Here is a 115343-nt window from a genome sequence, read left to right as displayed (position 1 = left end):
CCGCAGGTGCCACTCGGGGGTCCAGCGGGCTCGGCACGATCATCTCTGCGGACAGGTCATCGCCGAGGACCTCGACGATCGCGTCGGCGGCCGCCAACTTCATCTCCTCGGTGATGCGTCGTGCGCCCGCATCGAGCGCTCCACGGAACACTCCGGGGAAGGCCAGCACATTGTTGATCTGGTTCGGGAAGTCACTGCGACCCGTGGCGACCACTGCCGCGTACTTGCGTGCGACGTCGGGATGGACCTCGGGGTCAGGATTGGACAGAGCGAAGATGATCGCATCGGAGTTCATCGTCGCGAGGGCCTCCTCGGGCACCTTTCCGGCACTCACCCCCAGGAACACATCGGCGTCGACGAGGGCGTCCGACAACGATCCGGTCCTGCCGTCGGGGTTGGTGCGCCCGGCCATGTCGACCTTGACGTCGTGCAGGTTGTCGCGGCCACTGTGCACGATGCCCTTGCTGTCGATCACCGTGACGTCGGCGATGCCGTCGGCGAGCAGGATGTTGGCGCAGGCCACGCCGGCAGCGCCGCACCCCGAGATGACGATCTTGAGGGCACTGCGGTCCTTCTTCAGCAGCTTGGTGGCCGCCTTCAGCGCGGCGAGCACCACGATGGCGGTGCCGTGCTGATCGTCGTGCATGACCGGACAGTCAAGGGCTTCGATCACCCGCTTCTCGATCTCGAAACACCGCGGTGCCGAGATGTCCTCGAGGTTCACCGCACCGAAGGAGTGCCGCAGGCGGATCAGCGTCTCGACGATCTCGTCGGGGTCCTTGGTGCTGAGCACCAGGGGGATCGAGTCGAGCCCGGCGAAGTTCTTGAACAGCGCCGACTTGCCCTCCATGACGGGCAGTGAGGCGCTCGGACCGATGTCACCGAGCCCCAGCACCGCACTGCCGTCGCTGACCACCGCGACGAGACGATTGGTCCAGGTGTAGCGCCGGGCCAATTCGGGGTCGGCCGCGATGGCGCGGGACACCTCGGCGACGCCGGGTGTGTAGGCGATCGACAGAGCACGCTTGGTGTCGAGCGGCGAGGTGATACTCACGGACAATTTGCCACCCTCATGGCCGGCGAAGATCTCGTCGCGGGTGATTGTCGATGCGTCGGCGTCGGGGGCGGGCAGTTCACTGCCCATCAGGTCAGTCACGCCGATCACGCTACTTCAACCCAAAAGCTCTCACGGCCATACCTGGTAGTCGTGAGGTTGTCTTGGGTGGTCGTGACGTGTTCGCAGCCCGCACTCCACCGATTCGACATCAACCAGCACCGATGATCCAGACGCAATCCCGCTGGCGGGGCCCCGCGCAACCGCCGGAATCGGCGGGCGTCACGGTTCCGGGCGTAGCATCCCCCGTGGACTTTCGCCACGCACAGACAAGGGAGGTGCCATGCCGCCACGGCCGCATCTGCGTACCAGCACACCAGGCAAACCCTCCTCCAGGGTGCCCATCCCGCCGTCGCGTGCAGTCGTCGACTGTGCGGTGTACGTCGACGGCAAACGCCTGCCGGGGCTGCGCACGTTCAGTCACGCCCTCGACGAGGTGCGCTCCACCGGACGGGGCTACGTGTGGGTGGGTCTGCACTCCCCCGACAGCCGGCAGATGGAAGGGGTGGCCAACACGTTCGGCCTGCACGAACTGATGGTCGAAGACGCTGTGCAAGCCCATCAGCGGCCGAAACTGGAGCAATACGACAACACGTTGTTCCTGGTACTGAAGACCGTCAAATACGTTGCCCACGAATCTTTACAGGTGGCGAACGAGGTCGTCGAGACCGGCGAGATCATGGTGATGGCGGGCAACGAGTTCGTGATCACGGTGCGTCACGGTGACCACACGGGGCTTTCTGGGGTTCGCAAGCAACTCGAGGAACTTCCCGAGCGCCTGGCTCTGGGGCCCACCGCGGTGATGCATGCCGTGGCCGACCATGTGGTCGACACCTATGTCGACGTCACCACCGCCGTGGAGTTCGACGTCGATGCGCTCGAAGAGAACGTCTTCTCGCCCGGCCGCCGGATCGAGATCGAACCCGTTTACCTCCTCAAGCGTGAGGTCATGGAGCTGCGACGGGCCGTCGACCCACTCGACGCGGCGCTGCGCCGGCTCACCTCGTCCGAGGACAAGCTGATCCCGAAAGAGGTACGGCGCTATTTCCGCGACGTCCAGGACCATCACACCAGCGTGAACGAGCGGATCGCGAGTTATGACGAGGTCCTGACATCGCTGATCGACGCCGCATTGGCCAAGGTCGGTATCCAGCAGAACACCGACATGCGCAAGATCTCGGCATGGGTGGCGATCGCGTCGGTGCCCACGATGATCGCGGGTATCTACGGGATGAACTTCGACAACATCCCGGAACTGCACTGGAAGTACGGCTACTTCGTGGTGCTGACCTTGCTGGCCACGATCTGCGTGGGACTCTGGCGGACGTTCCGGCGAAATCACTGGCTGTGACCATGCGCCCGGGCCCGCGGCCGACGGTCAACCGATGGTGGCGCCTGCCCTGACGGGGTCGTTCACGTCGATCCCCGCTTCGGTCCACGCTGCGCGGAGTGCGTCCACACCTTTGAGCCGGACCCACGCCGCCTCGTTTGCCGTGACGGGGATCGCCCGGAAGAAATGCACGTCTTCGAGGTCACCGGGTATCTCGCACGGCGCGATCTTGTCGTCCTCGAGTACGACGGCTGTGAAGGTCGCCCCTTCCCAGAGGGGTTCGCCGAGATCGATCAGCGCATCGGCGGTCAAGACCAACCCTTCTACCGCCGGCGCCGCGGCCAGCATCGCGACCGTGCGGTGCAGCCCGCGCAGCTGTGTGGACCGCGCTGAGGCATCGGACAGACGCATCCGGACCAATACCTCCGCCCGGGGCCCCGCCGTCGGGTCGACGATCAGCTGGTCCGGTTCCCCCATCGGATGCCGGCTGCAGCCGAGCGACACGTACGCCACGCTGTCCGGCACGATCGAAAAACGAAGGACGTCAATCGATTCGAGCCCGAGGAAGGTGACCGACGCCCGCTGGGGTTCGACGTCGTCGAACATCTCACGCAGGTGCGCCGCCACCCGATCGATCACCGACGACTCCGACTCGCTCACACGCTCAGGGTAATCCCCCTCATCTGACCCGTAATCGCGGTCTTCGGCGCGTCATCACCCGGCCGCGTCTAGGGTCGAAGGCGTGGTGCGTGTGCTTTCGGTATCGGACGAGGTCGTCGACAGCCTCTACTACGGGGTTGCCGAGGAGTTGGCGCCCGACCTGATCGTCGCTGCCGGTGACCTGCCCTTCGATTATCTCGAGAAGCTCATGGCCCATTTCGGTGTTCCGTGCGTGTTTGTACCCGGCAACCACGACCGGGACCTGTCCGGCTTCAAGAAGACCAGGGCGGGCTGGACCGAGGCCGGGTTGCCGGTCCGCGATCCGGGGCCCGAGGGCGCGGTGAACGCCGACGGCCGCATCGTCACGGTGGCCGGTGTGCGCATTGCCGGACTGGGTGGCTGTATCCGCTACAACGACGGCCCCAATCAGTACCGGGAGGCGGCCCAGCGTCAACGGGCCAATCGACTGGCCTTGCGCCGCTTCGCGTATCGGATGATGCCCGGGAAGTCGGCTGTCGACATCCTGCTCACGCACAGTCCGGCGCGCGGCATCGGGGACGCCGAAGACGGCCCGCATCGCGGGTTCCGCTGTTTCCTCCCGCTGGTCTACCGGTTGCGTCCACAGCTCCTGCTCCATGGCCACATCCATCCCCACGGCCAGACCCCGATGGATCACACCATCCTGCTCAAGACGATCCCGGGCAAGACCCTGCGCCGCAGCACACTCTCGCTGAACACCGTCGGCTACTGCCTGTTCGACATCGAGCCCGGCGGAACCGGGATCCGGATACACCGGAGACGCCATGGCGCGTGACACCGGTTTTCCCAGCGCCGACGCCGAGAACGACTTCAGCAGGCAACGCAGACGAGCCGAGCTGGCGCGTCTGTCGGCCTGGCTCACCCGCCAACCCGCAGACGTCAACACGGTCTTGCCGTTCGACGAAGTCGTTGCGGCCCTGGGTAAGACGGGCGAGACGTTCCTCGGGCTCACCGTTGTCGAGGTCTCCACGATCGTCGGCAGCGTGGACCGCACCCGCGACTTCGACCGCTACTTCCGGCCCACGTCGGCCCGCGTACGCGAGCGTTGGCAGCGCCTTGCCACCGCCCAGCGGCGCGGTGAATCCGTACCGCCGGTGCAGCTCTACCGCATCGGCGACATGCACTTCGTCATCGACGGGCACCACCGCGTCTCGATCGCGATCTCCCGCCATTTCACGACCATCGACGCATACGTGACCGTGATCCACACCCGCATCTCCCCCGAGGGCATCACCGCTCGATCCGATCTTGTCCTCAAGGACCATCGGCGTCTGTTCTTGTCCCGGGTCCCGCTGGAAGGCAAGCAACGCGAGGCCATTTCGTTCGAGGACCCCTTCGACTACGCCGAGTGCGCCGAGAACGTGGAGGCCTGGGGGTTTCGGCTCAGCCAGGAGATCGGCACGTTCCTGAGCCGGGTGGAGGTCGCCCGTCGGTGGTTCGGCGAGGAGTTCCTGCCGGTGGTGCGGATGGCTCGGCGCGCCGAGATACTTCCCGAGGTGACGAGCGACGCCGAGCTCTATCTGTGGCTGGCCTCGGAACGATACCGCTTGGTACGCAAGCACATCTGGGACGAAGCGATCATCGACGAGCTGCGTGAACATTCCCGTCGCAGGCGTAAGTCGACCTGATCGCACGCGTTGCCCACGCGCCCTGTCCACAACGCATCTACACGCATCTACAACGCAGCGAGCCCGGCGGGATGACCCGCCGGGCTCGACTGTCGATCGGTACTACTACAGGCTGAGGTTGTGACCGCTCGCCTGATCGAACACCGACACCTTGGAGGTGTCGTAGAAGAGCTCTGCCTGCTGCCCCTTGCCGATGTTGGATTCCGGTGAGAGGCGGGCGATCAGTTGGCCACTACCCATCTGCGCACCGGCATCCGCCGCGATGTCCGCAAGCGCCTTGGCGGACGACTGCCCGCCCTCGACGGTGAAGTGCGCGTAGTTGTCCGAGCCCATCGACTCGAGCACGCTGATCTGCACGGTGAAGGTGGCTCCCTTGGACCGCGCCAGTGGGTCGACCAGACGAGCATCTTCGAAGTGCTCCGGCCGGATGCCGATGAGTACCTCGCCATTGCTGCGAGCATGTTTGGCGTTCTCCACCACTCGCCGCATATCGCTGACCGCCACCTCACCGATCGCGGTTTCGATGCCGTTCTGGGTGAGGCGTCCGGGCAGGAAGTTCATGGCCGGCGAGCCGATGAACCCGGCGACGAACAGGTTCGACGGCCGGTTGTAGAGCTCCTGCGGAGAACCGATCTGCTGCACCAGGCCGGCGCGCAGGACCACAACCCGGTCGCCGAGGGTCATGGCCTCGGTCTGGTCGTGGGTGACGTAGACCGTGGTGGTGCCGAGACGCTGCTGCAGCTGGGCGATCTCGGTACGGGTCTGCACACGCAGCTTCGCATCGAGGTTCGACAGCGGCTCGTCCATCAGGAACGCCTTGGGAGAGCGCACGATCGCGCGGCCCATGGCCACCCGCTGCCGTTGACCACCGGAGAGGTTGGCCGGCTTGCGGTCGAGGTACTGACCGAGGTCGAGGATGCGCGCTGCCTCGTCGACCTTCTGCGAGATCTCGGCCTTGGGCATCTTCGCCAGGGTCAGCGGGAACGCGATGTTGTCACGCACCGTCATGTGCGGGTACAGCGCGTAAGACTGGAACACCATCGCGATGTCGCGGTCCTTCGGTGCCTTCTCGTTGACCCGTTCTCCCGCGATGCGGAGTTCACCGGAGGAGATGTCCTCCAGACCGGCGATCATGTTGAGGGTGGTGGACTTTCCACAACCCGACGGGCCCACCAGGATGATGAACTCGCCGTCGGCGATGGTGATGTCGACGTCGTTGACGGCCACAGAACCGTCCGGGTACTTCTTGCTCACCTTGTCCAGCACGATTTCGGCCATTGGCTATCCCTTCACGGCGCCGGAGGTCAAACCGGCAACGATACGACGTTGGAACAAGAGGACAAAGATGATGATCGGGATCGTGATGACCACGGCCGCAGCCGCGATGGATCCCGTGGGTTCTTCGAACTGGCTGCTGCCGGTGAAGTTCGCAATCGCCACCGGGGCAGTGATCGAACGCTCCGTCGATGTCAGCGAGATCGCTAGCAACAGGTCGTTCCAGGCGAAGATGAACACGAGGATGGCAGCGGTCACGATGCCCGGTGCGGCCAGTGGCGCAATCACCTTGCGGAAGGCCTGAGCCGGGGTGGCGCCGTCCATCTTCGCGGCTTTCTCCAGCTCCCAAGGGATCTCACGGAAGAACGCGGACAACGTGTAGATCGCCAGCGGCAGCGCGAAGGTGATGTACGGGATGATCAGGCCGGCCCAGGTGTCGAAGAGCCCGAGACGCCGCTCGATGTTGAACAACGGTGTCACCAGCGAGATCTGCGGGAACATGGCGATCAGCAGGGCTGCGCCGATCAGCGCCTTCTTGCCCGGGAAGTCAAGCCGCGCAACAGCGTAGGCGGCCATCGTGCCCAGGGTCACCGCGATCACCGTGGTGATCAGCCCGATTCCGATCGAGTTGATCAGCGCCGAGGTGAACGCACTGGTGTCGAAGATGCTGGTGTAGTTCTCCCAGGTCCAGGAAGTCGGGATGAACTTGCCGTCCTTGACAGAGCCGGGTGGCTTGAACGACAAGCTGATGATCCACAGCACCGGGATCAGTGCGTAGAGGACAACCAGCAGGTTGATGACGGTCCAGCCGACACGTCGGCCCATCACAGTGTTCATGGCTCAGTCACCGTCCTTCTGCGTCGGAGCCGGGCGCCGAAGCACCGAACAGCTTGATGAAGACGAAGGCGATGATCGCCACGCACAGGAAGATGAGCACACTGATCGCTGATCCAACTCCTAGGTTGAATGCCTTGAAGAGGTTGTCGTAGCCCAACATCGACACCGAATAGGTGTTGTTGCTACCTCGGGTGAGGATGTAGATGTTGTCGAACACCCGGAACGCGTCCAGGGTGCGGAACAGGAGTGCGACGAGGATCGCCGGCTTCATCAGCGGCAGGATGATCTTCGTCAGGCGTGTCCACGCTCCGGCGCCGTCCATCTGTGCGGCCTTGAGCAGGTCGTCGGGCACCAGCGCCAGGCCGGCCAGGAGGAGTAGCGCCATGAACGGCGTGGTCTTCCAGACCTCGGCCAACACGATCACCGCCAACGAGGGCCACTGCTCCGTCAAAGGCGCTGTGCCGTCGGGCAGCAGATTGGCCAGGTAGCCGGTGTCCGGCGTCCACGCGTAGTACCACGAGAACGCGGCGACCACGGTGACGATGCCGTAAGGGATCAGCACCAAGGTGCGAATCGCGCCCTTGCCGAACAGGGTTCGGTGCATCACCAGCGCGATGGCCATGCCCAGCACCAGCTCGATCACCACCGAGACCACGGTGATGCCCATCGTGACGCTGAAGGCCGTCCACCAGTAACTGTCGCTCAGCACGGTCGCGTAGTTCGAGAACCCGACGAACTCGTCCTGCCCGGGTGCCGAGAGGCTTGCCTTCTGCAGACTCAGCCAGAACGCGTACACGATCGGGTATCCGGTCACCAGGATCATCAGGACCACGGCGGGTGCGATCAGCAGCAACCCCAGCCGGCGTTCGGCGCGCTTTCCCTCGCTGAGCGCCGGCTTCTTCTTACCGGTGCTCTGCGGCGCGTTCTGCGTGTCGATGGTCGCGGTCATGGGATCAGCCCCTCACCCTTGATGGCTTTGTCGACCTGATCGGCGAGCTGGTCGACCAGGGTCTCCGGATCCCAGGCGCCGACCGGGCTGAGCTTGGCCACCAGCAACGTCGAAATTGCTTGATAGACGGGCGATGCCGGCCGCAACGCGGCGTTCTCGCTCTCGAGCTGCGTCTTGATCTGTTGCCCCATCGGGTACGCGGCCTGGAAGTCCGGGTCGTCGTAGATCGCCGCCAACGTGGGCGGGGTACCACCACTGATGGAGTACAGCTTCTGCGACTCCTCGTTGGTCATGCACTCGGCAGCCTTGAACGCGAGATCCTTCTGCTCCGAGGTGTCGGCGACCGCGATGTTCACGCCGCCGAGGGTCACCTTGGAGGGAACCTCCGGAAGGACACCCGGGTACCTGGCGAAGTCGAACTTGGTGCGCACCACGTCGTTCACAGGTGCGAGTTCGTTGTCCGGCGGCGGGTTGTCCGGATCGGCGAACAAGGGGCCGAACTCCTGCTTCACCTCGGGCAGGAACGCCACATCACCGGCTCCGGCGTTGGACCGCATCGAGGGAAACACGAACGGCCAGTTGACCTCGAAGGTCGCCTTGCCCGATTCCATACCCAGGCGGGCCGAGGACTCATCGCTGTTGGTGATGGACGGGTCGGCGCCGGGCGCTGTCGCGACCGACTTGAGGGTCTGCAGTGCCTTCACCGTCGCCGCGCGATGTTCCGGGGTGTCGTTGAGCGTCTGCTTGTTCGGATCATTCGGGTCGACGACCTGGCCCCCGGCACTGGAGAGCACCGAGTTGAACCAGACCATCAAACCCTCGTATTGCTTGCCCTGGACCATGATGTAGCTCGGTCCACCGGCCTTGCGGATGATCTCGTTGTCCGCAAGCATCTCGTCCCACGTGACCGGCGGCGTGTCCTTGTTGAGGAACTGCTGCAGCACATCGGGTCGGTACCAGAGGAGCTGGGTGTTGGTCCACGTGGGAATGGCGTAGAGGCGTTTGGCCTCGTCGTCGTCGGTCTTCCAGACAGCGGTTTCGTATGGCCCACCGAGGGTGTCGGCCTTGATGCGTGCGGCCAACTCGTCAGGAACCGGCTCGATCCAGCCCGCGTCGGCGAACTCGGCGGTCCACACCACGTCCATACCCATCAGGTCGAGGCCGTGGTCGTTGCCCGCGAGCCGTCGTGCCAATTGCAGACGCTGATCGTCGGCTGCCTTGGGCAACGCGAACGTGTTGATCTTGTATTCGCCTTTGGAATTCGCTGCGCAGGTCTCGGCGGCCTGCTTGATGAACGATGCGCCGTCGGCGGGTGCGTACACGTTGAGCGTGCCCGGCGTGGAACCCGAACTGCACGCGCTGAGCACCGGCAGTGCCACAGCCACTGCAGCACAAGATATTCCGAGCTTCTTCCAGGCGGCGACCTTCTTGGGCCCACCGATTGTCTTGGCTCTTGCGGATTTGTCGTCCACCGCGGGTGGATCACCGTTGCACTGCACGCAGCCTCCTCGATGAGTCGCCGGTGCGCGCAGGGATCTCGGCGCACACCATTGATTGCCTGCGACGTACGTTATAGGCGTTAAATAGTGACACGCAACACAATCGGCATGATCGTGCCAACTCGAGACCAAATCGTTGACTGCAGAAAGGCCCTGACCTGCGCCGGGCGGGCAGCTACGGCTGCAGGCGACTCAACATGTCGCGGGCGCGTTCGGCACTGCGCGGATCACACAACACGTCGTACCGTCCGGCGACCAGCTGCATCGTCGAGGAGAAGTCACGCTGTCCGCGCGTGGCCGCATAGGGAATAGAGGTGGACACCACGCCGAAGACGATGCCGCCGACGAGCCCGAAGAGCAGCGGCACCAATGGATTGGTGTCCACCACGATGCCGACGAGCAGCCCGAAGAACAGTCCCAGCCAGGCGCCGGACACCACACCTCCGCCGATCACCTTCCCCCATGTCAATCGGCCGAGCACACGCTCGACCTGCATCAGGTCCACACCCACGATGGTGACGTCCTGCACGGCGAAGTTCTCGTCCGAGAGGTAGTCGACGGCACGCTGCGCCTCGGCATAGGTGGTGTACGACCCGATCGGCCAGCCCTTGGGCGGCGTGGGCAGGCCGGGCCCCGGCGCGGGTTTCATCGGATTGCTCATGTCTTCACTCCTTGTTCGAACGCTCGATTCGATTCGCGGCCGTCAGACGTCCACAGGCGACGGTGAACGGGACATGCCCGCCGCGCGGCCCTTGCCGGCAATCACCTCGGCCATCTTCCGGCTCGCCTCATCGATCATCTCACCGCGGAACCGGACGGCGCCGCGTTCGCCACCTTCGGCGGTCGCCGCGTGTGCATAGGCGTCGAGCAATTCCTCGGCGTCGTCGTAGTCGGCCTGCCGCGGCCGAAACACCTCGTTTGCGACATGGATCTGGCTCGGGTGCACCACCCACTTGCCGTCGTAGCCGAGCGCCGCCGAGGACTCGGCGACTGTCCTAAAACCCGCTGCGTCATCGATTTTCAGGTAGGGACCGTCGATCGCCTGCAGACCGTGAGTGCGAGCGGCGACGAGGATGGTCATCAACACGTGGTGATGCGCATCGCCTTTCAGATAGCCCTGGGGCTGTTCACCGACGGCCAGCGACCGCATACCGAGACTGGCCATCATGTCGGCGGGTCCCAGGACCAACGAGCGCAACCGCGGACTGGCCGAAGCGATCTCGTTGATGCATGTCAATCCGGCGGCGTTCTCGATCTGGGCCTGGATCCCGATCTTCCCCGCCGACAGACCACAACCCGACTCGAGTTGGCCCAGCATCAGGTCGAGTGCGGTGACCTGCGCAGCCGAGGTGACCTTCGGCAGCAGGATGGAGTCGAGGTGAGCGCCGGCGCCCTTGACCACGGTGACCACGTCGTCGACGGTCCACGGTGTGGTCCAGTCGTTGACCCGGACCACCCGCTGTTGCCCGGACCAGTCCGCCGCGCCCAGCGCCGCGATGACCGACGCGCGTGCGGCCTCTTTCACCGAGGGCGCCACCGCGTCCTCCAGATCGAGGAAGACCTCGTCTGCGGGCAGCCCCCGCGCCTTGGTCAGCATCTTCGGACTGCTGGCGGGTACGGCCAGCACCGACCGTCGGATCGCGGTGTCAGAGGCTGGCATGGGACTCCTTTGTCGTCGACCGGGGCTCGCGACCACTACCCTTACAGCCATGGCAGCGGTGAGCAAGGCGTTCGTGGCCAGGCTGGCCGGTCTGGCGGTACTCGGCCCCGATGGTGAATCCATCGGCCGTGTCCGAGATGTGGTGGTGTCGATCCGATTCGGAACCGGCCAACCCCGGGTTCTGGGCTTGGCGGTGGAACTGACCACCCGTCGGCGCATCTTCGTTCCGATGTTGCGCGTCACGGCAATCGAGCCGACATCTGTGACGCTCAACACCGGAACGGTCAGTCTGCGACGCCTCATCCTGCGTCCCGGCGAGGCGCTGGTTCTCGGTCAGATCGTGGAATCGCGTGTGCAAGTGGATGATCCGGATCTCGAGCACCTTCGTGGTCATGACCTCACGGTGGTCGACCTGGCGATCGAACGTCGCCGCACCCGCGACTGGGTGATCTCCCGGGTCGCCGTTCGCGGTGCACGGTCGCGGCTCGGTCGACGCGGGGAAACCCATGTCGTGGAATGGAATCACGTACTCGGACTCACCCAGAGCGCGCTGTCGCTGCCCGGTCAGGGCGTCACCCAGATCCTGTCTCAGTTCGACGGCATGCGGGCTGCGGACGTCGCCCACGCACTCCGGGAACTGCCGTCGAAACGCCGCCAGGAGATCGCGTCGGCCTTCGATGACGAACGGCTGGCCGACGTGGTGCAGGAGTTGCCCACCGACGACCAGACGGACCTGCTCGGGCACATGGAGGTCGAACGGGCCGCGGACGTACTCGAGGCGATGGACCCCGACGATGCCGCCGACCTGCTCGGTGAACTCCCGGATTCCGAGGCCGAGGCGCTGTTGCAGTTGATGGATCCCCAGGAATCCGAGCCGGTTCGTCGACTCATGTTGCATTCACCGGACACCGCAGGTGGTCTGATGACCACCGAGCCGTTGGTGGTCACCGCCTCCACCACCATCGCCGAAGCCCTGGCCCGGGCACGCAATCCAGATCTCACCCCGGCGTCGGCGTCGCTCACCTTCGTGGTGCGACCACCAACCGCCACCCCGACAGGAAAGTACCTCGGCTGCGTGCACATCCAGGCCCTGCTTCGCGAACCGCCGGCCAACCTCGTCGGCGGCATCATCGACGACAGATTGCCGCATCTGGGCTCCGAGGACTCTCTCGAGAAAGTGACCCGGTATTTCGCCACCTACAACCTCGTGTGCGGTCCGGTCATCGACGACGACGGTCATCTGCTTGGCGCGGTGACGGTCGACGACCTCCTCGACCACCTGCTGCCCGAGGACTGGCGAGAAACCGAGGGTGAGGACGAGCTGACCACGGAGGGGCCACGATGACGGGGCCCATGGACCGCGACCGCGCTGCGTCGGGCCGGGCCGAGCGCCAGTCGTCGCGGTCGGCCCGCCGTCTCGACACCCCCACCGAAACCCGCCGGTGGATGCCGAAACTGAACCTCGACAGCGACCTTGTCGGTGTCTACAGCGAACGCATCGCCCGCTTCCTCGGCACCGGCCGGTACCTCGCCATCCAGACCGCCCTGGTGATCGTGTGGATCTTCCTCAACCTCGCCGTGATCAGCCTGCAGTGGGATCCCTACCCGTTCATCCTGCTCAACCTGGCGTTCTCGACCCAGGCGGCCTACGCCGCGCCGCTGATCCTGCTGGCCCAGAATCGGCAGGAGAACCGGGACAAGGTCTCACTCGAAGAGGACCGGATGCGGGCCGAACAGACCAAGGCGGACACCGAGTTCCTGGCGCGGGAGCTGGCCGCGGTACGCCTGGCCGTCGGCGACACCGTCTCCCGCGACTACCTGCGCCGCGAGCTCGACGACCTGCTGACCGAACTCACCGAGCGGATCCTCGGCGACCAGCGCAAACGTGACGAGCCCAAGAAGGGCGACGACCGCAAACGCGGAGACAAGAAGCGCGACGACGGGAACTGACCCCGTTCCCCTGCCGGGTCCACTCGTCTGACGGTCGACCCTCCCCGACCCCTCCCGACCACGCCGAGCCCGCCGGCGAACGCACGCCGATCCGGTCAATAAGTATGGTTCGCCCGCGGGCATCGATAACGAATATGTATCGTGGGTCACAATCAGTTCGTGATGTTCGGGGTCGGGGAGTCAACAGGAGTGCCGAAAGTGCGCTGGGGTCGTTTGGGCAAGGGCGGGAGCCAGGAAACAGAGCCGTCGAAGCATGCTTTCGACCTCTCCTCCGTGCGGTGGGGACGCGTTCAGCTGCTCACCGGGTGTGCTGTCATCGGAGTGGGATTGATGGCCGCGGTCTCGTCGAGCGCGCACATCGGACCCGCGCCCACCCTCACCGTCGTGTCGGCGGATCAGACGGTCGCGGCGGCCGCCCCGGAGATCCTTCCCATCCCGGCCCGGCCCGAACTCGAGTTCCGTCCCCCGGCGGTCAGCCCGGCGCTTCCCGCGATGCCGGATCCGTTGGCAGTCCCCCGGATGAGGGCGGCAGCACTTCCCGACGGACCTCTGGGTATCCCCGGCATCGTGTTGCAGGCCTACAAGCTGGCCGAACAGCGGGTCGGCGCAGAGTCGCCCCAGTGCAAACTGCCTTGGTTCCTGCTCGCAGGCATCGGCCGTATCGAGTCGGGGCATGCCGGTAACGGCAATGTCGACAGCTCCGGAACCACGGTGACCCCCATCGCAGGTCCCATCCTGAACGGCACCCTCGCCGGTAACGAGGTGATCGTCGACTCCGACGGAGGACGTCTCGACGGCGACGCCGGCCACGACCGGGCCATGGGACCGATGCAGTTCATCCCTTCGACCTGGGCGTCGTGGGGCAGCGACGCGAACGGTGACGGCAAGTCCGACCCGAACAACATCTTCGACGCCACCTACTCCGCAGGCCGTTACCTCTGTGCCGGAGTCACCGACATCATGGCCGAGAAGACCAAGGTCAGCGCGGTCATGCGCTACAACCACTCCGCCGAGTACGCGGCCAACGTGCTGGCGTGGGCGGCCGGTTACGCAACGGGCGTCACCCCCACCGACACCGGTCCCCTGCCCGCGCCGACGTCGGGTTCGTCGACCCCACCGAGCACGTCGTCGTCCACCTCGCCGAGCAGCAGTGCTCCGCCGAGTGAGAGCCCGTCGTCGTCCAAACCCTCCACCACCACGCCCACACCGTGCCCGATCATCTGCCTGCCGACGATCGTGCTGCCCACGCTCCCGCCACCACCGCCGCCGGCGAGATAGCACGCCCGCGCTCGCAGTGGCAGCCCGTGGGGGCGGGAGGTTGATGCGCGCGTAAACTCGGGGCTGATGACACAAGCAACGTTGCCGACCGAATCATCGATTCGCGCCGCGCTGGCCAAGGTGAACGACCCCGAGATCGGTAAACCGATCACCGAACTCGGCATGGTCAAATCCATCACCGTCGCCGACGACTCCAGTGTGGGTATCGGTATCTACCTCACCACCTCGGGTTGCCCGCTGCGCACCGAGATCACCGAACGGGTCACCGCGGCGGCGGCCGACGTGCCGGGGGTCGGATCGGTGTCGGTGGAGCTCGATGTGATGAACGACGAGCAACGCACCGAACTCCGCAAGAGTTTGCGCGGTGATCGCGCCGAACCCGTCATCCCCTTCGCCCAGCCGAGCTCACTCACCCGGGTCTACGCGGTCGCCTCGGGCAAAGGTGGTGTCGGCAAGTCCAGCGTCACGGTGAATCTTGCTGCCGCACTTGCTGATCGGGGCCTCAAGGTGGGCGTGCTCGACGCAGACATCTACGGCCACTCGGTGCCACGGATGCTCGGCAACGACGCAAAACCCACCCAGGTCGAGAAGATGATCATGCCGCCGATGAGTCATGGCGTGAAGTTCATCTCGATCGCCCAGTTCACCAGTGGCAACACCCCCGTCGTCTGGCGCGGACCGATGCTGCACCGTGCTCTGCAACAGTTCCTCGCCGACGTCTTCTGGGGCGATCTGGACATCCTCCTCCTCGACCTGCCGCCCGGCACCGGCGATGTGGCAATCTCGGTGGCGCAGCTCATCCCCGGCGCCGAGATCCTGGTGGTCACCACGCCGCAGCAGGCCGCAGCCGAGGTGGCAGAACGCGCCGGCGCCATCGCATTGCAGACCCGCCAGAAGATCATGGGTGTCGTGGAGAACATGTCGTGGATGGAACTCCCCGACGGAAGCCGGATCGAGCCCTTCGGTTCCGGTGGTGGAGCCCGGGTGTCCGAGCGTCTGACCATCGCCGTCGGCGCGGAGGTACCCCTCCTCGGCCAGATCCCGCTCGACCCGGCTCTGCGCGAGGGCGGAGACGCGGGAGTTCCGTTGGTCCTCTCGTCACCTGATTCCGCCGCCGGCGCAGCACTGCGTCAAGTGGCCGATCGCCTGGCCATCCGCAAGCGGGGACTGGCCGGGATGAACCTCGGGATCGACACCACTCGGCGCAACTGACGCACTCAGCCCGGGGTTTCAGCGATCCAGCAACGCCTCGACGCCGTCGATGATCCGAGCGAGCCCGAACTCGAACGACCGCTCCGGACTACCGATGGACTGGTATTCCGCACCCACTGCCGTACCGACCCGGCCGGACACCGGATAGTCGTCTCCGTCCATCAATCGGGCGAGCACGGGCGCGTTGATCTCCCACCACTGTTCGTCTGACATCCCGGACTCGGTACGCGCCCGGGCAGCTTCGATCGACGAGCGGGCAGCGCTCTCGGTGAAGCCTGCGATGACCGCGAGCGTGGCATCCATCTCCAGATCGTCCAGACCGATCCCTTCGATGGCCGCGAGCTGCCATTCGTACCGCGCCGATGCGTGGGGTCCGATCCAGGGGCGGCTCTTCTGCACGTGCAGCAACCACGGGTGCCGGTGATACTCGTCCCATAGCTGCCGTGCGATGGCGGTCATCCGTTCGCGCAGGTCACCGCGGTGCGGCGGATAGTCGACCTCTCCGGCCACCTCGTCCACCATTAACCCGATGAGCTCGGACTTGCCCGGCACGTACGTGTACACCGACATCACGCCGAGGCCGACGCGTTCGGCCACCTTGCGCATGGAGAACGCGGCCAACCCTTCCTCGTCCGCAGTCGCGATCCCGGCGGCGACCACCTCGTCGACACTGACCCTTTGCCGAGGGCCGCGCGTCCCCTGCGGCTCCCCCACCTTCGACCGCCACAGCAGAGTCAGGGTCCGGTCGACGTTCGGTGGTTGTTCGGCTGCGTCTTCCATCCGCCCACACTATCCCCGTGTGGTGTACGGTGAACTTTCGCACTCAACCTCGTACACCATACGAAGTAAGGATCCGATGACGTCACCTCCTTCAATTTCAGCGATCGGCCTCCACAAGCGCTACGGCAACACCCGCGCCCTCGACGGCTTCGACCTCACCGTGGAAGCCGGCACCATCCACGGCCTGCTCGGTCCCAACGGGGCCGGCAAGAGCACGGCCGCGCGGGCCCTGGCCACCCTCATCGACCTGGACGCCGGAGTCGCCACGGTGGCCGGCCACGACGTCGGCGGCGGGGCCGGGTCGGTCAGACGCGCGATCGGCTTGGTCGGGCAGAACGCGGCCGTCGACGAACTGCTCACCGGACGCCAGAACCTGGTGATGTTCGGCCGCCTCTTCGGGCTCACCAAGAACAGGGCGAGCGCGCGGGCCGACGAGTTGCTCGAAAGCTTCGGCCTGACCGATGCCGCAGGACGGTCGGTGTCCAGCTACTCCGGCGGGATGCGGCGACGCCTCGACATCGCGGCAGGACTGGTCCTGACGCCTGCCGTCCTGTTCCTCGACGAACCGACCACCGGCCTGGACCCTCGCGGGCGAAATGACGTGTGGCGCACCGTCCGTGAGGTCGCCGCAGCAGGGACCACGGTGCTGCTCACCACTCAGTATCTCGACGAGGCCGACCAATTGGCCGCCCGTATCTCGGTGATGAATCACGGGCGTGTGATCGCCGAGGGCTCACCTGACGAACTCAAGCGCCGCATCGGCGGCGATCGGGTGACCGTGACCGTGACAGCCGACGATTCGCTCGACCGGCTCACCTCCAGCCTGGCCGACGCCGTCGGAAGCCCCGCGACCTCGGTTGACGCGTACACACACTCGGCGACGTTCGAAATCGACTCCGCGGTCATCGGTTTGGCCACGGTGGTGCATGCGCTCGAGGCCGCGAGCATCACACCCATCGACCTGACACTGCGCCGACCCACACTCGACGAGGTGTTCCTGCACCTCACCGGCAGCGGCAGCGGCAGCGGCAGCGGCACAGAAGAGGGAAACCACAGCGCTACGGAACCACCCCAAAGGCCCACGGAAGCAACGGATCTCACCGGAGGCGACAAATGACATCGACGCAGCCCATCGCCACCACGCCGGCACTGTTCACGCACGCCTGGGTCATCACCCGACGAAACCTCGCCCACTGGGTGAAAGATCCGTGGACCCCGATCTTCGGCCTGATGTTCTCGATCATGCTGTTGCTGATCTTCGGGTTCCTGTTCGGCGGCGCAATCGAGATCCCGGGGACCGGCGGGTCCGACCGCGGTGACTACATCGACTTCCTGCTGCCCGGCATGCTGACCATGACGATGATGTTCGGTGTCGAGTCCACCACCTCGGCCATGTCCGCGGATGCCCGGAAGGGGATCACGGACAGGTTCCGATCGATGCCGATCAGCAGATCCGCGGTCTCACTCGGGCGCGTCGGCGCCGACATGATCAACTCGGTCGTCGAGCTTGCTGTCCTGATCGTCGGAGGTCTGCTCATCGGGTGGACAATCGGTGCCGAAGTCGGTTCTGCCCTGGCCGCCGTCGCATTGCTGTTGCTCCTGCGTTTCGCGCTGCTGTGGGTGGGCATCTTCCTCGGCCTCACCTTTCACGGCAGCGCTGCGACGTCTGCCGTTCAGGTTCTGGTCTGGCCGGTGGGATTCTTGTCGACCGCGGTGGTGTCCGCGGAGACGATGCCGGGCTGGCTGGGAGCGATCGCGGCGTGGAACCCGATCTCCGCCACCGCCACCGCTGTTCGCGATCTGTGCGGGAATCCGACCGGACTCACCGAGGGGCCGTTGACCGAGTGGGCCATCCCCCTCGCTGTGGGTTGGCCACTGCTGATCAGTGCGGTGTTCATCGCTCTGTCGGCGCGGTCGTACCGGCGCCTGCGCACCTGACCTGGAATGAGCTGACTCAGGTGGCGTCCCAGCGCTCGACGCCTGAGGGCGCCGGCGCGACGTTGTCGGCATCGGCGGCCACGGGGGACGTCGTGGAGGTGCCTGCGCCCAGAGCCTCGGGCTTCGACGGCTCGATACCTGCCTTGTTCAGCGAGATCACCTGTGAGTTCTCGTCCGTGGTCGGCAGTGGCTGGGAGACCGGTTTGATCTTGGCGTCGCCGGAATCGAACTTTCCGGTGAAGAAGGAATCATCGCCATCGAGGAGGTGCTTGGTGATCACCGATCGAGGGGTCATACCGCGCAGCTCGTTCAGGTCGGACAGTGGTTTGCGCAGATCGTCGAACTCGGGGCCGAGGTCTTCCTTGAGCTGCGCGGTGGCCCCGGTGGCGTAGTCACGAACCTGGCGCACCGACTTCATCGCCCAGGTCACCGCACCCGGGAGACGCTCGGGCCCGAGGATCACCAAGCCGGCGATCATCAAGATCGCGATCTCACCCCAACCAACACTGCTGAACACCGTTCCAGGTTACTGGCCTCGGCGGCTCTGTCGAATCGAACGGGCTGCCAAGTCACTGTGGGCGGTCGGCAGCACAGCTGGGTCTAGTCCGCGGCGGGTGTGATGGTGCCGTCGAAGGTGCGTCCGTCGCGCCAGTACTGGAACGGCACCGGCGTGCCGATCTTCGACGTACGGACGGCCACGGTCAGCTCATCGGCATCCTCGATGACACGATCGCCGAACTTGGTGATGACGTCGCCCTCGCGGATACCGGCCGCCGCGGCAGGTGATGCCTCCACGACGTTGCGCACCTGCGCTCCGAGCACCCTGTCATTACGAACCGAACTGGCGTTGACACCGATCTGCGCGTGCACCACTCGGCCGTCCTTGATCAGGGACTGCGCGACGGGGAGGAACTCGTTGACCGGAATGGCGAAGCCCAGACCGATGGATCCGCCGCCCGGAGCCAGGCCGGCCGTGTTGATGCCGATCACCCGGCCCTGGTCGTCGACCAAGGGCCCGCCCGAGTTACCCGGGTTGATCGCGGCATCGGTCTGGATGGCATCGATGACCGCGTCGGTGTCGGACGTCTCGTCGGGCCGCAGCGGTACAGCCCGGTTGGTGGCACTGATGATCCCGCTGGTGACCGTGCGATCGAGTCCCAGCGGCGCGCCGAACGCCACCACCTCTTCGCCGATCTGGAGTTTGTCCGAGTCGCCCAATTTGGCAACCGTCAAGTTGTCGACCCCGTCGACCTTGAGCACGGCGAGGTCGGTGCGGATGTCGCGGCCCACGATGCGGGCGGGAACGCGGGTGCGGTCGGAGAACACCACCTCTAGCTTCGCGCTGCGGTCATTCGCCGCCATGGAGATCACGTGGTTGTTCGTGACGATGTAGCCGGCCTTGTCGATCACCACACCGGATCCGGTTCCCCCGCCGTTCGGCAACCGGACATCGACCATCACCACCGCTTTTTCCACTGCTTCGGCGACGCGGGCGACCTGACTACGTGGTTCGTCTTCGTTGTCGTCATCGCTGCCCGAGAGGCTGACGGTATTCGAATGAAGGGGTTCGGTGACCTCCGCGGTGACCCGGCCGACCACACCACCGATCACCCCGACCACCAGCGCGATCACGGCCAGCACGGTCAGGGCCCGCCAGCTGACCTTGCGGTCGAAGAGTACTTCGCGGACACCGAGTTTGCGTCCGGGCACCGTGGGTTCGGCAGGCGGCGGGGTGTCCACAGCAGGCGAACTCAGTTGCGCCGGAGCGTCCGGGTCCCGCCAGGGGTCACGTGTGGACTCGGGTTCCTCTGATTCCCCGAAGCGGGAATCAGGGTCGCGTTGCAGGGTGCCGGCACCCTCAGGTCGAGAAAAGGCCTCGCGCAACACCGGGTCCGGGTTGGCGACCACGGGCTGCTGGGGACGACTCCGGGCATACTCCGGGGCAGCGAAGGCCCCTGTGACCCCCTCGGGCCTACCGAAGACGGCGGCCGTTCGCTCGGGAACAGGAGGATGATCGTTGGGCCGGGGCGCGAGTCGAGGTGCCTGACCGCCTGTGCCGGCGGCAGGCGGAGCCGTGTAGGGATTCGATGATGGCGTGGAGCCGTGCTTGTCGGTCTCGGTCATCGGCCCGCCCGTGTCACCGGTGTCATGAAAAACTCGAACCCCTCGCTTGCGGCTGATCGCTGGAGGATCACTCCGGCGGCGCCGGTGAGATCCTCACCGAGGCTACCTGGCACAGTCGCTAACGATCGCGTCGCCGCTGACCGCGATGAACGGGGAATCCGGGTGCGTCGAGGTGGGAATCGGCCTTGGCCTGCGTACCGGCATCACCTGCCGCGCGGAGGTCGATCTCCCGCGTCGGGATCTGATTGAGTTCGCCGAGTAGTCGCGCAGGCATTGGGATCTCGCCGGAGCGCCGGAGCGCCGACCGTGCCGCACTCTGCGCCTCGACCTCTGCACGGCACTGGGCACACATCTCGAGATGCTGAGACGCTCGCATGTAGGCGTTCATCCGCAATTCGCCGTCGACGTAAGCAGCGACAGCCTCGGTCGCGAGGTGTTCGGTCGACAGGAACTTGCGACCACCCTGCGTGCCGGGGGCCCGATAGTTCTTGTTGGTGGTGACCATCGCCGAGGTCGGCAACCACCCCAGGACGCGGCGCCGATTGCGCATGCCCCTGGACTCGTCTCGCGCGTCGACCGTCTCGTCGGCGGAGTCGTCGGGTGTGTGGTCGCTCATCACGATCGCCCCTTCCGCTGCCGTCTACTCGATGCCCGGACTCGACTGTACGGACTGCGGCCATTCCACGCCGCACGAAACCCATCGAAACGGACGGATTTCCTGGAAGAAGAACGGTCAGCGCGGCGGCGGAGTTCCCATCAACGCGCCCGATGTCCGGCGACCGCGCTCAGAAATCGTGAGCGAGAACCGATCGACCGGAGTGGTGGCCGCTGGCCGCGAGGTTGTCTCGGATGGCTTGGCGACCTCGGTGGATCCGGCTACGGACTGTTCCGAGTTTGACTCCGAGCGTCGCGGCGATCTCCTCGTACGACAATCCTTCGATGTCGCAGAGCACCACCGCTGCACGGAACTCCGGGGCCAACGAATCGAGGGCGGTCTGCAGGTCGGGGTCGAGGTTCGCGTCGTGGAAGATCTGCTCGGGATTGGGGTCGTTGCCCGGCACGCGCTCGTAGTCCTCGGGCAGTGCCTCCATGCGGATCTTGTTGCGGCGACGCACCATGTCCAGGAACAGGTTGGTGGTGATGCGGTGCAGCCAGCCCTCGAACGTTCCGGCCCGGTAACTCGACAGCGATCGGAACACCCGGATGAATGTCTCCTGGGTGAGGTCTTCGGCGTCGTGCTGATTACCGGAAAGCCGGTAGGCGAGGCGGTACACGCGGTCGGCATGTTCACGAACCAGGTCGTCCCACGCCGGCATCAGAGCCGTGTCACCGGTGGCATCGAACCGCGCCGTCCCGGACTCGGGCACCACCGCATCGACCGCGTCTTCCCGGGCGAGATCGAACTCGCCCACGACTGCGTCGGTCCCGGTGTTGTCGGCGTCTCGGTTGACATCAGCCACGGTCAGCTCCACTTTCTCCGCGGACCGTCGGTGGACGGTCATTGGTTCGCACCCTTTTAGCTGATTCGCTGAAGTATTCATACCCAGTTCGGTCAACATCAAAGCCTGCCTCGTTGTTCCCCTATGACCTTGTCCGACGGGGGTGTGCGGGCACTATGAGCGGGCTGAGTGTTACCTGAGAGTGTGGCGGCCCTCGCTGCGGCAGAATCGCTGCTCAGCGCGCCTGCGACCCTATCGGTGACCCCGGAGTTAACCTCGACCCTGTGTCCGACCACAGCTCCCCCGCCGATCCAGATGCGACTGCCCCGTCCGGAGCGTCCGGTCCCGCCATCGACCCGGCCGTGCTGAGCCGCTACGCCGAATCCGCGATCGTCGAAGACGAGGCACTGCGCCTCGCTCGTGAACGTTCCGACGAGTTGGGTGCGCCGGCGATCACCCCGGCAGTCGGTGCAACCCTGTCGCTGCTGGCGCGATTGGTCGATGCGAAAGCGGTTGTCGAGGTGGGTACCGGCGCAGGTATCAGCGGGCTGTGGTTGCTCAATGGCATGCGGACCGACGGCGTCCTGACCACCATCGACGCCGAGGCCGAGTACCACCGGGCAGCGAGACTTGCCTTCACCACCGCCGGGATCAGCGCGTCGCGGACCCGGTTGATCAACGGTCGGGCAGCCGAGGTGCTCCCCCGCCTCGCCGACGCGAGCTACGACCTGGTGTTCGTCGACGGCGCGGTGACCGATCAACCGCGCTACGTCGCCGAGGGCCTGCGTCTGCTGCGCGGCGGAGGAATCCTCATCGTGCACAACGCGTCGGCCGACGGCACGGTCGCAGATCCTGCCAGCACCGATCCCGCGGCCCAGGCCGCGCGTGAGGGCGCCTTGCTCATCGCCGATGACGACACACTGCTCCCGGTGGTGATCCCGCTCGGCCGGGGCCTGCTCGCAGCGGCCAAGGCACGCACGGACCTCGGCTGAGCGGTCTGCCCCACCTGCCGAGGGTTAGCGGGAGGTCGAGTCAGTCGGCGCTGGGCGCCATCGCGGTCAACTCGGGATACTTCGGTGCGATCGTGTCGCCGGTGGAGACCCCACGGAGTCGACGGCCGACCCACGGGATCGCGTACTCGACCGTCCACTGACGACCCTCGCGGCGCCGCTGGGTCGGCGAGACCAGTTGCGCCGGACCGAAATCCACCGGGACGAGATCGTGCTCGATGCCGAGCGCCCGCAGCACCTCGATCGCCATGTAGACGTGGCCGGCCGACGACATGTGCATCCGGTCGAACTCCCACATGCGACGCTCGCGGAAGATCCGCATCCGCCAGAAGTCGACGAGCACGAGGTTGCGCTCCTCCACGACCTCGCGCAGCAACTCGTTGAAGACAGCGAACCGGCCGCGCAGTGCGCCGAAGACGGATTTCCCTCCGGTGTCGTACGCGGTGAAAGCGATCACGGTCGCGCCTGCGTCCTGGAGCCGGCCGACCGCCGCGTCGTACGACTCGATCAACGCGTCGATGTCGACGCTGGGACGAAGCAGATCGTTGGCCCCTGCGCAGATGGTCGCCAGGTCCGGTTTCATCGCCAGGGCGGGCTCTAGTTGTTCGCCGAGTACCGCGGGCATCAGCCGTCCGCGGATAGCCAGATTCGCGTACCGGAACTCGGGGTCCTCCCTGGCCATCACCTCCGCGACCCGATCGGCCCAGCCGCGCACCCCGTTCGGGCAGCGGGGTTCGACGTCTCCCACGCCCTCGGCGAACGAATCTCCTATGGCGACAAAGCGTTTGAAGCTGGGAGACGTCTCAGACATCGGTCGAGAACCTCAGGCCACCGTCGGGGATGGTCACACCAGGCCACACACGCGCGCCACGGAGCAACTCACAGCGCGCCCCGATGTCGGCGCCGTCACCGATCACCCCGTCGCGGACGAGGGCGCGGGGTCCGATGCGCGCGCCGAAGCCGATGATGCTGCGTTCGATCACCGCGCCGGCCTCCACCACGGCTCCGTCGAAGATCACGGCGCCGTCGAGGCGTGCGCCCGCACCGATCTCCGCACCGCGTCCGACCACTGTGCCGCCGATCAGAAGTGCACCCGGCCCCACGCCGGCGCCTTCGTGCACCAACGATTCGCCGCGCGGACCGGTGAGTGCCGGCGAAGGCGCGATCCCGCGGACCAGGTCGGCCGAGCCACGCACGAAGTCCTCGGGAGTTCCCATGTCGCGCCAGTAACCGGAGTCGACGTGGCCCTGGACATGGTGGTCGTCGGCGAGGAGTTGCGGGAACACCTCACGCTCCACCGACACCGGCCGATCGTCCGGGATGGACTCGATGACCGACCGCTTGAAGACGTAGCAGCCCGCGTTGATCTGGTCCGTCGGGGGATCCTGGGTCTTCTCGAGGAATGCGGTCACCCTGCCGGTGTCGTCGGTCGGCACACACCCGAAGGCACGTGGGTCGCCCACCCGGACCAGATGCAGGGTCACCTCCGCCCCGGAGGTCTGGTGGGTGTCGAGAACCGCCCGGACGTCGGTGCCGCACAACACATCTCCGTTGAACACGAGAATGTTTTCCGCGGTCAGCTCGGAGAGCACGTTACGGATGCCGCCGCCGGTACCGAGTGGCTCGGACTCGTGGACGTACGTGATGGACAACCCCATCTTCGATCCGTCACCGAAATACTGTTCGAACACTTGGGATTTGAACGAGGTGCCGAGCACGATCCTGGTGATCCCCGCCGCGCTGATCCGCGCGAGGAGGTGGGTGAGGAACGGAAGTCCCGCGGTCGGGAGCATCGGCTTGGGGGCAGACAGGGTGAGTGGCCGCAGGCGGGTTCCCTTGCCGCCCACCAAGATCACCGCCTGGACGTCGCTGTGCCGCGCCGGGTCGTCGTTGGTCGTCTGGGCGGTGTCGATGGTGGTCACGGAGTACCTTTCGCCGATCCGGTTGGGGACTTCTCACGTCGTTGAGCTCGTTTTGCCGCAGCCACGACAACCGCCGAGCGCGCACCGAGACCGGCACGGAGTGCGAGCCGCAGGGGCGCTTGCCACCAATGCGGGTGACGGTCGGCCTGGAATCGGTAGGCACTGCGGTGGTGCGCGGGGAGCATCAGCTCGGGATTGCGGCCGGCGGCGTGCCCCTTGGCATGCAGGACCTCCGCGTCTGGCACGTAGACATTGAGCCAGCCGGCGCGGCCGAGCCGGTCGCCGAGGTCCACGTCCTCCATGTACATGAAGTAGCGCGAGTCGAATCCGTCGATGGCATCGAACGCGCGACGACGGAGCAGCAGACATGACCCGGACAGCCACCCGACCGGCCGCTCGGAGATGTCCTCGTCCGCCTGCCGGTAGGCGGCAGTCCACGGGTTGGACTTCCAGACCGTTCCGAGGACCGCGTGCCCTGTCCCCGACACGATGTCGGGCACCCGGCGGGCCGACGGATAGATGCTGCCGTCGGGCTCGTGGATCAGCGGTCCCAGTGCCCCGGCCTGCGGCCATCGCTCTGCTGCCTCGAGGAGTTGATCGATGGAACCGGGCCCCCACTCGACATCGGGATTGGCCACCACCACGAACTCGATGGAGGGATCGATCTCGGCGACCGCGCGGTTGACCGCGCCTCCGTAGCCGATGTTTCCGCCCGTGTACAGCAGCGACACGTGGTCGTACTTCTCTGCGGCCGCCTCAGGGGCGCCGTCATCGGAACCGTTGTCGGCGAGGATCACCGTCGGGAGGGTGGTCGATGCGTGTTCGAGCGTCTGGATGAAACGGGACAGATACTCGCCTGACGAGTACGTCACCGTCACCACTGCGAATCGCTCGGGAACCGGCTCAGTCGTCACCGGCTCAGCGTAACCGGAGACCACTGGGTCGCCGGGCACCCCGTGGGACAGTCCGTCGTCCGAGCTCACCGAACGTGCAGCGCCGCAGACAACGCCGACCGCCACTCTCGCAGCGGGGTGAGACCGGCCTCCTGCCACGCCCGTCCCGACAACACCGAATACGCGGGGCGGGGCGCGGGCCGAGGAAAATCGGCGGAGGTGGTGGGCAGGACCCGGGCCGGATCGGCCCCGATCTCGGCGAAGACTGCCTGGGCCAGATCGAACCAGCTGCAGCTGCCGGCGTTCGAAGCGTGCAGCGTCGCTCTCCGGGCCCCCGAGTCGCCGTGGACGACCTGTTCGGCGAGTTCGAGCAGCCCGTCGGCCAGATCGGCGGAGTACGTCGGGGAACCGACCTGATCGGTGACCACCGAGACGGTGTCGCGCTGCGATTCCAGTCGGCGCATCGTGCTGACGAAGTCCGACGAGTCGGGCATGCCGGTGTACACCCATGCGGTGCGAACAATCGTGGCGTCGGCGTCCGCCGACCGCACCGCCTCCTCCCCCGCGAGTTTGCTGATGCCGTAGACCGAGGCCGGGCCGGTGGGGTCGTCCGGTTCGAGCGGGCCCGACGCAACCCCCGTGAAGACATAGTCGGTCGAGATGTGGACGAGGTGCGCACCCGTACGGGCGGTGAGCCGGGCGATGTGGCCGGGCCCCTTGCCGTTGACCGCCATCGCGGTCTCCCGGTCGTCTTCGGCGGCATCGACAGCGGTGTAGGCCGCACAGTTGATCACCACGTCCCCCGGGCCGATGTCACCGAGTACCGACTGCACCGACTCCTCGTCGGTGATGTCCAGATCGGCCGACGTCAAAGCACGTACCGCGCCCTCGGCGCGCGTACTCAACTGTTTGCCCAATTGCCCCCCGGCGCCGGTCACGATGACAGAGCGCACACCTGTACCCATGGGTCCATCATGTCCGGTTGCGTAGGTGCTCTGCCATTCGCACGGCGAGATTCACACTCCTGCGCGTCGCGGCGGTCCGGTACACGCCGCTTCCGGCATCCCAGAGCGGAGACAGGTTCGCACGTAACATTGCCACTACTTCAACAGGTGCACTCTCCCGGTGATGCGGCGTGCTCCATCCGATGCCATCCGTCCACTACCCGTTAGGAGCGCTCACCGCCGTGGACCGTCCATCTTCGGATCGACCGTCAGGCGGGCGACGCCTCAACTCCACCGGCGGCCGTCATCAGCGGCCCCTTCCAGGTGAGGGTCCCACCGGCGGACGGCGACGTCCCCGCGGCACCGAATCGGACGTTCCCCGTAGGCCCCGAGCCGATGAGACCTCACGCCGACGGGTGCCGCGCGACCCCCTGCCCCCCGACGCGCCCCGACCCAGGCGCGGAGACGGCGCCTCCCCACCGAGTGCACGGGTCGCACGGTCACAGCGCCGTGATCAACCGGGTCGGGCACCGAGGTCCCGCGCCGACGCGGGCGGGCGACCGCCGCGTGAACCGGCGCCGGCCTCCCCTACTCCGGCACACTCTGGGCGACCGCTGACGCGCATCATCGCGGCGGGCGTGTCGGTGCTGGTGCTGATCGCCACCGGATATGCGTGGAACCAGATGACCGACCTGGAGAACAGCATCACCAAACTGGGTGGTCTGAGCCTGGGCAGCGGTAAGGACGGAGCCGTCGACATCCTCATGGTCGGCACCGACTCGCGAACCGATGCCCAGGGCAACCCGCTGTCGGAAAAAGAACTGGCGCAACTGCACTCCGCTGACGAGGTGGCGACCAACACCGACACCATCTTGTTGATCCGCATCCCGAACGACGGGTCCTCCGCGACGGCCATGTCGATCCCCCGCGACTCATACGTCGAGGTGCCCGGCATCGGGAAGACCAAGATCAACTCGGCGTACGGCTCATCCAAAGAAGCCCGGCGCGAGGCCCTGGTCAACGACGGGATGGATCTCGAGCAGGCCGACAAGAAGTCCGTCCAGGCGGGACGCGACGCACTCATCACCACGGTCGCCGACCTGACGGGTGTCGAGGTCGACCACTATGCCGAGGTGGGGCTACTCGGCTTCGTCCTGCTCACCGACGCGGTGGGCGGTGTGGACGTGTGCCTCAAGGCGCCGGTCTCCGAACCGTTTTCCGGTGCGGACTTCCCCGCCGGCCGCCAGACACTCGACGGACCAGAGGCGCTGAGTTTCGTCCGGCAACGCCACGATCTGCCCCGCGGCGACCTCGACCGCATCGTGCGGCAGCAGGTCTTCATGGCATCGCTGGCCCAGAAGGTGCTGTCGGCAGGCACTTTGTCCAACCCCGGAAAACTCGGCGATCTCGAGAACGCGGTGTCACGTTCGGTGGTGATCGACCAGGACTGGGACATCATCAAGTTCGTGGAGCAGCTCAAGGATCTGTCCGGCGGACGCGTGCAGTTCGCGACCATCCCGGTGGTCACCGAGCAAGGCTGGAGCGACGACGGCACCCAGAGCGTGGTCGAGGTGGACCCGGCGGCCGTCAAGGCATTCACCGATGGGTTGCTCGGAGAGAAGAACGGTACGGGCGAAAAGAAGTTCGTGCCGAGCCAATACACGGTGGACGTGATCAACTCGGGCACCGTCGACGGTCTTGCCACCAACGTGTCGAAGATCGTCGCATCCAAGGGGTTCCGGACCGGCGAGACCGGCAATGCCACCAACCCGTCCACCGACAGCACCGTACTTGCGGCTGCGGCCGACAATGCCGGAGCGAAAGCCGTTGCGGGCCAACTCGGCGGACTACCCGTGAAAGAGGACAAGACATTGGCACCGAACACGGTTCGGGTGATTCTCACCGACACCTACAGCGGTCCGGGCTCGATCGTCGACGACGGTCAGCAGGACAGCCAGAGCACCGAGGCGACAACGCCCCCACCGGCTCCGGCGATCACCGCCGGCGGCACCGGACCGGAGTGCGTGAATTGACCACTCTCACCGATGCCGCGCTGAACCCGGCGTTGTCCAGCGACGGCTCGCAGCCTCTGATCACCTACTACGACGACGCGACCGGCGAGCGCACCGAACTCTCCGCCATCACCGCGGCGAACTGGGCAGCCAAGACGGCCAACCTCGTGCGCGACGAGTTCGGGCTGATGCCGGGTGATGTGGTGGCGGTCGACCTGCCCGCGCACTGGCAGAGTGCCGCGGTTCTACTCGGCGCCTGGTGGGCCGGTCTGCACGTACGGGTGGGCTACTCCGACGATGCAGCACTTGCGTTCTGCTCGATGGCGTCGCTCGAGCGGGTGGAAGGTGCGCCGGAGATCGCCGTCGTCTCACTCGATCCGTTCGGGATGCCGTTGCGTGACCTGCCGATCGGGCTCACCGACTACTCGGCCTCGGTGCGCGTGCACGGGGACCAGTTCCGGCCCGGTGGACCCGGTGATCTCGCTCTCGACGACCGCACGGTCGACGACGTGATCACCGAAGCCACCACCTTTGCCGCCGAGGCCGGCATCGTCGCCGGATCGCGCATCATGTCGAGCCGGCACTGGGACAGCGCCGACAACCTCGTGGTCAACCTGCTCGCCACCCTGGTGGCCGGCGGTTCCCTTGTGCAGGTTGCCAATCCGGACCTGGAGAAGATGGCCGCCCGGGCGAGCAGCGAGAAGGTCGCCGCGACGTTGTCGTGAGCGGAGTCAGACTCCGACGTCGGCTCCGACGCCGCGGGATCGTCCGGACCGAACCCGTTCAGAAGAGCGTCGGCTGCGGGGTCTCGACCGCCGCTGCCTCGCGTACCGCTTCACGCAGGCCGGACTGCCGGTCGCCGCTGAGACCGTGGTGCTCGAGCATCGGATCAACCCTGTCGCGCAACCACGTTCGGTATTCCGGGGCCACGTAGGCGCCGTGACCGTAGAGCCGGCGGTACTTGCCGACCAGGGCAGGATGGTGCTCGGCGAGCCACGACATGTACCAGCCCCGAGTAGATCCGCGTAGGTGCAGTGGAAACGCGGTGACCGACGTTGCACCCACCTGTGCCAGGTGTGCGAACAGGTTGTCGAGGTCTGCGCGCGAATCGCTGAGCATGGGCAGGATGGGTGAGGCCATCACGTGGCAGTCCAGGCCGGACTCACGGACAGCCTCGATCAGATCGAGGCGCGCACGGGCCGAGGGCGTGCCGGGTTCGACCTGTTTGCACAGGGTCTCGTCGAGCAGCGCCAGCGAGACGCCCACCGACACCGGCACCGATTTGGCTGCTGCCGCAAGGAGTTTGAGATCGCGACGCAGCAGCGTGCCCTTGGTGAGGATCGACATGGGCGTACCCGAATCGGCGAGCGCGCGAATGATGCCGGGCATCAGCCGGTACCTGCCCTCAGCCCGGTGGTAGGGGTCGGTGTTGGTTCCCAGAGCCACGGGCTCACGCTTCCAACTCTTGCGCATCAACTCTTTTCGCAGCACCGCCGCGACATTCACCTTGACCACTATCTGGGTGTCGAAGTCACGGCCGGCATCGAGATCGAGGTATTCGTGGGTGGTACGCGCGAAACAGTAGACACATTGATGGAGACAGCCCCTGGTCGGGTTGATGGTCCAGCGAAACGGCACCTGCGAACTCTCCGGAACCTTGTTCAGCGCGCTCTTGCACAGCACCTCATGGAACGTGACCCCGTCGAAGTCGGGGGTGCGCACCGACCGGACCAGCCCTGCGCGACTCAGGCCGGGCAGCGCCGGAGACGGATCGCTCGCCTCTTTCTCGTCTCCGGCGTCCAGCAACTGCCCTTCCCACCGCATGCCCAGATTCGAACACGCGTTCTATTTCTTGTCAAGCCGACCCGGCCCGCCCGGGCCGTGTACTACAGCGCGGCTGCGGGATCGGCGCGCAACGCGCGCCTGGCGGGCAGAGCTGCACTGAGCAGCCCAGCCAGTCCACCGACCACCACGATCACCACCATCTCGACCCACGGAAGATCGGGTATGGACACGCGGTCAGCGCCTACGATCGCGGCCGCGCCGGCCACCCCGTAGGTGGTACCGAGAGCCACTCCCGCGACCGACGCCACCGCAGCGATGATCGTGGCTTCGCCCAGGAGCATCGCACGCACCCCCCGGCTGCTCAGGCCGATCACCCGCAACAGCGCATTCTCACGTCGGCGGTCGATCACCGACAGCGCCATGGTGTTTCCCACACCGATGAGAGCAACCACCACGGCGACACCGAGCAGCGCCAATACGATCCGCAACAGCAGGGTGAGGATGTCGTCGAGCTGCTGCTGGGTTTCCACACCGCCGGAGAAGGTCGCGTCGGGCGACGAGGCGGCGACAAGATCACGCAGGGTGGTGACCGTGTCCGCGCTGCCCGTCCCGAAGGAGGACAGACGCACGGCCATCCCGGTCGGAACCGGCGCCCCGCCCACCGATGCGCGATCCGCGAAGGAACCGGCTTCGCCTTCGACCACCGTCATCGTCTTCGTGATCCCTCCGGCCAGAACGGTCACCCGCTCACCGCCCTGCACGCCCGCGAGCGCTTGATCTTCTGATGCCAGCGCGATCTCATCCGCGGTGGGGGCGCTGCCCGACCTCATCACCGCAGACAAGGACGAGCTGTCCACGGCGGCGATGTTCAGCGCGACCCCGTTCACATCGATCTTCGTACGGGTCAACGGAACTGCCGCAGCCACGCCTTCAGTGGTCCGGATCGACTCGACCAGTGGAGCCGACAGCGGCGTACCGGACGACACGATCAGATCGACCGGGTGCATGTCGGAGATCAACGTGCTCACGCTCGACCGCACCACCTGCGCGCCCACCACCATCATCGTCGTCAGGGTGATGCCGATGATGAGGGCCGACGCCGTTGCGGCCGTGCGCCGTGGAGCCCGCCCGGCGTTTGCGCCCGTCAGTTCGGCGACCGGTCCCGCGGCCGTGCGCCGAAGCAACAGTGCGGCAGCCGATCCCGCTGCCCGGACGATCGGCGGCACGAGAACCACACCGGACAGCATGATTGCGAGGAACGTCGCACCGCCGCCCAATGCTGCTGCGGGAACCGATTTCTGTCCGATCCCCCAGATCAACACAGTGGTGCCGAAGAGAACCAGAACCGTGGCGGCAGTGATCCGGAAGATGTTACGGCCGCGCGGCTCCGACGAGGCGACAGTGGTGAAGGCCGCCAGCGGGGAGACCCTTGTCGCCAGTCGCGCCGGGACGGTGGCCGCGAGCAGCGTCATCACCACGCCGAGTACGACGGGCACGAGCACGGCTGTGAACGGGATCGCCAAGTGGGTCAACGGCAACTCGGCACCGGTCATCCGGGTCACCCAGGTGGCCAGCGCGACACCTCCGATCCCGAGGACCACACCTGCCACCGAGGCCACGACACCGAGGAGCAGTGCCTCCATCCGAACGCCGGACCGCACCTGGGATGCGTCTGCCCCGATGCAACGCAGCAGCGCGAGTTCCCGGGTTCGTGAGGTGATCAGTACGGCAAAGGTGTTGGCGATCACCAGACACGACACCATGGCGGTGATCGCGGCGAACACGAGCAGCACGGAGGCCAGGATCACCGACCCTCCGGTGAACTGTTGGACCACCCGGTCGGCGGCAGCCTCACCCGACATGGCCTCGGCCCCTGGGACGGTCGAGGCCACGTCGTCCACCGCAGTCATGACCGACGCCGGGTCGGTGTCCCCCGCGAACGCGAGTCTGATCACCACATCATCTCGATCATCGCTCCGCCCGGAGTCCACCGCGGACACGGCGGCGCCGGGCGCGAACAACTGCGGCACGCCTGACGTGGCGTCACCACGCTCGACCAGACCCACCACGGTGATCTCCACAGCGGTCCGGTCGGTGGCGGTGTCGACGTCCGGTCGCACGAAAAGCCGTTGTCCAACAGCGAAGTTCGAGCCCGCGTATGCCAACGCCTGACGGTCGCCCTGTGGGAACACGCCGACCGTCAGTTTTTGCCATCGCAACTGCTCGTCGTCTGCCAGTGCGGTCAGCTCCACCTGCGAGTACGTCTTCGTGCCACTGGTCACGCTGACCAAGCGGTTACGGTCGACGGCAACCGCTTGTACGCCGGACACATTCGCCAGTTGCTCTCCCGTCTGATCTGCGAACTCGGACGGTACCGATACCGCCGCGTCGGTTGTCGAGAACTGTGCTGCCACCGACGCGCGCACCGATTCGGTGGACGTCGCGGTCAGTGTGAGTGTCGCGGCGACAAATGCCACACCGATGGCCACCGCCAAGACCGACGCCACATAGCGTCCCTTGTGTGCCCGCAATTGGGCCAGTGCTACTCCCCTCATCGTGGGTCACCCACAGAGACCTGATCGGTGCCATGACCACGCATCGCTGCCAACACGGAATCTGCTGTGGGTGCGAGGATTCGGTCCACCATCCGTCCGTCGGCCATCACCAACACCTGATCGCAATAGCTCGCGGCCACAGGGTCGTGGGTCACCATCACGATGGTCTGGCCGATGCGGCGGCTGCTGCTCTGCAGCAGCGACAGCACCTGCGCGCCCGACCTGCTGTCGAGGTTGCCGGTCGGCTCGTCGGCGAGGATGAGTCGCGGCCTGCCGAGCAACGCCCTGGCGATCGCGACGCGTTGCTGCTGCCCGCCGGACAATTCGCCCGGCTTGTGGTCCAGCCGATCCCCGATTCCCAGCACCGCCACCAGTTCGTCGAACCACAGCTCGTCGGGAGATCGCCGATCCAGGGTGAGCGGGAGCAGGATGTTGGCCCGCGCGGTCAGCACCGGCAACAGGTTGAACGATTGGAAGACAAAGCCCAGCTCTCGGCGCCGCAACCGGGTCCGCTGAGAATCGTTGCATCGCGACAGATCGGTGTCCCCGATCAACACCGTTCCCGCCGTTGCGGTATCCAGTCCCGCGAGACAGTGCATCAGCGTCGACTTGCCGGACCCCGACGGCCCCATGATGGCCGTGAACTTGCCGACGGGGATGTCCACGCTCACATCTCGCAGCGCATGAACCGCCGCGTCCCCGTGCCCGTATGTCTTCTGTAATGCAATGGTCCTTGCCGCGTATGGATCTGACATTGGCCCCACCTCTCGTGTCACACGCCGACTTGCGTTGTGGCACAAACCTATTTCGGAGCAGGAGGTCCACACATCGACGTGCGGGCGGACATCTGCAGATCGTCCGGTCAGCCCCCGGGATGACCCTCCGTACCCGGCGTGGTCCTCCAGGACGAGAAGAGGAACCTACCGGTGGAGGGTGAGGATGTCGTCGATCCCGATCATCCCGGTACGGAAGGCGAACAACACCACCTGCACACGGTCGCGTGACCCTGTCTTGGTGAGCACCCGGCCGACATGCGTCTTGACCGTGGCGAGGGACAGATGAAAGTCCGCGGCGATCTCGCCGTTGGTCATCCCGACAGCGATGGCCCGCAACACCTCTGTCTCCCGGGGGGTCAGCGGATCGACGAGGTCGGGCACCACGGTGGCGTGGCCGGCAGGTGCGGGCGGCGTCGGCATCGCGGCGGTTCCCGCCACGTGGGTCAGCAGGCGTCGGGTGGACCGCGGCGCGATCACGGCGTCACCGGCATGAACCGTTCGGATCGCGGCCAAGAGCTCTTCCGGTTGCGCGTCCTTGAGCAGGAACCCGCTGGCACCAGCGGAGATTGCGGCCAGCAGGTACTCGTCGGTGTCGAACGTCGTCAGTACCAGGACTTTCGGTACATGGTGCTGCCCCAACCCACCCGTTTCCTGCTCGGCGAGCAGTTGCCTGGTGGCCGCGATGCCGTCGACGCCTGGCATCTGGACATCCATGAGCACCACGTCGGCGGGGGTTCGGCGCAGAGTCTCCACGGCTGCGGCACCGTCGGATGCCTCGAGCACCACCGTCATGTCGGCCTGCGAATCGATGACCATTCCGAAACCCGCACGTACCAGCGCCTGGTCATCGACAAGCGCTACCCGGATCACCTCGGTCATCGAACCTCCCCGGTGGGCAGCGACGCGCGAATACGGTATCCGGGTCCGTCGTCACGGGGGCCGGCCTGCAGCGTCCCACCATGTAGTTCGGCGCGTTCGCGCATGCCCAGCAACCCCTTTCCGCCGGCCGGACGCAGCTCGCCATCACCGATGGTAGGGGCGACGCCTCGACCGTCATCGGTGACGATGATCGTCAATTCATCGCTCTGCCAATGTAACCCGACGTCCGCGGAGGCTCCGAGCCCCGCGTGTTTGAGGATGTTGGTGAGCGATTCCTGCACGATTCGATAGGCCGTCAGCCCGCATCCCACCGAAACGTCGCGAGCGGAACCAAAAGAGTCCAGTCGAACCGGCAAACCCCCGGCCCGCACGGACTCCACGAGTTCGGGGATGTCGGCGATGCCTGGCACCGCCCGTATCTCGCGTGGCCCGTCGTCACGCAGTACCCCCAGCAGCGACCGCATGTCGGCGAGGGCCTGGCGCCCGTTGTCGGCGATGGTGGCCAGCGCCTTGACGGCCTGCGCCGGATCCTGCTGCGCCGCATATCGGCCGCCATCCGCCTGCGCGATCACCACCGTGAGCGTGTGCGCGATGATGTCGTGCATCTCGCGCGCGATCCGGGTGCGTTCGCCGATGGCGGCGATCTCGGCTTCCTGTGCCCGTTCGAGTTCCAGCAGGCGGGCCCGCTCACGTAGTCCCTGCACTTCCCGAAGTCGCGTGCGCCGCAACATACCGGTGGCCCAGATGCCGACGGCGATGACACCCAGACTCACCGCACCGGGCGCGGTGAACTCATACGCGGCCGTGTCGTCGGCTGCGGAGTACAGGCGTCCCGACGACAGCACACAACCGACGAGGCCAAGGGCCAATGCGGCTTGGGTGCCTCGTGTCGAACCGTAGGCGGCCATCGAATAGATACTGATCACCGCGGTCACCATCACCGCTGGACTGAGTCTTTCGTCGACCGCCAGATGCGCGAAGGCCGCAGCAGCGATGACGAGACCGGAGACGTCGGGGCGGGTCCGGCGGAACGCGACGGCGACACAGACGATCGTGCCGACCGCGATACGCCACACGAGCGGTGTACCCATGTGTTCCCACAGTTCGGGAACGACGCTGAGCAACGCCAGCGCCGCGGCCAGCAGCGAGTCGAGCAGCAGCCGACGCGGTTCGGCGAAGCGGTTCCAGCGCTGCAAGATCCGCTGGAAGTCCATGTTCGTCAATCTAGCGCCCGGGCGGGTGCCCCAACATCAGACCGCGGGAGGATTTCTGACGTGGGTCAGCGCAGTAGTGCGCGTGACATCACCACTCGCTGGATCTGGTTGGTCCCCTCGTAGATCTGGGTGATCTTGGCATCACGCATCATGCGCTCGACGGGGAAGTCGCGGGTGTACCCGTAGCCACCGAACAACTGCACCGCGTCGGTGGTGACCTGCATGGCCACATCAGAGGCGAAGCACTTCGACGCTGCGGAGATGAAGCCGAGGTTCTTCTCACCACGCTCGGCCCGAGCGGCCGAGGTGTACACCATCAAACGGGCGGCCTCGATCTTCATCGCCATGTCCGCGAGCATGAACTCCACACCCTGGAACGAGCTGATCGTCTTACCGAACTGCTTGCGCTCTTTGACATACGCGATCGTCTGATCCAGAGCGCCCTGTGCGATGCCCAACGCTTGCGCGCCGATCGTCGGACGCGTGTGATCGAGAGTTTCGAGCGCGGTTTTGAACCCTGTGCCCGGCGCCCCGATGATCCGATCCCCAGGAATGGTGCAGTTCTCGAAATACAACTCGGCCGTGGGTGAACCCTTGATGCCGAGCTTCTTCTCCAACGGACCGACGGTGAACCCGGGATCATCCTTGTGGACCATGAACGAGGAGATACCGTTGGCGCCCTTCTCCGGATCGGTCACCGCCATCACCGTGTACCAGGTGGACTTCCCGCCGTTGGTGATCCAGCATTTCGACCCGTTGAGCACCCAGTTGTCGCCCTCTTCGCGGGCCCGGGTCTTCATCGCCGCCGCATCCGAACCGGCCTCACGCTCGGACAATGCGTACGAGGCCATCGCCTCACCCGACGCGATCGATGGCAACACCTGCTGCTTGAGTTCCTCAGAGCCCTTCAAGATCAGGCCCATGGTGCCCAACTTGTTGACCGCCGGGATCAACGACGCCGACGCATCCACCCGCGCGACCTCTTCGATCACAATGCACGCAGCCACCGAGTCCCCACCCTGACCCTCGTACTCCTCGGGCACATGGATCGCGTTGAAACCCGAGGCCGTCAACGCAGCCAGCGCCTCCTCGGGAAAGCGGGAGTTCTCATCGACATCAGCAGCGTGGGGCTCGATCTCCTTCTCGGAAAGAGCCCGGATCGCCGCACGTAGCTCGTCGTGCTCTTCGCCGAGCTTGAACAGACCAAAATCGGGGTTGCCGGCCATCAGAACACTCCTCGTATACGCCAGAAAAACTCGGTTCTTCCCGTCGATCCTAATACTTGCGCGCCCAGAGTTACTCACGGGTAACTGAAAAGACAGGGCCGTGCCCGACCGCGGCAGACGCTAGCCTGACGATGAATTGCACCCGCCGTGCCAGTGAGGAAGCCATGACCCCCAAGCAGTCGCCCGAAGCAGAACTCGCCGACTTCGACCGCGCCGAGTTCACCCATTCCGGCAAGACGCGCACGATCTACCGGCGAGGCGAGGGGCCGGCCGTGGTTGTCATCGCGGAGATGCCGGGAATCACGCCGAAGGTGCTGAACTTCGCTCGCAAGGTGTCCGACATCGGGTGCACTGCTGTGGTCCCCAGCCTGTTCGGAGTCGACGGCCTCGACCCCATGCCGGACAACCTGGGGTATCTAAAATCCGTCGGGGTCCTGACGTCGGTTCTGGTCCCGACCTGCATCAGCCGCGAGTTCACAGTCCTCGCCACGGGGAAGTCGTCACCTGTGGTGACCTGGCTGCGGGCACTGGCCGCCGATGAGCACGAGCGGTGCGGTGGCCCGGGTGTCGGCGCCATAGGGATGTGTTTCACCGGCGGATTCGCCCTCGCGATGGCCGCGGACGACCGACTCCTGGCCCCCGTGCTCGCCCAGCCCTCCATGCCGTTTCGGCCGGTCGGCGCGGCGAACATCGACATCTCGCCCGACGATCTCGCGGTTGTCAAAGGGCGGTGCGCCGCAGGTCTGGAAGTGATGGGCGTCCGGTTCAGGAAAGACAAGCTCTCCCCCGCTGCCCGGTTCGACTACCTGCGCAGAGAATTGGGCGACGCCTTCGTGGCCATCGAGATAGACGACGCCGACGCGGGCCCGTCTCCGATGCCACCGCACTCGCCGCTCACCGAGCACCTCATCGACGAACCAGGCCAGCCCACCCGAGCCGCTCTCGACGAGGTTCTCGACCTCTTCCGGCGCAAACTGCTGGTCGAAGCCGACAGCTAGCCTCCGAGAAGTTTCTGCTTCAAGGCCTGATCTTTCGCCAGAACCATGTCCGACAGGTCGGCCTGGAACCGTTCCATCTGCGCGCGCAGTCCCGGGTCCGCCGCCGCGAGAATGCGCACCGCCAGCAGACCAGCATTACGTGCCCCACCCACCGACACAGTCGCCACCGGCACCCCGGCGGGCATCTGCACGATCGACAGAAGCGAATCCATGCCGTCGAGATATTTGAGCGGCACCGGAACACCGATCACCGGCAGTGGCGTTGCCGAGGCCACCATGCCGGGTAGGTGGGCCGCTCCGCCTGCACCCGCGATGATGACCGAGAGTCCGCGCCCGGCAGCCTCTTTCGCGTAGTCGAGCATGCGCTGAGGAGTTCGGTGCGCGGAGACGACACCCACTTCGAATCGGACCCCGAACTCGGCGAGGGCCTCCGCAGCGGCCTCCATCGTCGGCCAGTCCGAGTCGCTGCCCATGATCAGGCCGACCCGCGGCCCCTGTGGCCGGTTGCCCGAACCTTCGCCGTTCTCACCCACCGTGCACATCCCATCCGTCGGTCCACTCCGCGTGCGACATCCAGTGTGCCGCCCGCTCCGCGATCTCCCGCACGTGCGCCACGTGCTCGGGGTCGTCCACGTTGCCGCCCGCCGATCCCAGCACGTTCACGTGTCCGATCTTGCGGTCGGGGCGTTCTCCCTTGCCGTACAGATGCACCTTCGCCTGCGGGATACGTGCAAACAGATGGTGCAGTCGCTCGTCCATCGACATCGCCGGAGCCTGCGCCGCACCGAGGATGTTGGCCATCACGGTCACCGGGGCCCGCGTTCCGGTGTCGCCCAGTGGGTAGTCGAGGACAGCACGAAGGTGCTGTTCGAACTGACCGGTGACACTGCCGTCCATCGACCAGTGACCACTGTTGTGCGGTCGCATCGCCAGCTCGTTCACCAGGAGCGAGCCATCGGTGGTCTCGAACAGCTCAACCGCCATCACCCCGACCACACCCAGTTCGCCGGCCAGCGACAACGCGAGGCGCTGCGCCGAGGTGGCCGTCTCTTCCGACAGGTTCGGTGCCGGCGCGATCACCACCGCGCACTGTCCTTTGCGTTGCACCGTTTCCACCACCGGCCACACGGCGCCCTGGCCGAACGGCGAGCGTCCCACCATCGCCGACAGCTCCCGACGCAGCGCGATCCTCTGCTCGACCATCAGGGACGAACCCGCTGGTGCCGCCGCAAGCGCCTCGAGTGCCTCCTCGCGACTGTCGACCAGCCACACCCCGCGCCCGTCATAGCCGCCGCGGATGGTTTTGAGGACCACCTGCCAGTGATGTTGCTCACCGAACTCGATGAGCGCCTCCATGGGGTTGTCCTGGGGCAGTTCGGCGTACGCGGGAATGGGCGCGCCGAAGTCGGCGAGGCGCCGCCGCATGGCGAGCTTGTCCTGGGCAAAGATCAGCGCGCTCGGCGGAGGAAGCACACTGACGCCATCACCGACCAGCACCTCGAGATGCTCGATCGGCACGTGCTCGTGGTCGAAGGTCAGCGCGTGGCTGCCACGCGCGGCCGTACGGAGGTCGTCGAGGCTGTTGTGGCTGCCGAACACCACATCGGGGCTGACCTGGGCGGCCGGCTCGTCGGCGGACGCCGCCAGGACACGCAGACGCTGCCCCAATGCGATGGCGGCCTGATGGGTCATGCGCGCCAGCTGACCGCCGCCGATCATGGTGACCACGGGCATCCCCGGGGCAGCCGCGTCACGACTGGCCTCCGGCGACGCCGGTGCAGGTGGGACTGCCGAATCGGTGGCCGTGGGAACAGCGGGCACGGGTGCCGTCGAGGCAGGGGTCGGATCACTCGTCACGGCTATCCATCGTGTCACGGGCGGCGTCGATCGGACGACACGGGAGGCACCGGGACGTGCCGGGATTGGTTTCTCGACGAACTTGTTTCGTAGACTCCATCCTTGTGTCACTCACCGATGGGCTCATGGCCCGTATGCCAGCGCCGCTGAGAGCGCTGGTAATGCGTCACCATGAGCTCATCAAGTTCGCCATCATCGGTGGCTCGATGATGATCCTGGACATGGCGATCTTCTACTCGCTGAGCCTGACGATCCTCGAGACCAAACCCGTCATCGCCAAGGTCATCTCCGGTGTGCTCGCGACCATCGTCAGCTACATCCTCAACCGCGAGTGGGCATTCAAGAACCGCGGCGGCCGCGAAACCCACCACGAGGCGTTCCTCTTCTTCGCGATCAGCGGGGTCGGAGTGGTTCTCCAGGCCGCCCCGTTGTTCGTGGCGAACAACCTGTTCGACATCCGCAGCTCGGTCGACGTCACCAAGCTGGTGATCATCGACTTCATCCTCGGTTACATCATCGGCAATCTGCTCCAGATGGCGTTCCGCTTCTGGGCCCTACGGCGTTTCGCCTTCCCAGAATCCGATCTCGCGGCCGCGGTCGACGCGTCGGTACTGCGTCCGGACGACGATCGCGAGGGTCTCGCGCGGCCAAAGGACGGACGGACACAGGACGAACTCGCCGACGAGGAGCTCGGTCACACCTGACCGGCGCCACGCGCCATCAGCGGGGCTCGCTGCGACCGGTCCTGCTGGATCGGTCCGCATCATCCGTGTCGTGTCGCGGAACCACGATCGCAAAGGTCGCCGGACGCCGCTGCAGCAGATCCAGCCGGCCGCCGTCGGCTTCGATGAGTGCGCGCGCAAGCGGCAGACCCACCCCACTCGACCCACCCTCGGAGTAGCCGCGCTGGAACACGTGGGGCGCACTCTTGTCGCTGATCCCCTGACCCTCGTCGGACACCGACACCCGGATCATGCGGCTACCGGGCAACTCTCGCGTGTCCACCCAGCAATCCCCGGCCCCGTGGTGCAGCGCGTTGTCGACGAGCACGCTCAACGCCTCCCGCAGCCGGGTGGGGGTGACCCGGGCCGCGCACTGCCCGACCCCTCCGGCCCGTAGATGACGGCCCTGCACCTCGAACGCCGATTCGTAGTCGGCGACCACCTGAGCGACCTGCTCGGGCACGGAGACGGGATCGAGCATCGCGACCTGTTCACCCCTGGCGGCGGTGATCAACTCGTCGAGTTCGCTGGTCAGCCGTTCCACCTGCGCCAAACCTGCTTCGGCCTCGGTCACCACATCGGGATCGGGATGGATCGAGAGTTCGTCGAGCCGCAACCGGATCGCGGTCAGCCTGCTGCGCAGCTGATGGGAGACCTCTCCGACGATCCGTCCCTCGCGTTCGAGCCGGATGGTGATCTCCCGGTTGGCGGCATCGAGCGCAGAGGACACCCGGTCGAGTTCTTCGATGTCGTAGTGCCGACCTTCGGTACCGAAGTCGCCCTTGGCCATGCGGGCAGCGCGTGCGGCGACGTCCTCGAGCGGGTCGGCGAGGCGGCCGGCCGTCACCGCCGCCACCACCAGACCCAGGATCACCGAGGTCACCACCACCAGCGAGACCACACCCACAGCTCCCCACTGCCGGCTGCGCACCTGAGCGTGCGGCACAGAGAGGGTGAGCGACCCGGCCTCGCCGAGGGTGAGCGATTCGGTGACCGCTTCCTCGTCGATCGGCGCTCCGACCTCGAGCCGCCCGCGTTCAAGGCCCTGGGGCCCGCTGATCGGGAAGTAGATCTCCAGCCGGCCGTTCTCGGGTACGAGCAACCGGAACTTGTCCCGGTCGACGGTGCCGCTGATCGACCCGTCGGGTCCTTCTTGGCTGAGCAGTTCGGTGGATACCCGTTTGAGGCGGTCATCGAGGTCTTGATGTGCGGTGTCGTCGACCCACCACCAGGCGGTGAACATCAACGGCACGCCCAGCAGCAGGCCGATGCCCATCACCATGGCCATCATCGACCGAAGTATCCGGCGGCGCATCTAGTCGGGGTCGAACCGGAAGCCGACACCGCGAACGGTGACGATGCGCTTCTTCCGTCCGGGCTGATCGTCGCCGATCTTGCGGCGCAGCCAGGAGATGTGCATGTCGAGCGTCTTGGACGACAGGAGATCGGGGGTACCCCAGACCTCGGTCAGGATCTCCTCGCGGCTGACCACTTCGCCGCCCCGCTCCATCAGGTACCGCAGCAGGTCGAACTCGCGGTTGGCGAGGGTGGTGTCCTGACCGCTGACCAGCACACGCCGTCCGCGCGCGTCGAGGTGGATGTCGCCGGCTTCGATGACCACATCCACGCTCTGCTTGCGGCGCAGCAGCGCGCGTACCCGGGCCAGCAGTTCGGCAAGGCGGAACGGCTTGCCCACGTAGTCGTCGGCCCCGGCATCGAGGCCGACGACGAAATCGACCTCGTCGGTCCGAGCGGTCAGCATGAGCACGGCCAGGTTGGGCCGAACCGCCCGGATACGGCGGCAGACCTCGAGGCCGTCCATCTCGGGCAATCCCAGATCGAGGACCAGCAGTTCGAACCGGCCGCTCCGTGCCTGCTCGAGTGCAGCGGTGCCGGTGGTGACGACCTCGCAGCCGTACCCTTCACGGCTCAGGGCGCGGGCCAGCGGAGCGGCGATCGCGTCATCGTCTTCGGCGAGCAGAACTTCGGTCACCAGACCAATTTAGGCGCATGCGGCACAGATACCCGGATTCGATCGGATTCCCGCGCGGCCACAGGCCATTTCGTGACCAGTTCGCCGCCGCCGGGTGGGGGTCAGCGCCGGAAGCTGTTGCCGTCCGGGGCATCGAACACCTCGTGATAGAGCAGTGAGTGCACGCGTTCCACGTTCGGGATGTCGTTGAACTCGAGGGGGTCTTCGGACGCCGACTCGATGATGAGGGTGCCCGTTCGGAGCATCCGATCGATCAGTCCGTGCCGGAACTCCACCGAGTTGATGCGCTGGACCGGAATGTCGATACCCGAACGGGTGATGATGCCGTTGCGGTAGGTCACCCGCCGATCGGTGAGGACGAAGTGGGTGGTGCGCCAACTGATCAGTGGCCGCACGAAGAACCAGAGGACGATGAAGAGCCACAACGCGGCGATGACGATGCCCAGGATCATCTTTGCCGTGGAGTCGAGGTCGGCATTGGACAGGTAGCCCCCCGCCACACCCGCGGCGGCGGTCCCGACAACAAAGATGAGCGCGGGGGCCAGCAGGCATTTCCAGTGCGGATGGTGATGCACAACCACACGTTCGCCCTGCGCAAGGATGTTCTCCGGATACCCCATCGACAAATCCTCCCGTTGATGACCGTGGCGTACGGCGACTCGCCCGGTCGGTGCCGTAATCAAACCAGAATCGGGCCTGTCCGAACCACAGGCAGCGCCTCGACGGCCCGCCGGTGGGGACGCAGACGGCCCCGGGGGCGCTACGGTGGACATCTGATCGTTCTCAGGCCGCAGTAGCGCTGGTCGGTAAACTCGCGCGCAGGGAGGTGCACGATGTACCCGAATGACCCGTACGACCCGAACAAGCCGCGAACAGCCCGGTTCGACCGTGGCTACGAACCCGAATCACAGGCTTACAGCCAGGCGTACGACCAGGGGGCTCCGCCTCCGGACCCGTACTACGCCGCTGCGCCACCACCGGCCGCGCCGCCGCGACGGCGCCCCGCCACCAACCGGCCGCAGGTCAATCCCACGATGTTCATCGGCGGAGTCCTCGCCACCGCCATCGTGACCGGCCTGGCCGCCTGGCTCGTCGCGTGGATCATCCGGCTGGTCATCGAGCGCATAAACGAGACCGGGAAGCTCGGCGTGTGGAATCCGATGGCGAACGACGAGTACTGGTTCGCCATCGTCGCGTTCCTGTGCGCCCTGTTCGCAGGAGCGCTCTGGTACGTCCTGCAGCTCACCACACCATCGCCGAGCCAGTTCTTCTCCTGGATCGTCGGGCTCCTGATCCTGGCAGCCATCTTGATCCCACTGCTGCTGTCGCGGGATTGGACGACCGGGATCTCGACCGCGATCATGCACGCGGTGATCGGTATCCCGATCCTCCTGCTGATCCCGGCGATGGGCACCAAGAGCTACGAACGTCGCTGACGGTCACGGCCTGCGGTAGGGCGACAGGCCGGCGTCGAATCAGTTGGCCCGTTCGACCCGATTGGTCCGTCGACCCAGTTGGCCGTTCGATTCAGTTGGTTCAGTTCAGTCGGTGACCCTCAGGTGGGTGACGTCGCCGGCCGCGACCGGCACGTTCTGACCGGGAGCCACCTCGACGACCACTCGGCCGATGCTGTCGATGGCCGTCGCCAGCCCCTCGATCTCTTCGCCCGCAGGCATCTGCACCCGCACTCGATGTCCGAGGGTCGCGCAGGCAGCCCGGTAATCGTCGGCCACCGCGCCGAGATCGCCCGGCCACTGGTCCAGTCGACGTGAGAGTGCTCGCAGAACGGCGCCGGCGAGCTGGGTCCGGTCGACGGAGGCTCCCGCCAGGTCCAGTGAGATGGCGGTCGGGACGGGCAGTTCCGCCTCGGTGAGGCTCACGTTGATCCCGAGTCCGATCACCACCACGGGCCCGCTCGGTCCATGGGTCAGCTCGGCAAGGATCCCGGCGACCTTGCGTCCGCCGTAACCGTCGTCGGTGGCGGTGTCGTCACCGAACAGCAACACGTCATTGGGCCATTTGAGCCTGGGACTGAGGTCGGTGGTCTCGGCGATACCCTCGACCACCGCAAGACCCGTCAGAAGCGGCAGCCATCCCAGTGCCTGAGGTTGGTCCGACGTGTTCGCCGGCGCGGCGACCGACAACGCCACCTGCGCTCGGGGCGGACTCTCCCACTGCCGGGAATGTCTGCCACGCCCCGCGGTCTGGTGCTCGGCGATGAGCACGGAACCAGCGCAATCGGTGGACCCGGCAAGACTCACCAGATCCGCGTTCGTGGACCCGGTCTCCTCGACCACGCGAATCGACCGCCATCGGGTGCCGGTCACCGCTTGTCGAAGGGCCTCGTGGTCAAGGGGCGCTCGCTCGTCGGTCATGAGGTCTGAGCGTAGAGCGCGAGCGACGCCATCCGCCACGGAACGGAGCGAAGTATGTGTGTCGCTCGGTACCGAACCAAACGTGAGAGAAGCCTCAGGTTAGCCCGCTCACACCAGCGAAAACGGGTGTGGATAGCATCATGGCCATGACGAGTGCCCCCCAGGACGTGCCATCGACGCCGGATATCCACACGACTGCAGGAAAGCTCATCGACCTGCACAATCGTCTCGCCGAAGCGAAGCATCCAGTCGGAGAGGCGGCGGTCGAGAAGACCCATGCCAAGGGAAAGCTGACCGCCCGCGAGCGCATCACCCATCTGCTCGACGAAGGTTCGTTTGTCGAGCTCGACGCCCTTGCCCGTCACCGCAGTACCAACTTCGGACTCGCCGAGCGCCGTCCGCTCGGCGACGGTGTGGTGACCGGTTACGGAACCATCGACGGACGTGAGGTCTGCGTCTTCAGCCAGGACGTCACCGTCTTCGGCGGCAGCCTCGGCGAGGTCTACGGCGAGAAGATCGTCAAGGTGATGGACCTGGCGATCAAGACCGGCCGTCCCCTCGTCGGCATCAACGAGGGTGCCGGTGCCCGCATCCAGGAAGGTGTTGTCTCTCTGGGTCTCTACGGCGAGATCTTCCACCGCAACGTCCGGGCCTCGGGTGTCATCCCTCAGATCTCCCTCATCATGGGTGCCGCGGCCGGTGGCCACGTCTACTCGCCCGCCCTCACCGACTTCGTGGTGATGGTCGACGGCACCAGCCAGATGTTCGTCACCGGACCCGATGTCATCAAGACGGTCACCGGTGAAGACGTCACGATGGAAGACCTCGGTGGCGCACACACCCACATGGCAAAGTCCGGTGTCGCGCATTACGTCGCCAGCGACGAAGAGGACGCGCTCGACTACGTGAAGGAATTGCTCAGCTACCTGCCGAGCAACAACCGGGCCGAGGCGCCGCGCTTCCCTGTGGCACAGCCGGCCGCGGGATCGATCGAGGACACCCTCACCGATGAGGATCTCGAACTCGACACCCTCATCCCCGACTCCCCGAACCAGCCGTACGACATGCACGAGGTCATCCGCCGCATCCTCGATGACGACGAGTTCCTCGAGGTGCAGGCCGGCCGCGCGGCGAACATCATCGTCGGCTTCGGTCGCGTCGACGGCCGCAGCGTCGGCATCGTCGCGAACCAGCCGACCCAGTTCGCCGGCTGCCTCGACATCGACGCCTCGGAGAAGGCCGCGCGCTTCGTCCGCACCTGCGACGCCTTCAACGTGCCGATCATCACCCTGGTGGACGTCCCGGGATTCCTGCCGGGCACCGACCAGGAATACAACGGAATCATCCGGCGCGGCGCGAAATTGCTCTACGCGTACGGCGAGGCAACGGTTGGCAAGATCACCGTCATCACCCGTAAGGCCTACGGCGGCGCGTACGACGTCATGGGCTCCAAGCACATGGGTGCCGATGTGAACCTGGCGTGGCCGACGGCCCAGATCGCCGTCATGGGAGCCTCCGGCGCGGTCGGATTCGTCTACCGCGGCAAGCTCAAAGAAGCTGCGGCCAACGGAGAAGACGTGGATGCGCTGCGCTTGCAGCTGCAGCAGGAGTACGAGGACACTCTGGTGAACCCGTACGTGGCAGCTGAACGCGGCTATGTCGACGCGGTCATCCCGCCGTCGCACACCCGCGGTCAGATCGCCACGGCGCTCAAGCTCCTCGAGCGCAAACTCGTCAACATGCCACCGAAGAAGCACGGGAACATTCCGCTGTGAGTGCTGACAACACGCCAGAGACGAACGCTGCGGACGGCACCGGTGACGCCGCTGCGGCTCGGCCTTTCCTGCGAATCGTCAAGGGGAATCCATCGGACGCCGAGATCGCCGCGGTCGTAGGTGTTTTCGCCTCGGCAGGCGGTTCGGGTGTGGAAGAGGACCCGGGGCCACGCAACCTGTGGGGCACCCCGTCCGACCGGCTGCGTGCCGCCGGCGGTCTTGCTCCCAACGCTTTTCCGAACCTGGCCTTCGGTTACTGAGCCGATGCACACGGGTGGGCGCCGATGACCCGGGTGGTCCTGGCATCGGCGTCACCCGCACGCCTGCGGATACTGCGGGCCGCCGGTGTCGATCCACTGGTCGAGATCTCGGATGTCGATGAAGATGCGCTGATCGCCCAACTCGGCGACACCGCATCTCCCTCCGACGTCGTCACGACCCTCGCGAAGGCCAAGGCGGACGATGTCGTCGGCCATCCGGGCATCTCCTCGATCGACGACGCGGTTGTCATCGGGTGTGATTCGATGCTGCACCATCGCGGCATCCTGTCCGGCAAACCTCACACTCCCGATGTGGCTCGCGCTCAATGGCTTTCGATGCGCGGCTCGGTTGCCGACCTGTTGACAGGCCACTGTGTGCTCCGGATACGCGGAGGCTCGGTGGTCGCAGAGGCTGTCGCGTTCGCGGGCACCACGATTCGCTTCGGTTCGCCCACCGATGAGCAGGTGGACGCATACGTCGCCACCGGCGAACCACTGGCGGTGGCCGGCGCATTCACGCTCGACGGGCTGGGGGGCTGGTTCATCGACGGTGTCGACGGCGACCCGTCGTCGGTGATCGGCATCAGTCTGCCGCTGGTTCGGACCCTGTTCGATCAACTCGGGGTCAGCGTGACCGACTTGTGGTCGGTCCGTTGACGATTGCGACCACGCGGCGCCCATAGGGCTCAGGCCTCGCGAGCACTACCAGAAGGTGCACGGCAGCCCCCACGAGCTGAGCTCCTCACCGATCTGCGCCCGAAGTGTGCCGACATCGCCGAAGTGGTCTGGGTGGATACCAAACACAGTGATGGTCACCTTGTCCCCGTATTCCACCGCCCACGCCGCCACGGCGGGACCTTGAGCACGTCGGTTGGCAATCGGCCGACCGCGGACGATGGCGCGGATCCCGAACGATTCCGCAGTCTCGGTACCGAGCCGAAGCGCGCTGGGCGGCACCACCCCGAGATTCGAGACGGTGGTGTCGGGGCCGGGCACCGACTGCATCAGCTTTCCGATCAGCCGTCCCGGCAGGAGCCGGACGACCGGTTGCAAGTTGTCGGCCATCTTGTCCGACTCGGCGTCGGCGTAGTCGATGAACGCCTGCTTGCTCAATGCCCGGATCTCGGCCAGGCCTCGCTTTGGGCTGACCGGTCCGTCGATCCGAATCCACACGCCGCCCGAGGCGTTGGCCCGTTCGTCTCCGGCTTCACGTTTGCTGACCGCCATGCACACCCGGAGCTCGTCATCCACCGGAAGGTCCGTCCGCTGGACCAGTCCGGCGAGTACGGCCGTGAACAGGCTGTTGGTGGTCCCTCCATGCTCTCGTGCGGTGTCGGCCCACCGCTCGCGATCCACATCGAGGATCACCAGGGTGGTGTCCGGGCCGGGCGCATCCGGTGATGTCTTGGTCGACGGCGCTGCACGCCGCGACGGGCTCGGCGCTTTCGTCTGATTCCGCAACGCACCGCCGAGAATTCTGAGTGCCCTGGCCGCAGCCAACAGCTGGCCGGCGGCATCCACCACGTCCGCTCGACGGCCACTGCGGCCCCCGGTCTCCGCATGCGTGGACAACCGGTTCTGCGATGTGCCCGCCTGGGCCGCCGCCAGTGCCGCATAGACCCCCTCGCCGTCAGAGATCATGTGTGACACCAGCAGTGACAGCACCAGCTTGCCCGATCGAGTCCGCGCGGCGTCCAACTTCCAGCCCCGGCCCGCTGCGGGCGCGAGTTCGCCCTCACGTACTCGCGTGTCCAACCAGGAGGCGATGTCGTTGTCACCGATCGGCTTGTAGTCGATCGCCACGTCCGGGACGTCGTCGGCCCGAACCCACCGGTCGCGTGCGAACGGGACTGTCGCACAACGCACTTTGCGGTTGAGCGGACCTGCCGACAGCTGGTCTCGCAGCCGTAGCACCACTTCCTCGCCCGGGTCGGAGGCGAACACCCACAGGAACTGGATCGGCGCGCTGAGCCCGAAGAGCCGTTCGGCGAGATGGTAGGACTCGTCGGGTCCGGTGACCCGATCGAACCCGCCGACGAGGCGTTCGGTCGTCGTCATTGTCGCGCCCTCTCGTTGCCCTGGAACATGTGCTTGTCACCACAGCCGAAACGGCACGCCCCACGCCCGGAGTTCCTCTGCGAGAAGGCGGCCCAGTTCTGCACTGTCGGCGATGTGAATCTCGTCGAACGCCGCAACGGAAAAGGTTGTGGTTCCGCCATATTCGAGTAGCCATGACTGCACGCCGTCCCCGAAGCGGTACGGCAGTGCCGCATCCACTCCCTGCGCGATCCCCCGGAAGGCAACTCCTGATGCCGCCACCCCGCCCACTTCGGTGAGCTCTGGGGTGAACACTCCGAGATTCGAGGCCACCGCGTCGGGCATCCCATCCCCACTGCTCACCGCCTTGATGATCAGCTGCGCGGGCAACAACCACATCAACGGCTGGAGGTGGATCATCGCGGGTCGACGACCGGCGTCCAGGGCGGTGAACGCGGCCTTGCACTGTTGCCGAATGTGACGCAACGTCCCACCGGGAACAGGTTCGTCGGTGAGTGTCACCGACACACCCGCGGTCGCGTTCGCCCGGTCGTCGCCGTCTGCCCGCTGACTGACGGGAATGCCCACCTTGATCGGGACACCGAGTGGGGCGCATCCGCTCGAACGCAACACTCCGGAGATCACGGCGATGAACAGCGAATTGGACGTACCGCCGTGCTCGGCAGCGACTTTGGTCCACACGTCGGTGTCGACACTCACCGTCGACCAGGAGGCGTGCGCACGGGGCGCACGTTCATGCATGGGCAGGCGCGGCGTTCGGTCGATCGCCCCGCGCTTGCCGAACATCGACGCACCGCCCGCCGCAGCTGCGCGCACCACTCCCCCGATGGCCGAACCGATATCGGACAGCAGATCCACGCCGTCGTCGATAAGTTGCCGCTGCGGACCGACGGCAGATACCCTTGAGCACAACGGTTCTGGCCTGCGGGCAGTGAACGCCTCGACAGCCGCGCCGACCATGTTCTGTCCGTCCGTGACAAGGTGAAGAGCGGTCAGCGACAACGCGAATCCGCCTTGTTCGGTGAACACGCCACGTAGCCGCCACGGCGGCCCCGTCAACGGGTCGAGTGGCGCCGACTCGAGTTCGGAATCCGCCCAAGCCCCCACCAGATCCGAGTCGATCGGCGTGACATCGATGATCAGATCGGGGTGCGTGTGCGCCCGCACCCATCGCGGCCGGACACCGGGCAACCCGGAGACGGCCACGAGTCGGTTCAGCGGGCTCGATGCCAGATTCTTGTTGATCGTGGCCAGAGCCTCCCGGCCCGGCGGCCGGTCGAATGTCCAGACGAGTTGCAGCACCACGGACCAACCGAGTTCCCGGTGGAGGAACCAGTACGTGAAGTCCCCGGCCTCGAGCCGGCGCGTACGACTCATCGGCTCGTCACCACGGCCGGCGACCAGTCGGTGACCGATGCCTCGATCAGATCAGCTGCAGCCGTCGCCGCCTTCTCCGGCGAGATGAGCTGTGCAGCAACTGCGTTCGCGCGCCTGGTGTACTGCGGATCGAGGACCGTACGCAGCCGGTCCTCGAGCGAGTGCGCATCCAACTGCGACAGCGTCATCGAGGCACCGACTCCGAGACGCTCGAGTTGAGCGCCCCAGAACGGTTGATCCGAACCCACCGAGCAGACCACCGCAGGTTTCGCCGCACGCAGGGCGGCCGATGTGGTCCCAGCTCCTCCGTGGTGGACCACCGCCCTACACGCGGGCAACACAGTCCGGTGGTCGACCTGTCCGACGATGCGCACGGTGTCGTCGGAACTCACGTCGAAGTCGTTCCACCCGGCACTGACCACGGCGCGCTCACCCACGCCCCGGCACGCCCGCCCGATTGCCATGACCAATGCGCCGGGATCCGCCACCGGCATGCTCCCGAACCCGAAATAGATCGGTGGTGTGCCCTCGGCCATCCAATCCCGCAGCCCCTCAGCATCTTCCGACCATCCGCAGGCGCTGTCACCCAGACCGACAAAGCCCACCATCGGCCGGTCGGCACCCCACTCCTCGGCGAGGTCCGCACAGAACAGCGGGTCGTACGCCTGTATCTCCCGTGCCCCGTACTTCCTCATCCGAGTCGGTAGGTCGGTGCCCGCGCTTGCCATCCCCATACGCGCACGCTCCCGGTTCTCCCGCTTGCGCGTCAGGCCCCAGAGCGCGGCGTCGACCAACTTCCAGCTGACCCGGTTGACGAGCGGCGCCAAGGACAGCGGCGCACCAGGAAACGGTGAGAAGTACGAGTTCGACCGCACCGGCGCGTGGTGCAACGAAATGAGGGCTATGCCATGGTGTTCGGCGAACAGCAAAGCGACCTGTTCGGTGGTGAACCCGGTGACGATCGCGTCGGCCCCTTCACTCAACTCGACCATCGTGTCGATCATCTCCACCCAACCGACATCACGTAATTCGTTGAACGCCTTGAGTCGCGCGACCGGTCCACCCGACCGCACCCGGGTGCGCACCAGCTCGGACTTCATATGCGCACGGGTGTCGTAACCGAACGGGACAACATCCACCCCGAACCCGGCAGCGAACTCGACCAGATTGGGTGGTGCAGCAAAAGTGACAACATGACCACGACGCTGCAACTCGGCACCGATCACAGCCGCGGGCTGAATGTCACCGCGCGTGCCACTGAACGCGAACAGTAGCTTCACGTCCCACTCCGCATCAGTTCCATGCATACCGATCGTAGGGCAGCAGCACCGCTTGCGCAGCGTCAGAAGACCGGCGTCACATCATCTGCCGAGCACGGTAAGTCTGCCTGGCGCTTACGATTTGCCGAACCCACACCACCCCCCGATACTGTGCGGACGAGGAGGACCATGAAGATTGTTCTGTCCTGCAACGGCAGCCGAGGTGACGTGCAGCCGGCGATGGCACTGGGTTCTGCGCTGGCACACCGAAACCACGAGGTGACCCTGGCCGTTCCACCCAATCTGGAGTCATGGGCGGCCGATTCCGGCCTCGCCACCCAGCCATGCGGTATCGACACCGACGAACTCCTCGGATCAGATCTCGTGACCAGAGACCTCAAGTCATCGAATCCCGTGAAACGCCTTCGAGCCGTGTCCGAGATCACGCTGCGCGGCGGAAGTCGGTTACAGCATGATCTGCACGCCGTGGGACAGGGTGCCGATGTGATCATCGGCGGCAGCGCGGGTCAGGAGCGCATCCTCAATGTGGCCGAATCCCTCGGCATTCCGTATGTGCCACTGCACTACTGCCCCATGCGCAAGAACTCGGTGATCTCCCCGCTACCTTGGCTACCGCCCTCGATCACGGCGCACAGCTGGACGCTCATCGAGCGCATACTCTGGCACACGAGCGCATCCACCGAGAACGAGCTGCGCCGTGAGCTGGGGCTCGGCCGCGCGAAGACTCCGGCCGCATCGCGCATCGCCGGGCAGGGCGTGCCTGAACTGCAGGCCTACGATCCGCTCCTGTTCCCCGGCCTCGGCGACGAATGGGGGCGGAGTCGTCCTCTTGTGGGCTTCCTGGAGTACCTCCCTTCTCGGCCAAAACTGCAGAGCGACTTGACACATCGCTCCCTCGTCGACTGGCTCGATGCCGGCCCGGCGCCGCTGTACGTCGGCTTCGGCAGCATGAAGATCGGGGACCCCAGCATCATCGAGCACGCGATCGTCGCGACCGCGGAACGACTGGGGTTACGTGTCCTGCTCGTCACCGGCGGCAGCCATCTCTCCGTCGACTCCGCCGATGACCGATTCTTCGTGACGCCCACCATCGATCACAAGACGGTGCTTCCTCGGTGTACCGCAGCGGTCCATCACGGTGGAGCGGGTTCGACTGCCGCTTCTCTGCGTGCCGGATTGCCCACCGGCATCTGCTGGTTCGGGGCGGATCAGCCCATGTGGGGACGACAACTCACCCGGTTGGGGGTCGGGGTGTCCACGCCGATCTCCCGCATCGACTCCGACAAGCTGACGTCCTTGGTCAGCGCCCTCATCGAACCGGGCCGCCGCGCAGCTGTCCGAGTCACGGCCACCTCGATGATCAAGCCTGAGTGCGCAGTCGCTTCAGCCATCGCGATCATCGAGGAAACAGTCAGCCCGCAGCTACCGAACAGAGGAACCAGATGAACTCGAAGATCCTGTCCGTTGTCGTGCCGGCGTACAACGAAGAGGAATCGATCGGACCATGCCTCGACAGTCTGATCGGCCAGCTCGATTTCATCCGCGAGATCATCGTGGTGGACAACAATTCCACCGACCAGACCGTCGACATCGTGTTGTCGTATGCGAAGCAGATCCCCGAGATCTCCCTGATCTCGGAACCGCTGCAGGGTCTGGTGTACGCACGGAACACCGGACTGGACACAGCAACCGGGGACGCGATCGCGCGGATCGATTCGGACACGATCACACCGCCTCACTGGGCACGCACCGTCGTGGAGTTCCTGCAGCACGACACCGAACAGCGATGGGCCGCACTCTGCGGTCGGGGCGAGGCGTACGGACTGCCGTACGGAGACGCTGTCGAACGCCTCAAGAACCGCTTCGATCCACTCCGCGGTCGTCGCCGACGCCGGCATACGGTGAAAGACGTACCCGTTCTGTACGGCTCGAACATGGTGGTCCGGCGCGAGACCTGGCAGCTGGTACGCGATCTGGTGAGCATGCGCCGAGACGTCTTCGAAGATGTGGACACCGGGCTGTGTGTGCAAGCGGTCGGCGGCAGGAACGCCTTCCTACCCGACATCACCGTCGGGGTCTCACCACGACGGATGGAGTCGAGCATCCCGGCTTTTGTCCGATACATGAGCTACCTGCCACGTACCCTCTTGCTACACAAGCGTTATGGGTTCGCCGCGGCGGCCGTGTTGGTCTACCTGCCCTGTGTGACCCTCCTCCACGCAGGCCGACTGCTGGTCATCCGGACCTACGACAAAGAGTCGGACACCTTCGCCGCAAAGCATCTGTTACGACCCGTCACCGATCGAATCGCACCGTGATCGGCGACCGCGGCCCATTGTCGTCCGCGGTCCATTGCCGTCCTGAACGCCCACGGACACTCACGTTTTCACCATGTAGACGCGCAGGGTCAGCGGGGCGAAGACCATCAAGACGATGAATGCCCCGGCCAGCGACCATGCGATCTCCGGGCCGAAGTGCCCGTCGACCGCCAGTTCACGGACTGCAGAGACCAGGTGTGAGACCGGATTGACCGACGCGAACGCCTGCATCCACCCGGGCAGGGTATCCACCGGCACAAGAGCGTTGGACACAAACGTCAGCGGCATGAGCACCAGCATCGAGACCCCCTGGACGGTGGACGCCTTGTTCATCAACACCCCCATCAGCGCAAAGATCCAACTGAGCGCGAATGCGACGACGATCACCAGTACACATCCGGCAAGCAGTCCAGCGATGCTGCCCGGCCGGTATCCCATCGCGAGCCCCACGAGCACGGTCACGCCGGTGGCGATGACATATCGCACGACATCCGCGAGCAGTGACCCGGCCAGTGGTGAGATACGGGCGATGGGCAGGGATTTGAAGCGGTCGAAGACGCCCTTGTCGAGGTCCTCCCGTAACTGCACGCCGGTGGTGACCGACGCCGCCACCGCGACCTGCACCAGCACTCCTGGGATCAAGATCGGCAGGTAGGCGGGTACGTCTCCGGCGATGGCACCACCGAAGATGCTGGAGAAGAGCACCGTCAGCACGATCGGCAGCACAACGACGTCGAACAACTGCTGTGGGTTGTGTTTGAGTTTGAGCAGACCACGACGGGCCATCGTCAGTGCCTGGGACACCGACTCCGAGACCGACACGTGGTCGGCGATCACCCGGTCGGCCAGCAGTGCCGCGACCTTGGGGTCATATCCCTCGACGCAGATCGTGCCGCGAGTGGATGTCGCCAGCCCCATCAGGCCGCGTCCTTCCCCTGGTCCGGTATCGCTTTTCGGCCGCCGTCCCGGCCTTTTGCCTGTTGATTCCCGGTGATCGCGAAGAAGACCTCATCGAGGCTCGGCCGCTGTACGGTCATCTCACGCACACCGATCCCTGCCGCGCGCAGGGCGAAGAGCACCTCGGGCACAGGCTCCATGTCGGTGACGGGCACCGCCACGGCCGCACCGGCAATGCTCACCTCCGAGTGGGTGATGGCGCCTGCGATCCGAGCAGCGTCCGAAGCCGTTGCCGCATCGATCAGATGGAGCATCAAGGTGGAGGTGCCGACCGCGGCTTTGAGGTCGTCGGCTGTGCCATCGGCGACGAGGCGACCGTTGTCGATGACCGCGATACGGTCGGCCAACTGGTCGGCCTCCTCGAGATATTGGGTGGTGAGCAAGACGGTGGACCCTCCCGAGACGAGTTCCCTGATCGTCGACCACATCTGAGCCCGCGTGCGGGGGTCCAATCCGGTGGTCGGTTCGTCGAGGAAGATGAGCGGCGGCCTCGAGATGAGGCTTGCCGCCAGATCGAGTCTCCGTCGCATGCCACCGGAGAAGTGTTTGAGCGTGCGGTCGGCAGCATCCTGGAGACCGAACTCAGCCAGCATCTCGTCGGTCTTGTTCGTGGACTGGGTCTTCGACAAGCCCAGGAGTCGACAGAAGATGTTCAGGTTCTCCGCCGCGGTCAGATCCTCGTCCACCGACGCATATTGTCCGGTGACCCCGATCAGCGACCGGACCGCGTTGGCCTGTCGGACGACGTCGAATCCGAACACCTGCGCCCGCCCCTCATCTGGCCGTAGCAAGGTCGCAAGCATCCGAACGGTGGTGGTCTTCCCAGCTCCGTTCGGGCCCAGCACTGCGTAGACCGTCCCGGCCGGCACTGCCAGATCGATGCCGTCGACCGCATGGAAATCGCCGAAACTCTTCTTCAGACCGGTTGCCTCGATGGCCAGACCAGAACCGACTGCCATATCGATCTCCCTCATCTGACAGTTGTTGGTGCATCACGACTGTTGGAGCAGCACGCCGATCACGTTCAAGGACACCCTGTTTCGCCGATGTCCGGCGTCACCGGTGCGGACGAACAGATCGGCAGAGCACCTGTTCCCGAAATCTGTTCCGGCACAGCACTGGGCCTCCGTGCACCCCAGCTGAACCTGAAGGACGAGTAGGGCTGCGATGCGCACCCGCCTGTGACGAACATAGCCTTGTCGAACACCGGGTGGCAACCGCTGCCATGACGCGTGCCTGCGCCATCGTCAGATTCTGTGGTGTCGATAAAATACTGTCCAACAGTGTTTTTCACATGCACGACACACCGGCGACACGTGGTAGCAAAACGAATGGCAGGAACTTCGGGCCTGCGTGACGAACACCACGTCCTTTTGCTGAGGCAAAGACCCATATCCGGTCCTAGTGTTGAGGAGCGCAGCGAATACTCCCGCGCATCCGGCGCAGTGCGGCGTCGCCCACCTCCCCCTTCTTCCCGCGGGTTCCCCTGTCGTGCGTGATCATCCCGAATCGGATACTGCAACATGGAATTCACTGAACTGGCTGATTACCGCCTCCCGTCCGGGCGGGTGACCGAATGGACTCCGAGCACCGAGGGTGACGGCGAGTGCTGGGCGGTCGACAATCGGCCGCTGACCTATGTCCACGAACACCACGTGGTCCGGGGGTTGGCCTACGAGACGCGTGACGTTGACGAATCATCGTGGCTGGGAGGCGTTTTCGAAGTTCACGAACGCTACGACGAACCGGCACTCGCCCGCACCCTGCGAAGCTGGATGCTCCGGCACGAAGCCCTCCGAACCACGGTGGCCACCGGGGTCGACACGACGGGTGCCATCTCGATGACCAGGCTCACCAATGCCGGATGCGTTCTCGACATGCGACCACGTGTTGCGGAGCCCATCGACGCATCCGCAATCCACGACCACCTCACAGGCCTGTTCGATTCCCGGATCTCGGCACTGCGGTGGCCACACTGTCTCGTCGCTTCCATCACCGAGGTCGAAGGTGCTCTGCCGGGAGACGGATTCGTCCTGGTGTTCGCGGCGGACCATTCGGTGATGGACGCCTACTCGATGTTGTTGTCCATCAATGAAATACAGCGTTTGTACGCGTTCGAGGTGCGCGGGGCAGAGCATCAGTTGCCGCAGATCGGTAGCCACATCGACTTCAGTGTCACCGACCGGCTCGCCGGAGGATGCCTCACCGCCGATCATGTGGCGGTACGGGCTTGGGACCGTTTCCTGGGCGTCGGCACCGGCGCGTTCCCCGCCTTCCCTCTGCCCGTCGAGGCCGTAGGCGCACCACACGTCACCGACTGCGACATCGCGGACCGGCCACAGGCGGGCACGTCGTCATGGCTCCTGTCGAACGAGACTGCCGCGGTGGTGAACGCACACTGCAGACGACTCGGGTTCACACTGCAATCAGCCGTCCTTGCTGCTCTTGCGACCACTACGCGCGAACTCACCGGCACGAACACCCTGCGTTTCACCATGCCGGTGCACACCCGCCACGAGTCGCAGTACGCCGAGTCGGTCGGCTGGTACGTGGGCATCATCCCGGTCGAGATCGACATCACCTGCGCACAATCGTTCGCCGACTGCATGTCCGCAGCCGCGGCGGCAATTGCGGAGCGAAAGGACTTGTCTCGCTACCCGTACCCGCGGGTCGCCGAGTTGCTCGAGAACCGGGCGGTTCCGCGATTCGTCGTGTCCTACCTCGACGTGCGATTCGTTCCGGGGGCGCACGATTGGGTCCGGTGGCGCGCGCACACGCTCCGCAGCGCGGCCTATTCCGGGGACGAGGTCTACCTCTGGATCTCCAGGACGCCCGAGGGACTGAACATCTCGGCTCGGTACCCGGCCACCGATGTGGCTTCTACGAACGTGGCGGCCTTCATCTCGGGTCTCGGCAACCAGTTGGCGGAGCTGACCCAGGAACACCGATTCCACGCCTTGACACCTGCCCCGTTCTCGCTGACGTACTCGGAGGACAAGTTCCCCGCGTAGTCGAGTCCCCTCGAACACATCTCTCCCTCAGACAAGGAGCCAGGACGTGATCCTCACCGCGATGGATTGGTGGACGCCTGCCCCCGGCGTATTGCTGGAGTGGCACCCGAGTCCCACGTCGGCCGCGCGAGCCCTGGCCGCACCGACCGCGCCGGGCCCACTCACGTTCTTGCAGGAGAACCACCTTCGCGGTTGCCACGCGACCGCCGCCGCGGGTGGCGAACACAACGCATATCTGGGAGCAGCCACCGAAGTGGACGGTCCGATCGACCTTGCGGCGCTCAGTCGGGCCTTGCGCACTCTCACCCTTCGGCACGAGGGACTGAGGACCTGGTTCCGCACCGACACCATGCAGATCACGCGCATGCTGACGGAGCCCGACGCGGTCGAGTTCGAGGCGCACCGCGTGGGCGACTTCACGACCGAAACCGAGTTCCGGCGGTACATCCACGCCAGACTCGGCGCCGAGGCCATCTCCACGAGTTGGCCAGGTTTCGCGTTCGGGGCCATCAGCAGACCGGACGGTTTCACGATGTATTACGGCTGCGACCACGCCCTGTCCGACGGCGCCTCACAGGCACTGGTGCTCGACGAGATCGCCGAACTGTACGAAGCCGAGAAGAATGGGACCGCGCCACCCCCGCACGTCAGCGCAGCCACGGGCAGTCTTCTCGACTACGCGAGCCTGCAGAACGACGTCGCCTCTCGGTTCACCGACGAATCACCCGAGGTCGCAGAGTGGGTTGACATCTTCACCTCCCACGGCGCCGCGATGCCGCGGTTCCCGCTCGATCTAGGGCTCGAGCCCGGAGAAACCGCGCCGGTCCGACCGATCGAGTTCGACCTGCTCGACGCCGCAGGCGCCGATCGGTTCGAACGCGTGTGCAGGCAGTCCGGCGCAGGTGTGATGGGCGGCATATACGCAGCCGCAGCGATAACAGCACTCGAACTCACCGGCCGCACCGACTACTTCGCCATCGCCGTGCTGGGCACCAGGTCGACGGAGTTCGCGCTGTCCCAAGGATGGTTCTGCAACTTCGCACCGGTTGCGTTCGACGTGGCGTCCGCTGGTTCGTTCACCGAGGTCACCGCGGCCGCCCACGCCGGCCACGTGAGGGCGAAACGTCTCTCGTCCGTGCCTCTGCCCGTGGTCATCACCGCACTGTTGCGTTCAGGAATGGATCCCCGCGATGTCGCCGGGACGCCGAACCTTTTGTCTTACCTCGACTTTCGGCGATTTCCGGGCGATGGCCGGCCCGCGCACGATCGTGGTGTCATATTCACCGGCGAGGGTCGCACCGCTAACGCATCGATGTGGTTCAACCGCGACCGCAGACGGCTCTACCTGGGACTCCAGACCCCCGACACAGCAACGGCGCAGCTCGAGATCAAGCGATATCTGCAGCGCCTCTGGGAGGTGATCGACACCGTCGCACGCGAAGGTGACTACGCTGTTGCGAGTACCCCCGTCGAGGAGCTTGCGCTTGCACGTCACCACGATTGACCGCTACTCGCCCGACCCCGGTGTCCTCCTGCGGTGGTCGGTGGACAGCTCCGCGGATCGCGTGGTCGCCTCCGCGGTGCCACCCTCGTTCAATCAGACCTTTCATCTCGCCGGCGCCGAAGACGGAACCATCTGGCTGGCAGCAGCTTTCGATGTGGACGGCCGAATCGACACCAAAGCACTCGAACGGGCGTACCGCCTACTGATCGCACGGCACGGCACCTTGCACAGCGGGTTCGTACGAACCGACGGCGGAATAGCTCGCGAACTGCACGACGCGTCGCACATCACCCTCGTTGCGCGCACCGGGATCGAGACGACGTCGGCCGATCTCCGCGATCTGCTGTGGAACTCACTGAACGATGCCTGTCACCCGTTCGGCTTTCCGGCCTACCTGTTGGCAGCCATCGACCGCGCCGACCGCTCCACGGTGTTCTGCGGATTCGACCACTCACACGTGGACGCCTACTCCATGTCGATCATCGTGGGCGATCTGCACCAGCTCTACCACGCAGCCAAGGCCGAACCGGGTGGTTTCATCGCCGACGAGATGCCGATGGCAGGCAACTTCGTCGACTACTGCGCCGCGGAATCCGACGCTGCTCCCATCGGGCGGTCCGACCCCCGTATGCGGGCGTGGCTGACGTTCTTCGACGAGCACGAGAACACCGCCCCGTCGTTTCCACTCGACCTCGGACTGCTCCCGGGTGAGAAGGCGCCGCAGGCGGTCGACCTACGTCATCTGCTCGGACCCGAGGCCACCGACCGCTTCGGCAGCCGGTGTCGGAGCGCCGGGGCGAGCACTTTCGCCGGCGTGCTCTCGGCGATGGCACAGACAGTCCGCGGCCTCGGCGGCGGACCACAGACGTCCATGCTCTTCCCCGTACACACCCGACGCTCAGAGCCGTGGCAGAACGCGGTCGGGTGGTTCACCACCAATGCACCACTCGAGGTGGTCGCGTCCGAGAACTTCGATGAGACCGTCGCCCGCACGGGCCCCGCGTTACGCGCGGCGGTGAAGCTGGGCGAGGTGCCGGTGCCCCAGGTGCTCGAGGCGACCGGCGGTATCCACCGCCGTCGCGACGACATCTTCATGGTCTCGTACGTCGACTACCGCAGACTGCCCGGCTCGGGCACACACGAGGAGATCGGGGCGACCCACATCTCGAACGTCACCACCGCAGACGACGCCCAGTTCTGGATCTCCCGCACAGATCGGGGGCTGGCCCTGCGCACCCGCTACCCGGACACCGAAACGGCTGTATCCGTCATGGGCACCTTCCTCGACGAACTGGGTCGCAGGCTCGCCACCGAGTGGTGACGCGTCCGGCATCAGGTCCTCCGGCCCCGTCCACTGCGTCGGTGTTGCGGTCGGCACTACGCTCAGGGGGTACACCCGCACGCATCGTCCAGCCCGATTTGGAGCACCGCACGTGACCGTTGAGATCGACAACAATCCCGGCTTCGCCGACTATGTTCATCCAGAGCGTCTGGTGAGCACCGAATGGCTCAGCGCCCACCTGGGAACCAACGGCCTCAAGATCATCGAATCGGACGAGGACGTGCTGCTGTTCGACATCGGCCACATCCCCACCGCACAGAAGGTCGACTGGCACCTCCACCTGAACGACCCGGTGACCCGCGACTACATCTCCGGCGAGCAGTTCGCAGAACTCATGCGCAGCAAGGGCATTCGCCGCGACGACACCGTGGTGATCTACGGCGACAAGAGCAACTGGTGGGCCGCATACGCACTCTGGGTCTTCACCCTGTTCGGTCACGAAGACGTACGACTGCTCGACGGCGGCCGCGACGCCTGGTTCTCGGAGGACCGCGACATCACCCTCGACGTCCCGGTCTACCCGGAGTCCGACTACCCGGTCGTCGAACGAGACGACTCGCTGATCCGTGCATTCGCCGACGAGGTGCGCGGAGCACTCGGCACCGAACCACTGATCGATGTCCGGTCGCCGCAGGAGTACTCCGGTGAGCGCACGCACATGCCCGAGTACCCCCAGGAGGGTGCGCTGCGTGGCGGACACATCCCCACCGCGGTCTCCATCCCGTGGGCCAAGGCGGCCGCCCCGGACGGCCGGTTCAAGCCGAAGGCCGAACTCGACGAGTTGTACGCCGACTTCAAATCTGATGAACCCACCATCGTCTACTGCCGGATCGGCGAGCGGTCGTCGCACACCTGGTTTGTGCTCACCCACCTGCTCGGGTTCCAGAAGGTACGCAACTACGACGGCTCCTGGACCGAATGGGGCAACGCCGTGCGCGCCCCCATCGTGACCGGAACCGAACCCGGAACCGCCCCCTCGACAAGTGGCAAGAGGTGACGGCCGCCCTCGATGAGATCGCCGAGGACTTCTCGGCGCTCACCGACTCCGAGAAGATCCAGCTGCTGCTCGAGTTCTCCGACGAACTCCCCGAGCTGCCGGACGATCTCGCCGAAGCGGCGATGGAACCCGTACCCGAATGCCAGTCGCCGCTGTTCCTCTCGGTGGACGCGAGCAACCGCGATTCGGTGCAGCTGTACTTCAGCGCGCCGCCCCAGGCACCGACGACACGTGGCTTCGCGTCCATCCTGTACCAGGGCCTCAACGGTGCCGGTGCTGACGAGATCCTTGCCGTGCCAGGCGACTTCTACACACGGCTGGGACTGGAATCGGCGATCAGCCCGTTGCGACTGCGTGGGATGTCGGCCATGTTGTCGCGGATCAAGGCACATCTGGGCCCGTCGAGCCCGGTGCCGGGACGATGAGATCGCGTTGTCATGAAGTTCATCCAGATGATGGATCAGCCCGTCGAACCTGGCGGGCTGGTCGAGTGGTCGCCCTTCACCGAGGGCGGATTTGCGCAGTGGACGGCTGATTCGCGGCCCACGTCGCACAACCACGAGCAGCATCTGCGCGCGGCGTTCGAATACCGGCTGCGCACCAAACGTGAGGGCGGCCGCGAATCGTGGCTTGGGCTCGCGATCGATTTCGACGAGCCGATGTCGGTACCGGCCATCCGTGCGGCACTGTCGACCTGGATCGACAGGCACGAGGTGCTGCGCAGCCATGTTGTCATCTGGGCGGACCGCCTGGCCCGGCTGACCACCCCGCCCGGATCGGTGAAGCTGAAGATGGGGCGAGTGGGCTGGTACAGCGAACCCGGCCCCCTGCTGGATCAGCTGGCAGGTTCCTTCGACCGGGCGACCGCGCCGCTGCAATGGCCCGCTTACATCTTTGCCACCGTTGCGCGCGAGGACTCGTTCACGCTGCTCTTCGCGGCCGATCACTCTCTGGTGGATGGCTACTCCCTGATCATGGGCCAGTACGAACTCGTGGCGCTCTACACCGCGCACCGGCGCAAGGTGGAGCCCGACCTGCCGCCGGTGGGGTCGTACGTGGACTTCAGTGCCCATCAGCGGCGAGAGGCAGACTCGGCAGGCGCCGAGCACGAGGCCGTTGCGGTGTGGGCCGACTTCCTGCGCGACTCGGGCGGGGAACTGCCCCGGTTCGACATCGCCGACGAGGACGGGACGGCGGTCGAGGCCCCGACCCCGTCACCGCAGCCGGGTACCGATCTGATCCCCCAGGGTTCGATCACGGCGGATCTACTCGACGACGAGCAGACCAACCGATTCACGGCGGTGTGCTCAGCGGCGGGCGGCTCGTTGCTGTCCGGGGTGATGGCGGCCCTGGCGATCGTCTACGCCGATCTCGGCGGAGGCCCGGTGTTCCGGTGTGTCATCCCCCGGCACACGCGCACCGACCAACAGTGGTTCGGGGCACTCGGCTGGTTCGTCGCCACGGTCCCCTTTCGTCTCGACACCTCAGGCGCGACCGATTTCGGACAGATCATCGCCCGGGCGGCGGACGAGATGCGTCGCGTCCGCAAAGCCGGGAACCTGCCCTACCTGCGGGTCGGTGAGATCCTCGGACACACGGGAGACACAGACATCCCCGACCCGAGATTCGTCGTCTCGTTCATCGATCTGCGTTTCGCCCCCGGACACGCAGAGGCAGACGCCGGCCGGGCGAGGGTGCTCCGTAGCCACAACTACTCGAACGAAGAGGTGTACATCTGGGTGCACCGCACTGCTTCGGGCATCCGCATCTCGTCGCGATTCCCGGCACAAGGCCGCACCCATCGGCAGGTCGGACGTTATCTCGGCGCCTTCGGAGACTTTCTCAAAGAGGTCGGCAATCTCAGCACCTACGGGCCGCAACCGGGCGCCCCCGAGCACGAATCGGCGCCTTGAAAAACGTTACCGGTGAGTAGGTATCGGTGACCGAACGAGCGATCTGTGGGCCAGCAGTCGTGCCTGTTCGGCGGGGTGCTTAGACTCCATCTAGTGCCGTCCCCCACATCCCGCGGGAAGGCATGCCCACGTAACAACACATCGAAATCCGAGACAGTGTCACCGACGCGCATCGACCAGCGCCCAACAGGAGATCAAGTGCCAAGTCACGCCAGCACAGCACTCACGAAAGTCCTCATCGCCAACCGGGGCGAGATCGCGGTACGGGTCATCCGGGCCGCCAAGGACGCCGGATTGACCAGCGTCGCGGTGTACGCCGAACCGGACGCCGATGCTCTGTTCGTGAAGCTCGCCGACGAGGCTTTCGCACTGGGCGGTCAGACCTCGGCCGAGTCGTACCTGGTTTTCGACAAGATCCTCGACGCCGCGGCCAAGTCTGGAGCCGACGCCATCCACCCCGGCTACGGCTTCCTCTCGGAGAACGCCGACTTCGCCCAGGCTGTCATCGACGCCGGGCTCACCTGGATCGGGCCGTCGCCCCAGTCGATCCGCGACCTCGGTGACAAGGTCACCGCACGTCACATCGCACTGAAGGCCAACGCACCGATGGCCCCGGGTACCAAGGACCCTGTCAAGGACGCGGGTGAGGTCGTGGCCTTCGCCGAGGAGCACGGTGTCCCCGTCGCCATCAAGGCGGCATTCGGCGGCGGCGGCCGCGGCATGAAGGTCGCCTACACGATCGAAGAGATCCCCGAACTGTTCGACTCGGCCACCCGTGAGGCAGTTTCGGCATTCGGTCGCGGAGAGTGCTTCGTCGAGCGCTACCTCGACAAGGCACGCCACGTGGAGGCCCAGGTCATCGCCGACCAGCACGGCAACGTGATCGTGGCAGGCACCCGCGACTGCTCGCTGCAACGCCGCTTCCAGAAGCTCGTCGAAGAGGCGCCCGCACCGTTCCTCACCACCGAGCAGCGCGAGAAGATCCACTCCTCCGCCAAGGCCATCTGCAAGGAAGCCGGCTACTACGGCGCCGGCACGGTCGAGTTCCTCGTCGGGGCCGATGGCCTGGTGTCGTTCCTCGAGGTCAACACCCGTCTGCAGGTCGAACACCCCGTCACCGAGGAAACCGCCGGCATCGACCTCGTCCGCCAGCAATTCCGCATCGCAGCAGGCGAAAAGCTCGAGTTCACCGAGGATCCGACCCCTCGCGGTCACTCGTTCGAGTTCCGCATCAACGGTGAAGATGCCGGCCGCGGCTTCCTCCCGGCTCCCGGACCGATCTCGGTCTACAAGGAGCCGACCGGCCCCGGCGTCCGCGTCGACTCCGGTGTTGTCGAAGGCGACGTGATCGGCGGCGGGTTCGACTCCATGCTCGCCAAGCTGATCGTCACCGGTGAGAACCGTGAGCAGGCGCTCGAGCGGTCACGACGCGCACTGGCCGAGTTCCAGGTCGAAGGTCTGGCGACAGTCATCCCGTTCCACCGCCACATCGTGTCCAACCCGGCCTTCATCGGTGACGGCGAGGGCTTCGACATCTACACCAAGTGGATCGAGACCGATTGGGACAACCCGATCGAGCCCTACACCGGTGGACAGCCCATCGAGGACGACGACAACGAGCCCCGCAAGACCGTGGTGGTCGAGGTCGGCGGACGGCGCCTCGAGGTGTCGCTGCCGGGCGATCTGGCCCTGGGTGGTGGCGGATCCAACGGAGTCGCCACGAAGAAGCCCAAGGCACGCACACGTGCCAAGGGCGGCAACGCAGCTGTGTCCGGTGACGCCGTCACCGCGCCCATGCAGGGAACCGTCGTCAAGGTCTCGGTCACCGAGGGCCAGGAAGTCGCCGCGGGCGATCTGGTTGTCGTTCTCGAGGCCATGAAGATGGAGAACCCGGTCACCGCCCACAAGGACGGTGTCGTGACAGGCCTGGCCGTCGAGGCCGGCGCCGCGGTCACCCAGGGCACGGTCCTGTTCGAGCTGAAGTAGGCGTACGCCATCGAGGCTGTCGAGATCAACGCCGGAGCGTGGTACCTGCGGGCGTTGCGTGACGATGATCGGGTGTCGGATCGGCCGGCGCTGGCTCTGGCCGGTGTCACCGACCCCGATCACGTGCGCGCCTGCGAGCGCGGCTGGGACGAGGAAACCCGTTTCACCTGGGCCGTGTGTGAGCCGACCACCGGCGAGATGCTCGCCGAGGTCGCCATCGAGCCCCAGGGCACCGGTAACGCAGCCCGATTGACGGGCTTCGCCCGGGACGGCTACGACGAACCGCTGGCGGCAGCACGAATCGTGGTGCAGCGCTTCGGTGAAGGCGCGCTGGGCTACACCTTCGACTGACCCGTTCCACAGAACCCGCAGAAACCGCAGAAATTCGCGCCACCTCCTCACATTCGCGCCGGTTGCAACCGGCGCGGACGCGGGCAGGTGGCGCGAATTCGCGCGCAGTCCCGGCTTCAGACGTCTGGACGGTCGTGGTCCAGCCCGGTGCCGAGGTCGGTGCAGTCGACCTCGATGACGTCGGTACGGGCAGCGAGATAAGGTCCCGCCCCGCGGTCCCCCGACAACGACTCCAGGACCCCATCGAGATGGTCTGCCCCGAGGTAGACCGGATGTCCGGCAGACCCAGCGAATCCGGCTCTGCCCAGTCGGCCGGGTCGGGGGCCGCACGCGCCCAGAAGTCGCCGCACCTGCTCGCCCGTCACGTCCGGGATGTCAACAACATGTAAAACCACTCCGACGAGATCGGGGACGTCGGCGGCTTCCAGAAGCGCCGTGCGCACCGACTCGCTCAAGCCCCTGCGCCAGTCCGGCACCTGTACGGCCCGCGCTCCCCCGGGCATCTCCGGGGCAGCGGCACCGATGGTGACGAGCACCTGTGCGCATCCGCCGCCGCCGAGCGCATCCACCCCGGCGCGCAGCCAATCACCCTGATGCGCAAGTATTTTCGGCATCCCGTATCGGGTACCCGCGCCGGCGGCCAACAGAATCCCGACCACCGTTCCATGCTCTGGCATGCCGCCGGGGCCCGCGCTCGCACTCGATGGTGCTGCCCTGTCACCGGCGTCTCCGGTGGCCGTCTCGCCCGCGGTGCGCTCCAACGGTGGACCTCCTCTGGGCCCGACGGCCATGGATATATCGGTTCTGCTCGCCGAGCGGACGAGCAGACTTCGCGAGATCCTCATGGGAAGCGATGGCACCCACCCACCCGGATGGCGGTGCCCACGAGACCCACATGACCATCTCACCAGAGGTACCACCGAATGAGCACCGACTTCGAGGCCGGATCATCCGACGCCACCCCGATCGTTTCGTCCGATTCAACCGCTTTCAGGACGTGATGGGCTGAACAGGCACAGACTTCGACCAATGACGTGTGCAACAACCAGAGCGGGCGCTGCGATGAAGGCAGCAGCACCACGAGAAATCGGAGAGGACGGAACCTGACGTGCGACGAGTTGACTGGCGAGGACTCGAGAGTTTCAACGAGTTGCGCGAGCGCCAGGCGATCCACGCCCTCTACCAGTGCTGCACGTCGTGTATCTGGGCGATCCGGGTGGCGGCGGGCAGGCCGTTCCCGGACGAGGAAGCCCTCTACAACCGCTCGGATCTGATCCTGGCCGAGTTGTCCGAGGCAGACCTGGAAGAGGCGCTCGACGGGCACCCCCGGATCGGTGACCGGCCGACGAACTCGTCGTCAGCCCGCGAGCAGTCCGGGGTCGCCGGCGCAGACGATGCTGTTCTGGCCGAGCTCAAGCGGTGCAACGCCGAGTACGAGGAGAAGTTCGGCCATGTGTACCTGGTCTTCGCCGATGGGCGACCCGCCACGGAGCTGCTGGCAATTCTGCACGAACGCATGAACAATGATCCGGAAACCGAAAGGCGGGTCATGCGAATGGAATTGGCGAAGATCAATCGTCGGCGGCTGCGACTCATGTTGGAGCCGGCGATCCGATACGTCGACGAAGGAGAGGATGCCGCGTCGTGAGTGACCTCAGCACCCACGTTCTCGATGCGGTCACGGGCAAGCCGGCCAGCGGCCTCACGGTCATTCTCTACGATTCAGATGGCGCCGAACTCGCCTCCAGCACAACCGATTCTGATGGCCGTATCGGATCGCTCGCCGGCCGCGGGCTCACCGAGGGCATCTACCGGCTGCTTTTCGACACCGGCAAGTGGTTCGCCGACAACCACATCGAGGGTTTCTATCCGGAGGTGGCGATCACGTTCTCTGTCACGGATACCACCAGGCACCACCACGTACCCCTGTTGCTGAGTCCGTTCGCCTACTCGACGTACCGCGGCAGCTGACGATACAAAGGAGAAGACACAGAGCTCATGGGCATCATCCTGGGTGAGAACCAGTACGGGAAAGCCGAGAACCGGGTGGTGCGGATCTATCGCGACACCCCCAGGCACGAGATCAAGGACATCAACGTCGGCAGCGCCCTTCGCGGCGACTTCGCCGCGGCCTACACCGACGGTGACCAGCGGAAGGTGCTGCCCACCGACACGCAGAAACAGACCGCTTATGCATACGCCAAAGAAAAGGGCATCGAGTCGATCGAGAAGTACGCGCTCGAACTCGCCCGCCATTTCGTTGACGACTTCGAACCGGTGTCCGGGGCCAGGATCGAGGTCGAGGAGTACGCCTGGGAACGCGCCGTGGTCGACGGTGTCGAGCACGACCACACGTGGGTCCGCAACGGCCAGGAGACCCGGACCGCCGACATCACCGTGGAAGGCAAGGGTGATGCCCAGCAGACGTGGGTTATCGGGGGCCTCAAAGACCTGGTGCTGCTGAAGTCGACCGGTTCGGAGTTCCACGACTTCCTCGAAGACGAATACACGATCCTCGAACCGACCACCGACCGGGTGATGGCCACATCGCTGGTGGCCAAATGGCGTTTCACCACGACCGATGTCGACTGGGAGGCGGTCTACCCGGCCATCAAACAGATCATCATCAACCGCTTCGCGACCGTGCAATCCCTTGCCTTGCAACAGACCCTCTATGAGATCGGTAAGACGATCCTTGAGACTTACGACGTGATCGCCGAGGTGCGCCTGTCGGCTCCCAACAAGCATCACTTCATCTACGACCTGTCCCCGTTCGGCCTGGAGAACAACAAAGAGGTCTTCAATGCCGACGACCGTCCCTACGGTTTGATCCAGGGCACGGTGACCCGCGACGATGCGCCGGACGCAGGCCCGGCATGGAACCCGCAGATGGCGTGGCTGGGCTGAGCCCACTCAGGCCGGGCCACCCCCTCCCTGGCCGCCGATCTGTCTGATCGACGGGGCGGTGTCGGCGCTGATCGGCGCATGGGCTCGAATGGATTCATGGACACTGTGCAATTGGTGGAGGTCAGTCCGCGCGACGGACTGCAGAATGAGAAGACCGTGTTGTCGGTGGACGACAAGGTCGAACTGATCAACCGCAGCGTGGCGGCGGGAGCCCGGCGTATCGAAGCCGTCAGTTTCGCCAATCCAAAACGCGTCCCCCAGATGGCCGGCGCCGAGGAGGTGATGGCGCAGCTACCCCGCGGCAACGGTGTCTCCTACATCGGCCTGGTGCTCAATCGTCGCGGCCTGGACCGGGCCTTGGCCGCTGGAGTCGACGAGATCAACGCCGTGGTCGTCGCGACCGATGAGTTCAGCATGCGGAATCAGGGTTGCACTGTCGCAGAGGGCATTTCGGCATGGCAACACATTGCCGAGGACGCACGGGCCGCCGGAATCTCCACCACGGTCACGATTGCTGCGTCGTTTGGATGCCCGTTCAGCGGTGAGGTCGATCCCGCGTGGGTCATCGAGGTGGCACAGCGTGTGGCGGCCGCAGGCCCCGACGAGATCGCGTTCGCCGACACGATCGGGGTGGGCGTCCCCGCTCAGGTGCGCGCGCTCGCAGCCGGTGCGCAAAGCGCCGCTCCGGGCATTCCGGTGCGGTGGCACTTCCACAACACCCGTAACACCGGCTACGCCAACGCGCTCGCCGCTCTGGAGACCGGTGCGGCAGCACTGGACGCGAGCATCGGCGGATTCGGCGGTTGCCCTTTCGCCCCGGCGGCCACGGGCAACATCGCATCCGAGGACCTCGTCTACGCGCTCGACCGCTCAGGCGTTCATACCGGCGTCGACCTCGAATCGCTCGCCTCTACAGCGACCTGGCTCGGTGCCCGACTGTCCAAAGACGTTCCCGCACAGCTCGGCCGGGCAGGCAACTTCCCGCCCAGCTGACGCTGCGGGCGGCCGTCTCGTCGGCCTACTCCAGCTCCACCAGCAAGTCTCCGCCTTCGACTTGTGCGACGGTGGTGATGGCGATGCGTTTGATGGTGCCGCCGGTGGGGGTGGTGATGGCGGCCTCCATTTTCATGGCCTCGATGGAGCCGATGGTGGCGCCGGGTTCGATGTGTTGTCCGGGTTCCACGACGACGGTCACGACGCCGGCAAAGGGTGCGGCGATGTGTTTGGGGTTGCCGGACACTGCTTTTTCGGCGACGAGGACATCGACCTTGAGGGAACGGTCACGGACCTGGACCGGCCGGAGTTGGCCGTTGAGGATGCACATCACCGTGCGCATGCCTCGTTCGTCGGCCTCGCTGATCGCTTCCAAACCGATCAGCAACTCCACACCGGGTTCGAGTTCCACCCGATGCTCATCGCCGTACCGCAGTCCGTAGAAGAACTGGTTGGCCGACAGACTCGAGGTGTCGCCGTACGCGGTTTGGTGCTCTTCGTAGTCCTTGGTCGGGCCGGGGAACAGCAACCGGTTCAACGTCTGTCGTCGGGTCGCGCTGTCGCCGTCGAGGGCCGCCTCGTCCTGCTCGGACAGGTCGGTGACCGGTTTGGCTGGGGCCCGCCCGGCCAACGCCCGAGTCCGTAAGGGTTCAGGCCACCCGCCGGCCGGTTCACCGAGCTCGCCGCGCAAGAACCCGATCACCGAATCAGGAATGTCATAGGCGGCCGGGTCTTGGGCGAAATCATCGGCCGAGATCCCGGTGCCCACCAACGCCAACGCCAGATCCCCGACCACCTTCGACGACGGAGTGACCTTGATCAACCGGCCCAGCATCCGGTCCGCGGCGGCGTAGGCATGTTCGACCTGTTCGAACCGATCCCCCAACCCCAACCCGATGGCCTGCTGACGCAGATTCGACAACTGACCACCGGGAATCTCGTGGGTGTACACCCGGCCCGTCGGGGCCGGGAGCCCGGACTCGAACGGCGCGTACACCTTCCGCAACGCTTCCCAATACGGTTCGAGCTCACACACCGCGGCCAGGTCCAGGCCGGTGTCGTACTCGGTGTGCGCGGTCGCGGCGACGATCGCCGAGAGCGCGGGCTGGCTGGTGGTCCCGGCCATCGCCGCCGAGGCGCCGTCGACCGCGTCCGCGCCGGCCTGCCACGCCGCCAAATACGTCGCGAGCTGCCCGCCCGGGGTGTCATGAGTGTGCACATGCACCGGCAGATCAAAGTTCGTGCGCAACGCCGACACCAAAATCGATGCCGCCTGCGGGCGTAGCAGTCCGGCCATGTCCTTGATCGCCAGCACGTGCGCGCCCGCGTCCACCAACTGCTCAGCCAAACGCAGGTAATAGTCCAGGGTGTACAGGTTTTCGGCCGGATTCGACAGGTCCCCGGTGTACGACAGGGCGACCTCGGCGATCGTGGTACCGGTCTCGCGGACCGCGTCGATCGCCGGCCGCATCTGATCCACATTGTTCAACGCGTCGAAAATCCGGAAGATATCGATCCCGGTCGCGGCGGCCTCGGCCACAAACGAGCGGGTCACCTTCTGCGGATACGGGGTATAGCCGACCGTGTTCGCCCCCCGCAGGAGCATTTGCAGGTTGATGTTGGGCATCGCTTCACGCAGCTGCGCCAGGCGGTCCCACGGATCTTCCTTCAAGAACCGCAACGCCACGTCATAGGTGGCCCCGCCCCAACACTCGACCGACAACAACTGTGGGGTCATCGCCGCCACATACGGGGCAATCGCCACCAACCCGGTCGTACGCACCCGAGTGGCCAACAGGGACTGATGAGCATCCCGGAACGTGGTGTCAGTAACCCCCAACGCTGTTGACGCCCGCAGGTCCGCCGCGAACCCCACCGGACCGAGCTCGAGCAAACGTTGCCGGGACCCATCCGGCGGCGTCGAGATGTCGATGTCGGGGAGTTTGTCGCGCGGATACACCGTCGCCGGGCGTTCCCCGTGCGGCTTGTTCACCGTCACATCCGCCAAATAATTCAAGATCCGGGTGCCGCGGTCGGCCGAGACCCGCGAGGTCAGCAACTGCGGGCGTTCCTCGATGAACGACGTCGTCACCCGACCCTCACGAAAGTCGGGATCGTCCAACACTGCTTGCAGGAACGGCACATTCGTGGCCACACCACGGATCCGGAACTCGGCCAACGCCCGCCGCGACCGCGCGACCGCCGTCTCGAAATCCCGGCCCCGACAGGTGAGTTTGACCAGCATCGAGTCGAAATGGGCGCTGACCTCCGCACCCAACGTTGCGCCACCATCCAGACGCACCCCCGCCCCACCCGGGGTGCGGTAGGCGGTGATGCGGCCCGTGTCCGGGCGGAACCCGTTCGTCGGATCCTCGGTGGTGATCCGGCACTGCATCGCCGCGCCGCGGATCGTCACCGCATCCTGGGACAACCCCAACTCACTCAACGTCTCGCCCGCGGCGATCCGCAACTGCGACTGCACCAAATCCACATCGGTGATCTCCTCGGTCACCGTGTGCTCGACCTGGATGCGTGGGTTCATCTCGATGAACACGTGGTTGCCGTCGCGGTCGACCAAAAATTCCACCGTCCCCGCACACGAGTACCCGATTTTCTGTGCGAACGCGACCGCGTCCGCGCAAATCTTTTCCCGCAACCCCGGCGGCATGTTCGGGGCCGGCGCCAGCTCGATCACCTTCTGATGACGGCGCTGCACACTGCAATCACGCTCAAACAGGTGCATCACGTTGCCGTGCTGATCAGCCAGGATCTGCACCTCGATATGACGCGGGGCGATCACCGCCTGCTCCAAGAACACCGACGCATCACCAAACGCCGAATTCGCTTCGCGGGCAGCAGCTTCGATCGCCTCCCGCAGCCCGTCGATGGTCTCGACCCGGCGCATCCCCCGGCCGCCGCCACCAGCAACCGCCTTGACGAACACCGGGAACCGCATCGACTCCGCGGCCGCCATCAACTCATCAACATCCACCGACGCTTCACTGGACGCCAGGACTGGCAACCCCGCCGCCTTGGCTGCAGCGATCGCCCGGGACTTGTTACCCGTCAACTCCAAGATGTCCGCAGACGGACCCACAAACGTAATCCCAGCCTCCGCACACGCCGCCGCCAGATCCGGATTCTCCGACAAGAACCCATACCCCGGATAAATGGCGTCAGCACCCGCACGCCGCGCCGCAGCGATGACCTCCTCAACCGAGAGATACGCCCGCACCGGATGCCCCGGCTCACCGATCTGATACGCCTCATCAGCCTTCAAACGGTGAATCGAATTGCGATCCTCGAACGGGAACACCGCCACCGTCCCCGCACCCAACTCATACGCAGCACGAAAAGCACGAATCGCGATCTCGCCCCGGTTGGCCACCAACACCTTGCGAAACATCAACGCACCTCCACATCGCCCACGAAACCATCACTCCACCATGACGACCCGGCACCAGGTGCGGATAGTCGCGAATTGCGACCGGGATGGAGCTTCACGAAATCCTAGGGGCGGCCGAAACCTCACAGCGCCGGACATGGCATCTGTGCGTAAGACGAAACCCGGTATGCACCTGCGGGGGTGGCCAGAGGACGAACTCGTCGTTCACTTCCCGACAGGTTCGTCCTCGAGCGACGAGTCGGTGTCATAGAAGCCGCCGGGGCGGTTCTCGTACTTGTTGACCGCCCACGTCACCGCCCACAACACGACGCCGAGCAGCAGCATCACACCGGCGATCTTGTACTGGATCATCTGCGCGTCGGTCCTCGCCCACGGGCCGGCGAGGAACAAACAGAGCACCGCACCGAGCGCAGGTATCCAGACCGGCGCCCGGAAGAATGCCTTCACATCACCGCGCTTGAGAACGAGGCAGGCGATGTTGACCACAGCGAAGACACAGAGCAGCAGCAGGCCGGTCGTGCCGGACAGAGCACCCACAACGGAGTTCTCCGACAGCTGGTTCACCACGATGATCAACACGAACGAGAGCAGCGTGGTGAAGATGATCGCCGTCCACGGTGAACGACGGCCCGGCAATACCTTGCCGAGCCCACGGGGCAGCACCCGCTGGTTGGCCATCCCATAGATCAGGCGGCTCGCCATCAGCATGTTGATCAGCGCGGTGTTGGCGACCGCGAACACCGTCAGATACGGGAAGATCTCTTCGATCGGGACCGACGGCGCGCCCAGTTTCACCACCGACAGCAGGATTCCCTCATCCGAGTTCTCCGGCTCGAAGTCCAGCGGGAGTACCGCGATGACCGCGACCACCACCAGCACATAGATGAGGCAGGCGATGCCGAGACCGGACAGCATCACCTTGGGGAAGATCTTCTCGGGGTTCTTCGTCTCCTCGACCATGTTGACCGAGTCCTCGAACCCCACCATCGCGAAGAAGGCGATGGTGGTCGCGATCGTCACCGCGAGGAACCAGCCCTTGTCGTTGGCGTCTTCGAACACCACCAGGTTGCTGATGTCACCGTCTCCGGTTCCCCGGCCGGCGGCGACGAAGCCGATCACGATGACGATGATCAGCGCCGTCATCTCGACCAGGGTGAGGATCACGTTGAATTTCACGGATTCACCCACGCCGCGCAGGTTGATCAGGGCGAGGACGATCATGAAAGCCAGAGCGACCACCAGTTGGGCGGTTGTTCCGGTCGGCACGTCGAACCAGCCGAGTCCGTTGGCGTCACTGAATGATTCGTTCAGCCCGGCCAGGAGGTTGGCGGCCACCACATTCGACGACGTGGATGCGCTGGTGATGCCCGAGCACACCACCGCGAACGCGACCAAGAAGGTCAGAAAGTGGATACCGAACGCCTTCTGGGTGTACAGGGCGGCGCCTGCACACTGCGGGAACTTGGTGACCAACTCGAGGTAGGAGAAGGCTGTCAGTGTCGCCACGGCGAAGGCGAGGATGAACGGCAGCCAGGCCATACCGCCGACGTTGTCGATCATGCTGCCGGTCACCGCGTAGACGCCTGCGCCGAGGATGTCGCCGACGATGAACAGCAAGAGCAGCTTGGGGCCCATCACCCGTTTGAGTGCGGTCGGATCGCTCTTTTCCGGAGCGGGATCAACAGTCGTAGCCGTCATCGTCAACCATCCGTTCGCCGGGAATTGATTTCACTCAGCCTCTACCCCATTCGTCCGGCCCGCAAGTGGTACCGCCCAGCTCGAATGTCATTTTTCCGTAACGCTTTCGCCGTAGCGTGGCGAGCATGACCACCGTCGTCGAGAACGCCTGCGTCCTCACCATGGACGCCGACCGCCGTGAGATCGCCTCCGGGTCCGTTGTATTCGACGGCAATCGGATCACGGATGTCATCGACGGCAAGGTCGATCCTGCGGTGGCGGACGGAGCCGAGATCGTCGACGGACGCGGCTGCGTCCTCACCCCGGGCTTGGTCAACACTCATCACCACCTCTATCAGTGGCTGACTCGCGGCCTCGCCGCTGATCACACCCTGTTCGAGTGGCTCACCACGCTGTATCCCGTGTGGGCGGGCATCGACGAGTACGCCGTGAACGCGGCCGCAACCGGCGCGCTCGGTTGGCTGGCCCTCTCGGGGTGCACCACCAGCACCGACCACCACTACGTCTTCCCGAAAGAGGGTGGCGACATGTTGGCGGCCGAGATCATCGCGGCGCAGACCGTCGGCCTGCGTTTTCACCCCACGCGCGGCTCGATGGACCTGAGCGAGAAGGACGGTGGGCTGCCCCCGGACAGCGTGGTCGAGACCATCGACCAGATCATGTCTGCCAGCGCAGATGCGATCGACCGCTGGCACGACCCGGGCCCCGATGCGATGGTGAAGATCGCTCTTGCACCGTGTTCACCGTTCTCGGTGACTGCCGACCTGCTTCGTGCCTCTGCCGAACTCGCCAGAGAGAGGCGAGTACGTCTGCACACACATCTGGCCGAGACGGAGGACGAGTCCGCCTATACCGCAGACCGTTTCGGATGCACACCGATCGAATACATGGAAACGGTCGGCTGGCTGGGCCCTGATGTCTGGTTTGCACACGGGATCCACTTCGACGACCACGCGATCACGACCTTGGCCACCTCCGGGACTTCGGTGGCGCACTGCCCGTCGTCGAACGGCCGCCTCGGTGCCGGAACCGCCCGCACCCGTGACCTTTTGGCGGCGGGCGTACCGGTCGGCTTGGGTGTGGACGGCGCGGCCTCGAACGAATCCAGCCGCATTCTCGAAGAAGCGCATCAGGCGGTGTTGATGGCGCGTGCCACCGGCGGACCGACGGCGCTCACCACTCGACAGGCACTCGAGATGGCCACGCTGGGCGGCGCGCGTGCACTGGGTTGCCAGGACAGTATCGGCTCCATCGAAGCCGGCAAGCTGGCCGACATGGTGTTGTGGCGACGGGACGGCCTGGGGCACGCCGGTATCGCAGACCCTGTCGCCGCCCTCGTTCTCGGCGCGGTTCCCCCCGTGGAACGTCTGTGGGTGAACGGGAAGACCGTTGTGCGGGCGGGAGAATTGACCACCATCGATGCCGAGGCGACCGCCGCCGAGGTGGCGGCCGCGCACGACGTCCTGATCGCGAAGGCGGGCTGATGGCCGGCGGCACCTGGCTGATGAGCGAACCGCAGATGCACCTGCACCGGCTGATCGACCTGCGGGGACTTCGGTGGCCCGACCTCACGATCGCCGAGGAGGGTCTCGACATCGGCGCCACCTGCACCATCGAGACGTTGCAGTCCACCGCCTACCCCGGTGACTGGGTGGCCACCGCGGTGTTCCGCCAGGCCGCTCGGGCGTTGCTGGCCTCGTACAAGATCTGGAAGAGCGCCACTGTCGGCGGCAACATCTGTCTCGGGTTCCCGGTGGGTTCGATGATCTCGATGTTGTCCGCGCTGGACGCCGAGTTGTTGGTCTGGAAGGCGGACGGGTCCGACTTCCGATGCACGGTCCCCCACTTCGTCACCGGCAACTCCACCACGGTCCTCGACGAGGGAGATGTGTTGCGCTCGGTGCGGATTCCCGCCTCCAGCCTCCGCCAGCCGACCGTTCTGCGGAAGGTGGCCCTGTCCCCCCTCGGCCGGTCCGGAGCCGTGGTCGTCGGGCGCCGGACACCGGATGGCGTCGTGATCTCTGTGACGGCGGCGACCGATCGCCCGTATGTGGTGGTCACCGACTCCTCGGACCCCGAAGCCGTGGCAGCGCAGGTCGATTCCGCGGTCCCGGCCGGCGCCTATTACTCGGATGCCCACGGGGCGGCCGATTGGCGTCACCAGGTCACCGGAGTGCTCACCCGGGACGTCGTCGCGCACTTGGCCGGACTGTGAGGAGCGGGCTGTGAAGATCAATGGTGAAGACGTGGCCGCCACGCCCGCGGCCGGGCAGTGTCTACGAACGTTCCTGCGCGACCAAGGCGAGTTCGGGGTCAAGAAGGGTTGCGATGCAGGCGATTGCGGTGCCTGCTCGGTACTGATCGACGGCGAGCCGCACCATTCTTGTCTCATTCCGGCGTTCCGGGCGATGGACTCCGAGATCACCACGGTCACCGGGCTTGGTACTCCGCAGAACCTGCATCCTGTGCAACAGCGGTTCGTCGACGCCGCCGGCTTCCAGTGCGGTTTCTGTACCGCCGGAATGATAGTCACCGCAAGCACTTTCGACAAAGATCAGCGAGACGACCTGCCGAACAGCCTCAAGGGCAACCTGTGCCGGTGCACCGGATACCGCGCGATCCGCGACGCCATCGACGGCGTGGTCGGCACCGAGAAGGTGTCGCCGGGAGATTCCGGTCCATCGATCGGCCGCTCGGTGTCGGCTCCGGCCGCACCACGCATCGTCACCGGGACCGAGCCTTACACGATGGATGGATTGCCCGACGACGTCGGCCACATCTCGGTGCTCGGGAGTCCACATGCGCACGCCCGGATCCTGTCCGTCGATGCCTCCGCGGCCGAGGAGATGCCCGGAGTACGAACAGTTCTGACGTACCTCGACGATCCGGGGGTGCCGTTCTCGACCGCGCGCCACGACCACCGCCACGACGACCCCGACGACGGATACGTCTTCGACACCACGGTGCGATTCATCGGGCAGCGGGTGGCTGCAGTGGTCGCCGACTCGATCACCATCGCCCGTCGCGCTGCCGAACTCATCGTGGTCGAGTACGACGTGCTGCCCGCCAACTTCGATCCGGCGGTGGCCACCGATCCTGCGACACCGACGGTGCACGGTGAGAAGGGGCCCGATTCCCGGATTGCGGACCCGGCCCGCAATCTCGTCGCCTCCGTCGACGGCACGGTGGGCGACATCGAGGCCGGTCTCGCGCAGGCTCGTGACAACGGGGGCGCTGTGGTCTCGGGAACCTGGCAGACGGCCCGCGTCCAGCACGCCCACCTCGAAACCCATGGCGCAGTCGCCTGGCGAGATGATGACGGCCGGGTGGTGGTGCGGTCCAGCACACAGGTCCCCTTTCTGGTGCGGGCCGAGCTGTGCCACATCTTCGGATTCAGCGGTGACAACGTCCGTGTGTACGCCGCTCGGGTGGGTGGCGGTTTCGGGGGCAAGCAGGAACTGCTCACCGAAGACGTGGTGGCGCTCGCGCTCATGAAGACCGGGCGCCCCGCGGTATACGAGTTCACGCGCACCGAGGAGTTCACCCGTGCCCCATGCCGCCATCCGATGCGTGTGGGGGTGACGGCGGCGGCGGGCGCCGACGGAATCCTCACCGCGCTCTCGGTGTCGGTGCTGTCCGACGCCGGCGCCTACGGCAACCACAGCAGCGGGGTGATGTTCCACGCCTGCAACGAGACCATGGTGCTCTACCGCTGCCCCAACAAGCACGTCGACGCACAAGCTGTGTACACCAACAACATTCCGTCGGGCGCTTTCCGCGGTTACGGTCTGGGCCAGGTCGCGTTCGGCATCGAGGGCGCCATCGACGAACTCGCGGCACAGCTGGGCATCGACCCGTTCGAGATGCGCCGTCGTAACGTGGTCGTCCCCGGAGACGAGTTCGTCGCCTGGGAGGTCGAAGAGGGCGACCTCGAGTTCGGAAGCTACGGACTCGACCAGTGCATCGATCTGGCCGAGCAAGCGCTGATCGCCGGGCGTGCCGACCCGGTCCGGGCGGGCGAGGACCTGGCAGGCCGGCCCGGGTGGCATATCGGCGAAGGCATGGGGACGGCGATGATCGCCACCATTCCGCCGCGTGGACATTTTGCCGATGTCTCGGTCACGCTGACCGATGACGGCACGTACATCGCCGCGGTCGGCACCGCAGAGTTCGGAAACGGAACCACCACCGTTCACAGCCAGATCGCGTCGTCGGCGCTCGGGTGTTCACCGGGCCAGATAGTGATCAGGCAGGCCGACACCGATGAGGTCGGCTACGACACCGGAGCCTTCGGATCAGCCGGTACGGTGGTCGCCGGCAAAGCACTCGGCCTCGCGTGCGCTCAGCTGCGCGGCGAAATCCTCGCCATTGCAGCGCGAGCACTCGACGCCGATCTCGCCGAGTGCACCCTCGGACCGCAAGGCGTGCAGGCGGGCGTGGAGTTCATCGACCTCGCCGGGATCGTCACCGTCCACGGAGGGCCACTGCGCGCCACGAGCACTCAGAACGGCACCCCGCGCTCGATCGCCTTCAACGTCCATGCGTTTCGTGTCGCGGTCAATTCCGCCACTGGCGAGGTGCGCATCCTGCAGTCGGTGCAGTCCGCGGACGCCGGAGTGGTGCTCAACCCGCAGCAGTGCCGGGGACAGGTCGAAGGCGGTGCGGCACAGGCGATCGGCAGCGCCCTGTACGAGGAGATGATCCTCGACGAAGGCCAGGTGCTCACCCAGGTGTTGCGCAACTATCACATCCCCCAACTCGCCGATGTGCCGGAGACCGAGGTGTACTTCGCCGACACCTACGATTCGATCGGCCCTCTCGGCGCCAAGTCGATGAGCGAGGCGCCCTACAACCCGGTGGCCCCCGCACTCGAGAGTGCCATTCGCAACGCGGTGGGCGTCCGCGTGTACGAACTGCCGATGAACCCGTCACGGGTGTGGCGGGCCATCAGCAACGGTCAGCCACACCAACCCGGGTCATGACCGCCGGCCGGGTTCATACCCCGGGCCGACCAGGCTTCGTGCCCGCCGTGCGGCTCTGCCCTAGATGGCGAGCCGGGTCGCCGGACCTGTCTCCATCCGGCCGGAAACGATCTGGAGTCCGTGGTGGGTCCCGGGTTTCAGCCACTGCGACAACGTCGGTCCCTCGGAGAGCACGGTGACCCGTGCATAGCGCGCTTTGCCGGTGAGCTTGGATCCGGCCAGCAGCAGCGCACCGTCCACCGGCTGGGCGAATCCGAGACCGCCCTTGATCGGGAATGCCGGGCCACGGCCCTCGGATTGTGTCTGGACGGTCCAGTCCGGGCCTCCGGCACCAGAACCCGCGAGTACGTCGCCTGTGAACTCGGCCAGGACCTTCGGCAGACTCCAGTGCTCACGCCCGCCATGGACCGAGGCCGCGGAGTCGACGGCGATGAACGGCACCGACATTCGCGGCAGTGCGCCGAGGCCGCCGCCGGGTCGTCGCAGTACCGGGCTCGCCAGGATCTCCCGGTACGGGCCCACGGGCGAGTCGAGATAGTCGACGACCATGCCGATGGTCATCGGGAGGACAGAGTCCTTCGGGCCGATGGCCTTCGCCTGCTCTGTACTCCGGTGCCACCACAGGGTGGCGCGCACCGCGGCCGGCCACGGCGGCGGCGAACTGATCGGCACGTCTCCTGGCTCGATCGCGGACTCGGCAACACTCCACATCAGCATGCCCCTTTCGCGGACTCCGGCATCGTGACGAACAGGGGCAGGCGCAGTGCTCCGGGCGCACTCTCGGGGACCACCGGCGATCGTGGTGCCGTGGCAGCAACGCGTCGGTACGGCTCACCCAGGCCCGGGCGCTTGTCCTGCTCACCCTTGTTGGGCCACATCGCGATCGCTCGTTCGGCCTGAGCAGTGATCGTCAACGACGGATTGACACCGAGGTTCGGGCTCACCGCCGAGCCATCCACCACATGCAGACCCGGATGACCGTAGATGCGATGGTAGGGATCGACGACACCGTGGTCGGCGTCGGCGCCGATCACACAGCCGCCGAGGAAGTGCGCGGTCATCGGGATGTTGACCACTTCGGCAATGGATCCGCCCGGGTCTCCGTCGATCTTGTCGGCAAGCAACCTGATGGCTTTGTGGCCCTGGGGTATCCACGACGGCGGCGGATCACCCGCTCCGCGACGGCTGGTCAGCTGCCGACCGAAAATCGTACGCTTGGAGCCCAATTCGAGCGAGTTGTCGTCGGTCTGCATCACCAGCGCGATCACCGTCTTCTCTGACCAGTGCCGTACGGACAGACTGCGGAAGAACGCTGCCGGGTGCCGCAATGCCACCCCGATGGTCTTGAACACTCGCGGGACCGGCCCGCCGCCATCGGACAGCACGGTCTGGAGCAGGCCGATGGCGTTGCTGCCCTTGCCGTATCGCACCGGCTCGATGTGGGTGTGGTCGTCGGGGTGAAACGACGACGTGATGGCAATGCCCTGTGTGTAGTCGACTTCTCGATCACGAGCTGTCGCGGCCAGCACTGCCTCGCTGTTGGTGCGGACCACCGACCCGAGTTGGTCGGACAGCTCCGGCAGCTCGCCGGTCTCCTTCATGGCCAACAACAACTTCTGGGTGCCGTACGTGCCGGCAGCGAAGACCACCTGACCGGCGAAGATCGATCTGTCCTTGCGCCGGAGTTTGGCACCGGTGCGGCGGGTGACGAGTTCGTACCCTTCGGCGGCGGGCCGCACCGCCCGCACCGTGGTGAGAGGCAACACGGTGACCCCCGCGTTCTCGGCGAGGTGCAGATAGTTCTTGACCAGTGTGTTCTTGGCGCCCACCCGGCAGCCGGTCATACAGGAGCCGCACTCGGTGCAAGCTGTACGTTCGGGTCCGACCCCGCCGAAGAACGGGTCGGCCTCTCGCTCGGTGCCGTTGCCGAAGAACACGCCTACCGGCGTGGTGGTGAACGTGTCCCCCACCCCCATGTCGTCGGCGACCTCGCGCATCACCTTGTCCGCCGCCGTCACCAGCGGGTTGTCCACCACGCCGAGCATGCGACGGGCCTGGTCGTAGTAGGGGTTCAGCTCGTCCTGCCAGTCGGTGATGTGCCCCCACTGCGGGTCTTCGAAGAAGCGCTTCGGTGGTTGGTAGAGAGTGTTGGCATAGTTGAGCGACCCGCCGCCCACTCCCGCGCCGGCCATCACCAACACGTCGGGCAAGAGGTGGATACGTTGCAGCCCGTAGCATCCCAGCCACGGCGCCCAGAGGTACTTGCGAAGTCGCCAGCTCGTCTTGGGCAGCTGATCGTCGGTGAATCTGCGGCCGGCCTCGAGAACGGCCACCTTGTAACCCTTTTCGGCCAGCCGTAGCGCGGCCACCGAACCGCCGAAGCCTGATCCGACAATCACCACGTCATAGTCGTTCATGCCGGCTCACTTTCGCGTGGTCGAGGCGCGGGCACCGTGCCGCGGCCGAGGTCGTAGTCACTCAGATCAGCCGAGCGCAAAGCTTGTCGGAACTCCCACGTGAACGTCGGCCACATGACCGAGTTCCGACCGTTCTTGTCGAAATACCAGCTCGAACAGCCACCCGAGTTCCACACCGTGCCCTCGAGTTGCTCGTCGATCCCCTGGTTGTATTCGGCCTGCTTGCGCTTGTTGACGTTCACCGAAGCGATGTTGCGAGAACGCATCTGGGTGATCGCCGAGCTGATGTACGCGGCCTGCGACTCCAGCATGAAGACGATGGAACTGTGACCGAGGTTGGTGTTCGGCCCATACATGAGGAACAGGTTCGGGAAGCCGTGAACGGTGGTGCCGCGATACGCATTCGGGCTGCCGTTCCAGGTGTCGGCAAGGGTGCGCCCGTCTTCGCCGTAGAGAACGCTGGCCACCGGCGGCTCGGTGGCGGTGAACCCGGTGCCGAACACGATGGCGTCGACCTCGTGTTCGCGGCCGGCGCCGTCGACAACGCCGTCGGCGGTCACCGCCGCCATGCCGGTGTCCACGAGGGTGACGTCTTCGCGCGCAAGCGTGGACAACCATGTGTTGCTGAGCAACATTCGCTTGCAACCGATGGTGAACTTCGGCGTCAGCTTCTTACGCAGCCCCGGATCCTTGACCTGCTTGCGCAATTGGCTCATGGCCAAGAGCTTGAACAGCGGCAGCAGGAACGTGAACTTCGCCAGGGCGACGACGTAGGCCTCGCGGTAGAAGTACAGACTGTTGCGTGCGAATCGCTGGGTGAACGGCGCCAGGCGATACAGCCTGCGTTCGAACTTGCCGATCTGTCGGTCGAGTCGCGGGATGATCCACGCGGGCGTCCGCTGAAAGACCGTCACATGTGCTGCAGGACCGGCCAATTCGGGTACGAATTGGATCGCCGAGGCCCCCGTCCCGACAACGGCGATGCGCTTACCCGCCGGATCGAAGTCGTGGTTCCAGGTGGCGCTGTGGAACATCGTCCCGGTGAACTCGCCGATGCCGGGGACGTCGGGAAAGCTGGGATTGGACAGCGTACCGGTGGCGGCGATCAGGACCTGCGCCTCGAGCTGTCCGCGCGAGGTCGACACCGACCAGCGCGCCTTGTCTGCGTCCCACCGCGCGCCGAGCAGTTCACACTCGAAGACGGTGCGATCGCGCAGGCCGCGCTGGTCGGCGACCGACCGCAGGTACGCGAAGATCTCCGGCTGGCGAGCGTAGTTGTGCGTCCACTCCGGGCTCTGAGCGAACGAGAACGAATACAGATTGCTCGGCACATCGCAGGCTGCGCCCGGGTACGTGTTGTCTCGCCACGTCCCGCCGACATCGCTTGCGCGCTCGATGATCAGGACGTCGGCCGAAGGCGTGTCGGCGAGAATCTTGTGTGCGGCAGCCAGGCCGGCGAAACCGGTGCCGACGATCAACGTGTGCACTGACGCCGGAAGATCGTGCTGCTCGATCGCATCTGAACTCAGCGCGGTCATGTGGTGGTCACCATTGCCTCCCATATCGGTATCAACCGCTTGCGGAGCTCGCGGTCGGACTTCTCGTTGCGGAACAGTGCCGAGACCGCCAGTCCACGGGCGAGTTCGACACTGATCTCGATGGCCTCTGGCGACATCCGGTCACCGAAGATTGCGGCGCCACCGGTGTGGATGGCCTCGTTGACCCGCGCCTCGAGCGGCAGCACAGCTGCATGCAGCACAGGATCGGTCCGGGCCGCGATCCACAACTCGAGTGCGGCGTAGAAAAGCGGACCCGAGAAGGCGTCGAGAAATACCTCGACCCCGGGAACCTCGCCACTCGCATGAGCTCCGAGCATTTCCTCCAGCCGCTGTTCCACCAGGTGCTCGACCGCCGCGACGACCAACGATTCCTTGGTCGGGAAATGGTGCAACTGGGCGCCGCGGGACACCCCCGCGCGTCGAGAGATCTCCTGGGTGCTGGTCCCGGAATAGCCGTTGTCGATCAGGCACGAGATGGCTGCGTCGAGCAGTCGCGCCCGCATCTGCGCAGTGCGCTCGGCCTGGGTTCGACTCTGCGACGGAGCCTGGCCGGCCTCCTCCGTCACGCGTGTGTTGGTCGCCACATCGGTGAGGTTAGCGAAGAATTAAGAAACAGTCCAGTCTGTTTGTAAGTTGGCCACACAACTGAAGAAGCCCACCTCCGGACCCAGATCTTGCATTCCCGGGCGGAGGTGGGCTTGGTCCAGAAGAACTAACGCGCCAGGACACCCTTGGCGACGTGAGTGATCTGTACTTCGTTGCTGCCTGCGTAGATCATCAGCGACTTCGCGTCACGGGCCAGTTGCTCGACCCGGTACTCGGCCATGTAGCCGTTGCCACCGAACAACTGGACGGCTTCCATCGCGACCTCGGTTGCCGTGCGCGACGAGTAGAGCTTCATCGCCGACGCCTCGGCGAGGTCGACCGGCTTGCCCGCCTGCGCCCGTTCGAGGGCATGAAAGACCATGTTCTGCACGTTGATCCGGGCGACCTCCATCTCGGCCAGCTTGAGCTGGATGAGCTGCAGATCGGCGATGGGTTTGCCCCACAGGGTGCGCTGCTTGGCGTACTCGACACAGAGTCGCTGGCACTCGTTGATGATGCCGAGCGACAGCGAGGCGATACCGACCCGCTCGAGCACGAAGCCGGCCTTGGCGCCCTCACCGCCGCCTTTGGCACCGACCTCCTCCGTCTCGCCGAGGAGCCGGTCCTTGTCGAGCTTGACGTTGTCGAAGAACAGTTCGCCCGTGGGCGACGACATGATGCCCATCTTCTTGAACGGCTTGCCCTGAGTGAAGCCCTCCATGCCCTTGTCGAGGACAAAGGTCAAGACCTTGCGCTGGCGCCGATCGACCGATGAGTCGCCGTCGTCGAGCTTGGCGAAGACCACCGCGGTGTCCGCGAACGGACCGTTGGTGATGAATGTCTTCTGGCCGTTGAGGACGTAGTTGTCGCCGTCTCGCCGGACGGTGGTCTTCATGCCACCCAGTGCATCCGATCCCGAATCCGGCTCTGTGATCGCCCAGGCGCCCACCTTGTTCATGGTGACCAGGTCGGGCAGCCACCGCTTCTTCTGGGCGAGCGTGCCCTTGGATCGGATCGTCGACGGGGTGAGCCCGAGACTCACACCCATCGAGGCGACGATGCCCAGGCTCACGCCCGACAGTTCGATGTTGAGGATGGCGCCCATCGAAGTCATCCCCGGGCCGCCTCCCGAACCGGTCTTGGGCTCGGCTTCTCCGCGGGCCACCGCTTCATCCCTGGCGAACTCCTTCTCCAGGGCGTCGGAGGCCATCGCATCCACGCCGAAGGTCTTGAGCAGGTTCCGGATGATGTCGTAGGGCGGAAGGACGCCCGTCTCGAGCTCATCGATGTGCGGACGGATCTCCTTGTCGATGAAGCCGCGCACGGCATCGCGCACCATCAGATCTTCTTCGGACCACTCGTACATGCAGATTCCCCTCGGATGTCGACGTTCTGCACCAACACTAGAATCCGAGATCACTTTTCGAGGCGGTTCACCGATTCCCGAACGCCCGGCCGCAGACGCCAGCGGCCACCGCGACGACGTAAGCGGATCACATCTGCAGGCCGGACCTCGATGCTGAAGAAGTCCGCTCCGATCGCGGCCGCGACAATGCCCTGCGCGGTACCCCCGGCGACGACCACTGCGACATCGTCGCCGCCTCGGTCATGCAGCCACTCAGCAAGGCGCCCAACAAAATCGACGACACTCTCGCCAGCATGCGGAGCGGCTGCCGGGTCGGTGAACCACTGACCGAGTTCGACGGGATCTACCTGATCGGGCCGCAGGCCGCCCCATCGGCCCAGGTCCATGGCCCGCAGTGCCGGTTCGACGTGTGCGTCCCGCGCGCCCATCAACCTGGCCGTGTCGCGCGCAGAGACGTCCGGAGCAACAAAGACTTTCGCGCCCGAGTGCAGGCGCAGACCCGTGGCATCGGCTTGTCCGCGCGTGTCCAGCGGCTCGTCGTGCGATCCGAAGGTCAACGTTGCATTCGGGCCCGTTCGTGCAGCCACGACCACTGTGAGATCCAGTGGGGGTTGGCCCGTCATGTCGGGCGGGCTCCGCCTTCCGCCCCGTTGCGAGCACCTGCACCGGCCGTGCGGGCCGTCTGTTTGCCGATCCAGTTGAGCGCCAGCGCGAATCCGAGGCCGAGGACTGCCCACAAGATCACCTGATTGATCACCGAGTAGTACCGGAAGTCGCCGAGCAGATCGGCCGGGAATCCAGGGAACACCATCGACTGGCCGTCCATGAGCGGGCCCGGCACCTCGTCGAAACTCGGCAACAGAACCACGGTGACCGCGATGGCGGCCAGATACGCGACGCCTGCCACCACTGCCGCATACAGGCCACCGATCTTCGGTGCCAGCCAGAACGCCAAGACCGCAGCAGCGATCATGAAGCCCACCGCCAGCAGCAGGATCGTCAGGTACGCGCCACTGCGCGACCCGATCGTGTCGTCACCACCCACCGCAGGCGGATTCGCGGGATACGCGCTGAAGGGAATGAGATACACCGCGACGAATCCGCAGACTGCGAGCAGAGCTGCCACCGTCCGCGGGTCGGTTGTCGGGTACCGCCGGCCGACGTAGGCCCACACAACCGTGAAGGCAACCGCGAAGAACGCCCCGATGATCAGGCCGAACACCACCGATCCCACACCGGCGCCGAAGTTCTGCTGCACGGTCCGGGAGAACAACTCGTGGTCGTGCGCGTGAGATCCACCGGTCAGTTCGAGTTCGGCGTGCGACCGGCCTTCCTCATACCCGACGGCACGGTCGACGAGGGGCTCGATGTAGATCCGGGCGAAGACGAACGCCACTATTCCGGCGACCAGACCTGAGAGCAGTCCGGCGCCGATGAACTTCTTTTCCACGTGTTCGCCTGCTCAGTGGCAGGGGAAGCCGAGGAAGTGCCGCGCGTCGTGGATGTACTCGTGGACATGGGTGTCGCTGCCGAACACCGACACCGCGCCCTGGTCGAAGCCGAGGAAGTAGTAGGCGAGGGACGCGACCATGGTGGTGGCGGTCAGCCAGAGTGCGGCGTTCACCACCGACACATCCGGGACCGCGACGGCCAACGTGGGGACATTCGAAACCGGTTGCGAGACCGAAGAACTCGACATTGATATCTCCTCTCGCGGGATGCGCGCCCCGCGTCGACCTGGTGGGTGTCGTGCCCCGGTCCCCTGACTTGCGGCTCCACCCGGTGGGTTGAGATCAGCTCACAGTGGCGCGACCGCTCCGGATTTGCACCGGATTTCCCGTTCGCACGACGTGCGCTGACTCTATTCCGCAGCGTTTTGCCCGGTCAACACCGACCCGCCGAACGATCTCCTCTTGCGATCCCCCGGTCAGCGGCTTCTCCCGACATGTCAGACCCGTCATGGATCATGGAGCTATGGCCGCCCGCAAGCCCCCCACCTCGACATCCGGCGTGCCCAGCGCACAGCAGGTGCTCGGCCGCTTCACAGCGCCGACCCGTACGTGGTTCGACGCGGCCTTCCCGGCACCCACATCAGCGCAGCTCGGGGCATGGAACTCCATCGCGGACGGCCAGAACACCCTGGTCGTGGCGCCTACCGGGTCGGGCAAGACGCTCTCGGCATTCTTGTGGGCACTCGATCGTCTCGGCGCCGACCCGCTTCCCGACGGCGCCAAGGCCGCCGGCACGCGCGTTCTCTACGTGTCGCCGCTGAAGGCTCTTGCCGTTGATGTCGAGCGCAACCTACGCGCGCCTCTGATCGGGATCACCCGGGCCGCGCAGGAGCTGAACCTGCCCGTCCCCCAGATCACGGTAGGCGTGCGATCGGGCGACACCCCGGCCGCACAGCGCCGTCAATTGCTCCGCACCCCGCCCGACATCCTGATCACCACCCCCGAATCCCTCTTCTTGATGCTCACGTCGTCTGCACGCGACACGCTCACCTCGGTGCAGACGGTCATCGTCGACGAGGTGCACGCCGTGGCGGGCACCAAGCGGGGCACACATCTGGCGTTGTCGCTCGAACGTCTCGACGCCTTGCTGGAGAACCCGGCACAGCGCATCGGGTTGTCGGCAACCGTCCGGCCACCCGAACGTGTCGCGGGATTCCTCTCCGGCAGCCGGCCCTACACGATCGTGCAGCCGCCGGCGTCCAAGACGTTCGACCTTTCGGTCGACGTCCCGGTCGCGGACATGACCAACATCCCGGTGATCGCCGGCAACGAAGAGATCGACGACGAGGCCTCCGCTCCGGCGGCCGGATCGCTGTGGCCCTTTGTGGAGAGCTCGATCGTCGACCTCATCGAGAAGAACCGGTCGACCATCGTCTTCACCAACTCCCGCCGCCTGGCCGAGCAGCTCACGGCCCGCCTCAACGAGGTCCATGCCACCCGGCTCGGGCAGGCACCGGAGCCCGCATCCAATCCGCGGGTGCCCGGCGGTGCGCCGGCTCAGGTGATGGGCAGTGGCGCCAGCAAAGGTGCCGAGCCCCTGCTCGCACGCGCCCACCACGGATCGGTGAGCAAAGAGGTACGCGGACAGATCGAGGACGACCTCAAATCCGGCCGCCTGCGGTGTGTGGTGGCCACGAGCAGTCTCGAACTCGGCATCGACATGGGTGCTGTCGATCTGGTCATCCAGGTGGAGGCCCCACCGTCGGTGGCCAGCGGATTGCAACGCATCGGTCGTGCCGGGCACCAGGTGGGCGAGATCAGTCAGGGAGTGCTGTTCCCCAAGCACCGCACCGATCTGCTGCGGTGTGCTGTGGCGGTCGAGCGGATGACCGACGGACTCATCGAAGAACTGGTCGTTCCGGCCAATCCGCTCGACGTACTGGCGCAGCAGACCGTCGCGGTGTGCGCAACGGGCAGCATCGACGTCGACGAGTGGTACCAAATCGTCCGGCGCAGTGCGCCTTACGCCACCCTGCCCCGTCCGGTCTATGACGCCACGCTCGATCTGCTGTCCGGCCGTTACCCGTCCGATGAGTTCGCCGAGCTGCGACCGCGAGTGGTCTGGGACCGCGCCAAGGGCACGATCACCGGACGTCCCGGTGCACAGCGTCTGGCGGTCACCTCTGGCGGCGCGATCCCGGACCGCGGCCTGTTCGCCGTCTACATGGTGGGCGAAAAGCAAACGCGGGTGGGCGAACTGGACGAGGAGATGGTCTACGAGTCCCGGGTGGGCGACGTCTTCGCCCTGGGCGCGACCAGCTGGCGGATCGAGGAGATCACGCACGACCGGGTGCTGGTCACCCCGGCGTACGGCCAGGCGGGCCGGCTGCCGTTCTGGCACGGTGACAGCATCGGCCGACCCGCCGAACTCGGAGCCGCCATCGGTAAATTCGTCGGCGAGCTCAGCAGCACGGACAAGATGGCCGACCACGCCGAACGCCTCGGACTGAACGCGTTCGCCCGAGACAATCTGGCCCAGCTCATCTCCGAACAGCAGGCGGCCACCGGCCACCTGCCCACCGACCGCACGTTGTTGGTCGAACGCTTCCGCGACGAGCTCGGCGACTGGCGGGTGATCCTGCACTCCCCTTATGGCCTGAGGGTTCACGCGCCGTGGGCCAGTGCCGTCACCGCACGACTGCAGCAGGACTACGGCATCGACGGGGCGGTCTCGGCCGCCGACGACGGGATCATCGTCAGGCTCCCCGACACCGACGACCAGCCTCCCGGTGCGTCGCTGTTCAGCTTCGAGCCCGACGAGATCGAGCAGATCGTCACCGAACAGCTGGGCGGCTCGGCCATGTTCGCGTCACGGTTCCGCGAATGCGCTGCCCGGGCACTGCTGTTGCCACGGCGCAACCCCGGCAAGCGTGCGCCGCTGTGGCAGCAGCGTCAGCGCAGTGCTCAATTGCTGGATGTGGCAAGGAAATACCCGCAGTTCCCCATCATCCTCGAGGCGTTCCGCGAATGTCTGCAGGACGTGTATGACCTGCCGGCCCTTGTCGACATGCTCACCCGCATCCAGAATCGGCGCCTGCGGGTCATCGAGGTCGAGACCGAGACGCCGTCTCCGATGGCCTCCTCGTTGCTGTTCGGCTACGTGGGCGCCTTCATGTACGCCGACGACGCGCCGCTCGCAGAGCGTCGCGCCGCCACCCTGTCCCTCGACACCGCGCTGCTGGCGCAGCTGCTCGGGCGCGTCGACCTGCGGGAGTTGCTCGACCAGAACGTCATCGCCGACACCGAGGCCAAGCTCCAACGCCTGCACCCGGATCGGCAGGCGAAAGACGCCGAAGGCATCGCCGACCTCTTGCGCTGGCTCGGTCCACTCACCGCAGACGCCGTGGCCCTTCGCTACTCCGGCGACGATTCACGCGAGCTGCTCATTGAGCTGGTCGGCGCCGGCCGGGCCATCGAGGTCCCCCGCGGCGGAGGCATCGTGTGGTTCGCTGCCGCCGAAGATGCCAGCCGGTTGCGGGACGGGCTCGGGATCCCGCCACCGCAGGGCCTTCCGATGGCGTTCCTCGACCCGGTCGACGACCCGCTCGGCGACCTCGTCGGCCGGTTCGCGCGCACCCATGGCCCGTTCGTCGCAGCCGATGTCGCGGACGCGCTGGGACTGGGCATCGCTGTTGTCCGCGACACCCTGGTTCGGCTGGCCGGCCAGCGACGGGTGGTCGAAGGCGACTTCCGGCCGGAACCTGCCGGCACCCTGCGCAGCGGCGAGCAGTGGTGCAACACCGAGGTCCTGTCCAGCTTGCGCCGGGCCTCGCTCGCGGCGAGCCGGGCGGAGATAGCTCCCGTCAGTCACCAGACCTACGCGCGATTCGTCACCGGCTGGCAGCACGTCACCGACCGCACGCGTCTGCGCGGCATCGACGGGGTGTCTGCGGTGATCGACCAGTTGGCCGGAGTTCCCATCCCCGCGTCGGCGTGGGAGTCACTGATCCTGCCCGCCCGGGTGTCCGACTACCGGCCCGACATGCTCGACGAGCTCACTGCAGGCGGCGAGGTGCTGTGGGCCGGGCACGGCCGGTTGTCCGGATCCGACGGCTGGATCAGTCTGCACCCCGCCGATCTCGCCGAGGACAGCCTGCCTGCACCCACCGAGATCGACATGGGCGATCTGCATCAGCGAGTGTTGGACCAACTCGCTCCGGGCGGCGCCTTCTTCTTCCGTCAGCTGAGCGACTCGCTGTCCGTCGACGGTGTCGCGCCGCTGGGGTCGGACCTCGAGATGGCCCTGTGGGACCTGGCGTGGGCGGGTCGCATCAGCAACGACACGTTCTCACCGGTGCGCGCCCTCCTCGGACCGGGCCGCAAACCCGGGGCCGTCCGGGGCGTACCGGCTCACCGCGGGCGGCGCAGATTCGCGCGCACTCCCCGTACTGCGCCGATGTCGATGACGGGGCGATGGTTTGTCCTGCCTCCACCGTTGGGCGACCCCACGTTGGCCATCGCCGCGCAGTGCTCGACGCTGCTGGACCGGTATGGCGTCGTCACCAAGGGGGCGGTGATGACCGAGGGCGTCGAAGGGGGCTTCTCTCGTGTCTACAAGGCCCTCACCGGGTTCGAAGACAGTGGCAAGGTGCGACGCGGCTACTACATCGATGGACTCGGCGGTGCGCAGTTCGCCGCCACCACCACCGTCGACCGACTACGCGACGAGGTGGAGACCATCGGTCAGTCCGCCATCGCCCTCGCCGCCACCGACCCGGCCAATCCGTACGGTTCCGCACTGGGCTGGCCGCCTCAAAAAGAAGGCCATCGCCCCGGCCGCAAACCAGGTGCGCTGGTGGTGCTGGTAGACGGCGACCTCGTGCTGTTCGTCGAACGCGGCGGAAAAACAGTGCTCACGTTCAGCGAGGACGCCGATACCCTCGCCGCAGCCACCTCCGCGCTGGCACGGGTGGTCATCCGAGGTCAGGTCGATCGGCTGTATGTGGAGAAGGTCAACGGAGAACCTGTGCTGACCGGTGACCTCGCGGAACATCTCCGGGAAAGCGGCTTCTCGGCCACGCCTCGCGGCCTGCGACTGCGCCGCACCGGATGACAACTCGCGTGCGAAGTGGCCGGTGATGCACGTGCTGCCGGGTCGGGCGTTTTAGGCTGTACCCGGGCCGGGACGCACCACTGAAGGATGACCATGACGCAACAGGCAACGACAACTGCAGCGGCAACGCTCAGTTCGGAGCTGCCCGCCTGGCAGCAGGCTCGCCGCCTGCGGATCATCAAGGCTGCCAATGCCGCCCTCAAAGAGCAGGAGTACGAGCAGATCCAGATCCGCGACGTGGCCAATGGAGCCGGCGTCGCGTTGGGCACGCTGTACCGGTACTTCTCGTCCAAGGAGCATCTCTACGCCGCGGTACTGCTCGATTGGGCGGCACCCGCCTATGCGAGGTCGGGCGAGGAATTGTCCGAGCACCAGATCCGCGCGAAGATGAATGCCGTCATCTCCTCCTTCGAGCGACGACCGCATTTCTTCAAGGTGCACGTCATCTTGCAATCCAGTGCCGACCCCAACGCCAAGGCCTTGCTCGCGCAATTCTTCGAGGTCTGCCAGCACACGTTGGCCGACGACTTCGCGCGTCTGGGACCCGAGGCGGCCAAGGACGCGGCGATCATGCTGTGGTCGATCATCAACACCGTGCTCACCGGGACGGTGTACAACGAGGGATCCATGGACGACGTCTATCGACTGTGCAACCGCTTCATCGACTTCCTGTTCGGCGCACCCATCGACCCCTCCCTTGAAAACTAGATTCGAGTTCTAGTACGTTGGCCGAAAACCTTCCATCTTCCGATCTGACGCGCAGGAGTATCCATGGGTTTTCGGGGCGATGCCGCAGTGGTCGGTTTCCAAGAGCTTGCGCCGCAGAAGGTCTCGACCCGTACGCCGCGGTTCACCTTGGAGCAGTGGGCAACGCTGGGAGCGGCCGCGATCGCTGATGCGGGCCTCACCGGTGTCGAGATCGACGGGATCGTCACCTCCACGCTGCTCGAGTCCGAGATGTTCGTACCGTCCACCATTGCCGAATACCTCGGTGCGCGAATCAATTTCGCGGAGACCGTCGACCTCGGCGGCGCGTCGGCCGCCGCCATGGTCTGGCGCGCTGCCGCCGCCGTGGAACTGGGTATCTGCCAGGCTGTTCTGTGCGTGATCCCCGCTGACTACGGAGTGCCGTACAACGAGAAAAAACCGCTGCCCGACAGTCTGACCGACATCCTGCTCTACGGCTCGTCGTCGAACCGGTTCGGTTCACCGCAGGCCGAGTTCGACATCCCGTTCGGCAATCTGGGTCAGAACGGCCCGTACGGCCAGATCGCGCAGCTGTATCGATCGGTGTACGGCTACGACGAGCGGGCGATGGCCAAGATCGTGGTGGATCAGCGCGTCAACGCCAACAACACTCCCGATGCGGTGTTCCACGACAAGCCGCTGACCATCGAGGATGTTCTGGCGAGCCCGATGATCGCCGACCCGTTGCGGCGGCTCGAGATCGTGATGCCCTGTTCGGGCGGGGCCGCGGTTCTGGTGACGTCGGCCGACCTGGCCCGTCAGAGCAAGAACCGCCCGGTGTGGATCAAAGGTTTCGGCGAACACGTTGCGTACAAGACACCGACGTATGCGGAGGACCTCCTGGAGAGTCCGATCGCGCGTGCCGCCGAAATGGCGTTCGACATGAGCAGGCTCGACCGCTCCGACATGGACATGGTGTCGATCTATGACTGCTACACGATCACCGTTTTGATGAGCCTGGAAGACGCGGGATTCTGCGACAAGGGCAAGGGCATGGAGTTCGTGAACTCGCACGACCTGACGTTCCGGGGCGACTTCCCGCTCAACACCGCGGGAGGACAACTGGGTTTCGGTCAGGCCGGCCTGGCGGGCGGGATGCACCACGTATGCGATGCGACGCGACAGATCATGGGTCGTGCGGGCGCGGCCCAGGTGCCCGACTGTAACCGGGCTTTCGTCTCCGGCAACGGCGGCGTGATGGGCGAACAGACCACACTCGTACTGCAGGGCGACTAGGAAGAGATGACCTCATGACGTTCGCCAAGCCGATGCCGGTGAAAACCCCTGTCAGCGCCCCTTTTTGGGACGCACTCTCCGAACACAAGATCCGGATCCAGTACTCGCCCTCATTAGATCGTCACGTGTTCTATCCCCGCATCTTGGCGCCGGGGACGTTGGCCGACGATCTCGAGTGGAGAGAGATCTCCGGGCTGGGAAAGCTGTACACGTTCACCATCGCGCGTAAACCGGTGTCTCCGCACTTCGCCGACTCCGTGCCGCAGCTGCTCGCCGTGGTGCAGTGGGACGAGGGACCGCGGGTATCCACCGAGTTGGTCAACGTCGACCCCTCAGAGATCCACATCGGCATGCGGGTCAGGCCGGTGTTCTTCGACTACCCCGATGACGACGTCACCTTGTTGCGTTACGAGCCGGCCGACTGACCTCGTGCCGGCGGGCGGTCAGTCCGGGACCGGCACGGGTTCCAGCAGTTCGGCGCGCGACTCCGGCGCGGCTGCGCGCAGGGCATCAGCGGATTCATCATCGGGTTGCCGCTGCGATGCCACCTCCGCCTCGACACGCGCGAGATAGGTCTGCACCTCGAAGTCGATACGGTCGCTGTCCCAATCAAGCAGCGGCGCAACGAGATCTGCAACCTCGCGTGCGCTCTTCACACCGCGGTCCGGATATTCGATCGCAATCCGTGTCCGCCGGGCCAGCACGTCTTCGAGGTGCAGTGCGGCTTCGCTGACCACCGCGTAGACCACTTCGACACGCAGATACTGGGGCGCCGCGGCCAAGGGTTCGAGAAGGCTCGAGTCCTTCTTGGCGTAGGCCAACACCTCATCGATCATCGAGCCGTAGCGGTTCAGCAAGCGACGGATGCGGTAGGGATGCAACCCGAATCGCTGCCCGAGCTGATCGCATTGGTTGATCAGGGCGTGGTACCCCTCGGCCCCGACCAGCGGGACCTTGTCGGTGACCGACGGGGCCACCCGCACCGGGATGAAGTCGGTGATCGCGTCCACCGCGTCGGCGGCCATCACCCGGTAAGTGGTGTACTTCCCACCGGCGATGGCGACGAGGCCGGGCGCGACCTCGGCCACCGCATGCTCGCGAGACAGCTTCGACGTCTCGTCGCTCTCGCCCGCCAGTAGCGGTCGCAGGCCCGCGTAGACGCCTTCGATGTCGTCGTGGGTCAACGGCGTCACCAGCACCTCGTTCACCTTCTGCAGGATGTAGTCGATGTCCGCCCGAGTTGCCGCGGGGTGAGCGAGGTCGAGATTCCAGTCGGTGTCGGTGGTCCCGATGATCCAGTGCGTCTCCCAGGGGATGACAAACAGTACCGACGTGGCGGTGCGCAGGATGATGGCCGATTCACTGACAATGCGGTCCCGTGGGACGACGATGTGGACGCCCTTGGACGCGCGGACCCGAAACCTCCCGCGCTGCTTCGACAGAGCCTGGATCTCGTCGGTCCAGACACCGGAGGCATTGATGACGCAGTGACTGCGGATGTCGGCGGTCTCACCGGTCTCGGTGTCGCGCACTCGAACTCCGCTCACCCGGTCGGCCTCCCGCAGGAAACCCGTGACCTGGGTGGAGGTCCGGATGACGGCGCCGTAATGCGATGCCGTGCGGGCCACCGTCAGGGTATGACGTGCGTCATCGACCACGGTGTCGTAGTACGTGATTCCACCGGTGAGCGAGTTGCGTTTGAGCGCAGGGGCAATCCGCAGTGCGCCCGACCGTGACACATGACGTTGTCCCGGAACGGATTTGGCTCCACCGAGTGAGTCGTACAGGAACAGGCCGGCGGCCACGTACGGCCGTTCCCAAACCCGGTGGCTCAGTGGATACAAGAACGGTAGGGGCTTCACCAGGTGCGGCGCCAGCGTGCTCAGCGACAGCTCACGCTCATGGAGCGCTTCGCGAACCAGACCGAACTCGAGCTGCTCGAGGTACCGCAAACCACCATGGAACATCTTCGATGAGCGGCTCGATGTTCCCGATGCGATGTCGCGGGCTTCGACGAGGGCCACACGCAAACCGCGGGTTGCGGCGTCGAGCGCAGTGCCCACACCGACGATGCCACCACCGACCACCACCACGTCGAACAGCTCTGTGGACAGCCGTTGCCAGGAGTTCTCCCGGTATCGAGGGCCCAGGTCGGACGGTCGATCGGGGTCGAATGCCGCTGCGCTCATCGCTATCTCCTCTGGTCACGGGTCGATCACCTGCCGCCGCGAACTCCGAAGCGGGCGAACCGACCGGACTACCGACGACAACGCTACCCGCTGGTAACCGGTCCGCCACCGCAAGTGGACCGGCCGTGTCCAAGTAGACAATCTGCGCGGATGGTCATGCGAAACTCGTTCCTGTGAGCAACAGCACCGGTTACATCGCTTCCATCGATCAGGGCACCACGTCCACCCGCTGCATGATCTTCGACCACGCTGGCCGAGTGGTCAGTTCTGAACAGATCGAGCATCAGCAGATCTTCCCGAAGTCCGGTTGGGTGGAACATGACGGTGCGGAGATCTGGCGCAACGCCCGGAGGGTGACCGCGGCCGCGATGGCCGCCGAAGATCTGTCCACCGCAGACATCCATGCCGTGGGCATCACCAATCAGCGTGAGACCACACTGCTGTGGGATCTCGCGACCGGTGAGCCGATCTACAACGCCATCGTGTGGCAGGACACCAGGACTGCGGCACTCTGCGAGGACCTCGGCGGCGAGCACGGTGCCGCCCGGTATCAGGAGCGCACCGGCCTCCCCCTGTCCACCTACTTCGCCGGGCCGAAGATCCGCTGGATTCTCGACAACGTCGATGACGCCCGCGAGCGTGCCGAGGCCGGTGAATTGTGTTTCGGCACAATGGATACTTGGCTGGTCTGGAACATGACCGGAGGTCCCGACGGAGGTCGACACCTGACCGATGCGACCAATGCGTCGCGGACCATGTTGATGGACATCGAGACGTTGCAGTGGGATGAGGAGATCTGTGCCGAGATGCAGATCCCGATGAGTCTGTTGCCGGAGATCTGCAGTTCGTCGCAGGTGTACGGACGGGTACGCGAGCGTGGGGCCCTCGCCGACGTGCCGATCGCGGGCATCTTGGGTGATCAGCAGGCGGCGACGTTCGGTCAGGCGTGCCTGGAGCCCGGTGAAGCGAAGAACACTTACGGCACAGGCAACTTCCTCCTCCTCAACACCGGTGAGGAGGTCGTCCGCAGCAGCCACGGATTGCTCACCACCGTGTGCTACAAGATCGGCGACAAGCGACCCGTGTACGCCCTGGAGGGCTCGATTGCCGTCACGGGTTCGCTGGTGCAGTGGCTGCGGGACAATCTCGGATTGATCGGCGCCGCAAGTGAAATCGAGACGGTGGCCCAGACCGTGGATGACAACGGCGGCGCCTACTTCGTGCCCGCCTTCTCCGGCTTGTTCGCGCCGCGTTGGCGGCCCGATGCCCGGGGCGTGATCGTGGGCTTGACCAGGTTCGTGAACAAAGGCCACATCGCGCGGGCCGCCTTGGAGGCCACGGCGTTTCAGACCCGTGAGGTGATCGAGGCGATGCAGGCCGATTCCGGTGTCGAGTTGTCGACCCTGAAGGTGGATGGAGGCATGGTGGTCAACGAGCTGCTCATGCAGTTCCAGTCGGACATCCTCGGCGTTCCCGTGGTGCGTCCGGTTGTCAGCGAGACCACGGCTCTCGGTGCGGCGTACGCGGCCGGATTGGCTGTGGGCTATTGGGGCACCGAGCAGGACATTCGCGACAACTGGATGCAGGACAAGTCCTGGGAACCGTCCATGGCAGCAGAGGACCGGGATCAGCGATTCGCCGAGTGGAACAAAGCAGTCGAGCGTAGCTACGACCTGGCCTGACCTCAGGTCCTGTCAGGGGTGTCGGGGGTGTCAGGGCCGTCGGGGTCGTTCGCGTTGGGGCTGCCGGCTTCCGGATTCGTACCTGGTGCAGACACCGCGTCCGAGCCTGTCTCGCCCGGCCTTGCCCAGTCGCCCAGGACGGGCGGTCCGACCAGCGGAAGGCGCCCGATGATCTCCTCGGCGTTCTCGCGGGTGTGCAGGTAGGAAGGTGCCCGGTGTTCGCCTTCTTTGTCTCTGCCCGCGCCGCGTCCGGCTGCACCCGGCGGGATCATCGGCGACCCACCGCGAGTCGACGTGGTCGGGCCGGACCCCGGCATTGGTCCGCCACCGGCGGTTGGCGTCGCGAGGGGTGTAACTGAGCGTGCGGCAAGCGATTTCGGGTCGGCACCGGCGCCGGCCCCGCCTGCGCCACCTGCACCGCTTGCTCCGAGTCCTCCGCCGCCGCGTGCTCCGGCCCCAGCCCCTCCACCTGTTCCTGCGCCGGCAGTCCCCGGGCGGGTTCGAGCAGAGGTCGTCGCAGCGCCGCTCGCGCCGGCCCCGTTTGCTTGTCCGGCAATCGGCGACCCGAAAGCCCCGTTGAGCGGGCCGGGTGTTGATCCGCCGGCGTGTGCAGGCTCGGTTTGGCCCACGTCACCGAGTGAGAGCGGTTTGTCTTCTACCGGGTCACCGCGGAAGGTCTCTTGTCCACCTGTGGGGCCCCCGGGTCCAGCGGGTCCTGCTGCGCCCGCCGTGTTGTTGGCGCCACCGACGCCTCCGAGTAGCCCTGAGTTGTCACCGCTGCCCGAACCGCTGCCGTTGAGGCCGGCTGAATTGGTGTTGATCGGTTGGAAGTCAGCGCCCAGCTGTGGCAGTGGTACTCCGGTGTATTCGGGTAGCGAGCCGTTGGCGCCGATGACCGGGTTGCTGTAGATGTCGGTCATCGTGGTGGCCAGTTCGGATTGCTGCAGTACCTGCCGAGCAACACTGGCGGCGTTGCCGCCGTACTGGGCGTCGAGGTCGGCGACGCTGCCCTGTGTCTGCGACAGGATCTTTGAGATTGCCGAGATCTGATCTGCTATCTGCATTCCCACCGATGCGGAGTCGTCCATATGGCGAATCGCATCCATCGTCGCGTGCCGCGAGCCGGTGACCGACTCCCCGTGGAACTCCCCTTCTGGGTACAGCCGTCCTAGCGTGGCGTAGTAGGTGTCCGACGCTGCCCTGATCCTCGCCGCGATCAACCTGATCGCTTCAGCGTCTGCTTCCGCCGAACTCGGCGCCATGCTGGCGCACACCGACCGCATCTCGTCGATCGCATGCCCGAACCAGTCCGTCTGCCCAATTGGCTTAGGCGGCATGAACTCCCCCGATTCACCTAGTCCGTGCTATCTGCCCAGTCAGTGCCATTTGCCTAGTAGTGCCGCTTATCCCACCAGTGCCTCCCCAGGCGCCTCACTGACTTGAACTTCAAAGCCATGCCCGAACTCGTACTCCGTTGCGGGCCTCAGCCGGGGATCTTGTCGATATACGCGCGAGTGAAGTCTTCGACCAGCTTGCAAGCCTGCGCAGTCCGCCCATCGCCAGATTCGAACACCACAACGTTCGTGACGACGCCGGCCGCGAGAGACTGTACGTAGGTGGAGCATGCGCCTGAATCGTCGAATGCCAGCGCGAACAGTCCAACGACGCGTCCGGCAGCCTCGAACTCCGGCCGCCAATCGTATTCTGCGGTGCCCCGCCTGTAGCTAGCTAGCGATTCGGAGTTTGTAACGACCTGACCAATTCCGAACCTAGACTGCATAATCCAGTTACATCCGCGGGTGCCTTGCCGATCTACAAGGGCTGCATCCTCGATGGACGCCGGGTCTACTTGAAACCGCGCAAGCTCGTCATTCGAGAAGGCAACGCACGGCTCGTATGGCGAGCCGTTGTTAGAACCATTCCATCGGTTTGGGAAACGATTCTCGAAGGGCAGCGGTAACGGCGTCTCAATCGTAGTTTGTTCGGTTGAGCTCCCGCTTTGACCAAGTGGCACGGCCCGAGTCGACTCGTCTTTGACGTGGCACGACAATAAAACGAAGGCAAGACCAAGTATCAACGCAGCACGTATAGGATTCAACGCGAAATCTGCCCTGCTTCTGTTTCGTCTGCTTGCGTAAGGACCGTCTTTGATCTTCTGCACTGCAGCGCAACTGATTTTAAGTATTCCACCTCAGCAGTCACCGCGCCTGCAAAAGATCCATTCTCACCATGTATAAGTTCGCGAAGATTGTCCATAATACCGTTTCCCTCTCCGCAATTCCCCGCCCAGTTTGTAGCCGCGACTGCGCGTAAGCGCACCTTTTCAACGTCCAGAACACCAGCAAATGCTTCAGCGGCTCTTGCCAGCTCATCCCACTGCGCATCGGTGAACTTCACTTCGTCTGTCACAGATCACTCCCCCGTTAGACCCCTCGCTCGGGGTTAGACGTTAACCGGTCCTGGATGGTTCCGTCCGATCCGTCCGAGTTTGGTGGCTGCACCGCCGTGTTCGGCTGGCGTTCCCGTTTTGGCCGTAGCCAGGCTGTCGAGCCCTTGGCCATCGAATGGCCGCCGCCCGTGGTTTCGCACGACCCGCACGGGTACGCATACCAACGACTGGGCGGCATCCAGCGCAGTCGCCCCGTCGTAAACCAAACCCGGCCGCGGTTAGCGCTCCGGTTGCTCGACAGGTTTTTCGCAGTCCGCGTCAGCGACGTCTAGCTCTGGGCTTGCCATCGACTCGGCCACGTTGTGTCGCTGGAGCTCCATGCGTTCTTGGCGTTCGTTGAGTGCTGCTTGGCGTTCGGCGATGATGTCCTGCCATGCCGCCTCGATGGTGTGGTCGGTGTGGTGGGCCCTGTTAATTCGCGGCTGCTGGTCCGGGTCGATGTACTTCGGTGGGATCCACGCCACCCGGCCCGTATCGGGTCCGTCGGTGACCATCACCGTCTGCCACTGATCCTCGCCCGGTCCGATCATCGCGTGATGCGGAATGCACGCCGGGGCGAGCACGTCGATGTCAGTCAAACCGCCGTCGGCCCAGGCAGTGGTGTGATGAATCTCGGTCCAGGAGATCGGGTTACGACAACCCGGACTGGTACAGCCTCGGTCTTTGGCGAACAACGCCATCCGCTGGCCTTGCTGGGCAGTGCGTTTCGCGCGGGCGAAGTACAGGACGTCGGCGGAGTGGTTGGCGAACACTGCCAACGACCAGTCCGCCCGCGCCGCCAACTCCAACGCATCCTTGACCGGCAGGTCAACACCGGAGGCGGTGTGGGCGATACCCGCAGCCTCATCAAGCTGCTGTTTGGTCATCGTGATGATGGCCTGCACCGGCAGGCCACGATGCGAAGTCCCCAACAGTTTGTACTCCAGAATCGTCTTCAAGATCGCTTTGAACGCATCGTGCTGACGTTGCGCTCTGCTCCGGGTGTCACGCCCGGCCGCGGCCTCGATGATCGCTAGATCCATGCTCGGGTCGTCTGCGGCCCCGGTCGGCGAGTTCGGGTCATCAGGATTGTTCATTCCCGGTGCTGCCCACACATCCATCACCGTGCGAAACAGTGCCAACGTTGCCGGGTCCAGGTTGCCACTGATTTTGGCCATCATGTCCAACCCTTGTGCACCGTCGGACAAGCCACGGTTGCGTTTGCGGTCAGCGTCATCGGTCAGCGATCCGTCCGGATCAACCCGGGCCAACACTTCTCGCCCGCAGACTTCGAGTTCGGTGGGAGTCAATGTGCGGGCATTGTCGGTCATCCAGGCATCGACCACGTCATACACCTCCGGCGCTGATTTGTGCGGAATGCGATCACGAACTTTGAGCATCACATCCATATGCGCCAACCCAATCGCACCCTCGGCCAACGCTTCGGCGGCGGCCGGGCATTTCGGGGGCAGCGCCTCGCCCTGCATCGACAACAACACACCAGCAGCATCAAGGGCTTTCAACCGCGACGAGGCATCACCCCGAGAGACCCGCAACTCACTCATCACAAACCGGTGCAACGTCGAATGACCAGCCTTACGGAACAAGCCCCCATCATTCACCTCCTGCAACCGCTTGAGGCCTTGAAACGTCAGTGCCCGAACAACTTTCTCGTTCACCCGCACCAACTCAGCAACCTGCACATCATCAACATCAGCCGACGACGCCGCAGCAATATCAGCCAACACATCCTGCAACTGGCCATACTTCGCCACCAACAACGCAACCGGCGGTGGATCCACCGTCACCGAATCACTCATCGAAAAGCCCCCCAGCCTGTCGAACGCTTAGGGCAATTCTATCAGCGGAACTCGATTTTGTCGAACACACGTTCGACTACTGGGCAGGTTGCACCGCCTCATACGCGACCGCCAACCGCCGCACCCCTTCGGCCAGTTGATCAGCAGGAAGCGTGGCGAAACTCAGTCTGAGACAGTCCCCGAAGTCGGCATCCACAGCGAACGCGGCGCCGGGGACAAATGCCACGCCGGCATCCACCGCCGCAGACAACAACTCCGTCGTGTCGATTCCGGGCAGTCGAACCCAGCAGAACATGCCCCCCTCAGGAGCCGTGAACTGAGGGGCCTCGCCAAACATCCGCTGCAGCGATTCGGTCAAAGCAGTTGCTCGAGAGGAATACTCGGAGCAAACATCAGCAATGTGTCCGAAGAACCACTCTCGGTCGGCCAGCAGATCCGCGACCATCAACTGACTGAACGTCGACCCACACAGATCAGCCCCCTGGCGTAGTCGCTCCACCAATGCGACCAGTTCGGGCGGGCCGCTCATCCATCCCACCCGCAGTGCAGGCGCAAGAACTTTGGACGCAGTACCGAGCAGGACCACCCGATCACTGTGCGCAGCAATTGGTCTCACCTCTGCGCCCGAGAAACGGAGTTTGCCGTACGGATCGTCTTCCACCACCACGAAGCCGAACTCGTCGGCCAACCGGGCCAGCTCCACCCGATTCTCCTCAGACGCGCTCACACCGCCAGGATTGTGGAAGTTGCTGACAGTGTGGACTATTCGGGGGCGCTCACCCTTTTGCAGCCACTCCCTGAGCAAGTCGACATCAATTCCGCTCGGCGTGATGGGCAAGGCACGAACCCGCGCCCGCACCGACTGGAACACCTGAAGAGCTCCCACGTAGACAGGGTCGTCCACGATGACGAGATCACCTGGATTGACCAGCGCGTGCGCCAGCAAGAACAACGCCTGTTGCGACCCGTGCGTCAGCAACACGCGCCCAGGGTCGTCGGTGCCGGTGTATTCGGCGACAACCTCGCGACACGACGACACACCGGCGCTCACGGTGTACTGCAGGGCGGTCGAATCCGCGATGATCCGGGCGGCCGACTCCGCGATCCGTTGCGCGGGAATGAGTTCCGTTGCCGGAAGCCCGCCCGCCATGCTCAGCACATTCGGCTGTTCGGTGAGCTTGAGCAGGTCACGGATGGCCGACCCACGCACGTTGGCGAGTGCGTGCGACGCTTCGTACCGAGGACTGAGGACAACCATTCGATTCACTCCAACACATTCTGAAAAGTACGAGGACAGAAGGTGATGAGTGTGGTCACCGTGCAGGGCACGTCAGGTCAGCGCCCACACCGAACGTTAGCGGGCGTGACCGAAATGTGAAACCGGTTTCTCAACCAGTGAGACAGCTAGTCGAGGTCGTCGTGTCGAACCAATTGGCGCGCCGCCTCGGTGACCGATCCGGACAACGACGGGTACACCGAGAACGTGGCCGCGAGGTCGCTGACCATCAGCTTGTTCTGCACCGCCAGCGCGATCGGCAAGATCAACTCCGACGCGTTCGGGGCCACCACCACGCCACCGATCACCACACCCGTCGCGGGTCGGCAGAAGATCTTCACGAAACCGCGCCGCAACCCGCTCATCTTCGCGCGCGGGTTGGTGGCCAACGGCAGCATCACGGTACGAGCGGGGTACTCCCCCGAGTCGATCGCCTGCTGGCTCACCCCGACGGTCGCGATCTCCGGGCGCGTGAAGATGGCCGAGGCGACGGTCTTGAGCTTGATGGGCGTGACGCCCTCACCGAGTGCGTGGTACATCGCGATTCGGCCCTGCATGGCGGCGACAGACGCCAGCGGCAACAGACCCGTGCAGTCGCCGGCCGCATAGATCCCAGGCACACCGGTCCGCGAGACCCGGTCCACCTGGAGATAGCCGCCTTTGGCGAGTTCGAGTCCGACGGCCTCGAGGCCGAGGTGGTCGGTGTTGGGTACCGAGCCCACCGTCATCAAGCAGTGCGACCCCTCCACCGTCCGGCCGTCGGACAAGGTCACCTTGATCCCGTCGGCCGTGCGTTCGACCTTGTCGGCGCGCGCGTGCTTGACCAGCTTCACGCCGCGTTCGGCCAACACGTCCTCGAGCACAAGAGCAGCGTCCTCGTCTTCGCCGGGCAACACACGGTCGCGGCTGGACACCATCGTGACGGGAACGCCCAGCTCGGTATAGGCGTGGACGAACTCGGCACCGGTGACACCCGAACCGACCACCACGAGGTGCTCCGGGAATTCGTTCAGGTCGTACATCTGGCGCCAGGTGAGAATGCGTTCGCCGTCGGGCTGCGCGTCGGGCAGCACCCGCGGCGACGCGCCGGTTGCGATCAACACCACATCTGCGTCCAGGACTTCCTCGGCGCCGTCGGATCCGTCTGGGTTGATCGTTGTTGCGATCACGCGGTGCCGGCCTCGTCCCGACTCCTGCTCGCCGAGCTTCGCGCGACCCGCGATGATCCGGACGCCCTCGGTCAGCAGCCGCGACCGAATGTCGGACGACTGCGCGAATGCGAGGTCACGCACCCGCTGGTGGATCTGCGGCAACGACACCAGTGCGCCGTCGTAACGAAGGTTGATGCCCAGGTCGACGGCCCGGCGGACCTCGGTGCGGATGCCGGCGGACGCGATGAAGGTCTTCGACGGAACACAGTCCCAGAGCACGCAGGCACCACCGATGCCGTCGCTGTCGACCACAGTGATGTCGGCCCCGTAGCTGGCGGCGGCAAGCGCCGACTCGTAGCCGGCGGGTCCGCCGCCGATGATCACGATCTTGGTCAATTCAGCTCAACTCCCTGAAGATGTCGGGTGCCCCGAGCGGCGGGCTGCCACGTAACGAATCTAGTCGATCTGCAGTCCTGCTTTCCCGATGGGCGGATGACCATCTAGGCTCCTCCCCGTGCCCATCTACGCCGCATACGGCTCGAACATGCACCCCGAGCAGATGCTGGAGCGTGCTCCCCACTCGCCGATGGCGGGTACCGGATGGCTGACGGGCTGGCGGCTCACCTTCGGCGGCGGCGACATCGGCTGGGAAGGCGCGCTGGCAACAGTCACCGAAGACCGCGACAACCCCGACGCTCGCGTGTTCGTGGTGCTCTACGACGTGACCGAGGACGACGAGTCGAGCCTCGACCGGTGGGAGGGCTCCGAACTCGGCATACACCGCAAGATCCGGGCACGTGTCGACACCGCCGACGGCCCCGTGCTGGCATGGCTGTACGTCCTCGACGCCTTCGAAGGCGGCCTGCCCTCTGCCCGCTACCTGGGCGTGATGGCCGAAGCCGCCGAAATTGCGGGCGCGCCAAGCGATTACGTTCACCAGCTGCGACTTCGTGAGTCCCGCAACGTGGGTCCAGGACCCGAGTAGAGACGACCGGGGCCGGCGACGTCAGCGCATGGTCTGGCCGGCAGCGAGTACCACCCCGGCCAGGGCCCGAACACCGATGGCCAGGGCCCGCTCGTCGAGATCGAAGTTCGGCTGGTGCAGATCTGTCTGTGGCCCGTGGCCGCTCCAGACCCCTAGTCGGGCCATGGCGCCCGGAACGTTCTCCAGGTACCACGAAAAGTCTTCGCCACCACCGGATTGTGCGGTCTCGGCCAACGCCTCGGGACCGATGTTCATCACCGATTGCCGCATCATTTCAGTGGACATCGGGTCGTTGACCACCGGGGGAACACCGCGTTTGTAGACCAGGTCGTACCGCACGCTGAGCGGAGCGAGTAGTCCCGAGATGATCTCGCGCACCATCGGCTCCAGCAACGCCCACGTCGCGTGGTCGCCGGTGCGAACGGTGCCGCGCAACCGGCCTTCCTGCGGTATCGCGTTCGGCGCGTCGCCGGCATGCGCCGACCCCCACACCATCACCGTGCTGGTTCGTGGGTCGATACGCCGCGACAGCACGCCCGGCAGGCCGGTGATGACGGTTCCCATCGCGTAGACGAGGTCAGCGGTCAGGTGTGGGCGCGAGGTGTGCCCGCCCGGCGAATGCAACACCAGCTCAACGTGGTCTGCCGCCGACGTGATGGCCCCTGGCCGCAATCCGACCTTGCCCACTTCGAGCTTGGGGTCGCAGTGCAGGGCAAAGAACTGGCTGACGCCCCGGGTGACACCGGCAGCGACCGCGTCCACCGCTCCGCCGGGCATCACCTCTTCGGCGGCCTGGAACACCAGCCGCACTCCGATCGGGAGATCGTCCATCGAGGCGAGCGCCTTGCCGACGCCCAGCAGGATGGCGGTGTGCCCATCGTGACCGCAGGCATGGGACACACCCTCGACCGTGGAGGCGAACGGTTGCCCGGTGCGTTCGGCGATGGGAAGGGCGTCCATGTCCGCGCGGAGCCCGACCAGCGGGCCTGCCGGCCCGAGATCGCACACGACGCCGGTTCCCTGAGGCAGGATGCGCGGTGAGAGACCTGCGCTGGTCAACTCGTCGAACACCACCCGAGTGGTCCGCAATTCACCCCGGGACAGTTCGGGGTTGGTGTGGAAGTCACGACGCCACGCCACCAGCTGCGCACTGTTCTGCGCCAGCCAGCTGTCCAGCTCTTTAAGGAAACGTTCCGGATCCACTCTCTGCCCACTCATGTCGAATACACACTCATCATCGATTGCCCACGATCTGCGATTTGCTCATCATCTGCGGTCTCTGACCGATCCGTCTCTCGTTCGCCTCCAGCAGCTCGTCGCGCCACCGGCCGTCGAGCGCCGCCGTTGCTGCGGTGCGCGCCAGCGCGATCGCCCCATCGACCACTGCCTGATCGGCTGATGCCGACGCCGCCGCGGCGGCGAACTCCACCTCGTGGGTCCGGGCCCCATCGCTGTCGATACCGATCAGCGGGTGAATCGACGGCAGCATGTGGCTGATGTTGCCCATGTCCGTACTACCCAGTGGCCGAACGCCTTCGACGGAATGAGGCAGCACCTCACGACCGAGATCGGTGATCGCGTCGCGGTACGCGCCGAGCAGGCGCTGGTCGTGCCTCAGTTCGAGATAGGTCGGCGACACGGTGGACACCTCATGGGTACATCCGGTGGCGATGGCCCCGGCTGCAAAACAACCTTCGGCGCGCTCACCAAGATCCAGCAGCGATGCCTCGTCTCGCGCACGCAGGTAGTAGAGCAACTCACTGTGTCCGGCAACGACGTTCGGGGCGGTGCCCCCGACACTGATCATGCCGTGCAGCTGCTGTCCACGACGCAGGTGCTGACGCAGCAGCCCCAAGGACACCTGAGCGATCGTGGCCGCATCCGCAGCGTTGCGCCCACGCTCGGGCGCGGCGGAGGCATGCGACTCGACACCCGTGTAGCGAATCGCCAGATCCGCCAATGCCAATGAGCTGCAGGCGACTTCGTCCGCAGTCCCGGGGTGGACCATCAAAGCCATTGCCACCGAGTCGAAAACACCGGCCTCGGCCATGGCGATCTTGCCGCCACCGGTCTCCTCGGCGGGAGTACCGAGTAGCAGCACGGTGATGCCGAGCTCGTCCGCGATCTCGGCGAGGCCGCGCGCGGCTCCCACCGCGGCGGCCGCGATCACGTTGTGACCGCAGGCGTGGCCGATTCCGGGCAGCGCGTCGTACTCGGCACACAGCCCGACGACGAGGTCCCCTGAGCCGTAGGTGGCGGTGAAAGCTGTGGGCAGATCGGCCACACCGACGTCGATGATGAAGCCGTGATCGTCGAGCAGATCGGTGATCTTGGACACGCTGCGATGCTCGGCGAACGCCAACTCGGGCTCGGCGTGAAGCGAATGGGACAACTCGACGAGGTCGCCGGCGACCGCGCGCACCGCACGGTCAGCTCGTTTCTCGATCTCCGCCATCAGGCCATTCTCTCACCCGTGGCCACCGTGGTCCGAACGGAGTTAGCCAATCAACGATGCCGGGGTGGGGCGCTCGAGGTCGGTCAACAGTGGCGCACGAAGTCCCTGCTTGATCACGGCGAGTGTGGGCCCGGCCACGGCGGCACGTCCGGCCGCGACACTCGATGCCTCCGTGAGCAGGTCGTCGATGGCGGCTGCCTGTTCGACGATGCCTGAGTCGACGGCCTCGAGTGCGCCGTACCGACGTCCCGTGGTCATCGCTTCGATGGCTGTCGCGTCGGGCAGGCGGGTCCGCAGCAGCGACGCCATCCCCGCGGTGAACGGCATCCCGAGAAGCACCTCGGGTAGCGACCAGAACCCCCGTTCGGTGCGCATGACGCGGTGGTCGGCGCACAGTGCGAGCATCGCGCCGGCCCCGAAAGCGTGACCGTTGATGGCTGCGACCGTGGGCAGCGGGAAAGTGAGCACGCGTACGTAGAGAGCGTGCACCCGGTCGAGGTACGCGGGGAGTTTGTCGGCGTTGGCACCGATGTAGTCCACGTCCAGTCCGTTCGAGAAGAACTTGCCGGCACCGGTGATGACCAGTGCGCCGGGGGTCGAGGTGGGCACCTCGTCGAGCAGGTTGTTGACGGTGTCCAGCCAGCCCATGGTGAACCGGTTCTCAGGATTGGCCTCGCTGGCCTCGGTCTCGCCGGCGCCCAGGTGAAGGGTGTGCACGACGTCGGCGGTGGTCACATACGGCATGCGGTGACCATATCGCCTTAGGGTTGAGCCCATGGCAATCGACGGCGCAGATGTGGACCCCTCGACCGATCCCAGGGCAAGTGCTCAGACCGCGGCTGCTGCCATCGCGCAGCAGACAGGCCTCGACAACCACGATGTGGCGGTGGTCCTCGGCTCGGGGTGGGCGCCGGCCGCCGACGCGCTCGGCGCGGCAGAGACCAGCATCCCGATGGCGACGCTGCCCGGTTTCACCCCTCCCAGCGCCGAAGGTCATTCGGGCACTGTCCATTCGTTGCACATCGGCGACAAATCGGTTCTGGTGTTGCTCGGCAGAACACACGCGTACGAGGGCCATCCCCTCGCGAACGTCGTTCATGCCGTCCGGACCGCCGCGGCTGCCGGTGTCCGAACCCTTGTGCTCACCAACGCCGCCGGTGGACTGCGCTCCGACATGACCGTCGGTCAACCGGTTCTGATCAGCGATCACCTCAACCTCACCGGCCGCTCGCCACTGGTCGGCGCGCAGTTCGTGGATCTGGTCAACGCCTATTCGCCGCGGCTCCGCGGGATCGCGCAATCCGTCGATCCCTCTCTCGCCGAGGGTGTTTACGCAGGGCTTCCCGGGCCGCACTACGAGACACCCGCCGAGATCAACATGCTGCGGGTCATCGGTGCAGATCTTGTCGGGATGTCCACCGTTCACGAGACCATCGCGGCCCGAGCGGAAAAGCTCGAGGTACTCGGCATTTCTCTGGTCACCAATCTCGCTGCGGGCATCACCGGCGAGCCACTGGACCACGAGGAAGTACTCGAGGTCGGCCGCGCATCGGCGACGCGGATGGGCCACCTCCTGGCCCAGGTGATCGAGAAGATCTGATCGTAGGATGAGCCACCTCGACAAGGTGCAGGCCTGGATCGACGCGGACCCGGACCCGGCCACCCGCCGCGAACTGCAGACCCTCGACTCCGATTCGATAGCCGAGCGCTTCTCGGACACATTGCATTTCGGCACCGCAGGACTGCGCGGCCCGGTTCGCGCGGGACCGATGGGGATGAATGTCGCAGTGGTCACGAAAGCGACGGCAGGCGTCGGGCAATGGCTCATCGACCATGGCCATCACGGCGCCGCGGTTGTGGTCGGCCGCGACGCCCGGCACGGGTCTGAGCAGTTCTTCCACGCGACAACCGAAGTGCTTGCTGCACAGGGTTTTGATGTCGTTGCGCTCCCCGATCCCGGCCCAACCCCCCTGGTCGCCTTCGCCGTTCGCGATCTCGGCGCGGCCGCGGGGATCCAGATCACCGCGTCGCACAACCCACCCGCCGACAACGGCTACAAGGTGTACCTCGACGGTGGCGCCCAACTGGTCCCGCCCGCCGACAACGAGATCGAGCAGCTCATCGGTCACACCGGCGCCGCAATCTCGATCGCCCGTATCCCGGTGGGCTCGGACTCCCGCGCCGACGCGAACATCGAGAGGTACCTGGCACGCCTCGGGTCGCGCTTCGGCACGCGGCGCAGTGATCTCAAGGTCGCGCTGACCGCCATGCACGGTGTGGGTGGCGAACTCGCGGTCGAAGCCCTGCGTCGGGCCGGTTTCACGAATGTTGTTGTGGTGCCGGAACAACAACACCCTGACCCCGACTTCCCGACTGCGACCTTCCCCAACCCGGAAGAACCCGGAGCTGCGGATCTCCTGCTGGACCTCGCCGATGACATCGACGCCGACCTGGCCATCGCTCTCGATCCGGACGCTGATCGCTGCGCGGTCGGAGCGCTTGTCGAGGGCTCGTGGCGGATGTTGACCGGCGATGAAACGGGCGCGCTCCTCGGCGCCGACATCCTCGCTTCCCGCAACACCGTGGCCGGAACCGCGAGCAGCCCGCTGGTTGCCAGCACGATCGTCTCCGGCAGCTTGCTGAGCAAGATCGCCGCGGCCGCGGGCGCACGCCATGCGACCACCCTCACAGGTTTCAAATGGCTGGTCCGTGCAGGCGAGGGACTCGTGTACGCCTACGAAGAAGCCATCGGCCACTGTGTGGACCCGGACGCCGTCCGGGACAAGGACGGGATCAGCGCCGCCGTGGCACTCTGCGTACTGGCAGACGATCTCGCCCGGTCCAGCCGAACACTCGCCCAGCGCCTTGACGACCTGTTCGAACTCCACGGCGTCCACACGACCGGTCAGTATTCGCTGCGGGTCGACGACCTCGATCGGATCGCAAAGATCATGCGGTCGCTGCGTCACGATCCGCCTTCTGAGCTCGCGGGGGTTGTCGTTGCGATGGAGGATTTTCTCTCGAGACCGTCATCGCAATCAACAGACGCAGTGCAGTTCACCGGCACCACCGACACCGGAACGATCCGGGTGATCGCACGGCCGTCGGGTACCGAACCGAAGCTGAAGTTCTATCTCGAGGTGACCGAATCTCCCGGACGGCCGCTGGGCGAGGCGCACGCGACTGCCCAGCGACGATTGGCGCAGCTGACCGACGAGGTGTCGGCATTGACCAACCTCGGCCAGCGGTAGGGTGAGCGCGTGAGCGGCAACTTCTACCCGACACCCCCGCCGAGATCACCGTGGGCTTCTCCTCTGGTCATCGGCGCTGTCGTGGCGGGCGTCTTGGTCCTGGCGCTCGCGGTACTCCTGGGTTTCCTCTTCATCCCCGCGGACGAAAAGTCCTCGGCGTCCGACAGCAGCACAACGGCGCCGCCCCCGACCACAACGCAGCAGGTGTCGACGAAAACCGAAACAGTGACTGCGACGACGCCTCCGACCACCACACCACCGACGATCTCGACGCCGCGGGCCACGCCCACGGTGCCGGGCACCGACTGGCAAGGTTTCGTCAGCGGGCCCCGCTGCAACGCGGCCGGTGATCCGGCGGTGATGATCGGCCAGACCGCGCGGTCGAATGTTGTTGTCTGCCAAGTCGGTACCCAGGTCGGCCGCTACTACTACAAGGGCCTCGCGGACGGCCAGAGCACCGAGCTGCAATTCCCCACCCGGTCGGGTGATCAATTCGTCGCGGTCAATGTCGACACCACGTACGAGATGACGCCCGCAGCCCTGACCATCTCGACCAACGGTTCGGTGGTCGCTGCCGAGCCGATGATCTACTACTGGACCAACTGATCTCGTGGCCGGTCCCAGCTCTCGTGAGGTGCTTCACGCCGCACACATCGATGTGGTGCGCGGCGGGCGATTCCTCCTGCGCGACATCACCTTCACCGTCCACGCCGGAGAACATTGGGCACTGCTCGGACCCAACGGCGCCGGTAAGTCGACGCTGCTGAACATTCTCGGAGCATTCGGTCACCCGACCCGTGGCACGGTGGACGTGCTCGGTCGCCGCCTCGGCCGGGTGGACATGCGCGAATTGCGCACGCACATCGGGCACGTGGACCCGCGGCACCGATTGGATCTGCCGTTGTCGGCTCACGACGTGGTGCTCACCGGCCTCACCAACACACCCGAACTCGATCGCCGGCGTACGTATACCGCCGACGAGAACAAACATGCCGACGAACTTCTCGAGCTGCTGGGGATGTCGGACCGCCGAAAGTCGGTGTGGACGTTGATGAGCCAGGGCGAACGGGGCCGGACGCTCATCGCGCGAGCTCTGATGGCACGCCCCTCACTGCTGTTGCTCGACGAGCCGGCAACCGGACTCGATCTCGCCGCCCGGGAACAACTGCTCGGGAGCATCGATCAACTGCGCCGCGAAGTCGTCGATCTCGCCAGCGTTCTGGTGACCCATCACCTCGAGGATCTGCCCACCAGCTCCAGCCATGCCCTGCTCTTGCGTGACGGCCTCACGGTGGCATGCGGCGACGTCGACGACGCCCTCACCACCGACACCATCAGCACCTGCTTCGACCATCCTGTACAGGTGCGCCGCGACGGCGGACGATGGTCGGCACGCAGTCACTCTTAGGAGAACCGGAGGAACCAACCGTGTCCGCAGCGTTCCCGCCGATCACCGGCCTCCATCACGTGAGTCTCACCGTGAGCGATGTCAACCGGAGTATCACCTGGTATCAGGATGTGTGCGGATTCCGGTTACGGAGACGCCACTCGAGCTACAACCTGAAAAAGGCCCTCCTCGCCCACGAATGCGGGATTCAGGTGGTACTCAACGGCCATGGGACCGACGCCATATCGGGTCGCTTCTCCGAGTTCCGTTGCGGTCTGGACCACCTCGCGCTCGCGGTCCCTGATCTGCGAGCACTCGAACGCTGGCTGGCCCATCTGGACGCCGCGGGCGTCGAGCACAGCGGGATCGCCGCCGGCTCCACCGGCCACCTCATCGCTTTCCGTGACCCCGACGGCATCGCGCTCGAGTTCTACACCGTTTGACCGAACTGCCCGACCCCGCGCCGGAATGCACCGGCTCAAGCTCCGGTCAGCGTGGCCCGAACTGGCGGTCCCCGGCGTCGCCGAGCCCGGGTGTGATGTATGCGGCGGCGTTGAGCCCGTCATCGACTGCCGCGGTGACCAGGCGCACCGGATAGCCCGATTTCTCCAGCGCCTCAACACCTTCCGGCGCGGCGACGACGCACACCGCAGTGATGTCGGTGGCCTTGCGCTGCACCAGGAGCTCGATCGTGTGCAGCATCGACCCCCCGGTGGCAAGCATCGGGTCGAGCACGAACACAGGCTGGCCGGTCAGATCGTCCGGCAGCGACTCGAGGTACGGAACCGGCTGGTGCGTCTCTTCGTTGCGGGCGATCCCGACGAACCCCACGTTCGCTTCCGGCACCATCGCATGCGCTTGTTCCACCATCCCGAGGCCGGCACGCAGAACGGGAACCAACAGCGGCGGCACTGCGAGGCGCACCCCCGTGGTGGTGGTCACCGGCGTCGTGACCGGCACCTCCGCGACCGGCGCTCCCACCAGCGCCTCGTAGATCAACATCTGGGTGAGGTCGGCAAGCGCGCCACGAAAGGCGGCATTGTCGGTTCGCTCGTCGCGCAACGTGGTCAGCCTCGCGGCGGCCAATGGATGATCAACAGCTCGGATCTGCATTGACCAACCATACGAGGGAACCGTCACGCCCGGCGATCGCGTCGAATGCCCATGAGTCAGGTCTCCGTTGATCCCGCCGCCCTCCGAACCGCTTCCCTCGGCACCCGCGCCGTCGGCGAGGACATCGCCACCCATGCCTTGGCCGGTCGCGCCGACGCGGCGCTGCTCGCTCCGGTGTTCGGCGTCATCGGAGCCGAGTTCGCGGCCGCGGCCGCGATGGTCACCGACCGGCACTGCCGCGAGATCGAACAGCTCGCGGCGAGGGTCCGGACACTCGGTGATGGCCTGTGCGGCGCGCAGGTCGCCTACGCCGACACCGACGACAACAGCGCGGCGCAGATCGTGGCGATCTGATGATCCCCATCGAGCTCCTGCTCGCCCCGCTGAACGCCCTGATCACGGCGATGGGAACCGGCGTGCTGCCCGCGGGCGCTCCTGCGGCGCAACTTCGTTCCACCGCAGCGGTTCTCGACGACGTCAGGGCCACGCAGCATCGATTGAACAGCGAGCTGGCACCACAATGGTCGGGCGCCGGTGGCTCCCAGGCTCTCGCCACACTCGACCAGGCGGTCCGGGACACCGCGCACCATTGCGACAACAGCACCGACATCGCCGGAGTGATCGAGTCGGCAGCCGACAAGGTGCGCCTGGCCTCCGTCGAACTCCAGTCGATCCTCGATTCCTTTGTCACCATCGCCTCGGCCATGGGACCGTCACTCTTCACCCCCGCCGGTGTGGGTGCGGTCATTCCGGTCGCGATGACGCACATTCAACGGGGCATCGCCGTGCTCGAGAAGACCCGAGCCGCATTGGCCGACGACACCCAACGCCTGATGGCCATCGGCCGTACCCCTGCAGGCTCATCGATGGTCGACACCCAATTGGCACGAGTCGGGGACGAACTCGGAAATCTCACCGACGCAGCGTTTGGGCCGGTGCAAGCTGCTGCCCCGGTCACATCTCCAGACTCGGCCGGAGGAGCTCAGACGCTGCCGGCCGGATTGTCGGCGACCAACCCCGGTGGCACCGGCGTCGCCATCACCTTGCCCGACGGGTCGGTGGCCTACGCACCGAACGAACGAGCCGCAACAGCGGTACGGGCAGCACTGAGCCAGCAGGGCGTGCCCTATGTCTGGGGCGGCAC

104 protein-coding genes and 1 riboswitch (2 of these 105 running past the window's edge) are annotated in these 115343 nt (G+C 65.6%); of the genes, 48 read left to right on the top strand and 56 right to left on the bottom strand.

Features of this window, described 5'->3' with window-relative positions:
• A protein-coding gene (locus tag WIMU1_RS21445; RefSeq protein WP_062800196.1) for an NAD(P)-dependent malic enzyme crosses the window boundary here: on the bottom strand, nt 1-1144 show its 5' portion. Its footprint begins 38 nt before the window's first position; only the first 1144 of its 1182 coding nucleotides appear in the window; its start codon is at nt 1142-1144; the stop codon falls past the left edge of the window.
• Nucleotides 1145-1397: 253 nt separating this feature from the next.
• Between WIMU1_RS21445 and WIMU1_RS21440 the strand changes: the two genes are divergently transcribed.
• Nucleotides 1398-2465, top strand: a complete 1068-nt coding sequence (locus tag WIMU1_RS21440) for a magnesium and cobalt transport protein CorA (RefSeq protein WP_062800194.1) — start codon at nt 1398-1400, stop codon at nt 2463-2465.
• 27 nt (nt 2466-2492) lie between these two features.
• On the opposite strand, the gene WIMU1_RS21435 is transcribed toward WIMU1_RS21440, so the two are convergent.
• Nucleotides 2493-3050 (bottom strand): suppressor of fused domain protein, encoded by a 558-nt coding sequence (locus tag WIMU1_RS21435; RefSeq protein ID WP_084248474.1) that lies wholly within the window; start codon nt 3048-3050, stop codon nt 2493-2495.
• Nucleotides 3051-3186: 136 nt separating this feature from the next.
• Here WIMU1_RS21435 and WIMU1_RS21430 point away from each other — a divergent pair, with 136 nt between their 5' ends.
• Nucleotides 3187-3918 carry a metallophosphoesterase family protein gene (locus WIMU1_RS21430; RefSeq protein WP_062800190.1) on the top strand — a complete coding sequence of 244 codons (732 nt, stop codon included), beginning with the start codon at nt 3187-3189 and terminating at the stop codon, nt 3916-3918.
• Nucleotides 3908-4771 (top strand): hypothetical protein, encoded by an 864-nt coding sequence (locus WIMU1_RS21425; protein WP_062800188.1) that lies wholly within the window; start codon nt 3908-3910, stop codon nt 4769-4771. Before WIMU1_RS21430 ends, WIMU1_RS21425 begins: the two co-directional genes overlap by 11 nt.
• 105 nt (nt 4772-4876) lie before the next feature.
• On the opposite strand, the gene WIMU1_RS21420 is transcribed toward WIMU1_RS21425, so the two are convergent.
• The 6 genes from WIMU1_RS21420 to WIMU1_RS21395 form a co-directional block, all read right to left on the bottom strand.
• Nucleotides 4877-6049: an ABC transporter ATP-binding protein gene (locus tag WIMU1_RS21420; RefSeq protein WP_062800187.1), complete on the bottom strand. Its 1173-nt coding sequence runs from the start codon at nt 6047-6049 to the stop codon at nt 4877-4879.
• 3 nt (nt 6050-6052) lie between these two features.
• Nucleotides 6053-6883, bottom strand: coding sequence for a carbohydrate ABC transporter permease (locus WIMU1_RS21415; protein ID WP_023957800.1), 831 nt, complete (start codon nt 6881-6883; stop codon nt 6053-6055).
• 7 nt (nt 6884-6890) lie between these two features.
• Entirely contained in the window at nt 6891-7832 is a 942-nt protein-coding gene (locus tag WIMU1_RS21410; protein WP_062800185.1) for a carbohydrate ABC transporter permease, read from the bottom strand.
• Nucleotides 7829-9274 (bottom strand): extracellular solute-binding protein, encoded by a 1446-nt coding sequence (locus tag WIMU1_RS21405; protein WP_370623704.1) that lies wholly within the window; start codon nt 9272-9274, stop codon nt 7829-7831. The genes WIMU1_RS21410 and WIMU1_RS21405 overlap by 4 nt, the downstream gene beginning before the upstream one ends.
• Nucleotides 9275-9506: 232 nt before the next feature.
• Nucleotides 9507-9992 carry a YflT domain-containing protein gene (locus tag WIMU1_RS21400; protein WP_023957794.1) on the bottom strand — a complete coding sequence of 162 codons (486 nt, stop codon included), beginning with the start codon at nt 9990-9992 and terminating at the stop codon, nt 9507-9509.
• Nucleotides 9993-10034: 42 nt separating this feature from the next.
• A complete protein-coding gene (locus tag WIMU1_RS21395; protein ID WP_062800183.1) occupies nt 10035-10991 on the bottom strand; it encodes an HpcH/HpaI aldolase/citrate lyase family protein in 957 nt (318 codons plus the stop codon).
• A 49-nt stretch (nt 10992-11040) separates the two neighbouring features.
• On the opposite strand from WIMU1_RS21395, the gene WIMU1_RS21390 reads away from it, so the two are divergent.
• The 4 genes from WIMU1_RS21390 (at nt 11041) to WIMU1_RS21375 (ending at nt 15431) form a co-directional block, all read left to right on the top strand.
• The gene (locus tag WIMU1_RS21390; protein ID WP_030174183.1) at nt 11041-12336 is read left to right on the top strand and encodes a magnesium transporter MgtE N-terminal domain-containing protein; all 1296 of its coding nucleotides are present in this window, start codon (nt 11041-11043) and stop codon (nt 12334-12336) included.
• Nucleotides 12337-12344: 8 nt separating this feature from the next.
• On the top strand, nt 12345-12941 hold the full coding sequence (locus WIMU1_RS21385) for a DUF1003 domain-containing protein (RefSeq protein ID WP_023957790.1): 597 nt from the start codon (nt 12345-12347) through the stop codon (nt 12939-12941).
• A 141-nt stretch (nt 12942-13082) separates the two neighbouring features.
• Entirely contained in the window at nt 13083-14219 is a 1137-nt protein-coding gene (locus WIMU1_RS21380) for a lytic transglycosylase domain-containing protein (RefSeq protein WP_245969056.1), read from the top strand.
• 66 nt (nt 14220-14285) lie between these two features.
• Nucleotides 14286-15431 carry an Mrp/NBP35 family ATP-binding protein gene (locus WIMU1_RS21375; RefSeq protein ID WP_023957786.1) on the top strand — a complete coding sequence of 382 codons (1146 nt, stop codon included), beginning with the start codon at nt 14286-14288 and terminating at the stop codon, nt 15429-15431.
• 18 nt (nt 15432-15449) lie between these two features.
• Here the strand turns inward: WIMU1_RS21375 and WIMU1_RS21370 are convergent, their stop codons facing one another.
• On the bottom strand, nt 15450-16211 hold the full coding sequence (locus tag WIMU1_RS21370) for a TetR/AcrR family transcriptional regulator (RefSeq protein WP_062800181.1): 762 nt from the start codon (nt 16209-16211) through the stop codon (nt 15450-15452).
• Nucleotides 16212-16287: 76 nt separating this feature from the next.
• Between WIMU1_RS21370 and WIMU1_RS21365 the strand changes: the two genes are divergently transcribed.
• Together WIMU1_RS21365 and WIMU1_RS21360 are read left to right on the top strand one after the other, a co-directional pair.
• The gene (locus tag WIMU1_RS21365; RefSeq protein WP_084248455.1) at nt 16288-17328 is read left to right on the top strand and encodes an ATP-binding cassette domain-containing protein; all 1041 of its coding nucleotides are present in this window, start codon (nt 16288-16290) and stop codon (nt 17326-17328) included.
• A complete protein-coding gene (locus tag WIMU1_RS21360; protein ID WP_062800180.1) occupies nt 17325-18149 on the top strand; it encodes an ABC transporter permease in 825 nt (274 codons plus the stop codon). The genes WIMU1_RS21365 and WIMU1_RS21360 overlap by 4 nt, the downstream gene beginning before the upstream one ends.
• Nucleotides 18150-18165: 16 nt before the next feature.
• Here the strand turns inward: WIMU1_RS21360 and tatB are convergent, their stop codons facing one another.
• From tatB to sigE, 4 genes are all read right to left on the bottom strand, one after another.
• Nucleotides 18166-18666, bottom strand: a complete 501-nt coding sequence (gene tatB, locus WIMU1_RS21355; RefSeq protein WP_062800178.1) for a Sec-independent protein translocase protein TatB — start codon at nt 18664-18666, stop codon at nt 18166-18168.
• Between the two features lie 83 nt (nt 18667-18749).
• Nucleotides 18750-20273 (bottom strand): S1C family serine protease, encoded by a 1524-nt coding sequence (locus tag WIMU1_RS21350; protein ID WP_062800176.1) that lies wholly within the window; start codon nt 20271-20273, stop codon nt 18750-18752.
• Between the two features lie 118 nt (nt 20274-20391).
• The gene (locus WIMU1_RS21345) at nt 20392-20889 is read right to left on the bottom strand and encodes a zf-HC2 domain-containing protein (protein WP_084248454.1); all 498 of its coding nucleotides are present in this window, start codon (nt 20887-20889) and stop codon (nt 20392-20394) included.
• 169 nt (nt 20890-21058) lie between these two features.
• Nucleotides 21059-21685: an RNA polymerase sigma factor SigE gene (gene sigE / locus WIMU1_RS21340; RefSeq protein ID WP_062800323.1), complete on the bottom strand. Its 627-nt coding sequence runs from the start codon at nt 21683-21685 to the stop codon at nt 21059-21061.
• A gap of 311 nt (nt 21686-21996) precedes the next feature.
• Between sigE and WIMU1_RS21335 the strand changes: the two genes are divergently transcribed.
• Complete coding sequence (locus WIMU1_RS21335; RefSeq protein WP_084248452.1) at nt 21997-22704, top strand: O-methyltransferase; 708 nt, start codon at nt 21997-21999, stop codon at nt 22702-22704.
• 40 nt (nt 22705-22744) lie between these two features.
• On the opposite strand, the gene WIMU1_RS21330 is transcribed toward WIMU1_RS21335, so the two are convergent.
• The 4 genes from WIMU1_RS21330 to rfbD all read right to left on the bottom strand — a co-directional run bounded on the left by WIMU1_RS21330 (nt 22745) and on the right by rfbD (nt 26502).
• Entirely contained in the window at nt 22745-23533 is a 789-nt protein-coding gene (locus WIMU1_RS21330) for an SGNH/GDSL hydrolase family protein (protein ID WP_062800174.1), read from the bottom strand.
• Nucleotides 23526-24635 carry a mannose-1-phosphate guanylyltransferase gene (manB, locus tag WIMU1_RS21325; protein WP_051406504.1) on the bottom strand — a complete coding sequence of 370 codons (1110 nt, stop codon included), beginning with the start codon at nt 24633-24635 and terminating at the stop codon, nt 23526-23528. Before manB ends, WIMU1_RS21330 begins: the two co-directional genes overlap by 8 nt.
• A 5-nt stretch (nt 24636-24640) precedes the next feature.
• Nucleotides 24641-25558: a glycosyltransferase family 2 protein gene (locus tag WIMU1_RS21320; protein WP_062800320.1), complete on the bottom strand. Its 918-nt coding sequence runs from the start codon at nt 25556-25558 to the stop codon at nt 24641-24643.
• A 65-nt stretch (nt 25559-25623) separates the two neighbouring features.
• The gene (gene rfbD, locus WIMU1_RS21315; RefSeq protein ID WP_062800172.1) at nt 25624-26502 is read right to left on the bottom strand and encodes a dTDP-4-dehydrorhamnose reductase; all 879 of its coding nucleotides are present in this window, start codon (nt 26500-26502) and stop codon (nt 25624-25626) included.
• A gap of 617 nt (nt 26503-27119) precedes the next feature.
• On the opposite strand from rfbD, the gene WIMU1_RS21310 reads away from it, so the two are divergent.
• Complete coding sequence (locus WIMU1_RS21310; RefSeq protein WP_307715431.1) at nt 27120-28514, top strand: LCP family protein; 1395 nt, start codon at nt 27120-27122, stop codon at nt 28512-28514.
• Complete coding sequence (locus WIMU1_RS21305; RefSeq protein ID WP_062800316.1) at nt 28511-29218, top strand: TIGR03089 family protein; 708 nt, start codon at nt 28511-28513, stop codon at nt 29216-29218. Before WIMU1_RS21310 ends, WIMU1_RS21305 begins: the two co-directional genes overlap by 4 nt.
• A 58-nt stretch (nt 29219-29276) precedes the next feature.
• Here the strand turns inward: WIMU1_RS21305 and WIMU1_RS21300 are convergent, their stop codons facing one another.
• From WIMU1_RS21300 to WIMU1_RS21275, 6 genes are all read right to left on the bottom strand, one after another.
• Complete coding sequence (locus WIMU1_RS21300; protein ID WP_062800171.1) at nt 29277-30317, bottom strand: Rv2578c family radical SAM protein; 1041 nt, start codon at nt 30315-30317, stop codon at nt 29277-29279.
• A gap of 62 nt (nt 30318-30379) precedes the next feature.
• Nucleotides 30380-32833 (bottom strand): FtsX-like permease family protein, encoded by a 2454-nt coding sequence (locus WIMU1_RS21295; RefSeq protein WP_084248450.1) that lies wholly within the window; start codon nt 32831-32833, stop codon nt 30380-30382.
• Nucleotides 32830-33588, bottom strand: a complete 759-nt coding sequence (locus tag WIMU1_RS21290; protein WP_062800167.1) for an ABC transporter ATP-binding protein — start codon at nt 33586-33588, stop codon at nt 32830-32832. Before WIMU1_RS21290 ends, WIMU1_RS21295 begins: the two co-directional genes overlap by 4 nt.
• A 165-nt stretch (nt 33589-33753) precedes the next feature.
• Entirely contained in the window at nt 33754-34488 is a 735-nt protein-coding gene (locus WIMU1_RS21285; protein WP_174548763.1) for a response regulator transcription factor, read from the bottom strand.
• The gene (locus tag WIMU1_RS21280; RefSeq protein ID WP_062800165.1) at nt 34485-35702 is read right to left on the bottom strand and encodes a sensor histidine kinase; all 1218 of its coding nucleotides are present in this window, start codon (nt 35700-35702) and stop codon (nt 34485-34487) included. Before WIMU1_RS21280 ends, WIMU1_RS21285 begins: the two co-directional genes overlap by 4 nt.
• Before the next feature lie 65 nt (nt 35703-35767).
• Nucleotides 35768-36928 carry an acyl-CoA dehydrogenase gene (locus WIMU1_RS21275; protein WP_062800163.1) on the bottom strand — a complete coding sequence of 387 codons (1161 nt, stop codon included), beginning with the start codon at nt 36926-36928 and terminating at the stop codon, nt 35768-35770.
• A gap of 164 nt (nt 36929-37092) precedes the next feature.
• Between WIMU1_RS21275 and WIMU1_RS21270 the strand changes: the two genes are divergently transcribed.
• Nucleotides 37093-37926: a dienelactone hydrolase family protein gene (locus tag WIMU1_RS21270; protein ID WP_062800161.1), complete on the top strand. Its 834-nt coding sequence runs from the start codon at nt 37093-37095 to the stop codon at nt 37924-37926.
• Here WIMU1_RS21270 and purE read toward each other — a convergent pair.
• The gene (gene purE / locus WIMU1_RS21265; RefSeq protein ID WP_255283888.1) at nt 37923-38459 is read right to left on the bottom strand and encodes a 5-(carboxyamino)imidazole ribonucleotide mutase; all 537 of its coding nucleotides are present in this window, start codon (nt 38457-38459) and stop codon (nt 37923-37925) included. The genes WIMU1_RS21270 and purE overlap by 4 nt on opposite strands.
• Nucleotides 38452-39747: a 5-(carboxyamino)imidazole ribonucleotide synthase gene (locus WIMU1_RS21260; RefSeq protein ID WP_062800312.1), complete on the bottom strand. Its 1296-nt coding sequence runs from the start codon at nt 39745-39747 to the stop codon at nt 38452-38454. Before WIMU1_RS21260 ends, purE begins: the two co-directional genes overlap by 8 nt.
• Before the next feature lie 140 nt (nt 39748-39887).
• Between WIMU1_RS21260 and WIMU1_RS21255 the strand changes: the two genes are divergently transcribed.
• Nucleotides 39888-40487, top strand: a complete 600-nt coding sequence (locus WIMU1_RS21255; protein ID WP_116915737.1) for a GtrA family protein — start codon at nt 39888-39890, stop codon at nt 40485-40487.
• 16 nt (nt 40488-40503) lie between these two features.
• Here the strand turns inward: WIMU1_RS21255 and WIMU1_RS21250 are convergent, their stop codons facing one another.
• The 3 genes from WIMU1_RS21250 to WIMU1_RS21240 all read right to left on the bottom strand — a co-directional run bounded on the left by WIMU1_RS21250 (nt 40504) and on the right by WIMU1_RS21240 (nt 43118).
• Entirely contained in the window at nt 40504-41796 is a 1293-nt protein-coding gene (locus WIMU1_RS21250; RefSeq protein WP_245969058.1) for a sensor histidine kinase, read from the bottom strand.
• Nucleotides 41797-41820: 24 nt separating this feature from the next.
• Nucleotides 41821-42498 (bottom strand): response regulator transcription factor, encoded by a 678-nt coding sequence (locus WIMU1_RS21245; RefSeq protein WP_023961571.1) that lies wholly within the window; start codon nt 42496-42498, stop codon nt 41821-41823.
• A 101-nt stretch (nt 42499-42599) separates the two neighbouring features.
• On the bottom strand, nt 42600-43118 hold the full coding sequence (locus WIMU1_RS21240; protein WP_062800155.1) for a PH domain-containing protein: 519 nt from the start codon (nt 43116-43118) through the stop codon (nt 42600-42602).
• Nucleotides 43119-43331: 213 nt separating this feature from the next.
• On the opposite strand from WIMU1_RS21240, the gene WIMU1_RS21235 reads away from it, so the two are divergent.
• A complete protein-coding gene (locus WIMU1_RS21235) occupies nt 43332-43934 on the top strand; it encodes a hypothetical protein (RefSeq protein ID WP_023961575.1) in 603 nt (200 codons plus the stop codon).
• Between the two features lie 105 nt (nt 43935-44039).
• Here the strand turns inward: WIMU1_RS21235 and WIMU1_RS21230 are convergent, their stop codons facing one another.
• A complete protein-coding gene (locus WIMU1_RS21230; protein WP_062800154.1) occupies nt 44040-44873 on the bottom strand; it encodes a biotin--[acetyl-CoA-carboxylase] ligase in 834 nt (277 codons plus the stop codon).
• A gap of 146 nt (nt 44874-45019) precedes the next feature.
• On the opposite strand from WIMU1_RS21230, the gene WIMU1_RS21225 reads away from it, so the two are divergent.
• Genes WIMU1_RS21225 through WIMU1_RS21215 form a run of 3 tightly spaced genes read left to right on the top strand, consistent with a single transcriptional unit; the run spans nt 45020 to nt 47565 of the window.
• On the top strand, nt 45020-46648 hold the full coding sequence (locus WIMU1_RS21225) for an acyl-CoA carboxylase subunit beta (RefSeq protein WP_023961579.1): 1629 nt from the start codon (nt 45020-45022) through the stop codon (nt 46646-46648).
• The gene (locus WIMU1_RS21220; protein ID WP_030174090.1) at nt 46645-46908 is read left to right on the top strand and encodes an acyl-CoA carboxylase subunit epsilon; all 264 of its coding nucleotides are present in this window, start codon (nt 46645-46647) and stop codon (nt 46906-46908) included. The genes WIMU1_RS21225 and WIMU1_RS21220 overlap by 4 nt, the downstream gene beginning before the upstream one ends.
• A 24-nt stretch (nt 46909-46932) precedes the next feature.
• The gene (locus WIMU1_RS21215; protein WP_062800152.1) at nt 46933-47565 is read left to right on the top strand and encodes a Maf family protein; all 633 of its coding nucleotides are present in this window, start codon (nt 46933-46935) and stop codon (nt 47563-47565) included.
• Nucleotides 47566-47610: 45 nt separating this feature from the next.
• Here the strand turns inward: WIMU1_RS21215 and WIMU1_RS21210 are convergent, their stop codons facing one another.
• The 3 genes from WIMU1_RS21210 to WIMU1_RS21200 are packed head-to-tail and all read right to left on the bottom strand — an operon-like array spanning nt 47611 to nt 51623.
• Nucleotides 47611-48966, bottom strand: a complete 1356-nt coding sequence (locus WIMU1_RS21210) for a hypothetical protein (protein ID WP_062800150.1) — start codon at nt 48964-48966, stop codon at nt 47611-47613.
• A gap of 36 nt (nt 48967-49002) precedes the next feature.
• Complete coding sequence (locus WIMU1_RS21205; RefSeq protein ID WP_062800148.1) at nt 49003-50343, bottom strand: hypothetical protein; 1341 nt, start codon at nt 50341-50343, stop codon at nt 49003-49005.
• A complete protein-coding gene (locus WIMU1_RS21200) occupies nt 50340-51623 on the bottom strand; it encodes a glycosyltransferase (RefSeq protein ID WP_147431393.1) in 1284 nt (427 codons plus the stop codon). Before WIMU1_RS21200 ends, WIMU1_RS21205 begins: the two co-directional genes overlap by 4 nt.
• 168 nt (nt 51624-51791) lie before the next feature.
• Here WIMU1_RS21200 and WIMU1_RS21195 point away from each other — a divergent pair, with 168 nt between their 5' ends.
• The gene (locus WIMU1_RS21195) at nt 51792-53069 is read left to right on the top strand and encodes a glycosyltransferase (protein ID WP_062800145.1); all 1278 of its coding nucleotides are present in this window, start codon (nt 51792-51794) and stop codon (nt 53067-53069) included.
• Complete coding sequence (locus WIMU1_RS21190; RefSeq protein WP_062800143.1) at nt 53066-53941, top strand: glycosyltransferase family 2 protein; 876 nt, start codon at nt 53066-53068, stop codon at nt 53939-53941. The genes WIMU1_RS21195 and WIMU1_RS21190 overlap by 4 nt, the downstream gene beginning before the upstream one ends.
• A gap of 60 nt (nt 53942-54001) precedes the next feature.
• Here WIMU1_RS21190 and WIMU1_RS21185 read toward each other — a convergent pair whose 3' ends face one another.
• Together WIMU1_RS21185 and WIMU1_RS21180 are read right to left on the bottom strand one after the other, a co-directional pair.
• Nucleotides 54002-54859 (bottom strand): ABC transporter permease, encoded by an 858-nt coding sequence (locus WIMU1_RS21185; protein WP_243404366.1) that lies wholly within the window; start codon nt 54857-54859, stop codon nt 54002-54004.
• A complete protein-coding gene (locus WIMU1_RS21180; RefSeq protein ID WP_120802756.1) occupies nt 54859-55857 on the bottom strand; it encodes an ATP-binding cassette domain-containing protein in 999 nt (332 codons plus the stop codon). The genes WIMU1_RS21185 and WIMU1_RS21180 overlap by 1 nt, the downstream gene beginning before the upstream one ends.
• Before the next feature lie 564 nt (nt 55858-56421).
• Here WIMU1_RS21180 and WIMU1_RS21175 point away from each other — a divergent pair.
• From WIMU1_RS21175 to WIMU1_RS21140, 8 genes are all read left to right on the top strand, one after another.
• Complete coding sequence (locus WIMU1_RS21175) at nt 56422-57909, top strand: condensation domain-containing protein (RefSeq protein ID WP_062800141.1); 1488 nt, start codon at nt 56422-56424, stop codon at nt 57907-57909.
• Between the two features lie 46 nt (nt 57910-57955).
• Nucleotides 57956-59413 (top strand): condensation domain-containing protein, encoded by a 1458-nt coding sequence (locus WIMU1_RS21170; protein WP_062800139.1) that lies wholly within the window; start codon nt 57956-57958, stop codon nt 59411-59413.
• Entirely contained in the window at nt 59394-60734 is a 1341-nt protein-coding gene (locus tag WIMU1_RS21165) for a condensation domain-containing protein (RefSeq protein ID WP_084248471.1), read from the top strand. The genes WIMU1_RS21170 and WIMU1_RS21165 overlap by 20 nt, the downstream gene beginning before the upstream one ends.
• A gap of 112 nt (nt 60735-60846) precedes the next feature.
• Nucleotides 60847-61752 (top strand): sulfurtransferase, encoded by a 906-nt coding sequence (locus tag WIMU1_RS21160; RefSeq protein ID WP_062800137.1) that lies wholly within the window; start codon nt 60847-60849, stop codon nt 61750-61752.
• On the top strand, nt 61749-62177 hold the full coding sequence (locus WIMU1_RS21155; protein WP_023961605.1) for a SufE family protein: 429 nt from the start codon (nt 61749-61751) through the stop codon (nt 62175-62177). Before WIMU1_RS21160 ends, WIMU1_RS21155 begins: the two co-directional genes overlap by 4 nt.
• Nucleotides 62178-62189: 12 nt before the next feature.
• Nucleotides 62190-63665 carry a condensation domain-containing protein gene (locus WIMU1_RS21150; RefSeq protein ID WP_062800136.1) on the top strand — a complete coding sequence of 492 codons (1476 nt, stop codon included), beginning with the start codon at nt 62190-62192 and terminating at the stop codon, nt 63663-63665.
• 198 nt (nt 63666-63863) lie between these two features.
• Complete coding sequence (locus WIMU1_RS21145) at nt 63864-65651, top strand: acetyl/propionyl/methylcrotonyl-CoA carboxylase subunit alpha (RefSeq protein ID WP_062800134.1); 1788 nt, start codon at nt 63864-63866, stop codon at nt 65649-65651.
• Nucleotides 65652-65660: 9 nt separating this feature from the next.
• Nucleotides 65661-66002 carry a hypothetical protein gene (locus WIMU1_RS21140; RefSeq protein ID WP_031333148.1) on the top strand — a complete coding sequence of 114 codons (342 nt, stop codon included), beginning with the start codon at nt 65661-65663 and terminating at the stop codon, nt 66000-66002.
• A gap of 116 nt (nt 66003-66118) precedes the next feature.
• On the opposite strand, the gene WIMU1_RS21135 is transcribed toward WIMU1_RS21140, so the two are convergent.
• Nucleotides 66119-66679 carry a nucleotidyltransferase family protein gene (locus WIMU1_RS21135; protein WP_062800307.1) on the bottom strand — a complete coding sequence of 187 codons (561 nt, stop codon included), beginning with the start codon at nt 66677-66679 and terminating at the stop codon, nt 66119-66121.
• 431 nt (nt 66680-67110) lie between these two features.
• On the opposite strand from WIMU1_RS21135, the gene uraD reads away from it, so the two are divergent.
• The 4 genes from uraD to WIMU1_RS21115 all read left to right on the top strand — a co-directional run bounded on the left by uraD (nt 67111) and on the right by WIMU1_RS21115 (nt 69902).
• Complete coding sequence (gene uraD, locus WIMU1_RS21130) at nt 67111-67650, top strand: 2-oxo-4-hydroxy-4-carboxy-5-ureidoimidazoline decarboxylase (protein ID WP_062800132.1); 540 nt, start codon at nt 67111-67113, stop codon at nt 67648-67650.
• The gene (gene uraH / locus WIMU1_RS21125; RefSeq protein WP_062800130.1) at nt 67647-67973 is read left to right on the top strand and encodes a hydroxyisourate hydrolase; all 327 of its coding nucleotides are present in this window, start codon (nt 67647-67649) and stop codon (nt 67971-67973) included. The genes uraD and uraH overlap by 4 nt, the downstream gene beginning before the upstream one ends.
• A 27-nt stretch (nt 67974-68000) precedes the next feature.
• The gene (gene pucL / locus WIMU1_RS21120; RefSeq protein ID WP_062800129.1) at nt 68001-68909 is read left to right on the top strand and encodes a factor-independent urate hydroxylase; all 909 of its coding nucleotides are present in this window, start codon (nt 68001-68003) and stop codon (nt 68907-68909) included.
• 96 nt (nt 68910-69005) lie between these two features.
• The gene (locus WIMU1_RS21115) at nt 69006-69902 is read left to right on the top strand and encodes a hydroxymethylglutaryl-CoA lyase (RefSeq protein ID WP_062800305.1); all 897 of its coding nucleotides are present in this window, start codon (nt 69006-69008) and stop codon (nt 69900-69902) included.
• A 25-nt stretch (nt 69903-69927) separates the two neighbouring features.
• Here the strand turns inward: WIMU1_RS21115 and WIMU1_RS21110 are convergent, their stop codons facing one another.
• Together WIMU1_RS21110 and WIMU1_RS21105 are read right to left on the bottom strand one after the other, a co-directional pair.
• Nucleotides 69928-73308, bottom strand: a complete 3381-nt coding sequence (locus WIMU1_RS21110) for a pyruvate carboxylase (RefSeq protein ID WP_062800127.1) — start codon at nt 73306-73308, stop codon at nt 69928-69930.
• A gap of 204 nt (nt 73309-73512) precedes the next feature.
• Nucleotides 73513-75006, bottom strand: a complete 1494-nt coding sequence (locus tag WIMU1_RS21105; protein WP_062800126.1) for an APC family permease — start codon at nt 75004-75006, stop codon at nt 73513-73515.
• Between the two features lie 125 nt (nt 75007-75131).
• Here WIMU1_RS21105 and WIMU1_RS21100 point away from each other — a divergent pair, with 125 nt between their 5' ends.
• From WIMU1_RS21100 to WIMU1_RS21090, 3 genes are read left to right on the top strand one after another with little or no spacing between them, the layout of a single operon-like run.
• Entirely contained in the window at nt 75132-76490 is a 1359-nt protein-coding gene (locus WIMU1_RS21100) for an 8-oxoguanine deaminase (protein WP_062800124.1), read from the top strand.
• On the top strand, nt 76490-77221 hold the full coding sequence (locus WIMU1_RS21095; protein WP_084248445.1) for an FAD binding domain-containing protein: 732 nt from the start codon (nt 76490-76492) through the stop codon (nt 77219-77221). Before WIMU1_RS21100 ends, WIMU1_RS21095 begins: the two co-directional genes overlap by 1 nt.
• 10 nt (nt 77222-77231) lie before the next feature.
• Nucleotides 77232-79988 (top strand): molybdopterin-dependent oxidoreductase, encoded by a 2757-nt coding sequence (locus WIMU1_RS21090; RefSeq protein WP_062800122.1) that lies wholly within the window; start codon nt 77232-77234, stop codon nt 79986-79988.
• A 60-nt stretch (nt 79989-80048) separates the two neighbouring features.
• Here the strand turns inward: WIMU1_RS21090 and WIMU1_RS21085 are convergent, their stop codons facing one another.
• From WIMU1_RS21085 to WIMU1_RS21050, 8 genes are all read right to left on the bottom strand, one after another.
• A complete protein-coding gene (locus WIMU1_RS21085; protein ID WP_062800303.1) occupies nt 80049-80699 on the bottom strand; it encodes an acetoacetate decarboxylase family protein in 651 nt (216 codons plus the stop codon).
• A complete protein-coding gene (locus WIMU1_RS21080) occupies nt 80699-82405 on the bottom strand; it encodes an FAD-dependent oxidoreductase (RefSeq protein WP_062800120.1) in 1707 nt (568 codons plus the stop codon). The genes WIMU1_RS21085 and WIMU1_RS21080 overlap by 1 nt, the downstream gene beginning before the upstream one ends.
• Nucleotides 82402-83943: a flavin-containing monooxygenase gene (locus tag WIMU1_RS21075; RefSeq protein ID WP_062800119.1), complete on the bottom strand. Its 1542-nt coding sequence runs from the start codon at nt 83941-83943 to the stop codon at nt 82402-82404. The genes WIMU1_RS21080 and WIMU1_RS21075 overlap by 4 nt, the downstream gene beginning before the upstream one ends.
• On the bottom strand, nt 83940-84467 hold the full coding sequence (locus WIMU1_RS21070) for a TetR/AcrR family transcriptional regulator (RefSeq protein WP_062800301.1): 528 nt from the start codon (nt 84465-84467) through the stop codon (nt 83940-83942). The genes WIMU1_RS21075 and WIMU1_RS21070 overlap by 4 nt, the downstream gene beginning before the upstream one ends.
• Before the next feature lie 209 nt (nt 84468-84676).
• Complete coding sequence (locus WIMU1_RS21065) at nt 84677-85915, bottom strand: acyl-CoA dehydrogenase family protein (RefSeq protein ID WP_062800117.1); 1239 nt, start codon at nt 85913-85915, stop codon at nt 84677-84679.
• Nucleotides 85916-85965: 50 nt separating this feature from the next.
• A complete protein-coding gene (locus tag WIMU1_RS21060; protein WP_218017665.1) occupies nt 85966-86502 on the bottom strand; it encodes a histidine phosphatase family protein in 537 nt (178 codons plus the stop codon).
• Between the two features lie 32 nt (nt 86503-86534).
• The gene (locus tag WIMU1_RS21055) at nt 86535-87365 is read right to left on the bottom strand and encodes a CbtA family protein (protein WP_062800113.1); all 831 of its coding nucleotides are present in this window, start codon (nt 87363-87365) and stop codon (nt 86535-86537) included.
• Between the two features lie 12 nt (nt 87366-87377).
• The gene (locus WIMU1_RS21050; RefSeq protein WP_062800111.1) at nt 87378-87614 is read right to left on the bottom strand and encodes a CbtB domain-containing protein; all 237 of its coding nucleotides are present in this window, start codon (nt 87612-87614) and stop codon (nt 87378-87380) included.
• A gap of 40 nt (nt 87615-87654) precedes the next feature.
• A riboswitch (cobalamin riboswitch) is annotated at nt 87655-87783 on the bottom strand.
• 106 nt (nt 87784-87889) lie between these two features.
• Here WIMU1_RS21050 and WIMU1_RS21045 point away from each other — a divergent pair.
• The 4 genes from WIMU1_RS21045 (at nt 87890) to WIMU1_RS21030 (ending at nt 94887) form a co-directional block, all read left to right on the top strand.
• Nucleotides 87890-92479: an ATP-dependent helicase gene (locus tag WIMU1_RS21045; protein ID WP_062800109.1), complete on the top strand. Its 4590-nt coding sequence runs from the start codon at nt 87890-87892 to the stop codon at nt 92477-92479.
• A 93-nt stretch (nt 92480-92572) separates the two neighbouring features.
• Complete coding sequence (locus tag WIMU1_RS21040) at nt 92573-93187, top strand: TetR/AcrR family transcriptional regulator (protein WP_030171295.1); 615 nt, start codon at nt 92573-92575, stop codon at nt 93185-93187.
• Between the two features lie 63 nt (nt 93188-93250).
• On the top strand, nt 93251-94462 hold the full coding sequence (locus WIMU1_RS21035) for a thiolase family protein (protein ID WP_062800108.1): 1212 nt from the start codon (nt 93251-93253) through the stop codon (nt 94460-94462).
• Nucleotides 94463-94476: 14 nt separating this feature from the next.
• Nucleotides 94477-94887, top strand: a complete 411-nt coding sequence (locus WIMU1_RS21030; RefSeq protein ID WP_062800106.1) for a Zn-ribbon domain-containing OB-fold protein — start codon at nt 94477-94479, stop codon at nt 94885-94887.
• A gap of 18 nt (nt 94888-94905) precedes the next feature.
• Here the strand turns inward: WIMU1_RS21030 and glpD are convergent, their stop codons facing one another.
• Nucleotides 94906-96651 (bottom strand): glycerol-3-phosphate dehydrogenase, encoded by a 1746-nt coding sequence (gene glpD, locus WIMU1_RS21025; protein ID WP_062800104.1) that lies wholly within the window; start codon nt 96649-96651, stop codon nt 94906-94908.
• A 194-nt stretch (nt 96652-96845) separates the two neighbouring features.
• Between glpD and glpK the strand changes: the two genes are divergently transcribed.
• The gene (gene glpK / locus WIMU1_RS21020) at nt 96846-98333 is read left to right on the top strand and encodes a glycerol kinase GlpK (RefSeq protein ID WP_062800299.1); all 1488 of its coding nucleotides are present in this window, start codon (nt 96846-96848) and stop codon (nt 98331-98333) included.
• A gap of 2 nt (nt 98334-98335) precedes the next feature.
• On the opposite strand, the gene WIMU1_RS21015 is transcribed toward glpK, so the two are convergent.
• From WIMU1_RS21015 to WIMU1_RS20990, 6 genes are all read right to left on the bottom strand, one after another.
• Nucleotides 98336-99670 carry a hypothetical protein gene (locus tag WIMU1_RS21015; protein WP_147431394.1) on the bottom strand — a complete coding sequence of 445 codons (1335 nt, stop codon included), beginning with the start codon at nt 99668-99670 and terminating at the stop codon, nt 98336-98338.
• Between the two features lie 146 nt (nt 99671-99816).
• Entirely contained in the window at nt 99817-100494 is a 678-nt protein-coding gene (locus WIMU1_RS26930; RefSeq protein WP_371850311.1) for a DUF3558 family protein, read from the bottom strand.
• Nucleotides 100428-100742 (bottom strand): hypothetical protein, encoded by a 315-nt coding sequence (locus WIMU1_RS26245; RefSeq protein ID WP_147431395.1) that lies wholly within the window; start codon nt 100740-100742, stop codon nt 100428-100430. The genes WIMU1_RS26930 and WIMU1_RS26245 overlap by 67 nt, the downstream gene beginning before the upstream one ends.
• Nucleotides 100743-101000: 258 nt before the next feature.
• Nucleotides 101001-102581: an HNH endonuclease signature motif containing protein gene (locus tag WIMU1_RS21000; protein WP_062800097.1), complete on the bottom strand. Its 1581-nt coding sequence runs from the start codon at nt 102579-102581 to the stop codon at nt 101001-101003.
• A gap of 76 nt (nt 102582-102657) precedes the next feature.
• Nucleotides 102658-103839 (bottom strand): aminotransferase-like domain-containing protein, encoded by a 1182-nt coding sequence (locus tag WIMU1_RS20995; RefSeq protein WP_062800298.1) that lies wholly within the window; start codon nt 103837-103839, stop codon nt 102658-102660.
• Nucleotides 103840-103985: 146 nt separating this feature from the next.
• A complete protein-coding gene (locus tag WIMU1_RS20990) occupies nt 103986-105404 on the bottom strand; it encodes an NAD(P)H-quinone dehydrogenase (protein WP_062800095.1) in 1419 nt (472 codons plus the stop codon).
• A gap of 118 nt (nt 105405-105522) precedes the next feature.
• On the opposite strand from WIMU1_RS20990, the gene WIMU1_RS20985 reads away from it, so the two are divergent.
• Nucleotides 105523-105993 (top strand): gamma-glutamylcyclotransferase family protein, encoded by a 471-nt coding sequence (locus WIMU1_RS20985; RefSeq protein WP_023962161.1) that lies wholly within the window; start codon nt 105523-105525, stop codon nt 105991-105993.
• A 21-nt stretch (nt 105994-106014) separates the two neighbouring features.
• On the opposite strand, the gene WIMU1_RS20980 is transcribed toward WIMU1_RS20985, so the two are convergent.
• The 3 genes from WIMU1_RS20980 to WIMU1_RS20970 are packed head-to-tail and all read right to left on the bottom strand — an operon-like array spanning nt 106015 to nt 109192.
• Nucleotides 106015-107211 carry an amidohydrolase gene (locus WIMU1_RS20980; protein ID WP_051406681.1) on the bottom strand — a complete coding sequence of 399 codons (1197 nt, stop codon included), beginning with the start codon at nt 107209-107211 and terminating at the stop codon, nt 106015-106017.
• A 16-nt stretch (nt 107212-107227) separates the two neighbouring features.
• Nucleotides 107228-108448 carry an amidohydrolase gene (locus WIMU1_RS20975; protein WP_062800093.1) on the bottom strand — a complete coding sequence of 407 codons (1221 nt, stop codon included), beginning with the start codon at nt 108446-108448 and terminating at the stop codon, nt 107228-107230.
• A gap of 42 nt (nt 108449-108490) precedes the next feature.
• Nucleotides 108491-109192 (bottom strand): enoyl-CoA hydratase/isomerase family protein, encoded by a 702-nt coding sequence (locus WIMU1_RS20970; RefSeq protein WP_062800091.1) that lies wholly within the window; start codon nt 109190-109192, stop codon nt 108491-108493.
• 31 nt (nt 109193-109223) lie between these two features.
• On the opposite strand from WIMU1_RS20970, the gene WIMU1_RS20965 reads away from it, so the two are divergent.
• The 5 genes from WIMU1_RS20965 to WIMU1_RS20945 are packed head-to-tail and all read left to right on the top strand — an operon-like array spanning nt 109224 to nt 113529.
• Nucleotides 109224-110048, top strand: a complete 825-nt coding sequence (locus WIMU1_RS20965; protein WP_371850310.1) for a purine-nucleoside phosphorylase — start codon at nt 109224-109226, stop codon at nt 110046-110048.
• 7 nt (nt 110049-110055) lie between these two features.
• Entirely contained in the window at nt 110056-111699 is a 1644-nt protein-coding gene (locus WIMU1_RS20960; protein ID WP_062800089.1) for a phospho-sugar mutase, read from the top strand.
• 9 nt (nt 111700-111708) lie between these two features.
• Nucleotides 111709-112305, top strand: a complete 597-nt coding sequence (locus tag WIMU1_RS20955) for a hypothetical protein (RefSeq protein WP_084248443.1) — start codon at nt 111709-111711, stop codon at nt 112303-112305.
• 4 nt (nt 112306-112309) lie between these two features.
• Entirely contained in the window at nt 112310-113107 is a 798-nt protein-coding gene (locus WIMU1_RS20950) for an ABC transporter ATP-binding protein (protein WP_245969061.1), read from the top strand.
• 20 nt (nt 113108-113127) lie between these two features.
• Complete coding sequence (locus WIMU1_RS20945) at nt 113128-113529, top strand: VOC family protein (protein WP_207779610.1); 402 nt, start codon at nt 113128-113130, stop codon at nt 113527-113529.
• Between the two features lie 46 nt (nt 113530-113575).
• Here the strand turns inward: WIMU1_RS20945 and upp are convergent, their stop codons facing one another.
• Nucleotides 113576-114199 carry a uracil phosphoribosyltransferase gene (gene upp, locus WIMU1_RS20940; RefSeq protein ID WP_062800085.1) on the bottom strand — a complete coding sequence of 208 codons (624 nt, stop codon included), beginning with the start codon at nt 114197-114199 and terminating at the stop codon, nt 113576-113578.
• A 51-nt stretch (nt 114200-114250) separates the two neighbouring features.
• Between upp and WIMU1_RS20935 the strand changes: the two genes are divergently transcribed.
• Nucleotides 114251-114553, top strand: coding sequence for a type VII secretion target (locus tag WIMU1_RS20935; protein ID WP_062800083.1), 303 nt, complete (start codon nt 114251-114253; stop codon nt 114551-114553).
• A protein-coding gene (locus tag WIMU1_RS20930; RefSeq protein WP_062800081.1) for a C40 family peptidase crosses the window boundary here: on the top strand, nt 114553-115343 show its 5' portion. Its footprint extends 277 nt past the window's final position; 791 of the gene's 1068 nt are visible here — the first part of the coding sequence; its start codon is at nt 114553-114555; its stop codon lies off the right edge, out of view. The genes WIMU1_RS20935 and WIMU1_RS20930 overlap by 1 nt, the downstream gene beginning before the upstream one ends.

Origin of the sequence: Williamsia muralis NBRC 105860 (assembly GCF_001598915.1) — a bacterium.
Classification (GTDB): Bacteria; Actinomycetota; Actinomycetes; order Mycobacteriales; family Mycobacteriaceae; genus Williamsia; species Williamsia muralis.
Note: the sequence above shows the minus strand (reverse complement) of the source record. Positions and strands in the feature narration are given on the sequence as shown.

Bases quoted from the DNA above. Each gene is read 5' to 3' on its own strand.
- WIMU1_RS21440 (WP_062800194.1), top strand. From the start codon at position 1,398: ATGCCGCCACGGCCGCATCTGCGTACCAGCACACCAGGCAAACCCTCC.
- WIMU1_RS21435 (WP_084248474.1), bottom strand. From the start codon at position 3,050: ATGTTCGACGACGTCGAACCCCAGCGGGCGTCGGTCACCTTCCTCGGG.
- WIMU1_RS21425 (WP_062800188.1), top strand. From the start codon at position 3,908: ATGGCGCGTGACACCGGTTTTCCCAGCGCCGACGCCGAGAACGACTTC.
- WIMU1_RS21420 (WP_062800187.1), bottom strand. From the start codon at position 6,049: ATGGCCGAAATCGTGCTGGACAAGGTGAGCAAGAAGTACCCGGACGGT.
- WIMU1_RS21415 (WP_023957800.1), bottom strand. From the start codon at position 6,883: ATGAACACTGTGATGGGCCGACGTGTCGGCTGGACCGTCATCAACCTG.
- WIMU1_RS21410 (WP_062800185.1), bottom strand. From the start codon at position 7,832: ATGACCGCGACCATCGACACGCAGAACGCGCCGCAGAGCACCGGTAAG.
- WIMU1_RS21400 (WP_023957794.1), bottom strand. From the start codon at position 9,992: ATGAGCAATCCGATGAAACCCGCGCCGGGGCCCGGCCTGCCCACGCCG.
- WIMU1_RS21395 (WP_062800183.1), bottom strand. From the start codon at position 10,991: ATGCCAGCCTCTGACACCGCGATCCGACGGTCGGTGCTGGCCGTACCC.
- WIMU1_RS21390 (WP_030174183.1), top strand. From the start codon at position 11,041: ATGGCAGCGGTGAGCAAGGCGTTCGTGGCCAGGCTGGCCGGTCTGGCG.
- WIMU1_RS21385 (WP_023957790.1), top strand. From the start codon at position 12,345: ATGGACCGCGACCGCGCTGCGTCGGGCCGGGCCGAGCGCCAGTCGTCG.
- WIMU1_RS21375 (WP_023957786.1), top strand. From the start codon at position 14,286: ATGACACAAGCAACGTTGCCGACCGAATCATCGATTCGCGCCGCGCTG.
- WIMU1_RS21370 (WP_062800181.1), bottom strand. From the start codon at position 16,211: ATGGAAGACGCAGCCGAACAACCACCGAACGTCGACCGGACCCTGACT.
- WIMU1_RS21365 (WP_084248455.1), top strand. From the start codon at position 16,288: ATGACGTCACCTCCTTCAATTTCAGCGATCGGCCTCCACAAGCGCTAC.
- WIMU1_RS21360 (WP_062800180.1), top strand. From the start codon at position 17,325: ATGACATCGACGCAGCCCATCGCCACCACGCCGGCACTGTTCACGCAC.
- WIMU1_RS21350 (WP_062800176.1), bottom strand. From the start codon at position 20,273: ATGACCGAGACCGACAAGCACGGCTCCACGCCATCATCGAATCCCTAC.
- WIMU1_RS21345 (WP_084248454.1), bottom strand. From the start codon at position 20,889: ATGAGCGACCACACACCCGACGACTCCGCCGACGAGACGGTCGACGCG.
- WIMU1_RS21330 (WP_062800174.1), bottom strand. From the start codon at position 23,533: ATGTCTGAGACGTCTCCCAGCTTCAAACGCTTTGTCGCCATAGGAGAT.
- rfbD (WP_062800172.1), bottom strand. From the start codon at position 26,502: ATGGGTACAGGTGTGCGCTCTGTCATCGTGACCGGCGCCGGGGGGCAA.
- WIMU1_RS21300 (WP_062800171.1), bottom strand. From the start codon at position 30,317: ATGCGGTGGGAAGGGCAGTTGCTGGACGCCGGAGACGAGAAAGAGGCG.
- WIMU1_RS21295 (WP_084248450.1), bottom strand. From the start codon at position 32,833: ATGAGGGGAGTAGCACTGGCCCAATTGCGGGCACACAAGGGACGCTAT.
- WIMU1_RS21290 (WP_062800167.1), bottom strand. From the start codon at position 33,588: ATGTCAGATCCATACGCGGCAAGGACCATTGCATTACAGAAGACATAC.
- WIMU1_RS21285 (WP_174548763.1), bottom strand. From the start codon at position 34,488: ATGACCGAGGTGATCCGGGTAGCGCTTGTCGATGACCAGGCGCTGGTA.
- WIMU1_RS21280 (WP_062800165.1), bottom strand. From the start codon at position 35,702: ATGGACTTCCAGCGGATCTTGCAGCGCTGGAACCGCTTCGCCGAACCG.
- WIMU1_RS21275 (WP_062800163.1), bottom strand. From the start codon at position 36,928: ATGGCCGGCAACCCCGATTTTGGTCTGTTCAAGCTCGGCGAAGAGCAC.
- WIMU1_RS21270 (WP_062800161.1), top strand. From the start codon at position 37,093: ATGACCCCCAAGCAGTCGCCCGAAGCAGAACTCGCCGACTTCGACCGC.
- WIMU1_RS21250 (WP_245969058.1), bottom strand. From the start codon at position 41,796: ATGATGGCCATGGTGATGGGCATCGGCCTGCTGCTGGGCGTGCCGTTG.
- WIMU1_RS21240 (WP_062800155.1), bottom strand. From the start codon at position 43,118: ATGGGGTATCCGGAGAACATCCTTGCGCAGGGCGAACGTGTGGTTGTG.
- WIMU1_RS21235 (WP_023961575.1), top strand. From the start codon at position 43,332: ATGTACCCGAATGACCCGTACGACCCGAACAAGCCGCGAACAGCCCGG.
- WIMU1_RS21230 (WP_062800154.1), bottom strand. From the start codon at position 44,873: ATGACCGACGAGCGAGCGCCCCTTGACCACGAGGCCCTTCGACAAGCG.
- WIMU1_RS21225 (WP_023961579.1), top strand. From the start codon at position 45,020: ATGACGAGTGCCCCCCAGGACGTGCCATCGACGCCGGATATCCACACG.
- WIMU1_RS21215 (WP_062800152.1), top strand. From the start codon at position 46,933: ATGACCCGGGTGGTCCTGGCATCGGCGTCACCCGCACGCCTGCGGATA.
- WIMU1_RS21210 (WP_062800150.1), bottom strand. From the start codon at position 48,966: ATGACGACGACCGAACGCCTCGTCGGCGGGTTCGATCGGGTCACCGGA.
- WIMU1_RS21205 (WP_062800148.1), bottom strand. From the start codon at position 50,343: ATGAGTCGTACGCGCCGGCTCGAGGCCGGGGACTTCACGTACTGGTTC.
- WIMU1_RS21195 (WP_062800145.1), top strand. From the start codon at position 51,792: ATGAAGATTGTTCTGTCCTGCAACGGCAGCCGAGGTGACGTGCAGCCG.
- WIMU1_RS21190 (WP_062800143.1), top strand. From the start codon at position 53,066: ATGAACTCGAAGATCCTGTCCGTTGTCGTGCCGGCGTACAACGAAGAG.
- WIMU1_RS21185 (WP_243404366.1), bottom strand. From the start codon at position 54,859: ATGGGGCTGGCGACATCCACTCGCGGCACGATCTGCGTCGAGGGATAT.
- WIMU1_RS21180 (WP_120802756.1), bottom strand. From the start codon at position 55,857: ATGGCAGTCGGTTCTGGTCTGGCCATCGAGGCAACCGGTCTGAAGAAG.
- WIMU1_RS21175 (WP_062800141.1), top strand. From the start codon at position 56,422: ATGGAATTCACTGAACTGGCTGATTACCGCCTCCCGTCCGGGCGGGTG.
- WIMU1_RS21150 (WP_062800136.1), top strand. From the start codon at position 62,190: ATGAAGTTCATCCAGATGATGGATCAGCCCGTCGAACCTGGCGGGCTG.
- WIMU1_RS21135 (WP_062800307.1), bottom strand. From the start codon at position 66,679: ATGCCAGAGCATGGAACGGTGGTCGGGATTCTGTTGGCCGCCGGCGCG.
- pucL (WP_062800129.1), top strand. From the start codon at position 68,001: ATGGGCATCATCCTGGGTGAGAACCAGTACGGGAAAGCCGAGAACCGG.
- WIMU1_RS21115 (WP_062800305.1), top strand. From the start codon at position 69,006: ATGGACACTGTGCAATTGGTGGAGGTCAGTCCGCGCGACGGACTGCAG.
- WIMU1_RS21110 (WP_062800127.1), bottom strand. From the start codon at position 73,308: ATGTTTCGCAAGGTGTTGGTGGCCAACCGGGGCGAGATCGCGATTCGT.
- WIMU1_RS21105 (WP_062800126.1), bottom strand. From the start codon at position 75,006: ATGACGGCTACGACTGTTGATCCCGCTCCGGAAAAGAGCGATCCGACC.
- WIMU1_RS21100 (WP_062800124.1), top strand. From the start codon at position 75,132: ATGACCACCGTCGTCGAGAACGCCTGCGTCCTCACCATGGACGCCGAC.
- WIMU1_RS21095 (WP_084248445.1), top strand. From the start codon at position 76,490: ATGGCCGGCGGCACCTGGCTGATGAGCGAACCGCAGATGCACCTGCAC.
- WIMU1_RS21085 (WP_062800303.1), bottom strand. From the start codon at position 80,699: ATGTGGAGTGTTGCCGAGTCCGCGATCGAGCCAGGAGACGTGCCGATC.
- WIMU1_RS21080 (WP_062800120.1), bottom strand. From the start codon at position 82,405: ATGAACGACTATGACGTGGTGATTGTCGGATCAGGCTTCGGCGGTTCG.
- WIMU1_RS21075 (WP_062800119.1), bottom strand. From the start codon at position 83,943: ATGACCGCGCTGAGTTCAGATGCGATCGAGCAGCACGATCTTCCGGCG.
- WIMU1_RS21070 (WP_062800301.1), bottom strand. From the start codon at position 84,467: ATGCGGGCGCGACTGCTCGACGCAGCCATCTCGTGCCTGATCGACAAC.
- WIMU1_RS21065 (WP_062800117.1), bottom strand. From the start codon at position 85,915: ATGTACGAGTGGTCCGAAGAAGATCTGATGGTGCGCGATGCCGTGCGC.
- WIMU1_RS21050 (WP_062800111.1), bottom strand. From the start codon at position 87,614: ATGTCGAGTTCTTCGGTCTCGCAACCGGTTTCGAATGTCCCCACGTTG.
- WIMU1_RS21045 (WP_062800109.1), top strand. From the start codon at position 87,890: ATGGCCGCCCGCAAGCCCCCCACCTCGACATCCGGCGTGCCCAGCGCA.
- WIMU1_RS21040 (WP_030171295.1), top strand. From the start codon at position 92,573: ATGACGCAACAGGCAACGACAACTGCAGCGGCAACGCTCAGTTCGGAG.
- WIMU1_RS21035 (WP_062800108.1), top strand. From the start codon at position 93,251: ATGGGTTTTCGGGGCGATGCCGCAGTGGTCGGTTTCCAAGAGCTTGCG.
- WIMU1_RS21030 (WP_062800106.1), top strand. From the start codon at position 94,477: ATGACGTTCGCCAAGCCGATGCCGGTGAAAACCCCTGTCAGCGCCCCT.
- glpD (WP_062800104.1), bottom strand. From the start codon at position 96,651: ATGAGCGCAGCGGCATTCGACCCCGATCGACCGTCCGACCTGGGCCCT.
- WIMU1_RS21015 (WP_147431394.1), bottom strand. From the start codon at position 99,670: ATGCCGCCTAAGCCAATTGGGCAGACGGACTGGTTCGGGCATGCGATC.
- WIMU1_RS21000 (WP_062800097.1), bottom strand. From the start codon at position 102,581: ATGAGTGATTCGGTGACGGTGGATCCACCGCCGGTTGCGTTGTTGGTG.
- WIMU1_RS20995 (WP_062800298.1), bottom strand. From the start codon at position 103,839: ATGGTTGTCCTCAGTCCTCGGTACGAAGCGTCGCACGCACTCGCCAAC.
- WIMU1_RS20980 (WP_051406681.1), bottom strand. From the start codon at position 107,211: ATGAGTGGGCAGAGAGTGGATCCGGAACGTTTCCTTAAAGAGCTGGAC.
- WIMU1_RS20975 (WP_062800093.1), bottom strand. From the start codon at position 108,448: ATGGCGGAGATCGAGAAACGAGCTGACCGTGCGGTGCGCGCGGTCGCC.
- WIMU1_RS20970 (WP_062800091.1), bottom strand. From the start codon at position 109,192: ATGCCGTATGTGACCACCGCCGACGTCGTGCACACCCTTCACCTGGGC.
- WIMU1_RS20965 (WP_371850310.1), top strand. From the start codon at position 109,224: ATGGCAATCGACGGCGCAGATGTGGACCCCTCGACCGATCCCAGGGCA.
- WIMU1_RS20960 (WP_062800089.1), top strand. From the start codon at position 110,056: ATGAGCCACCTCGACAAGGTGCAGGCCTGGATCGACGCGGACCCGGAC.
- upp (WP_062800085.1), bottom strand. From the start codon at position 114,199: ATGCAGATCCGAGCTGTTGATCATCCATTGGCCGCCGCGAGGCTGACC.
- WIMU1_RS20935 (WP_062800083.1), top strand. From the start codon at position 114,251: ATGAGTCAGGTCTCCGTTGATCCCGCCGCCCTCCGAACCGCTTCCCTC.